This is a genomic window from Serratia ureilytica (genome assembly GCF_013375155.1).
Taxonomy (GTDB): domain Bacteria; phylum Pseudomonadota; class Gammaproteobacteria; order Enterobacterales; family Enterobacteriaceae; genus Serratia; species Serratia ureilytica.
The window spans coordinates 1-113799 of the sequence record NZ_JABXOF010000009.1; the positions used below are offsets into that span (position 1 = coordinate 1).

A 113799-nucleotide genomic window follows, 5' to 3' on the forward strand; every position below is an offset into this window, starting at 1 on the left:
GAGTCAAGCGTTTATTTCGCTTTTCTCTCGCTGACCCGGCGGCTTGTCAGTCGTTGTTCCCGGTCAGTGGAGGCGCATTATAGGGAGTTCTCGGCAGGCCGCAACCCCTAAATGCAAAAAACTTTTCAAGCGCGGATTTTTTCGGCAAAACGCTGGCCAAACCCGCATTTCTGTCACTTTTCGTACTGAATCTGGCTAAATTCCTGGGCGAAACGATCGACTTGCTGCCAATCTGTGTACTCAACTTCCTTACTGGTATCCGTTTCTCCACCGGTCATACGCATAATAAATTGAATCATGATGCGGTCGAACCAGCGATAACGTGGATAACGCAATGCCCCGGCAAACACCGCGCACTGTTTTGGCTGCCACGGCGACGCCAACAGGAACTTACGGGTATAGGCGTTGGTTTGCGGCGAACGCTTTTCCGGTTTGCGTGCGGTCAGATTGACGGCAAAGAATGCGCTGGGCATCCGATTCAACTGTTCGGCATGACGTTTAACGAATTTATCCAGCACCGGGTTAAAGTGCCCGTAGCGAATAGAAGCGCCGATCATCACCTGCTGATACTGGCTAAGGTCGATCTGTTCCGCCTGCAACAGATCGATAACCTCACAGCGCAGCGTATCCTGCAATTTGCTTGCTATATAAGAAGCGATAGCACGTGTTTGCCCGTCACGGCTCGAATAAAGTATCAATGCCTTCATGGCGTACTCCTTATAACAGGCTCACTCACGCCAGAAGGTTGGCGTGAACAGCACCAGCAATGTAAACACTTCCAGGCGCCCGAACAGCATCGTCACCACCAGGATCCACTTGGCCGCCGCCGGCATCGTGGTGAAGTTGTCCGCCACCACGCCCAGACCAGGACCAAGGTTATTCAGCGTTGCCGTCACTGCGGCAAACGCGGAGAAATCATCAACGCCGGTCGCAATGATCGCCAGCATGCTGACGATAAACACCAGCGCATAGGCGGAGAAGAACCCCCACACCGCTTCCAGAATACGTTCCGGCAGTGCGCGATTGCCCAATTTGATGGTATAGACCGCGTTGGGGTGCACCAGCCTTTTCAATTCGCGCGAGCCCTGCAGGTACAACAGCAGAATACGGATCACCTTCAGGCCGCCGCCGGTCGAACCGGCGCAACCGCCGATGAATGCCGAACACAGCAACAGCATCGGCAGGAACAGCGGCCACTTGGCGATGCTGTCGGTCGTAAAACCGGCCGTGGTCGCCATCGATACCACCTGGAAGAACGCCTGATTGAGCGTTTCCATACCGCTCTTATAGACGCCATGTCCCCAGAGCACCAACGTGCACACCACCACCAGCGTCAGTTGAACGAAGATAAACATGCGGAATTCAGGATCGCGCCCATAGACCTTCAGACTGCGGCCGCTTAGCAAAGCGAAGTGCAGACCGTAGTTACAGCCGGAAATCAGCAGGAACACGGCAATGATGGTGTTGATGGTCGGGCTGGCGTAATAACCGATACTGGCATCGTGGGTAGAAAACCCGCCAATGGCGATGGTCGAGAAACTGTGGCCGATGGCGTCGAACACCGACATCCCGGCCCCCCAGAGCGCCAGCGCACAGGCGACGGTCAGCAACACATAGATTAGCCACAGGGTTTTGGCGGTTTCGGCAATACGCGGACGCATCTTGTTATCTTTCAGCGGCCCGGGCATTTCCGCCCGATACAGCTGCATGCCCCCGACGCCGAGTATCGGCAGTATCGCCACCGCCAACACGATGATCCCCATCCCGCCCATCCATTGCAGCATTTGGCGATAGAACAGGATGGCCTTAGGCAACGAGTCCAGCCCCACCAGCGTCGTTGCGCCGGTAGTCGTCAATCCCGAGAAGGATTCAAAGAAGGCGTCGGTCAGCGACAAATTAGGACGTTCCGAAAACAGGAACGGCAATGCCCCCACGCTGCCCAGCACGGTCCAGAACAGCACGACGATCAAGAAACCTTCACGCGGCTTCAGCTCGTGTTTCTGCTTACGGTTCGGCCACCACAGCATCAGCCCGATGGTCAACGCCACGAAGAACGTTTGGCTGAACGCTCGCCCCGCCCCATCGCGATAAATCAATGCCACCAGGCCGGGAATAAACATCGTCCCGGAGAACAGGATGACCAGAAGACCAACGATACGGGTTATGGCGCGAAAATGCATTTCAGCACGATCCTTAGCAATTCAATTGGGAGGATTATTGCGAAATGGGGGTTAATTGCAAATTACCGCGACTGAGATCACGCAATTTATTCCCAAACAGCTCGACCTCAGTCGCCGGCAGCGCCAAATGCAGCACGACGGCGGCGCCGTATTCACCCTGCAGGATCCGACCTGCGATTTGCTGCAACAAGTTCTCCACCAGCGCCAACTGCGCATAGTCGCACTGCAAGATATATTCGGCTTCGGGCACCTTTTGCGCCAGCGCCAGCTGCTTCAATGCCTGTTGAACACCGTTGCCATAAGCTTTCACCAGCCCGCCGGTGCCCAGCTTGACACCGCCGTAGTACCGAACGACTACGGCGGTCACTTCACCGATACCGCTGCCCATCAGCTGCGCGAGGATAGGTTTGCCGGCGGTGCCCGACGGTTCTCCATCGTCGGAGAACCCCAGCTGCTGCGAATCATCGGGGCTACCGGCGACGAAAGCCCAACAGTGGTGCCGCGCCGCCGGGTGCTCATCCCGCACCTGCTGAATAAACGCCTTTGCCGCCTCCACCCCGCCGGTCGGCGCCAGCAGGGTGATGAAACGGCTCTTCTTTATCTCTTCGGTAAAGCAGGTTGCTTCCGCCGGTATCGGGTACGGCCGCATCAAGCCAGGTTCAGATCGCGCGTCATGTTCTCGATGCGCTTTTCATGGATCACGATGTTGTCTTCGATGCGAATACCGCCATACGGTTTCAGCGCATCGATGCGATCCCAGGCGAAGTGCTGCTTGAACTCGCCGCTGCGCCACGGCGCCAACAGAGACTCGATGAAGTACAGACCCGGTTCGATGGTCAACACCATGCCCGGCTGCAACACGCGGGTACAACGCAGGAACGGGTACTTGGACGGCGCCGCCAGATGGGTGCCTTGCTCATCCTGCATAAAACCGGCGGCGTCGTGCACCTGCAGGCCCAACGGATGGCCCAACCCGTGCGGCAGGAACGGCGTGGTGATACCCGTTTCGACCATCGCCTCTTCGCTGAGGCCATTCACCAGTTTGTGATTCTTGAGCAGCTTGGCGATGCGCTGATGCATCTGCACATGATAGTCGGTGTAACGCACGCCGGTTTTAATGGTGTCGATCAGCGCCAGCTGTTCACTATTGAGATCTTTCACCAGATGAGCGAACTCGCTGCCGCTTTGCGCCGCATAGGTACGCGTCAGATCGGCGGCGTAGCCGTTATATTCCGCCCCGGCGTCGATCAGAAAACTCAGGGACTCGGCCGGCGGCTGATGATCCAGCTTGGTGTAGTGCAGCACCGAAGCGTGCTCGTTCAACGCCACGATGTTGTCGTAAGGCACATCGGTATCGCGATGGCCGGTAGCCGTCAGGTAGGCCAGATTGATGTCGAACTCGCTCATGCCGGAGAGGAAGGCCTCATGCGCGGCACGATGGCCGGTTACCGCCGTCTTCTGCGCTTCGCGCATGCAGGCCAGCTCATAGCCGGTTTTAATCGAACGGTGGAAATCCAGGTAGTTCAGCACCGCTTTCGGGTTGATGTTTTCCGAAGGGATGCCGAGATCGCGGGCGCGCTGTTGGGCATAACCGATATAGCCGACGCGCTCACGCTGCGGCGGCAGCTGCTGCGCGATCGCATCGGCGTTGGCCAGCGGCATCAATTCGAGGGACTTGGTCCAGAAACTGTTCGGCAGCGGCTCTACGCTGTGCCAGTAGTCAACCGGGGAGTAGAACCACAGCTTCGGCTTGTTGACGCCATCTATCCACAACCAGCAGTTCGGCACCGACGTCACCGGCACCCAGGCTTTGAAATGCGCGTTCACTTTGAACGGGTAGCTATGGTCGTCCAAAAATACCTTTTGCAGTTCCCCGGAGTGAATCAGCAGCGCATCCAACTTGTTGCGCTCCAGCACTTCACGCGCGCGTTTTTGCAGTTCTGCCAGGTGGTCGTTATACAAAGAAGCCAGCGTTTCCATCACAGTACCCTTATGCCTTAGCACGAAAGAAGCCATCTTAACACAGCGCTCCGACGCACCAACCTCATCGCGTTGGGCATGCGGAGCAGCTCGCAATTCCCTGCAAATGCCGTTACATCCGCAGCTTAACCATTAACCAGCCGCCCAAACCGAGCAGCGCTATCGCCAGCGCCCACAGGCCATGGTGTTCCAACAACACCGCGCCGGCCGCGGCGACGCCCGCCAGACACTGCTGCAGAAAGCCACACAGCGCCATCGCATAAGCGCCGTACTCTTTGGCATCGCTGACCGCCATCGCCATGCTGTTGGGAAACAGCACCGCCTGGCCAAAAATGGTCAGGCAATACAGCGCGATGAACAGCGCCATGCCGGAAAGGCCGGCCAGAACGCCGCTCCACCACAGCAGCAGGATCGCCGCCGTCGCCAGCGCCACGATGCCGCTGCCGGCCTGCATCAGTTTTTTCCCGCCGAGACGCGCCACCGTACGGTTCACCGTCAGCGCCCCGCTGAAGTAGGCGACGCCGATCACCAGCCCCAGGGCGCCGAACGCCGTGACGTTGAGACCAAACTCCTGCTGCATGACGAACGGACTCACTTCCTGCAGTGTCACCGTGGTGGCAAACCCCAGCCCGCCGACGCAGGCCGGCCAAAAGAACCCAGGCCGCCGCAGGATGGCAAAGTAGGTTGCCGCCATCGCCGGGCGCACGCCCCCTGCCCGTCCCGCCTCCAGCGGCAGCGTCGCCATCAGCACCAGAATGATCAAACCGGTGGCGCCCATCAGGACGAAGCCCATCTGCCAGTGCGCATATTGGCTCAGCAGGCCACCGATAAACTGACCGCCGCCCAGCGCGGTGATAAAGGCGATGGAGAGCACCGACAGACGCCGCGCCAGTTCGTCCCCGCTCCAGTTATCCCGCACGATGATGCGCGCGATGATCGCCGCACCGCCGGCACCCACGCCCTGCAGCGCACGCAGCGTCAGCAATTGGGCGCCGTTGCTGCACAGCGCCAACAGCCCGCTGCAGCCAATGAAAAGAAATAAAGACAGCGTCAGGGGCGCGCGGCGGCCAAAGCGATCGGCGGCCGCGCCCCAGAACAGCACCGGCAAGGCGGCGCCGATGACGAAGATTGAAATGGACAACTCGGTGGCGCGCCGGCTCATCGCCAGCTCCCGCATCACCGTCGGCAGCGAAGGCAAGTACACGGTCGTCGCCATTTGCGCCATAAACACCAACAGACACGCCAGCGTCATGGTTCTGGCGGGAATGCTCCATAAGCCGCTGCGTTTAACACAAGCCGCCTTAGTCATGCGTAACCTCGTCTGAATGTTCATTCGCTGCGAGCAAGTGTATGAGGGCCGACAAGCTCCGGCAAATGCCGATAGCACATAAAATATAACTTCGTTTCAAATCAAAAAACTAACTTAGCGACATGTGATCAGACCAGCAAAAATGCAATCTCTCATTTGCATATTGTTAACATAAAAACCACACTCCTCTTCATCTGGTCATACCAGATCATACGCTGATTCAGGAGATAGACATGCTCTACCAAGGCGAAACATTACAACTGCACTGGCTCGATAACGGCATCGCCGAGCTGGTGTTCAACGCACCGGGCTCGGTCAACAAGCTGGACACCCGCACCGTCGCCAGCCTGGGCGAAGCGCTCACCGTGCTGGAAAACCAGCCAGAGCTCAAGGGGCTGCTGCTGCGCTCCACCAAAGCCGCATTTATCGTCGGCGCCGATATCACCGAATTCCTTTCTCTGTTCGCCGCGCCGGCTGAAAAGCTGCAGGAGTGGCTGGTATTCGCCAACAACGTCTTTAACCGGCTGGAAGATTTGCCGGTGCCGACCATTTCGGCCATTAACGGCTATGCGCTCGGCGGCGGTTGCGAATGCATTTTGGCGACCGATTTCCGCGTCGCCTCACCGGACGCGCGCATCGGCCTGCCTGAAACCAAATTGGGCATCATGCCGGGCTTCGGCGGCTCCGTCCGCCTGCCGCGCCTGCTGGGTAACGACAGCGCGCTGGAAATCATCGCCGCCGGCAAAGACGTCAGCGCCAAAGACGCGTTGAAAGTCGGCCTGGTCGATGCGGTAGTGGCGCCGGAAAAACTGGCCGAAGCCGCGCTCAACATGCTGCAACAGGCGATCGACGGCAAGCTGAACTGGCGCGCCGCGCGTCAACCGAAGCTGGAGCCGCTGAAGCTCAGCCCGATCGAGGCGGCAATGAGCTTCACCACCGCCAAAGGCATGGTGCTGCAGACCGCCGGCAAACATTACCCGGCGCCGATGACCGCGGTGAAAACCATTGAAGCCGCCGCCAAGCTGGGCCGCGATGAAGCGCTGAAACTGGAAACCGCCAGCTTCGTGCCGTTGGCGCGCTCCAACGAAGCGCGTGCGCTGGTCGGCATCTTCCTTAACGATCAGTTCGTGAAGGGCCAGGCGAAAAAGCTGGCCAAGAATGTGGACGCGCCGAAACAGGCGGCGGTGTTGGGCGCCGGCATCATGGGCGGCGGCATCGCTTACCAATCGGCGTTGAAAGGCGTGCCGGTGATCATGAAGGACATCAGCGACAAATCGCTGACGTTGGGCATGAACGAAGCGGCCAAGCTGCTCAATAAGCAGTTGGAACGCGGCAAGCTGGATGGCCTGAAAATGGCGCAGGTGCTGTCGACCATTCAGCCGACGCTGGACTACGCCGGCATCGAGCGCGCGCAGGTGATCGTCGAAGCGGTCGTGGAGAACCCGAAGGTCAAAGCCGCCGTGCTGTCGGAAGTGGAAAACCTGATCGGCGAAGACACCGTTCTGGCGTCGAACACCTCGACCATTCCGATTAATCATCTGGCAAAATCGTTGAAGCGTCCGCAAAACTTCTGCGGCATGCACTTCTTTAACCCGGTACACCGTATGCCGCTGGTCGAAATCATCCGCGGCGAACAAACCAGCGACGAGACCATTGCCAAAGTGGTGGCCTACGCCAGCCGCATGGGCAAAACGCCGATCGTGGTGAACGACTGCCCGGGCTTCTTCGTCAACCGCGTGCTGTTCCCATACTTCGCCGGCTTCAGCCTGCTGCTGCGCGACGGCGCCGACTTCCGTCAGATCGATAAAGTGATGGAAAAACAGTTCGGTTGGCCGATGGGCCCGGCCTACCTGCTCGACGTGGTGGGCATCGACACCGCACACCACGCGCAAGCGGTAATGGCGGCCGGCTTCCCGGAGCGCATGAGCAAAGACTATCGCGACGCCATTGACGTGATGTTCGACAACCAGCGCTTCGGTCAGAAAAACCAGCTGGGCTTCTACCGCTACAGCCAGGACAACAAAGGTAAGCCGCGCAAGGACAACGACGAGCAGACCGATGCGCTGCTGGCCGAAGTGAGCCAACCGCGCCAGACCATCAGCGACGAAGAGATCGTTGCGCGCATGATGATCCCGATGATCAACGAAGTGGTGCGTTGCCTGGAAGAGAAGATCGTCGCCAGCCCGGCCGAAGCCGATATGGCGTTGGTCTACGGCATCGGTTTCCCTCCGTTCCACGGCGGCGCGTTCCGCTACCTGGATACGCTCGGCACCGCCAACTACGTTGAGCTGGCCCAGCGTTACGCACACCTCGGCGCCCTGTATCAAGTGCCGGCCGGTCTGCGCGCCAAGGCCGAACGCAATGAAAGCTACTACCCGGTGGCGACACCGCTGTCCGACGTCGCAACCCGCCAACCGGCATGAGGTCATAAAGATGGAAAACGTAGTTATTGTTGATGCCGTACGCACGCCGATGGGCCGCTCCAAGGGCGGCGCCTTCCGCCAGGTGCGCGCCGAAGATCTCTCCGCTCATCTGATGCGTGAAGTGCTGAGCCGCAACCCGGCGCTGAACGCCGACGAGATCGATGACATTTACTGGGGCTGCGTGCAGCAGACGCTGGAACAAGGCTTCAACATCGCCCGCAACGCCGCGCTGCTGGCCGAGATCCCGCACCGTGTGCCGGCGGTGACCGTCAACCGCCTGTGCGGCTCTTCGATGCAGGCGCTGCACGACGCGGCGCGCGCCATCATGGTTGGCGACGCGCACATCAGCCTGATCGGCGGCGTGGAACACATGGGCCATGTGCCGATGAACCACGGCGTGGATTTCCATCCGGGCCTGAGCCGCAGCGTAGCCAAGGCCGCCGGGATGATGGGGCTGACCGCTGAAATGCTGGCCAAGATGCACAACATCAGCCGCCAGATGCAGGATGAGTTCGCCGCGCGCTCCCACCAACGCGCACATGCGGCGACGCTGGCGGGTTACTTCAAAAACGAGATCATTCCGACCAACGGCCACGACGCCGACGGCGTGCTGACCCGTTACGATTTTGATGAAGTCATCCGCCCGGAAACCACCGTCGAAAGCCTGTCGGCCCTGCGTCCGGCGTTCGATCCGGTCAACGGCACCGTCACCGCCGGCAGTTCTTCCGCCCTGTCGGACGGCGCTTCCGCCATGCTGCTGATGAGCGAATCACGCGCCAAAGCGCTCGGTTTGAAAGCCCGCGCCCGCATCCGCTCGATGGCGGTCGTCGGCTGCGATCCTTCCATCATGGGCTACGGCCCGGTGCCGGCCAGCAAGCTGGCGCTGAAACGCGCCGGTCTGAGCGTGCAGGACATCGATCTGTTCGAGCTGAACGAAGCGTTCGCCGCCCAGTCGCTGCCGTGCATCAAGGATCTGGGGCTGATGGACAGCATTGACGACAAGATTAACCTGAACGGCGGCGCCATCGCGCTCGGTCACCCGCTGGGCTGTTCCGGCTCCCGCATCTCGACCACCTTGTTGAACAACATGGAACGTCGCGACGCGCAGTTCGGCCTGGCGACCATGTGCATCGGCCTGGGCCAGGGTATCGCCACCGTGTTTGAACGCGTTTAGCTGTGTCTATCTTGGGATGACCGCGTCACCACTTCAAATCGCGGCATCCCGCCAAGTTTAGTTGCCGTTCTTCCCGCCTGTCAGGGGCGGGTTTTTTATGCCTGAAATTTGCCGACGCCCAAATAAAAACGGGGCGACCCTCGGCCACCCCGTTCACTGCGCATCGCCTCTGTCAGATAAACGAAAACGCGTCGCCAAACATATGCGCTTCCTGCGCGCCGCGCTCGGCGCAGAAACGCTCGCGGGCGATTTTCGCCATCTCGAAACGCCCGGCGATGTAGATGTCATGCTCCGCCAACGTGCCGAAATCCTGCAACACCGCGCTGAGCACGGTGCCGCTGCGGCCACGCCATTCCGCCTCCGGCTGCTCGACCACCGGGATCACCTTCAGGTTCGGGTGTTGCACCGACAGCGCTTCCAGCTCGCTCAGATCGTACAGGTGCTTCAGCTCACGCCCGCCCCAGTAGATGGAAATGTCGCGATCGGGCTGCTGCTCCAACGCGGTCAACAGGATTGAGCGCGCATAGGAGAAGCCGGTGCCGCCGGCGATCAGCACCAGCGGACGGCAGCCCTCTTCCCGCAGCCAGGCGTCGCCATGCGGCATATCGACGGTGATCGCCTGCTCTTTCAGGATGCGATCCATCACCGCCATGGCGTACAGATTCAGCTCCGAAGCACCGATATGCAGCTCGATGTAATCTTGCTGCGTCGGGGTTGATGCCAGCGAGAACGGACGTTTGTCGCGCTCGTCCATCACCACCATCAGATATTGCCCTGCCTTGAAAGAAAACGGCTGCTCGGGCACCAGACGTACCCGATAAACCGTATCGGTAATGGCCTCTACCGAGGTCACTTTACAGCTCAATATTGTCATGCGTTCCCTCTGTCGGGTCATCAATGCAAAGCTGAGAACAGGGCCTGACGCTATAACGTCGGTTCCCTGTCACTGAAAATTGCGAGCTCATCCCAGATTTCGTCGACGCGCGCACGTACCTTTTCATCCATCTGAATCGGACGGCCCCATTCGCGATCGGTTTCACCCGGCCATTTGTTGGTGGCGTCCAGCCCCATCTTCGAACCCAGTCCGGAAACCGGCGAGGCGAAGTCCAGATAGTCGATCGGCGTATTCTCCACCAGAACCGTATCCCTTGCCGGATCCATTCGTGTGGTGATCGCCCAAATCACGTCATTCCAGTCGCGCGCATTGACGTCATCGTCACAGACGATAACAAATTTGGTGTACATAAACTGCCGCAGGAACGACCAGACGCCCATCATCACGCGTTTCGCGTGGCCGGCGTACTGTTTTTTCATGGTCACCACCGCCAGGCGATACGAGCACCCTTCCGGCGGCAGATAAAAATCAACGATTTCCGGGAACTGTTTTTGCAGGATCGGCACGAACACTTCATTCAGCGCCACGCCCAGGATCGCCGGCTCATCCGGCGGCCGACCGGTGTAGGTCGAGTGGTAAATCGCGTTGCGACGCTGGGTGATGTGCGTGACGGTGAATACCGGGAACTGGTCGATTTCATTGTAGTAACCGGTGTGGTCACCGTAGGGGCCTTCCGGCGCCATTTCACCCGGCTCGATATAGCCCTCCAGCACGATTTCGGCACTGGCAGGCACTTCCAGATCGTTGGAAAGGCACTTGACCACTTCGGTTTTATTGCCGCGCAGCAGCCCGGCAAAGGCGTATTCAGACAGGGTATCCGGCACCGGCGTCACCGCGCCGAGGATAGTGGCGGGATCGGCGCCCAGCGCCACCGCAACCGGGAAACGCTCGCCGGGGTGCGCCTGGCACCACTCCTGGTAATCCAGCGCGCCGCCGCGGTGCGACAGCCAGCGCATGATCACTTTATTCTTGCCCAGCACCTGCTGACGATAGATACCGAGGTTTTGCCGTTCCTTATGCGGGCCGCGGGTCACCGTCAGCCCCCAGGTGATCAGCGGCGCGGCGTCTTCCGGCCAGCAGTGCATCACCGGAATGCGGCCCAGATCGACATCATCGCCCTGCCATACCTGCTCCTGACAAGGCGCGGATCCCAGCACCTTGGTCGGCATGTTCAGCACCTGCTTGAACTTCGGTATTTTGTCGAACAGATCGCGGAAACCTTTCGGCGGCTCCGGCTCTTTGAGGAAAGCCAGCAGTTTGCCGACTTCGCGCAGCGCGCTGATGTCTTCCTGCCCCATGCCCATCGCCACGCGATTGGCGGTGCCGAACAGGTTGCACAGCACCGGCATGTCGTACCCTTTCGGGTTTTCAAACAGCAGTGCCGGGCCGCCCGCCCGCAGGGTGCGATCGGCAATTTCCGTCATTTCCAGGTAAGGATCGATCGGCTGGCTGATGCGTTTTAGTTCCCCTCTCTTCTCCAGCAACGAGAGGAAATCGCGTAAGTCACGGTATTTCATGCTGATCATTATAGCGGCCAGTGGGGAGGGCATTATAAGCCCTCTTCAAGGTTGTTGCTGCAATTTTGTTAACGCCGCCCGCTGCCGGGTGGCCCTCAGCCGCAGTTGAACGGCACCAGCGCAGCCAGTGCGCGCGTATCCTGATATTCGCGCGTCTCTTCGCCGTGGCGGAACACCTTAAAGCCCTGCCCGTTGGCGCTGAAATAACGCAGCGCATTGCCTTCAACGTGCAACAGACTGCCTTCACGCAACGCCACTACCGATTCGCTCGGGTTGATCGCACAGAACTCCGCGAGACGCTCGTCACGGGTTTCGCCCATGTGGCCGCTGATGTGCGCATCGATGTAATGCGGGTTAATCTGCACCGGGAACAACCCCAGCGCCGGCAACACCACGCTGCAGCGCACCGGCATGTCATTGGTGGTGCGAATACTCGGCGTCGCCACGTTGCAACCTGCGCTCCAGCCGACGTAAGGCACTTCACGCTCGCGCACCGCGCGCTGGATAGGCACGATCAGGCTTTGTTCGTGCAGCATCTGGTTCAGCAACCAGGTGTTGCCGCCGCTGACCAAAATGCATTCGGCCTGCGCGATCGCCGCCGCCGGTGAAGCGGCGTGGTGAATGCTGGTGACTTCAATGCCCAATGTTTGCGCCAGCTCCTGCGCGCGCCGATCGTAGTCGTAACGGATCAGCGCGTAAGGGATAAAGACGGCGGATTTGATGCCGCGGCGCGCAATCATCGCCAGCAGTTGGCTTTTGGCGTACCCCAGCAGCTCGGCTTCGCCAGACAGCTTGCCGTTGCTCAACAGAAACAGCTCCATTTTTCTCCCCTCGGTCAAAAACGATGAATAGCGTCACAGCCGGCGGCGCAACGCCTTGCCATACTGTGACGGTAACAAATTTTTAGCCCTCTGTTATACCAGCGCCGTATCGATAAGTGTGTGACCCCTCGCTAATAGCCGTGGATTCAGAAAGATAGGCGATGTTACATGCTGAAACTTGCATCACTATGTATCCGGAATAGCTTTTGATATGCTTACCGGCTGGCAGAAAGGCATGTGAAATTATGGAATCCTGGTATCTACTTTATTGCAAACGCGGTCAGCTGTTGCGAGCGCAGGAACATCTGGAGCGGCAGCAGGTAAACTGCCTCAGCCCGATCATCACGCTGGAAAAAATCGTGCGTGGCAAGCGCATCGCGGTCAGCGAACCCCTGTTTCCCAATTATCTGTTTGTGGAATTCGACCCGGAGCGCATTCACACCACCACCATCAGCGCCACCCGCGGCGTCAGCCACTTCGTGCGTTTCGGCGCGCTGCCGAGCGTCATCCCGAGCAAGGTGATCGATGAGCTGCGCACGCACACCAGCGAGACCTATGTCGATCCGGAAACCCCGCAGCCGGGCGATACCGTTCTGATCGTCGACGGCGTATTCGAAGGGCTGCAGGCGATCTACACCGAGCCGGACGGCGAGGCCCGCTCGATGCTGTTGCTCAACCTGATCAACAAACAGGTCAGTCAAAGCATCGACAATCGGCAATTCCAGAAAATGTAATGCAAAAAGGCGCCCTCAGGCGCCTTTTTTACGGTATCGCGCTTAGCGGCGCAGCGCTTCTTCATGCAGCCATTGGGCGACACGTTTGGCGAAGTAGGTCAGCACGCCGTCGGCGCCGGCGCGTTTAAAGCACATCAACGACTCCATCACCGCAGGCTGCTCCTGCAGCCAGCCGTTCTGAATCGCCGCCATGTGCATGGCGTACTCGCCGGACACCTGATAAGCGAAAGTCGGCACACCGAAGGTATCCTTCACCCGGCGCACCACATCCAGGTAAGGCATGCCCGGTTTCACCATCACCATGTCCGCGCCTTCCTGCAGATCCTGCGCAATCTCTTGCAGCGCTTCATCGCTGTTGGCCGGATCCATCTGATAGGTCTTTTTGTTGCCGCCTTTCAGGTTGCCGCTGGAACCCAGCGCATCGCGGAACGGACCGTAATAGCAGGAAGCGTACTTGGCGGAGTAGGCCATGATCTGGGTGTTCACCAGGCCCTGCAGTTCCAGACGATCGCGGATCGCCCCGATACGGCCGTCCATCATGTCGCTCGGCGCCACGATTTCCGCGCCCGCTTCGGCATGAGACAGCGCCTGACGCACCAGAATGTCTTTGGTCACGTCGTTAATCACGTAGCCCTGCTCATCGATCACCCCGTCCTGACCGTGGGTGGTGTAGGGATCGAGCGCTACGTCGGTCAGAATGCCCAACTCAGGCACCGCGTCTTTCAGCGCGCGCACCGTGCGCTGCACCAGCCCTTCCGGGTTGTAGGCTTCTTCCGCATGCAGCGACTTCAAGCCCGGTTCAATCACCGGGAACAGGGAGATCACCGGCACGCCGAGTTTGGCGATGGTTTCCGCTTCCTTGACCAGCAGATCGATCGTCATGCGCGATACGCCCGGCATCGAGGCCACTTCTTCCTGGCGGTTGCTGCCTTCCATGACGAACACCGGATAAATCAGGTCATTGACCGTCAGTTGGTTTTCGGCGACCAGACGGCGGCTGAAGTCATGACGGCGCACGCGGCGCATACGGCGACCAGGAAAGGTGCCCGGAAATGCATAGCTCATAGTTTTCTCCTAGCTCAAACCAGCCGGAATAGCCGGCGGGCGTTCTCATCGGTTTTTTGCCCCAGCCATTGCGGCTCTTCTTGCCGCCAGACGGCGACCTGATGCACGATGTGGGGCAGGAAACAGGGTTCGTTGCGGCGAGATGCGGGTTTAGGCTGTAAATCCCGGGGCAACAGATAAGGGGCGTCAGTTTCCAGCAGCAGACGCTCGGCCGGGATCTGCGGCAGCAGGGCGCGCAATTCCAGACCGCGCCGCTCGTCGCATACCCAACCGGTAATCCCGATCGACAGGCCCAGCGACAGGCAGCTTGCTAATTCTTCGGCGGTGCCGGTGAAGCAGTGCACCACGGCCGCGGGCAGTTTATCCAACCACGGCGTCAGTAGCTCGGCAAAACGTGCGTGTGCGTCGCGACAGTGAAGAAACACCGGCAGCGCCAACTCCGCCGCCAGCGCCAGTTGCGCGCTGAACGCCGCTTCCTGCTGCTCCGGCGTCGAGAAGTTGCGGTTGAAATCCAGACCGCATTCACCGATCGCCACCACTTCTGGGCCGGCGGCCAGGGCATAAATCTGCTCAGCGCTACGTTCATCCCAGTTGCCGGCGTTATGCGGATGCACACCGGCGGTGGACCAGCAATAGCCCGCATGCTGCTGCGCCAGTTTGGCGGCCTCGCGGCTCTCAGGCAGATCGGTGCCGGTAATCAGCATCCCGGTAACGCCCGCCGCGCGGGCGCGCTCCACCACGGTCTCGCGGTCTTTGGCGAATTGGCTGCTGGTGAGGTTAACGCCGATATCAAACATGGTTTTTTCCAAAGCAAAAGCCGCCCTATGGGCGGCTTCGCAATCAATGTGGATCAGGGCGCTGGGGGTTCGTCACCCTCGTCGTCGTCTTCCGCCTGCGGACGGCGTTTGCCGGTATAGAAGCGAGCGAAGAATACCCCCACTTCAAACAGCAGATACATCGGTATCGCCAGCAGGGTTTGCGAGAACACGTCCGGCGGCGTCAACAACATGCCGACCACAAACGCGCCGACCAACACATACGGCCGTTTCTTCTTCAGGTCTTCCGGCGAAGTGACGCCGCTCCAGCACAGCAGAATGATGGCGACCGGCACTTCGAAGGCGACGCCAAACGCCATAAACAGCGCCATGACGAAATCGAGGTAGTTTTTAATGTCGGTCGCAATGGTCACCCCCATCGGCGCGGTCTTGGCGAAGAAGCCGAAGGCCAGCGGGAACACGATGAAGTAGGCGAAGGCCATGCCGAGGTAAAACAACAGGCTGCTGGACACCAGCAACGGCATCATCAGGCGGCGTTCATGCTTGTACAGCGCAGGCGCGATAAACGCCCATACCTGATACAGGATCATCGGCGCGGAGACGAACACCGAAACGATCATGGTCAGCTTGATCGGGGTGAAAAACGGTGACGCCACGTCGGTGGCGATCATGCTCGCGCCGGCCGGCAACTGCTTGAGCAGCGGCGCAGAAACCAGCTGGTAGATGTCGTTGGCGAAAAACACCAGCACCACGAACACCGCCAGTACGCAAATAATCGAGTTCAACAGCCGCTTGCGCAGCTCTATCAGATGACTGATAAGGGGTTGGGTATCTTCAACAGCCATGTATTAACGATCGCCACTAGGTTGGTGAGACGCTGGGGTTTTATCCGCAACAGGTTCGACAGGAGCAGGCGCTGTTTCCACCGGCGCTTTAGCCGGTTGCGCCGCCACTGGCGCAGCCACGACGGCTTCAGGTTCCACTGCCGGTTTTGGCACGGCGGCGGGCGCGCTGGCGCTGGTTGCCGCTTCCGCCGGCGTCACGCCGTCGTGCAAGGCTTCCGGATCGATGGCCTGCGGGTTATGGATGGTGTTCGCCAGCTCTTCTTTCTCGCCCCGGTAGGTGCGTTTCAAGGATTCCGCCGCGTCTTTCAGCTCATCCATCGACGCCTTCAACTCCGGCGTCAGGTTCTGCAGGCCGGCCTGTTCGGCTTTCTTCAGGCTGTCCTGCAGCTCCTGCAGCTTCAGCTCCTGAGACAGTTCGTGCTGCACCGAGGCCGCCAGCGAGCGCAGCGCGCGGATCCAGCCCGATACCGTTCTGACCGCAACCGGCAAGCGTTCCGGCCCCAGAACAACCAGGCCGATCACCAGCACCAGCAGCAGCTCACTAAACCCAATGTCAAACACGGTTTATACCTGCTCTTTGTTCTTCGACTCTTCCGGTTTCACTTCCGGCTGCTTATCGGTAATAGGCTTGGCCGAGAAATCAGCGTCATCCAGGCTGCTTTTTTCAGCCGTGTTGGGGGTCGACGGCGTATCGTCGCCGATCGCTTTTTTGAAGCCCTTGATCGAGGCGCCGAGATCGGAACCCAGCGTGCGCAGTTTTTTGGTGCCGAACAGCAGCACCACGATCACTGCGATGATCAACAATTGCGTAATACTAATACCGCCCATTTTAATTACCTCTAATTTTAAGGGGTCTTTTAAAGCCAGCCCGCATTATAGAGCCGACTTTACCAGAGTAACGAATTAAATCAGGTGGTTCGCTTCCAGCCAATCACCCAGCATACGATGCCGGCGGCCATCATCCAGGCGGGGAACACCTCGATTTGCCCCAGCAGCAACAGCGTGCCGCTTACCAACAGTGTAGCGCCAACGCCGAACAAATAACGTGACTGCCCCTGACGAACCCGCTGAGCCTGCATCTGGTTGGTCAGCTTATCAACGCTTTGTTGCAACAGTTTATGCTGCTGCAGGCTGTCGTAAAACAGCTCGGGCAGCTCGGGCAGTTTCTCCGCCCAGAACGGCGCCTTCTCTTTCAGCGCGCGCACCACGGCGGGAATGCCGACCTGATCGCGCAGCCAACTCTCGAGGAACGGCTTGGCGGTGGTCCACAGATCCAACTGCGGGTAAAGCTGACGCCCCAGCCCTTCAACATACAGCAAGGTCTTCTGCAATAACACCAGCTGCGGCTGCACTTCCATATTGAAGCGGCGCGCGGTGTTGAACAGGTTCAGTAGCACGTTGCCGAAGGAGATCTCCGCCAGCGGCTTCTCGAAAATCGGTTCGCACACGGTACGGATGGCGAATTCGAAGTCTTCCACGTTGGTGTCGCGCGGCACCCAGCCGGAGTCGACGTGCAGTTCCGCCACCTTGCGGTAATCGCGGTTGAAGAAGGCGATGAAGTTTTCCGCCAGATAGCGTTTGTCATCCTTGTTCAACGAACCGACGATGCCGCAGTCGATGCCGATGTAGCAAGGATCTTCCGGATGTTCGTAGCTGACGAAAATATTACCGGGATGCATGTCCGCATGGAAGAAGCTGTCGCGGAATACCTGGGTAAAGAACACCTGAACGCCGCGTTCCGCCAACAGTTTCATGTTGGTGCCCTGCTGCTCCAGCGTGGCGATGTCCGAGACCGGAATGCCGTAGATACGCTCCATCACCAACACGCTTTCGCGGCAGTAGTCGGAGTAAACTTCCGGCACGTACAGCATCGGGCTGCCGTCGAAATTGCGACGCAGCTGAATGGCGTTGGCCGCTTCGCGCAGCAGGTTCAATTCGTCCAGCAGGGTTTTTTCGTACTCGCGCACCACTTCGCGCGGACGCAGGCGGCGGCCGTCCGGCAACAGCTTCGGCACCCAGCCTGCCAGCCGGTACATCAAGCGCACGTCGGCTTTGATAATCGGCCCGATATCCGGCCGGATCACCTTCAGCACCACTTCCTGGCCGGTGGTTTTCAGCCGCGCGGTATGCACCTGCGCGATCGAGGCGGACGCCAGCGGCTGCTGCTCGAAGTCGTCGAACCAGGTTTCCAGCGGGCCGCCCATCGCCAGCTCGATATGCTTGCGCGCCAGCGCACCGTCGAAAGGCGCCACCCGATCCTGCAGCAGCGTCAGCTGATCGGCAATGTGCGGCGGGAACAGATCGCGGCGGGTAGACATCATCTGGCCGAACTTGATCCAGACCGGCCCCAATTCCTGCAGCGCCAGCCGCAGACGTTCGCCCAGCGGTTTGTCCTTGTGCCGATTAGGCATCCAGAACAGCAGCCGGCGGCCGAAGCGCAGCGGCAGCGTCAAACGCATTGTCGGGATCAGCTCGTCCAGCCCATAGCTGAGAAAAACGCGGACGATAAAATACAAACGGCGCAGTTCGCCTGGGGTCATCGCTTGCCCTCCAACTTATCCATGCGGGCAATCAGCGCTTCCGCGCTGCGGGCGAGCGCATCCACTTCTTCATTGAACCACACCACTTCCAGCGGCCCCGGCGCCAGACGCCACTCTTCCGTCAGCGCCTCAGCCATGTCTTGCTGCCGACGCATCAATCCGGCCTTGAGTAACGAAGCACCTTTGCCCAGCGCCTGCGTAATGCCTTGAGCGGCGATATCGCCGATATAGGGCGCCAGCCATTCCGCCGGATCCCACTCCGCCAGATCGAGCAGGCCAACCAGCTGTTGCACCACCTGAATATCCCCTTCCACCGTCAATTCGCCGCTGCGCATCAGCACCGGCAACTGCTGGCGATCGCGCAGCTTCAGTAAGGAGGGAATGCGGCTGCGCACCGTGCAATCGGCGCTGTCTTCAGACTGCCCCAGCACATCCACGCGCAGTTCGCTGAACACCAGCACCAGCGGTGAAGCCAACTCTTCCAGTTCGATGCGCAGCACCTTGCCCGCCAGGCGTTGGCGAGCGGCTTTCATGCTGCGATCGCGAAACAGCAGGTTATTCAGCGAGGTTTCCAGCGCACCGGTCAGCAGAGGGGTAAACAGCATCGGCATCTCCCTCTCAGAACTTGAAGCCGCGATGCAGGGCGACAATCCCACCGGTCAGGTTGAAATAGGTGACGTTTTCAAAACCGGCGTTGCCCATCATGCCCTTCAGGGTTTCCTGATCGGGGTGCATACGGATCGATTCCGCCAGATAGCGATAGCTGTCCGGATCTTTCACTACCAGCTCGCCGATCTTCGGCAGCACGTGGAAAGAGTATGCGTCGTAAGCTTTGCTCAGCGGCGCCAGCAGCGGTTTGGAGAACTCCAGCACCAACAGGCGGCCGCCCGGCTTCAGCACGCGGAACATCGAACGCAGCGCTTTGTCTTTGTCGGTGACGTTACGCAGGCCAAAGGAGATGGTGATGCAATCGAAGTAATTGTCCGGGAACGGCAGCGCTTCGGCGTTGGCCTGCACGTAATTGATGTTGCCGACGATGCCGCGATCGCGCAGCTTCTCGCGCCCCATCTTCAGCATCGAATCGTTGATGTCCGCCAGCACCACCTGCCCCTGCTCGCCAACCATGCGGGAGAACTTGGCGGCCAGGTCGCCGGTGCCACCGGCCAGATCCAGCACGCGCTGCCCGCGGCGCACGCCGCTGCAGTCAATGGTGAAACGCTTCCAGATACGGTGGATGCCGAACGACATCAGGTCGTTCATCACGTCATACTTTGCCGCTACCGAATGAAAAACGTCCGCCACCATGGCCTGTTTTTCGTCTCTAGCGACGGTGCGAAAACCGAAATCGGTGGTTTCCTGCGATTGATCTGCCATTGTCCTGCCTGCTATTCAGTCAATTTTGTGTGGATGAGTGTACCAGAAGCCCGAGGAATACCCCACCTCGCCACGGCCTCAGCCGTGCGAAACGAAGCCCGGTTCCCCGGTGGTATCATCATCGTCGTTCGTCTGCGGCAGCGCGGCGACCTCGTCGTCGTTCGCCTCTTCCGCTTCATCGTGTTGCGCGCCGGCTTGCTGCGCCAGCAGCGGGTTTATCGGCCGCTTGACCTCAACCCCCAGCGCACGGAAACCTTCAATTTGGCCGATAAGATTACCACGGCCTTCGCTCAGTTTGTTCATCGCCTGACGATAACTGCCCTGCGCCTTGTCCAGGCTCTGCCCCAGCGCGGACATATCGTCCACGAACAGCCGCATCTTGTCATACAGTTTCGCCGCGCGCTCGGCGATGCGCTGGGCATTCTGGCTCTGATGCTCATAGCGCCACAGGTTGGTTATGGTACGCAGCGCCACCAGCAACGTGGTCGGGCTGACCAGCATGATGTTGTGCTTGAGCGCTTCGCTGATCAGCTCCGGCTCGCGATCGATAGCCAGCAGGAAGGCCGGCTCGACCGGAATGAACATCAGCACATAGTCCAGCGAACGCAGCCCCGGCAGCTGCTGGTAGTCCTTGCGGCCCAGCATGCGAATGTGGCCGCGCAGCGAAGCGATATGTTCGCTCAGCGCCGCTTCGCGCTCCGCCTCGTCTTCACCGTTGAAATAGCGCTCGTAGGCGATCAGCGACATCTTGGCGTCGATCACGACATCCTTGCCCTGCGGCAGGCGCACGATCACATCGGGCTGCATGCGGCTCTGATGATCTACCCGCACGTTGACCTGCGTTTCATACTCGTGCCCTTCGCGCAGGCCGGAGGCCTCCAGCACCCGGCTCAGCACCACTTCGCCCCAGTTGCCCTGGGTCTTGTTGTCGCCTTTCAGCGCCTTGGTGAGGTTGATGGCCTCGCGCGCCATCTGCGCATTCAACTGCTGCAGATTGCGTATCTCGTGCGTCAGCGTATGGCGCTCACGTGCCTCCTGGCCAAAGCTGTCCTGCACCTGCCGGCGGAAACCGTCCAGTTGTTCGCGCAGCGGCAGCAGTAACCGATCCAAACTTTGCTTATTTTGCTCGTCCACCTTGCGGCCGCTGTGTTCAAAAATGCGGTTGGCGAGGTTTTCAAACTGGGTAGTGAGGCGCTGTTCGCTGTTGATCAGCAGACGCTGCTTCTCCTCCGCCGCCATGCGCGTCTCTTCCAGACGGATGGTGACTTCGCGCAGCTCGGCCTCCTGCGCGCTGTTCACCTCGCGCTGGGCGCGCAGCTCTTGGTTGAGCAGCTCGCATTCGTTGCGCCAATGGTTGAGCTGTTGCAGTTTTTCATGCCCGGCCGCCAGCTGGCTGTGCAGGTTGCGCAGCTCCAGCTCGTTCTGGCGCGACTGCTGTTCGTGGCGCAGCAGGGCCTCCTGCCGCACGGCCGTCTCCTGCTGCGCCTGCTGCAACGCTTGCTCCAGCAACCGCAGTTCGGTTTCATGTTGCGCGTTCGTCTGCTGCACTCGCAGACTGGCGATCAGCCACCCTAACAGCATGCCGATCGCGACGCCGCCAATCCCATAAATCAGACTGGTATCCACCCTGCCTCCTGTTGCACCTTGCCGTTCCGGCGTTTCGCACGCCCATTGCCCGTCACGTTAAGGGGAGGCTGTATGGATGTCCAGCCTGATTTTGCCCGCCGCGCACAATATTGCGCGGCGCTGCGCAATTTAGCGAGAAATCAGCCCAGCCACTGGCTGAGCCACTTGATGCCGAACGCCCCCGGCGCCAGAATGCCGAACGCCCAGATCATCGCCGACGTGACGTTGGCCAACTGGAAGTAGCGCTGCGGCATGCCGCAAATGCCCCCCACCAGCGGCACCACGGCGCGCAGCGGGCCGAAGAAGCGGCCAATGAAAATGCCCAGCACGCCCCAGCGCTCAAAGAAGGCGTGGCCGCGCGCCAGCAGCTGCGGATTGCGCGACAGCGGCCACATATGGGCCACCCGATCCTGATAGTGGTAGCCGATCCAGTACGAGAGCCAGTCGCCGAAAAACGCCCCGGCGGCGGCGGCGGCCCAAATCGGCCAAAAGGCGATGCCGCTTTCGCCGATCAGCGCGCCCAGCGCCAGCAGGATCACCGTGGCCGGCAGCAGCAGCGACAAAAACGCCAGCGACTCGCCGAACGCCAGGAAGAAGATGATGGGAATGGCCCAGCCTTCGTGCTGACGCACGACGTCGCTGACCCAGTTGATAACGTCATTGAGGCTCAATGCGGGGCTCCTGATACGCGATGGTTCGCCGCCTAGGATAAGCCGGGGCGAGTTAAACCCCGGCTAAACACGCGGAAATTTACTCGAGGTAGTACGCCCGCAGCGCTTCGCGCTGGGCCGCGCCCAGGCCGTATTCCGCTTCCAGCCAGCGGTCGGTGGAGCCGTATTGTTGGCGGATGCAGCCCAGCGCCGTCATCAGGAACTCCTCGCGCGCGCTGAGCACGTAGGCGAATTGCTCCAGCGCCGCCGCATTCAACTTGATAGACAGCTGATCCAGCATCTGCTCGCGGAAAGCGGCCAGCGTGGTTTCGGTCAGCAGATAGTCTTCCAGCACCGTCGCTTCGTCGGCCCCCAGCGCGAACAGCACCAGCGCCGAACCGACCCCGGTGCGATCCTTGCCGACCGCGCAGTGTTGCACGATTGCGCCGCCGCCGGGGTTGCTCAACAGCTGCGCCAACCGCTGATAGGCCGCATTGCCGAACGGCAGGCGGCGATACAGCTCCAGCATGAACGCCCGGGCGTCGAAAGCGGCCAGCGTTTCGTTGGTGAGCTTTTCCAGGTTGGCGTTGACTTCGCTGCTCAGCGGGTTGGCCGGCACGTGGTGATAGTCGGCGCCATTCCACAGAATATCCGGTTTGGCCTGCACTTCGTCGGCATCGCGGTAGTCCAGCACCGAACGCACCGGCACCCCAGCGAGGAAAGTGCAGTCGTTTTCCGTCAGCCGCTCGAGAGAACCGGAGCGGAACAGCAGGCCGCGTTTGATGCGGCGCCCGTCGGCCACGCCGTTGCCGCCGAAGTCACGGAAGTTAATGCCGCCGTCGAGCGGCGCAAGCGAAGGATGAAGCAGGATCTGGGCGGTCATAAACGTCCTCGTTGTTTTTGTTCTGACAACGCGCGGCAGCCATCGGCGCAGCGCTGAGGAGTATCACCGTAACAGATTAGCCGCGAATGGAAAAACGGACCGCGTCGGCGGCCCGCTGGGGGTAAGGCGATTACAGCAGACGGCGGGCGGCGTCCACCACGATCTGCACCGCTTTGCTTTCGGTGTTTTTCATGGTTTCGGCGTTCGGGATCTCTTGCTGGGTGCGGTTAACGATCACCCCGGCCACCATGCCGGCGCGCAGGCCCTGGCTGGCGCACATGGTCAGCAGCGTGGCGGATTCCATTTCATAGTTCATCACGCCCATCGCCTGCCATTCTTCCATCGAGCCTTTAAAACGGCTGACCACGCGGCCGGAGTAGGTGTCGTAACGTTCCTGGCCCGGGTAGAAAGTATCGGAAGAAGCGGTTACGCCAATGTGGGTGGTCGCGCCGCTGGCTTTGGCCGCTTCCACCAGCGCGGTGGTGCAGGCGAAGTCCGCGACCGCCGGGAACTCCATCGGCGCAAAGTGCAGGCTGGCGCCGTCGAGGCGTACCGCTGCCGTAGTCACCAGTACGTCGCCGACGTTGATGTTCGCCTGAATGGCGCCGGTGGTGCCGATACGCAGGAAGGTGCGGATGCCCAGCTGCGCCAGCTCTTCCACCGCGATAGAGGTAGACGGGCCGCCGATGCCGGTGGAGCAGACGATCACCGCCTTGCCGTCCAGCTCTGCGCGCCAGGTAGTGAATTCACGATGGGAGGCCAGATGCACCGGATTTTCCATCAGCTTGGCAATCTTCTCTACGCGCTGCGGATCGCCCGGCACGATGGCAAGCTGGGCCCCTTGTAAATCGTTCTTGGTGAGGCCGAGATGAAAAACATCAGACTGAGACATACGAGACTCCTCATGGATCATGTTTATTGGGAGGAACAAAAAAGCACTCTACTGAAAATCGCCGCTTAATTTCGTGACGATAGTCACTATGAAAAGAGAAACAAATTACATGCTACATATTTTTTGTGATTTTTATCACAAAAAAAAGCACTATAAGGCATCCAGAACGCACCGCTAAACCTCAGTCTAGCCGACAAACCTTGCCGCTCCCTGCCCGTTGATTGCCGGCTGAAACTATTTAGCTCATCAATTCGAAATACCCCCATCTTATCGGTTGCTTAGGGACAAAAAAGCCCTCTAACGCACCTTATGGCACTTACGCGGGCCAAAACGCGTAATAACATGATAAAAAGCGCTTAAAAATGCCGTAAAGCCAGATAATTAGCCGTTTTTTATCGACTTGTCCGAAAGTGCGCCACGCAGCGCCAATAATGGGTAATCTTTCCTATAGTTAATCTCAGCGCTTTTTTCTATTGCACGGAGACCGCAATGAAAACCGAACATGTGATGACATTAGAACAGGCTCAGGGAGGATTCGCCCCGGCCGCCGCGCCGGTAGCCGCCTCCGCGATTATCACCGATGAACAGGGCATTCACGCCGGGCAAACGACTATTCCTTCCCAGGGAGACGCGCTGCCGGCCTACGTCGCCAAACCCGCCGACCACAACGGCCCCTTCCCCATCGTGCTGGTGGTGCAGGAAATCTTCGGCGTCCATGAACATATTCAGGATCTGTGCCGTCGTCTGGCCAAACAGGGCTATCTGGCGATTGCCCCCGAGCTCTATTTCCGCCAGGGCGACGCCAACGACTACACCGATATCGGCGAGCTGTTCCAGCAGCTGGTGACCAAGGTGCCGGATCGTCAGGTGCTGTCGGATCTGGATCACGCCGCGCACTGGGCTATCCGCCACGGCGGCGACGCCGGCAAGCTGGCGATCACCGGTTTTTGCTGGGGCGGCCGCATTACCTGGCTGTACGCAGCGCACAACCCGCAGTTAAAAGCGGCCGTCGCCTGGTACGGCAAACTGGTGGGTGAAAAAACGCTGAATTCGCCGAAGCATCCGGTCGATGTCGCCACACACTTGTCAACGCCGGTGCTGGGGCTGTATGGCGGGCAGGACAGCGGTATTCCGCTGGATACGGTGGAAAACATGCGTCAGGCGATCCGCGCCGCCAACGCCGATGCCGAAATCGTGGTGTATCCTGGCGTCGGGCACGCATTCAACGCCGACTATCGCCCCAGCTACAACGCCGAAGCGGCGGAAGACGGCTGGCAGCGCATGCTGGCGTGGTTCGCCCAGCACGGCGTCAAGTAATCCTCCTCGCATAAAAAAGGGCGCCGAAGCGCCCAATCATCACACCAGTAAATCTATCTGCGGCGGTTTACCCGCCGCGCGGCATCACGCGTGCTCGCGCAGGCGCTGCGCCGCCAATACCATGTTGGCCAGCGACTGCCGGGTTTCCGGCCAACCGCGAGTTTTCAGGCCGCAATCGGGGTTGACCCACAGGCGTTCCGCCGGGATGTTCTGCGCCGCTTTACGCAGCAGCGCTTCGATCCATTCCACGCTCGGCACGTTCGGCGAGTGGATATCGTAGACGCCCGGCCCGATTTCGTTCGGGTATTCGAACTCTTTGAAGGCTTCCAGCAGATCCATATCGGAACGCGAGGTCTCGATGGTGATCACGTCGGCGTCCAGCGCGGCGATGGAGTCCATGATGTCGTTGAACTCGCAGTAACACATGTGGGTGTGGATCTGGGTGTCATCCTGCGCCACGGCGGCGTTCAATTTGAAGGCGTCCACCGCCCAGTTCAGGTAGGCGGCCCAGTCGGATTGTCGCAGCGGCAGCCCCTCGCGCAGCGCAGGTTCGTCGATCTGAATGATGCCGATGCCGGCTTTTTCCAAATCCTCTACCTCGTCGCGCAGCGCCAGCGCAATCTGCTTGGCGATCACTTCGCGGGTCACGTCTTCACGCGGGAACGACCAGCACAGGATGGTCACCGGCCCGGTCAACATGCCTTTCACCGGCTTGTCGGTCAACGACTGGGCGAATTTGGCCCATTCGACGGTAATGGCTTCCGGGCGGCTGACGTCACCGATGATCACCGGCGGCTTCACGCAGCGGGAACCGTAGCTCTGCACCCAACCATTCTGGGTAAACACGAAGCCGTCGAGGTTCTCACCGAAATATTCCACCATGTCGTTGCGCTCGGCTTCACCGTGCACCAGTACGTCCAACCCGAGGCGCTCCTGCTCGACGATCGCCTGTTTGATGTGCTCACCGATGCTGGTGCGGTAGTTGCTGCCGTCCAAACGGCCCTGTTTGAAGTCCAGACGCAGGCCGCGGATTTCGGTGGTCTGTGGGAACGAACCGATGGTCGTCGTCGGCCAGGCCGGCAGCTTGAAACGCTCGCGCTGCGCCCTGGCGCGCTCGGCGTACGCGCTGCGGCGTTCGCAGTCCTGCGCGGTGATCGCGGCCAGACGGCGCTCAACCTGTGAGTTATGCACGCGGTTCGACTGGCGACGGGCGCGGATCGGCGCGCTGTAGGCGTCCAGCTCGGCCTGTTTCGTCGCGTCAGGCGCGTTCAGCGCCGAGCTCAACAGCGCCAGCTCGGCGCATTTTTGCAGGGCGAAGGCGAACCAGCTTTTCACTTCTTCGTCCAGACGGCTTTCCACGCTCAGATCGATCGGGCTGTGCAGCAGTGAACAGGAGGTGCCGATCCACAGCGGGCGCTGTCCCACCAGCGGCTGCAGACGTTCGAACCAGCGGCTCAGATCGGCGCGCCAAACGTTGCGGCCGTTGATCACGCCCAGCGACAGCAGCCAGTCTTGCGGCAATGCGGCGCTCAGCGCGGCGATATCGTCATGGCCGGCGACCAGATCGACGTGCAGCCCCTGCACCGGCAGCGTGCGAATGGTGTCGAGGTTGTGGCCGACGCTGTCGAAATACGTGGTCAACAGCAACTTAACCTGCCCCTGCAACGCGTCATACGCCGGTTTGAAGGCGTCCAGCCAGGCTTGCGGCAGCTCCAGCACCAGCGCAGGTTCGTCGATTTGCACCCATTCGACGCCGCGCTTCGCCAGCTCCGCCAGCACCTGCTGGTAAACCGGCAGGATCTCTTTCAACAGCGACAGGCGGTCGAACGGCTCGCCCTTCACTTTACCCAACCACAGATAAGTCACCGGGCCAAGCAGCACCGGCTTGATGTGATGCCCCAGCGCCAGCGCTTCGTCCACTTCGTCCAGCAGTTGGGTCCAGCCCAGCTTGAACTGCTGGCCTTGCTGGAATTCGGGCACCATGTAGTGATAGTTGGTGTTAAACCATTTGGTCATTTCCGCCGCGGCCGCCGGCTCGCCGGTCGGTGCGCGGCCACGGCCGATGCGGAACAGCGTGTCCAGATCAATAGAGCCATCCGCATTCTGATGGCGCGCCGGCACGTTGCCCAGCAGCAGGCTGGTGGTCAACACATGATCGTACCAGGCGAAATCGCCGACCGGCACCAAATCCACCCCGGCCTGCTGTTGCTGCTGCCAATGACGAGCGCGCAGCTCGCGGCCAACCGCCAACAGCTCTTCCTGCGTTGAGTTGCCGGCCCAGTAGCTTTCCTGAGCTTTTTTCAGCTCACGTCGTAGCCCAACGCGAGGAAAACCCAGTGTGTGATTCAAGATTGCCATCGTCATATTCCCCATTTAGCCGTCCAGATGTTTACACATCCATAATCAGCAGGTACTGTATTAACCACAAGCGCAATTTATTCACTGTCAATGTGAAGGACTCTCATGATCGAACTGAAACATTTACGGACGCTGCAGGCTCTGCGCAACAGCGGTTCGTTGGCGGGGGCGGCGGCCCAACTTCATCAGACGCAGTCTGCCCTGTCGCACCAGTTCAGCGATCTTGAGCAACGTCTGGGCTTCAAGCTGTTCGTGCGCAAGAGCCAGCCCCTGCGCTTCACCGCCCAGGGCGAAATCCTGCTGCAGCTGGCGGAACAGGTGCTGCCGCAGATCCAGCAGGCGCTGCAGGCCTGCCACGAGCCGCATCAAACCACGCTGCGCATCGCCATCGAATGCCACAGCTGCATTCAGTGGCTGACGCCGGCGCTGGACAACTTCCGCCAGCGTTTCCCGCAGGTGGTGATGGACTTCACCTCCGGCGTCACTTTCGATCCGCAGCCGGCCCTGCAACAGGGCGAGCTGGATCTGGTGATGACGTCGGATATCCTGCCGCGCAGCGGCCTGCACTATTCGCCGATGTTCGATTTCGAGGTGCGTCTGGTGCTGGCGCCGGATCATCCGCTGGCCGGCAAGCCGCACATCGAGCCGGAAGACTTGAGCGATGAAACGCTGTTGATTTACCCGGTGCAGCGCCAGCGGTTGGATATCTGGCGGCATTTCCTGCAGCCGGCGGGCGTCAACCCGGCATTGAAGAACGTCGATAACACGCTACTGCTGATCCAGATGGTATCGGCGCGGATGGGGATTGCGGCGCTGCCGCACTGGGTGGTGGAGAGTTTCGAACGTCAGGGGCTGGTGGTGACCAAAACCCTGGGTGACGGCCTGTGGAGCCGCCTGTACGCCGCCGTGCGCGACGGCGAACAGCGCCAGGCGGTGACCGAAGCCTTTATCCGCTCGGCCCGCCAGCACGCCTGCGATCATCTGCCGTTTGTACGCGATGCCGCACGCCCCGGCGCGACCGGCGCCAAAGCATTGGCGGCCGGCGTATAAACATTCGGGCCCCCCGTTCCGGGGTGGCCCACTCGTTTAGCCAAGCTGTTTCGGCGCTACCCAGCGGCGATGCACCCACAGCGAAGCGACGATCACCGCCCCACCGATGATAAAGCTCGGCCAGTGCGGCTGCTGTTGCCAGATGGCCAGATTGACCAACAAACCGGCCGGCACATGCATATTGTTCATGATGCCGAGCGTGCCCGCATCGACCTGAGTCGCGCCATAGTTCCACATGAAGTAACCCAGTCCCGACGCCACCACGCCCAGCCAGATCAGCACGCCCCACTGCAGGTTGGTGGTTGGCAGCTGCTGCGGGTTACCCCACAGGAACCAGGCCACCACCGCCACCGCCGCCGCCCCCAGGTAGAACCAGGAAAAGGCGGTGTGCTGCGGCAAGGGGTGCACTTCCATCAGGCGCTTATAGCCGACCATGCCGATGGCGAAGCTGATATTCGCCGCTTGCACCAACAGCAGCCCCCACCAGAAGTGTTCGCTCAGTTGATGATAGCGAATGATCGCCGCGCCCAGCACCGCCAGCAGCGCACTGAAGACGTAGCCCCAGCGCAGACGGCGGCCGCTCAGCAAATCGTAGATCAACGTGATGTACAGCGGCGTCAACACGGTGAACAGCAGGAATTCGGGTACCGTCAGGTAGAGATAGGCGCGGAAGCTGAACAGATACATGATGCCCAGTTGGAAGGCGCCCACCAGCATATACAGCAGGATCACCCTGGGCTTGATATTGCGCCAACGCAGAAACGGCAGGAATACCAGCGCCGCCAGCCCGATGCGCACCAGCGCCGAGAACCCGCTGTCGACATGGCCCGCCAGGTACTCGCCGATCAGGCTGAAAGAAAATGCCCACAGGATGGTGGTTATAACCAAAAGCAGCACGATGGGTTCACCCTAAAAAGACCGAAAGGGCGATTGTAACGGAAGATGGACGCATAAGGGGATGAAAGGCGGTTTACATCTGAATAAAAGATAAACTACCGGCAAAATTTCACCGCTGGGTTAGGCTTAATAAAAAGGCGAGGTAACCATCATGAAAACTTCTCACATTCTGTTCGCTCTGCTGTTGCTGCCTGGGTTGGCGGCGGCGGCCAACGGCGTAACCGACCTGCGCTCACAGCAGCAGTTACTCAACCAAAACAGCCAGCAGGCGCAGCAACAGCGCTTGTTGAACAACCGGCAGATGGATCAACGCCGCCTGCAGCAGCAGCGACAGTTCGACAATCAGCGGCAACAGCTGATGCAAACCACGCCGAACGGCGGGCAACTGCTGCCTAACGGCAACCAGCCGCGCGATCCGTTCAATCGCACCGCGCCGGCGGTGCCGCAGGCGCCGATGCCGGCTACGCCCGCACGCCCATAACGGTGAGGAACAGCGGCGTGGTGATCGCCGCCAGCACGGTGGACATCACCAGGCTGGTGGCGGCCGGGCCGGTGAGCGTATTGAACTGGCGCGACATCAGGTAGACGTTCACCCCCACCGCCATTGAGCCCAACAGCACCACAACGCGGGTCTCCATCGGCGGCAAATCCATCATCCAGGCCAGCAGCCAAATCACTAGCGGCTGCACCAGCAGCTTCAGCACGCAGATGGCGCTGCTCAGCTGCCAGCCTTCGCTGATGCGGTACTCCGCGAGCCCCATGCCAAGCACCACCAGCGACAGCGGCGCCGCCACCTGGCCGAGCATGCTGACCGGCCGATCGACGAAGGTCGGCAGCGGCAGGCTGGTCAGGCTGAACAAGGTGCCGGACAGAATGCCGACGATCAGTGGGTTGGTCAGCACGCTGCGCGCGGTTTTAGCGAAGCCGCTCAGCGTCGGCGAGCCGTTGCGCGCCCATTCGATCGATACCGTCACCAGCGTCCACAGGATCAGGCCGTTGAACACCAGCACCAGCGCCACCGACGGGATCGCCGCCTGCCCCAGCATTACGCTGGCGATCGGTAAACCGAGCATCACGTTATTGGAGAAAATACCGCCCAGCGCAAACACCGATCCGGCGACGCCATCTAGCCGGAAGAGGTGCCGGGCGACCAGGCGGCCAAGCACAAACACGATCAGGCAGCTGCCAAAGAACGCGATCAACAGCCGGGCGTCGACCGCCGGGCGCTGCGAGAAGTCGCACATCATGCGAAACAACATGGCGGGCAAGGCGAGGGAAAACACGAAGCGCGTCAGGCCATCGGTGATGCTGGAAGGCCATTTCCCCCAGCGAATCAGCCCATAACCCAACGCGATCAGGACGAACAGCGGTAAAGACAGCACGATCTGGTGCCACAGTGACAGGATAAAGCCAGGCATCGCATTCCTTCCGGTGGTGCGGCGGCAAGGCTTGTCGTCGCGGGATTCATCGGCGCCGGATTAAAAATCCGGGCCAATCAAATCTATCCGGTCGGTGCAAATGCAGTCAACGCCCCAATCGAGCAACAGGCGCGCGCGATCCGCTTGGTTGACGGTATACACCAGAATGCGCAGCCCGGCGTCTTTCAACGCTTTCACCCGCTCGGCGGTCAGCGCTTTGTGATCGATATGCAGCGAGACGCAATCCAGGCGTTCAGTCAGCTCGCGCCAGTTGTCGTCCCAGGCCTCCAACAGCAGGCCGCGCGGCAAGTCCGGCACGGTGCGCTGCGCCGCCGCCAGCGCTTCGACCGAGAAAGAAGAGAGCAGCGGGTCGGTCTGCCCTTGCCACAGCAGCCGCGCCGCCAGCGCCACCACCCGGCCGGTTTCATCGTCGCTGCCGGTGGTCGGTTTGATCTCGATATTGGCCATCAGGCCATGTTCCTGGCAGCGTTCAGCCACCTCCGACAACAGCGGCAGCCGCTCGCCCTTGAAGGCCGAGCTGTACCAGTTGCCGGCATCCAGCTGCACCAGTTTGTCCCACGGCAGCTCGCCCGCCACGCCCCAACCGTTGCTGGTGCGATCCAGCGTGTCGTCGTGCAGCAGGAAAATTTGCCCGTCCTGCGCCAGCTTGGCGTCGAACTCGATCATCTTGTGGCCGTGGCGCGCGCCGACGTCGATCGCCGCCAGGGTGTTTTCCGGCGCCAGAGAACCGCCGCCGCGGTGGGCGACAATATGAGGGTAAGGCCAGGGTCTCGTCATCAATCCATCCGTAATCCGCTGTGGGTGTCAAAGAAGTGCAGCGCCTGAGCAGGCAGCTGCAAATATAGCGTACTGCCCGCCGTCGGCAAGGTTTCATGCGACAACCGCGCGATCACCCCGTGACCGCCCCACTGGCCGTGCGCCAGATTGTCGGCCCCCAGCAGTTCCAGCGTCTGCAGCTGCAGCGGCACGCCCTGGCCTTGCGCCACCAGCTGAATATGCTCCGGCCGAATGCCCAGCGTCAACTGCCGCCCCGCCCACTGCGGCTTGGCCGCCGGCAACGGCAGCGTCATGCCGTCCGCCAGCAGCAGCTGGCCGCCGTCGGCACTGAGGGTGCCGGGCAGCAGGTTCATCGCCGGCGATCCGATAAAGCCGGCGACAAACAGCGAAGCCGGCCGTTGGTACACTTCACTCGGGGTGCCGATCTGCTCCGCCACGCCCTTGTTCATTACGATCACCCGCTGCGCCAGCGTCATCGCCTCCACCTGGTCGTGAGTCACGTACAGGCTGGTGGTTTTCAGGCGTCGGTGCAGCTGTTGCAGCTCCAGGCGCATCTGCACCCGCAGCTTGGCGTCCAGGTTGGACAGCGGTTCATCGAACAGGAACACCGCCGGTTCGCGCACGATGGCGCGCCCCATCGCCACGCGCTGGCGCTGGCCGCCGGAAAGTTCGCGCGGTTTGCGCTTGAGCAGCGGCTCCAGCTCCAGGATGCGCGCCGCTTCCTCCACTCGCTGGCGGATATGCTCCTTGCCGAAACCGCGGATCTTGAGGCCGTAAGCCATGTTGTCGTACACGCTCATGTGCGGATAGAGCGCGTAGTTCTGGAACACCATCGCGATGCCGCGATCCTTGGGCTCCAGATCGGTCACGCGCCGGGTATCGATATAGATATCGCCGCTGGTGGTGCGCTCCAGCCCGGCCACCATCCGCAGCAGCGTGGATTTGCCGCAGCCGGACGGGCCGACCATCACGATGAATTCACCGTCCGCCACGTCGAGGTCGATCTGTTTGATCACCGGCGTTTTACCGTCGTAAGACTTGGTGACCGCCTGTAGTTTTAATCCTGCCATCGTCGTTATTTCTCGCTATCAACCAGACCGCGCACAAACCAGCGCTGCATCAGAAGCACCACCGCCAGCGGTGGCAATAAAGTCAGAATCATCGCCGCCATCACCTGGTTCCACTGGGTCGGCGCGCCGGAAGTGGAGATCATGCTCTTGATGCCCGCCACCGCGGTGCCCATCGAAGCGTCGCTGGTGATCAGGATCGGCCACAGGTATTGGTTCCAGCCGTAGATAAAGGTGATGACGAACAGCGCCGCCAGATTGGTTTTCGACAGCGGCAACACGATGTCCCAAAAGAAACGCATCGGCCCGGCGCCGTCGATGCGCGCCGCCTCCAGCAGCTCATCCGGCAACGTCATGAAGAACTGGCGCAGCAGGAAGGTGGCGGTGGCCGAGGCCATCAGCGGCAGCGTCAGGCCGGTATAGCTGTCCAGCAGGTTGAGGTTGGAGATCACCTCCACCGTCGGGAAAATGCGCACTTCCACCGGCAGCATCAGGGTGAGGAAAATCAGCCAAAAAAACAGGCTGCGCAGCGGGAAACGGAAATACACGATGGCGTAAGCCGACAGCACTGACACCGCGATCTTGCCGCAGGTGATCGCCAGCGCCATGATCACGCTGTTGAGCAGCAGCAGCGAGAACGGCACCTTGAGGTTGCCCACGCCGCCCTGCCAGATATTGCGGATGTTCTCCCACAGGTGACCGCCGGGCACCAGCGTCATCGGCACCTGAAACACCTGTTTGTCGTCCAGCGTGGCGGCGACAAAGGCCACGTACAGCGGGAACAGCACCACCAGCACGCCGATAATCAGCATCACATGGCTGAAGATGTCCAGCCCGCGTCGATTCTCAATCATTGGTAGCGCACCTTACGTTCAACGAAGCGGAACTGGATCACCGTCAGGCCGATCACCAGCAACATCAGGATCACCGACTGCGCGGCGGAACTGGAGAGATCCAACCCTGCGAAGCCTTCGCGGTAGATCTTGTAGATCAACGTGGTGGTGGACTGCACCGGCCCGCCGCCGGTGGCGGCGTCGATCACCGGGAAAGTATCAAAGAAGGCGTACACCAGATTGACCACCAGCAGGAAGAAGCTCACCGGCGCGATCAGCGGCAGCACCAGATGGAAGAAACGCCGCACCGGGCCGGCGCCGTCGATGGCCGCCGCTTCCACCAGCGAACGCGGGATCGACTGCAGCGCCGCGAGGAAAAACAGGAAGTTATAGCTTATCTGCTGCCATACCGAGGCCAGCACCACCAGGAACATCGCCTGGCCGCTGTTTTGCGCATGGTTCCAGTTATAGCCCAGACCGTTGAGGAAATGGGTGATCAACCCCAGACCGGGGTTGAACAGAAAGATCCACAGCACCGCCGCCACCGCCGGCGCCACCGCGTAGGGCAGGATCATCAGCGTGCGATAGAGGCGGCTGCCGCGCAGCACGTAGTCCACCAGCGCAGCGAAGAACAGCGAAACCGCCAGCCCGATGCCGGCCACTAGGAAGCTGAAGATCAGCGTGGTGTAGAACGAGTCGAGGTAGTAAGGATCCTGGAACAGCTGTTTAAAGTTATCCAGCCCGACAAACTGGCTGGACAGGCCGAACGGATCGAGGCTCTGCACCGAATACCACAGCGCTTCGCCGGCGGGCCATAAAAAGAAGACGGCGGTAATCAGCAGCTGCGGCAGCACCAGCGCATAGGGCAACCAGCTGCAGCCGAAACCGGGACGGGAAGATGACATAGCAGTTAAACCATTAATCGGGTACGGAAGGATCGGCGTGAAGACGCGAGCCCGGTCTACCGGGCCCGCGACGCGGGGTTACTTGGTCGAAGCTTCGAAGCGGCGCAGCAGCACGTCACCGCGCTGCACGGCGGCGTCCAACGCCTGCTGAGGCGTTTTCTTGCCGGTCCACACGCCTTCCAGCTCCTCATCCACCACGCTGCGGATCTGCGGCATGTTGCCCAGGCGCAGGCCCTTGGTGAACGGCAACGGCGGCTTGTTCAGCATCTGACGAGTGGCGACGTCGGCACCCGGGTTCTTGTCGTAGAAGCCCTGCTGCTTGGTCAGATCGTAAGCCGCGGTGGTGATCGGCAGATAGCCGGTCTTCTGGTGCCATTCGGCGGCGATTTCCGGCTGCGCCAGGTACTGCAGGAATTCGGCCACGCCCTTGTAGGTGGCGGCGTCTTTGCCGTTCATCACCCACAGGCTGGCCCCGCCGATGATGGCGTTTTGCGGCGCATTTTTCGCGTCGGCGTCGTACGGCATCATGCCGACGCCGTAGTTGAATTTGGCGTAGTGCTTGATGTCCGCCAACGAACCGGATGAGGCGGTGGTGATGGCGCAGTCGCCGTTATAGAACTTCTCGGTGGATTCGTCTTTGCGGCCGAAATAGGTGAAGTCGCCCTTCTTGTTCATCGCTTCGAGCAGCGCAATATGTTTGACCTGCAGCGGTTGGTTGAACTCCAGCTTGGCGCTGGTGCCGCCAAAGCCGTTGTTTTCACTGGCGAACGGCACGCCGTGCCAGGCGCTGAAGTTCTCCAGTTGGATCCAGCCCTGCCAGCCGCTGGCGTAACCGCACTTCATGCCGGCTTCGCGCAGTTTGGCGGTATCCGCCGCCAGTTCCTGCCAGGTTTTCGGCGGTTGATCCGGGTTCAGGCCGGCCTTTTTGAAGGCGTCTTTGTTGTAGTACAGCACCGGCGTGGAGCTGTTGAACGGCTGCGACAGCAGATGGCCGCTCTTGTTGTCGGTGTAATAGCCGGCCACCGTCGGCACGAACACCGACTCGTCGAAGTTGATGCCGGCCTCTTTAAACACTTCATAGACCGGTTTGATGGCTTTGCTGGCCATCATGGTGGCGGTGCCCACCTCGTAAACCTGCAGGATCGCCGGCGCCTTGCCGGAGCGGTAAGCGGCGATGCCCGCCGCCAGGCTCTGTTCGTAGTTGCCTTTATAAACCGGCACAATCTTGACGTCGCTGTGCGACTGGTTGAAGCGATCCGCCAGAGAGTCCACTTCTTTACCCAGTTCGCCTTCCATCGAATGCCAGAACGGGATTTCTGTCGCCGCCAGCGCCTGTGCGCTGACCGCCAGGGTCAATGCGACGCACAACGTGGTTTTGCGAATAGCGTAGGTGAGCATGCCTAACTCCTGAAAAAGCTGGTGTAAAAGCGCGTGAGCGAAAAGAATCAGTTTTTTGTTCGGAAGCTAACATGCCATGCGCGGATGACAGAAAAATAACCGTTAGATGACAGCCACATGACGGCAAGGTGAAGTGAAGATGGCGGTTTGATGTCGGCGGCGGGCATGGGCTCCGCCGCCGCGAGGATTACAGCGAACGGCGCAGGCGCGCGACCGCTTCTTGCATCTGCTGCTCGGTGGCGGTGGCGAACGACAGGCGGAAGGTCGAACGATCCGGGTTGTCGGAGAAGAAGTATTCCCCCGGCACGAACACCACGCCCTGCTGCAGCGTGGTGTTCAGCCATTCGGTGGCGTTGAACGGCTGGCGGAAACGCGCCCACAGGAACATGCCGCCCTTCGGTTTATCGAAGGTGATGTAGTCGCCCAGCTCCTGCTCCACCAAACCGGCCAGGATCTCGCCCTTGTGTTTATAGGCGGCGCGGATCTTGTCGATCTGCGCCGGCAGGCGATCCAGGCCAAGGTAGCATTCGACGATGCTCTGCGACAGGGCGCTGGCGTGCAGATCCGCCGCCTGTTTGATGATCGCCACTTTATGCAGCAGGAACGGCGGCAGGATCGCCCAGCCCAAACGCAGGCCCGGCGCCAGGATCTTGGAAAAGGTCGAGGTATAGATGATGTGGTCGGTGTTGCCCAGCACCTGCTGCGACACCTGATGCAGCGTCGGGTGGCGCTCTTCGGTGAAACGCAGCTCGCCGTACGGATCGTCTTCGATGATCAGGAAGTTATGTTCGGCGGCCAGCTTCACCAGCAGTTCGCGGCGCGCGGCGCTGAGGGTGATACCGCTGGGGTTGCCGAAGTTCGGCACCACGTACACGCCCTTGATGCGCTGGGTTTTCAGCAGCTCGGCCAGCTCTTCCACCACCATGCCGTCGCTGTCGGACGAGACCGACATGATGTTGGCCTCCGCCAGTTCCAGCGTTTGCAGCGCCGCCAGGTAGGTCGGGCGCTCCACCACGAACACGTCGCCCGGGTTGACGATGGCGCGCATCACCAAATCCAGGGCCTGCTGAGAGCCGGCGGTGACCATCACCTCTTCTGCGCGCGCGGTGACGCCGCGCTCGGCGCACAGCGCGCAAATGCGCTCACGCAGCAGCGGGCTGCCCTCGGTCAGGCCATACTGGAATGCGCTTTTCGGCTGTTCGGTGATCGCCTGCTGGGTGGCGATGCTCAATCCTTCGAAATCGAACAGCGCATCAGAGGGGATGCCGCCCGCCAGCGAAATGACGTGTTCCATCTTGCTGTGCTTAAGCAATTCACGGATGGCCGAACTTTTTACGTTAACGATGCGCTGCGCGAGTAACCCTTCTGTCTTCATTTCTTCTTCTCGTACCTGATTATTTTAATTCGTAGGGGGGCGGATTAACCGCCCAGATACGCCGACCTCACTGCTTCGTTGGCTAACAATGCAGCCCCCGTATCTTCCAACACCACGCGGCCGTTTTCCAGCACATAACCGCGGTCCGCCAATTTCAGCGCCTGATTGGCGTTTTGCTCCACCAGGAAGATGGTCATGCCCTCTTCCCGCAGCTGCTGAATGATGTCGAAAATCTGCTGGATGATGATGGGCGCCAGCCCAAGCGAAGGTTCGTCGAGCAGCAGCAGCTTCGGCTGGCTCATCAGCGCGCGGCCGATGGCCAACATCTGCTGTTCGCCGCCGGACATGGTGCCGGCACGCTGGCTTCGGCGCTCCAGCAGGCGCGGGAACAGCGTGAACACCCGTTCGATGCGCTGCTGATATTGGTGACGATCGGCGAAGAAGCCGCCCATCGCCAGGTTTTCTTCCACCGTCATGCGCGAGAAGACTCGCCGCCCTTCCGGCACGATCGCCACCGCTTCGCGCATGATGCGCGAGGTTTGCCACTGGGTGATGTCCTGCCCCTGGAAGACGATGCTGCCTTCGCTGGCGCGCGGTTCGCCGCACAGGGTGCCGAGCAGCGTGGTTTTACCGGCGCCGTTGGCGCCGATTAACGTCACGATTTCGCCCTGACTAATCGTGAGACTGACCTGATGCAGCGCCTGAATTTTGCCGTAATGGGCGGATACCTGATTGAATGACAACATATTATTATTCGCCCAAATAAGCCCGGATCACGTCCGGGTTGTTGCGGATCTCCGCCGGTGTGCCCTGCGCCAGCGGCGTGCCCTGATTCACCACGTAAATGCGATCGGAGATGCCCATCACCAGCTTCATGTCGTGCTCGATCAGCAACACCGAGACCTTATGCCGATCGCGCAGCTCGACGATCAGATGATCCAGCTCGTCGGTCTCTTTCGGGTTCAGACCGGCGGCCGGTTCGTCCAGCATCAGCAGCTCCGGCCGGGTCACCATGCAGCGGGCGATCTCCAGCCGACGCTGCTGCCCGTAGGCCAGATTGCCCGCCGAACGGTTGGCCATCGATAGCAGGCCGACGCGCTCCAGCCACTCCGCTGCGTGCGCCAGCGCCTCGGCTTCGGCGCGGCGGAAGGCCGGGGTTTTCAGCAGCCCGGCGAACACGCCGCTTTTCAGGTGCTGATGCTGCGCCACCAACAGGTTCTCAATCACCGTCATTTCACGGAACAGCCGCACATGCTGGAAGGTGCGCACTACGCCCATACGGGCGATGGCCTGCCCCGCCAGCCCTTCCAGATGGCGATCGCGCAATTTGATGGTGCCGCCGCTCGGGCGGTAGAAACCGGTCAGGCAGTTGAACACCGTGGTTTTACCGGCGCCGTTGGGGCCGATCAGCGACACGATTTCGCCTTCATTGAGCGTCAACGCGACATTGTTGACCGCCAGCAGCCCGCCAAAACGCATCGACAGGCCTTCCACCTGCAGTAAAGGTTGAACGCTCATGCCTGTTCCCCCTTGCCCGCGTGAATGTCCGCCGCCTGCAGCTTCAGCTGCGGCCGTTTCATCGGCAACAGCCCCTGCGGCCGCCAAATCATCATCAGCACCATCAGCGCCCCCAGCAGCAGCATGCTGTATTCATTCAGATCGCGCATCAGCTCGCGCGACACCACCAGCAGGATCGCCGCCAGAATGACCGCGAACTGCGAGCCCATGCCCCCCAGTACGACGATCGCCAACACGAAGGCCGACTCGACGAAGGTGAAGGATTCCGGGCTGACGAACCCCTGGCGCGCGGCGAACAGCGTGCCGGCAAACCCGGCGAACGCGGCGCTGATGGTAAAGGCGGTCAGCTTGATGCGCGTCGGGCTGAGGCCCAGCGAGCGGCAGGCGATCTCGTCTTCGCGCAGCGCTTCCCAGGCGCGTCCGAGCGGCATGCGCAGCAGGCGGTTGATGACGAACAGCGTCAGCACCACCAGCAGCAGCGCCACCAGGTACAGAAATACGATGCGATCGCTCGGATCGTATTTCAGGCCGAAGACGTTATGGAAGGTATCCCAGCCGCCGTCGCGCACGCTGCGGTTAAACTCCAGGCCGAAGAAGGTCGGTTTCGGGATCTGGCTGATGCCGTTCGGCCCGCCGGTGATCTCGGTATTGTTCAGCAGCAGGATGCGCACGATCTCACCGAAGCCGAGCGTCACGATCGCCAGATAGTCGCCGCGCAGCCGCAGCACCGGGAAACCGAGCAGGAAGCCGAAGGCGGCGGTGACGATGCCCGCCAGCGGCAGGCTCTCCCAAAAGCCGAGGCCGTAATAATGATTCAGCAGCGCATAGGTGTAGGCGCCGATGGCGTAGAAACCGCCGTAGCCGAGCACCAGCAGACCGGACAGGCCCACCACCACGTTGAGGCCGAGGCCCAGCATCACGTAGATCAGCGTCAGGGTGGCGATATCCACCGTGCCGCGCGACACCAGGAACGGCCAGGCGACCGCCGCGACGAGCAGCAGAGCCGCCAGCAGCTTTTGCCGCGGCGTGGTGCCGTCGAAGCTAGGCAGCACGAACGCCGGGCCGGAGACCTTTTTCAGGCCCTGCTGCAGCAGCGGGCGCAACAGCTGGAAGAAAAAGACGATGACGCAGCCGATGCCGATCCACATCCAGCGCACTTCCGCCGCGCCGTGCACCACCAGTTTGGTGCCGTCCAGGCTGAGCTGCATGCCCATCAGGAACGACGCCATCACGAACAGCACCGCCGTGGCGATCAGCGCATTGAGCAGATTGAGTTTCATACTTTCTCAACCTCCGGACGCCCGAGGATGCCGGTCGGCATGATCAGCAGCACCACGATCAGCAGCGCGAACGACACCACGTCTTTGTATTCGGTGCTCAGGTAGGCGGAGGTCAGCGCTTCCGCCACGCCCAGCACCAGGCCGCCGATCATCGCGCCCGGAATGCTGCCGATGCCGCCCAGAACCGCGGCGGTGAAGGCTTTCATACCGGCCATGAAGCCGATGTAAGGGTTGATGACGCCGTAGAACTGGCCGAGCAACACCCCGGCCACCGCCGCCATCACCGCACCGATGACGAAGGTCAGCGAGATCACCCGGTCCGTGTTGATGCCCAGCAGGCTGGCCATCTTCAGATCTTCCGCACAGGCGCGGCAGGCACGGCCCATGCGCGAATAGCGGATAAACAGCGTCAGCGCCAGCATCGCCAGGAAGGTCACGAGCCAGATGGTCAGCTGCATGGTGCTGATGGTGGCGGCGAAGCCGTTGCTTTCCCCCAGCACCCACTGGCCGGTGACCAGGCTGGGCAGCGCCAGATCGCGTGAGCCCTGCGTCAGGCTGACGTAGTTTTGCAGGAATATCGACATGCCGATGGCCGAGATCAGCGCAATCAGGCGCTTGGAGTTGCGCACCGGCTTGTAGGCCACCCGCTCGATGCTCCAGCCGTAGGCGCTGGCGATGACGATCGAGACCAGGAACGCGGCGCCGATCAGCAGCCAGCCGACGTCGATGCCGAGCATCATCAGGGCGGCAATAACGATAAAGGAGACATAGCTGCCGATCATGTACACCTCGCCATGGGCGAAGTTGATCATGCCGATGATGCCGTAAACCATGGTGTAACCGATGGCGATCAATGCATAGGTGCTGCCCAACGTTAAGCCGTTGAACATCTGCTGCAGAAAATAGAGGAGCTGCTCTGACATACTCTGAACCCTTGGCTGCGAAACCCGCCGGCGGAGAACCGGCGGGTAAAGGGAGACGGGGCCGACAAGCCGACCCGCCGGGCGCAGCGGGCTGCGCCCCACCCTAATCATTATGGCTTATTTGATCGGTGTGGACGTGCCGTTGGCATGCCATTCGAACACGCCGAACTCGAAGCCTTTCAGGTCGCCCTTGTCATCCCAGGTCAGCGGCCCCATCACGGTCTCCACCGGCTTACCGGTTTTCAGATCCTTGACGATGTCCGCCGGTTCCTGACTGCCGCTGCGCTCCATGCCGGTGGTCAGCGACTGCAGCGCGGCATAGGTGGTCCAGACGAACGGGCCGGTCGGATCCAGCTTCTTGGCTTTCAACGCATCGACGATCGGCTGGTTGGCAGGCACCTGATCGTAGCGTTTCGGCAGCGTCACCAGCATGCCTTCCGAAGCGGCGCCGGCGATGTTGGACAGTGAGGAGTTGCCCACGCCTTCCGGCCCCATGAAGCGGGTAGTCAACCCGGCCTGTTTGGCCTGACGCAGGATCTGGCCCATTTCCGGGTAGTAACCGCCGAAGTACACGAAGTCGATATTCTCTTTCTTCAGGCGCGCCACCAGGGTGGAGAAGTCTTTGTCGCCGGCGGTGATGCCTTCGAACATCGCCACTTCGGTGCCCTGTTTTTTCAGGCTGTCGCGCACCGAGCGCGCCAGGCCTTCGCCGTATTGTTGCTTGTCGTGCACCACGGCGATGCGCTTCGGCTTGATGTCGCTGAGAATGTATTTGGCGGCGGTCGGGCCCTGATCCGAATCCAGACCGGTGGTGCGCAGGATCATCTTGTAGCCGCGGGTGGTCAGATCGGCGTTGGTGGCCGCCGGGGTAATCATGATCACGCCTTCATCTTCATAGATATCGGACGCCGGCTGGGTGGATGAGGAGCACAGGTGGCCGATCACGTAGCGAATGCCGTCGTTGATCACCTTGTTGGCGACCGCAACCGCCTGTTTCGGGTCGCAGGCGTCGTCGTATTCCACGCCGACCAGCTTGTCGCCCTTGATGCCGCCCTTGGCGTTAATGTCGGCAATCGCCTGGCGCGCGCCGGTAAACTCCATGTCGCCATACTGCGCGACCGGGCCGGACATTGCCCCGACGATCGCCACCTTGATGTCTTTCGCCATGGCCGCCTGGCTCATGGCCATCGCAATACAACCCGCCAGCAGTGCCTTACCTGTTGTTAATTTCATCCGCAAATCCCCATCTGTCGTTGTGAACGTACCTGTTGTGTTTGCCTGCGCCCGATCGTTATTGACCGCTTTTGTTATAAGTAATAATGATTTAGGCGTTTTGTTGGCATTATTTTCTAATAAGACTTTATTTTTCATACCATTAAACAGGAATTTTCTGCTGCAAATCAACTTCATCCGACAGAAACAAGCGGTGTAAACAGGATAAAATTCGAATTAAATCTGCGCTGTTTACCTTGAAGCGTAGCGCGTTGTGCTGGTTAACAATCCGTTTACTAACTATTTACTCGGAAAATGCCCCGTGCAAAAAACATATTGCACAGTAATCGTACAGAAAAACTTACACAACGCTCTGCACAAGATCTATTACACTGTCGGCATCATTTAGCTGCGCGGAAATTCTGCATGAAACTGACCATCGAGCGCCTGACCGCGCTGTCCCCGCAAGACCTTATCGACCTCGGTAAAATTTGGCCGCACCAGCAGCCGGAACAGTGGCAGAGCTGGCTGAGCGGCGGCAAGGCGCTGTTCGCCGCCCGCTTCAACGAGCGTCTGCTGGGCGCGGTGAAAATTGCGCTGCAGGACGACCGCGCCGAACTGCTGGATCTGCTGGTACGCGAAGTGACGCGCCGCCGCGGCGTCGGTCTTTACCTGGTGCAAGATGCACAGCGTCAGCTGCCGCAGGTCGCCCATTGGCAGCTGTCGACCGCCGGTCTGGCGCCGCGCGAACGTGGGGAAGTCGATAACTTCATGCGCGCCTGCGGCTTCGCGCCGCAGGGCGATCTCTGGCAAAAATGAAACGCCGGCTGGCGGCGCTGGTCTTGATTGCGCTGGGGTTGGCGGCCTGGTTCGCCGGGCGTCAGCAGGCGCTGCGCCAGGCCTCAGGCGGGGATCAGCAGGTTTACGTTTGGCAGCGGGTTTGGACGCCGCAACACGCCGATGCGCTGGCGCGCAGCCGCGATCTGTTCGGCACGCTGCGGGTGCTGGCGCTGCAGGTGCATCCACGCGAGGGCTGGCGGGAAATCCCGGCCGATCTCAGCCTGCTGAAGCAGGACGGCCGCCCGCTCTGGCTGGTAGCGCGCCTCGACGGCCAGCTGGCGCAGCTGGACCAAGAAGCCATTATCCAGCGTCTGCTTGCGATCACCCAGCGCTGGCAGGCGGCCGGGCTGCCCGTCACCGGCGTCGAGATCGATCATGACGCCGCCACGGCTCGCCTGCCGGATTACCAACGTTTTCTGCAGCGGCTGCGCCAACGGCTGCCCGCCGCTTTGCAACTCGGCATCACCGCCCTGCCGGCCTGGATCGGCTCGCCCAACTTGCCCGGCGTACTGCAACAGGCCGACAGTTCCGTTCTGCAAGTGCATGCGGTGCTCTCACCGCAGCAGGGGCTGTTTGACGGCCCGCTGGCGCTGCGCTGGGTGCGGCAGTACGCCGCCGTCACACCGAAACCGTTTCGCGTCGCGCTGCCGGCCTATGGCATGGCGCTGCTGGGGTTTGATGCGCAGGGCGCGCAGGTGGAGAGCGAATCCTCGCTGCGCGTGGCCGGCAACGGCCGCGAACTGACGGTCGCGCCGCAGCAGATCGCCGATTTTCTGCAAACGCTGGCGCAGCAAACGCCGCCCCGGCTGCGCGGCGTGATTTGGTTCCGACTGCCGCTGGCGGACGATCGGCGCGCCTGGTCGCTCGCCACGCTGCGAGCGGTGATCGAACGGCGGCCGCTGAATGTAGACTGGCAGGTAAAATTTAGGCCTCAGCCGCAGCAAAACGGGCTGTATGATCTGATAATTCACAACAACGGGCCGGTGGACGCCCCGCTGCCGCAAGAGGTGGTCATCCGCGCCGACGACTGCCTGGCGGCGGACGCGGTCGGCAACTACCGGCTGGAATCCGCACCGCAACGGCAACGCTTTATTCGCATCAGCAGCGACCAGCTGCGAGCCGGGCAATCCCGGCCACTGGGCTGGCTGCGCTGCCAACAACTGACGCCAGGAGGCACCCTTGTCACACCTTGATTCGCGCGCGGCACGGAACACCCGCCGCCTTCTTCCGCTGGCCATGCTGATCGGCGCCGCACTGCCGCTGGGCGGCTATGCCTGCGGCCCGGATTTTCCTAACCGGCTGCTGATCGATCGCAACGGCACCCTGCTGTATATGCCGGAGGGCAATTTCGCCTTCGAAGCCGGCCGGCTGGTGCCGGCGGACAGTCAGTTGCCGCACTGGCAAGCCCCGCCGCCGCCGATGCCGCCGAAACCGATGCCGCAATCGCCGGAAACGATAGCGATAGGCAAAATGCGCGCCGCCAAAACGGTGGAAGAGGCTGACGCCGTCAATACGCAGGGGTTGTCCAACGCCGCGCGTCTCTATCAACTGGGCGCCGTGGCTTTCGCCAGCCACGATCCGCGCGCCGCAGACTATTTCCAGCAGGTGCTGAAGCTACCGGCCGCCGAACAGGGCGACTGGGGACTGCGGGCGCAGTATTCGCTTGGCCGCGTACTGATGGCTGACCACGGGACGCCGGTAAACGAATCCGGTGAAGCGGCCCCCGCCGCCGAGCACCCGCCAAAAGCCGCGCTTGAACAGGCGCTGACGGCATTCCAGCAGGTGATCGACCGGGTGAAAAGCGGCGCCGCCGATCCCGATCAGTTGGCGCTGAGCAGCCTTGGGCAGCAGGCGCGCATCCACCTGTGGCTGGGTGACGTCGCCTCCGCCGCCCATCTGTACGCGCAACAGGCGGCGCAGGGCGATCCGAGCGGCGGGCAGTCGCTGCAGTACGTCTCCAGCTTCCTGGTCAATCCCGACCATTTGGACACGCTGAAACAGATTATCGGCGATCCGTTGATCCAGCAGCTGGTGACCATTGAGCTGTTCGCCCGCAGCGGCAACCTGCAAATGGCGGATACCGACGGCAACGGCCGCTCCGCGCAAATCATCAACCAGATCCTGACGCTGCTGGACGGCTCAGTGAAAAGCGGCTTCGCCGGCAGCGATCGGCTGGCGGCGCTGGCTTACCGTTCGGGGCAGTACCCGATGGCGGCGAGCCTGCTGAAAAACGCCGGCGACAGCGGCCTGGCGTGGTGGCTGCGCGCCAAAATGGCGCTGCGCGACGGTGACGTGAAAGCCGCCACCGCCGCCTACGCCAAGGCGGCAAGCGCGTTCCCCGCCGACGAAAGCTGGGGTGAACAGCGCAACGCCGACTTCGTCGCGGAAACCATCGTGCCCGAGTGCCGGGTGGCCGGCGAACAGGCCATCCTGGCGCTGAACCGAGGCGACTATCTGCAGGCGATGGACCTGCTGTATCGCGGCAAAGCGCTCTACTGGGCCGACGTGGCCGACGTGGCGGAACGGGTGCTGACCGTCGATGAGTTGAAAGGCTTTGTCGATAAGCACGCCCCGGCGCCGACGACGCCGCTCAAGCCGGTTAATCCGGACGATTACGGCGGCCAGCAGATCACGCCGGAGGTGCAGCTGCGCGAACTGCTGGCGCGGCGGCTGATGCGCGCCGGGCGATCGCCGGAGGCGCTGGCCTACTTCGATATTCCCAACTACCGGCAAGCGGCGCAGCAGTTCGCCGACGAGCTGAAGGCCGCCAAGGACAAATCCGCTGCGCCGCTGGCGCGCGCGCAGGCTTACTATCGCGCCGCCAACCTGCTGCGCGCCCAGGGGCTGGAGTTTACCGGCTATGAGATGACGCCGGATTACGCCATCTATGGCGCCGGCTATTCCTATCTGGGAGATGCGTTCGATACCCGCGAGCTGAAGCATAAAAGCTGGATCGACAGCGCCGAAGCGGCGCGCGCCAAGGCGGCGCTACCGGCGGAAGACAACCGTTTCCTGCACTATCGCTGGCAGGCGGTGGGGCTGGCGCAACAGGCGGCCGATCTGCTGCCGCCTAAGAGCCAGGCCTATGCCGCCGTGCTGTGTAACGCCGCCAGCTGGGTTATCAAACGCGATGCCAAAACCGGCCGGGCGCTTTATCAGCGCTATATCAACACCGGCACCCGTTATCCGTGGGCGGCGAAATTCGGCTACGACTGCCCGGCGCCGGACTTCGCCGCCGTGGCGCCATAACGCCGAATTTCAGGCACTAAAAAGCCCGGCTTGCCGGGCTTTTTTTATCGAATCTCGCATCGACTCAGGCTTCGATCGCCATTTTCAGTTTCTTCATGGCGTTCTTTTCCAGCTGGCGCACGCGTTCGGCGGAAACGCCGTACTGATCGGCCAGCTCCTGCAGCGTCGATTTGTTGTCGTCATCCAGCCAACGGGCGCGGATGATATGCTGGCTGCGCTCGTCCAGACCTTCCAGCGCATAGGCCAGTTTGTCTGCGGCGTTGCTTTCCCAGTTATCTTCCTCGATGCCTTCGGCGAAGTCCGAGCTCTTATCCTGCAGGTACAGCACCGGCGCCATCGACTGGCCATCGCGGGCCTCGTCGTCCGGAGTCGGATCGAACGTCATGTCCTGCGCCGCCATGCGCGATTCCATCTCGCGCACGTCTTTGCTGGTGACGCCCAGCTCACGGGCCACCAGTTCCACTTCGTCCTGGTTGAACCAGCCCAAACGCTGTTTGGTTTTGCGCAGGTTAAAGAACAGCTTGCGCTGCGCTTTGGTGGTCGCCACTTTCACGATGCGCCAGTTGCGCAATACGTACTCGTGGATTTCCGCCTTAATCCAATGCACCGCAAAGGAAACCAGACGCACGCCGACTTCCGGGTTGAAGCGGCGAACGGCTTTCATCAGGCCGATGTTGCCTTCCTGAATCAGATCCGCCTGCGGCAGACCATAGCCTGAATAGTTGCGGGCAATATGAGCGACAAAGCGCAGGTGAGACAGGATGAGCTGCTTAGCGGCATCCAGATCGCCCTGATAATGCAGCCGTTCAGCCAGCTCCCGCTCTTCCTCTGCCGTCAGCATCGGATAGGCGTTGGCTGCCCGGATATAGGCTTCCAAGCTACCTTGGGGTACTAAGGCTAAAGTTTGCATTTCTTTGGTCATTCAAACCCTCTCTATGAGAATACAAAATCATGCAGGTGATTATTACAGCGGGGAAATGATTGATTCTACGGCAGTTGCTGAAGCAAAAGCGGTTCCACACGCCGGGCACCTTAACATTTGCTGCAATTTTTGACCGTACTCCGCCCTAAAAGTTCACCCTTTTTTGCAAGCATTGTTGCTGACAATACGTGACGAGGGTGCAGGCCGATAGGGAATTTGTGCGCTAAGAAGAGAGGGATGGTGCTGACTTCGCTTGAGGTCACTCTTCTCCCGCAACGCGATCAAAAGCAGCAGGAGAAGAGTATACCAAAAAAATCTTACTGTGGTGTAAATCGGCGTAAATGTTGCACCGTCGCCAGCCAGGCGGCGATCCAGCCGATCATCGCGGAGATGATCAGCAGCAGCAGCGCCTCATCCCAGCCCAGCCCGTGCAAGGTGAAGGTGGTGCCGAATACCTTGGCCACCCCGGCGACCACCGACTCCAGCTGCCACACCAGCGCGCCGGACAACACTAGCGACAGCAGCGCGCCGGCAAAACCCAGCATCGCCCCGCCGTTGAGGAACGGCCGCAGAATAAAGCCGTCGGTGGCACCGATCAGCTTCATCACGTTAATGGTGTCGCGGCGGCTGAAGATGCTCAGACGCACGCTGTTGCCGATCACCAGGAACACCGCCACGATCATCAGCACGCCGATGATCGCCGCGATCTGACCCGCCAGCCCGGTCAGCGCCGCCAGGCGGGCAAACCAGCTGTCATCCATACGCACTTCTTCCACGCCCTGCACCGCCGCTACGCGATCGCGCAGGGTGTTGAGGGTATCCGAACTCTGGAAGCTCATCTTCGGCGTGACGATCGCCACCGCCGGCAGCGGGTTCTCTTCCAGCATGTCCAGCGCGCCGCCAAAGCCCGACCAGTTGCGGAACTCGCCGCGCGCTTCTTCACGCGACAGGTAATTGACCTTCTCCACGCCGGCTTCCGCCTTGATGGCGTCGAGCACTTTCAGCGCGGCGTCGTCATCGAGCGATTTATCCAGATAAACGGTCAGCTGCGGCGTTGGATACCACTGGCTGGCCGCGGTGCTGACGTTTTTCCACACGATGTAGCACACGCTCGGCAGCGTCAGGGAAATGGCGATCACCATCACCGTCAGCAGCGTCGCCAACGGCTGACGCAGCATGTCTTTGATGGCGTTCATCCAGGCGTAACGCCACTGTTCGCGCCAGCCGCCGCGCAGCGCCTTGCTCTTGGCGGTTTTTGCGTTATTGGCCATGGTGAGCGCCCCCTTGCATGCGGCCCTGGCTCAGCGTCAGGATGCGGTAATTGCGGCGGGCGATAAGCCCGGTGTCGTGCGTCGCCATCAGTACGGTCACGCCGACGCGGTTGAATTCTTCAAACAGGCGCAGAATGCCTTCCGACAGCGCATCATCCAGGTTACCGGTCGGTTCATCCGCCAGCAGCACCGCCGGCTTGTTCACCACCGCACGGGCGATGCCCACGCGCTGCTGCTCACCGCCGGACAGCTGAATCGGGAAGTTTTTCGCTTTATCCAGCAAACCGACCTTGTCCAGCGCGGCGGAAACGCGGCGGCGGATATCTTCGGTGCTGGCGCCGGCGATGATCAGCGGCATCGCCACGTTGTCATACACCGTGCGATCCAGCAGCAGGTGGTGATCCTGGAAGATCATGCCGATCTGTCGACGCAGGAACGGCACCTCGCGGTTTTTCAAGCGACTGATGTCGTGACCGCCAAACCAGATGTGGCCGGCGCTGGGCCGTTCGATACCGCAAATCAGTTTCAGCAGGGTACTTTTCCCCGCGCCGGAATGGCCGGTCAGAAACGCCATCTCCGCCGGGCGCAGATGGAAATCAACCCCCTGCAGCGCTTGCCGTCCGCCCAGATAAGCTTTACTGACCTGTTCAAAGCGAATCATCCGTATTAATCCTCTCGGGCAAAAAGTGCCTCAATAAAATCGTCAGCCTTAAAGGGCCGCAAATCTTCGATGCCTTCCCCGACGCCGATATAGCGGATCGGGATACCGAACTGATCGGCGATGGCGAAGATCACCCCGCCCTTGGCGGTACCGTCCAGTTTAGTCAGCGTGATGCCGGTTAAGCCCACGGCCTCATTAAATAATTTCGCCTGACTGACCGCATTCTGGCCGGTGCTGGCATCGAGCGTCAGCATAACCTCATGGGGGGCCTGGTCGTCCAGTTTTTTCATGACGCGGACGATCTTCTTCAGCTCTTCCATCAGGTGCGATTTGTTCTGCAGACGGCCGGCGGTATCGGCGATCAACACATCGATGCCGCGCGCCTTGGCGGCCTGCACCGCATCGAAGATCACCGAAGCGGAATCCGCGCCGGTATGCTGCGCCACCACCGGAATGCGGTTGCGTTCACCCCACACCTGCAGCTGCTCCACCGCGGCGGCGCGGAAGGTATCCCCCGCCGCCAGCATCACCGACTTGCCTTCCGCCTGGAATTGACGCGCCAGCTTACCGATGGTGGTGGTTTTACCCACGCCGTTCACGCCGACCATCAGGATGACATACGGGGTTTTCCCGCTGACATCCAGCGGCTGATCGACCTTGGCCAGAATTTCGGACATTTCCTCCTTCAGCTTGCCGTACAGCGCTTCGGCGTCTTTCAGCTGCTTGCGGCTGGCGTGCTGGGTCAGGGAGGTGATGATTTTGCGCGTGGTATCCACGCCAACATCAGCGATCAGCAGCTGTTCTTCCAGCTCGTCGAACAGATCGTCGTCGATCTTTTTACCGCGGAACAGCCCCATAAAGCCGGAGCCGAGGTTTTGTTTGGTCTTCAGCAGGCTGCGCTTCAGGCGGGCGAAGAAGCCTTCTTTGGTCGGCCTTTCCTGTTCTTGCGCCGCGGCCGGCACCACCGGCTCAAGCGGTTCTTCTTCCACTTCCGGCACGGATTCAGGTTCAACGACCGGCACCGGCTCAGGTTGGACGACCGGCTCAGGTTCGACGACCGGCTCGGGTTCAACCACCGGCTCGGGTTCAACCACCGGCTCGGGTTCAACCACCGGCTCAGGTTCAACGACCGGCTCAGGCTCGACGACCGGCTCGGGTTCAACCACCGGCTCAGGCTCAACGACCGGCTCAGGCTCAACGACCGGCTCAGGCTCGACGACCGGCTCAGGTTCAACGACCGGTTGCTGTTGCGCCGCCACCTGTTCGGTGACGCTGACGATCTCTTCGGCCAGCGCTTGCGCCGCCGGCTGTTCAGCCGCCGCCGGCAAATTTTCCGCGATTTGCTCGCCGGCCTGACCGTTATCCCACTCTCCCGGGGTGTCGACGGAGGCGGCAGGTTCAGATTCCTGGGCGGGGAGCTTGTCGTCCAGCTTGGCGGCGGCCGGTGCAGCCGGCGTCTCCGCGGCCTGAGCTTCCGCCTGCTCTACCGGCTGCTCAGGTTGCTGTTGCTCTTCTTCCTTTTCCTTCTGGCCAAAGCCCAGCCAGGAGAAAAACCCACGTTTCTTATCTTTTGCCATGTTATGACTCTACTCCGTACCGAAGGCTCGCTTACCCTACATACCTGAAGGATATATGCTGACAATAATCCGCCGAGTCTATCACTTTCCCTCGCGCAGCAACACGCATCCGGCATGCTTTCCGGTGTGAAATCAGACAACAAAGTTTTACCGTTCCCCCCGACGCCCGTCACCGGTAGAATAGGGACAACTTTTCGTTAACCTCTGCGGCCCCGCGCCGCAAAAGAAATCAAACAACGCTTATGACAAGACTCTCGCCACGGGCGGCGGCCAAAAAACCGCCCCAGGCCGCAGCCGGACAGATCCGCATCATCGGCGGCCAATGGCGCGGCCGTAAGCTTCCGGTGCCGAACAGCCCGGGGCTGCGCCCCACCACCGATCGGGTACGCGAAACCCTGTTCAACTGGCTGGCGCCGGTGATTCAGGGCGCGCGCTGCCTGGACTGCTTCGCCGGCAGCGGCGCATTAGGGCTGGAAGCGCTGTCGCGCTATGCCGGCAGCGCCACGCTGTTGGAATTCGAGCGGCCGGTGGCGCAGCAGCTGGAAAAAAATCTGGCGCTGCTGCAGGGCAAAGGGGTGGTTATCAACACCAACGCGCTGAGCTGGCTGGCGGGCGACGGTCAACCGTTCGACGTGGTGTTCCTCGATCCGCCGTTTCGCAAAGGCCTGCTGGCGGAGACCGCCCTGCTGCTGGAGCAGCGGGGCTGGCTGGCCGACGAGGCCTGGATCTATGTAGAAGCCGAGGCGGAAAGCGCCGCGGCGGACGTGCCTGCCAGCTGGCAGTTGCACCGGGAGAAGGTCGCCGGCCAGGTGGCTTATCGCCTTTATCTTCGTTCGCAAGAGAAAACCGACCATGCTGATTAATCTGGGCCGCCTGCTGATGCTGTGCGTATGGGGCTTCCTGCTCTCTAACCTGTTCCATCCGTTTCCCAAGCCGCTGAAGTATTTCATCGACGTGGCGCTGTTCTTTATGGTGGTGATGCACGGCCTGCAGTTGGTGCTGTTGAAATCCACCCAGCCGAAGGATCAGCCGATCAGCTACTGGCAAGAGGCCAAGATCTTTATCTTTGGCGTGTTCGAGCTGCTGGCCTGGCAAAAGAAACAGCCGCCCATCAAGAAAAAGTGACCGCTACGGCTGAACGGTGAACGAGACGAAGCGCGTGCCCTGCATGTTTAACGTGCCCTGCGCGCCTTTTTCTATCGGGTTGTACTGCCATTGCTTCAGCCGCAGCGTAATGTTTTCACCACCCTGGTTAGGGCTGAACACCACCTCGTAATACATCGGCTCGTTGACCAACGGCTCGCGCTGCGGCGCACGGGTCTTGGCGACCGGGAAGCTCCGCTTGTCACTCACCGTCACCTGCAGACTGCGCATCGGCGCGCGATCGTTTTCCGCCTCCTGCTGGCGCTGTTTGAAGTAACGTTGCGTGGCCAGCACGGCGATCAACGCAATGACGGCGACAAAAAATAACGGTGGCTTACTCATCGGTTTCCCATTTCCTTCACGGTCAAATCGGCGTAAACATAGCATTCTCAAGAAAGCATTGTCGATCGTCGGCAGGCTACCTACACTGAAATGAAGAAGTGACATGGGTGACAGTTTGGAGCCGGTGGTTGCGGCTCCCTCCTACATAAGGAAGACATAAATGAGTTGGCCGTTCCTTGCCGTATTCTTTTCCGGTTGGCTGTTCGTCGACGCCTCTTACCGTGGGCCGCGCTGGCAGCGTTGGGTGTTCAAACCCGTCACGCTGCTGCTGCTGTTGCTGTTGGCCTGGCAGGCGCCGGTGCTCAGCGCCGCGGGCTATCTGATCGTACTCGGCCTGCTGGCAACGCTGATCGGCGATGCGCTGCTTCTGTTGCCGCGCGAGCGGGTGCTGTACGCCATCGGCGCCTTTTTCCTGTCCCACTTGCTGTACACCCTGAGTTTCGCTAGCCAGATGACGTTCAGTCTGTTCTGGCCGCTGCCGCTGGCGCTGCTGGCGATCGGCGCATTGCTGCTGGCCGCCCTTTGGACCCGGTTGGAAGAGATGCGTTGGCCGATCGTCACCTATGTGGCGATGACGCTGCTGATGGTCTGGCTGGCGGGCGAGCAATATTTCCTGCGCAGCACCGATTTCGGCTTCTCGCTGCTGACCGGCACCTCGCTGCTGCTGCTGGCCAACGTGGTTTGGCTGCTCAACCGCTACCGCTTCACCTTCCGCGCGGCGGACGCCATCGTGGCTTTCTGTTACTTCTCCGGCCACTTCCTGATCGTGCGTTCGCTCTACCTGTAGAGACCTGCCGCGGGTTCGGCGCGCCGAACCCGTTTCTTCATCAAGCCAGCGCTTTCAACGTCAGGGCATCACCCGCACCCAGCTGATTGCGGTACAGATCGCCGTCGCGCGAGAAGAACGCCAGCGTGCTGCCATCCGCCTGCAGCAGGGCGATGCCGTCCGGCGCCGGGCGCCAGCCCACCACCTCGGCCGCAAATACGCTTTGCAGACAACGCTGCCGATCCACCAGTTGGTAGCCGTTGGTCTCGCTTTGCTCATTGGCCAGAAACTCGATTTGGCATTGCCGTTCGCTGTCGGCTACCTGCCATTGCCCCGCCAGCGACTGCGCGGTCGGCAGCGCCAGACTGCCGGCCATCACCGCACTCGTCACCATCATGCCCCCCGCCGCCAGGGCAGCGCGCGTTAAAGTACCTTTCATACCGGCTCCCACATCACGCCCGGCCGAGACTGCGCCGGGCGCTCCGTTGCTGCGTTACACGATAAAGTCAGTGGCGACGTCTACCTGACCGACGATTTTCACCAGGAAGTCCGGCGCCTGATGACCACCGATGTTCACCGACAAATCGGTCACGTTGTTGGAAGCGTTGTAGCTCAGCAGCGCTTCACCGGCCGCGCCGCTGAAGTGATCGACGAAGTGAATGAAATCGCTGCTCTGCGCTTCTTTGTTGAAGAACGAAAGATCAATCTTGTCGATCCCTTTCTGGAAGTCGCGGATCCAGTCTGAAGCGCCCGGCGCGGAATCGCTGGCGGCAGAGAACACGAAGATGTCTTTACCGGCACCGCCCCACAGCTCATCCGCCCCGCCGCCGCCGAACAGCACGTCGTTACCCGCGCCGCCTTTCAGCACGTTATTGGCCGCGTTGCCGACGATCACGTCGTTGCCGGAACCGCCAATGGCGTTCTCGATGGTCACACCGGCGGCGATCGAGACGTTGCCTTTCAGGCCGCCCACGTCGGAGAACGACTTCTCGTTCAGGTTGATGCGCTGGTTAGCGGTATAACCGGAGAAGTCGAAGGTATCGTTGCCACCCGCATCCCAGGCCGCAAAGATCACTTTCTGCGAATTGCTGGTGGTGCTGAGGAAGTCACGACCGGTGTTGGAGTTAAAACCGTACACGGTGTCGCCGGTGCGGGTCGACAGGTTGGCGCCATACAGATGTTGAATGGCGGCAATGTCATCCAGCAGCGGAGCTGCGGCGTAATGACCGCCGTTATCACCACCGGTGTTGGTTTCGCTCCAGTAGCTCATCAGGCTGAACTGACGGGTGTCTTCCGCATAAGTGACGTCGCGATAGGTCGGGTTGCCTTCACCGGCGTTGTAATCGCCCGGATGGCTCAGACCCAGCGCATGGCCAATCTCATGGGTAAACGTCTGGCGGCCGTAGTCTTCGGTCGCCGGATGCTTCACGTTGGACTGGTTGACGTTGTACCAGGTCTGGCCCCCCAGATCCTGCCCCTGCCAAATGGTGTTCGGCAGGAAGGCGTAGGCCTGGGTGCCGTAATCATAGTGGCCGGGACGATCCTGGCTGTAGTTACCGAAGGTGATGTTGGCCTTTTGTCCGGCCGCCACTTCGGTAAAGGTGATATTGGCGACGTCGGCCCAGGACTGCAGCGACAGCTTAGCCTGCTGCTGCTGTTCCGCGCTGAACTTGCTCAGCCCGGTGTCGCCGGCGACGTTGGTGGAAGAGAACTTATAGTCCGGGAAGGAGAAGGTTAATTTGACCGGCTGGCCAAATACCTTGTAACCGTTCCAGGTTTGGTTCTCACGGGTAATAAACAGCCCAGCTTGCTCGTTAGAAAATGAATCCTTGCCATTAATCTGAAGCCCGTTGCCCCGCTCATGATAATGCAACAGGTCGTCTACAGCATCGTAGCCGGTTGTGGCGGCCGCGAAGTTGGATTCAGTAATTTCAATTGCCTTTTTAGTAGATTGCATTGGTTCGATTCCACTCATTACCTGATTGATATCAATCAGACAGATAGACATAACCTCCCCGTAAGCCACGGTTAATGAACCTTAAGCTTGCTGGAAGGGGCTTATGCGCCGTTACCGGCAGTGTGTTTGGTAGAATTAATGCATATATATCAGCAAATAAGATCACCATTAAAAATGGTAATCGATTCCAATTATAGGCAGGACCGCAAAACTGCACATAAAATAATCAACCATTTATTATCGCAACGAAAGTTTGTTATGCTACTTTTTGCGCTTATTTACAAAACAAATGAAACTTAGAGAGGAGAAGTTGGCACCAAACTTCAATAGCAATGCGGCTTGCAGACACAAGCGAATCATGCTGGCTAATCAGGCGCAAAAAGATAAATTTTGCTAACGCGTTATAGATAAATAACTCTTTATTATTAGACCGGGCGACTTTTTAGTTTCTATAGGAATATTATTTTCTTATTTAAACTAACGGCGGCGAGACTTTTTCTCGAAATAGGTAATAAGAAAAAGCAATAGATTAAAATTCGCATTATTCATTATTGAATGAACCCCCCCATAACGCCCGTACGCCGTTAGCAATAATTCTCATCCGGCGCTTGACTCTGGAGTGGACTCCAGGGTGTAGAGTCAGCTGAGCAAACCCGGTTAACTGCCCGAAGGGGGACGTTATGCACAATCAGCAAAATCATAATCATCAGGAACATCACCACGCCGAAGGCGGATGCGGCTGCAACCACAGCCACAGCAAAACCCAGCATGGCTGCAGCAGCGAGCCGAAAAACGCCGCTGCGCAGACCGAACACGCCCATCACCATCACGATCATGGCGAGAGCGGCTGCTGCGCCGCCGCACACGACGATCCGGACGAGGAAAGCGACAGGCTGGCCGCCGCTCCCCCTTCCGGCAGCCAACGTTTCAGCTGGAAAGTCACCGGTATGGACTGCCCCAGCTGCGCCAAGAAAATCGAAAATGCCGTCACCGCGCTCCCCGGCGTTGACAGCGCACGCGTATTGTTCGCCACCGAAAAACTGGTGGTCGACGCACAGTCCGATATCAGCCTGCGGATCCAGGACGCGGTCGCCCAGGCCGGTTTTACCCTGCTCGGCGCTCAGACAGCCAAAGATGCCGTGCCAAAAGCCTCGCGCTTCGGCGAATTTGCGCCGCTGCTGTTGTTAACCACCCTGATGGTGGTCAGCTGGGTGCTGGATCGGATTAACCCGGAGCTGGGTCGCATCGCCTTTATCGCCACCACGCTGGTCGGGTTGGCGCCGGTCGCCGCCAAGGCGCTGCGTCTGATTCGCTCCGGCACGCCGTTCGCCATCGAAACGCTGATGAGCGTGGCGGCCATCGGCGCGCTGTTCATTGGCGCCACCGCCGAGGCGGCGATGGTGCTGCTGCTGTTTATGGTTGGCGAGCTGCTGGAATCCTACGCCGCCAACCGTGCGCGGCGCGGGGTGAAGGCGCTGATGGAGCTGGTGCCGGAAGATGCGCTGCTGCTGCAAGGCACGGAACGCAAACGCGTGCCGGTCGCCAGCCTGCGCCCCGGCGACGTGATTGAAATCGCGCCCGGCGGGCGTCTGCCGGCCGACGCCGAGCTGCTCAATCCGTTCGCCAGCTTCGACGAAAGCGCCCTGACCGGCGAATCGGTGCCGGTCGAGCGTCAACAGGGGGAAAAAGTGGCCGCCGGCAGCCTGTCCGTCGATCAGGCGGCACAGATGAAGGTGATCTCAGAGCCCGGCAAAAACGCCATCGACCGCATTCTGCAATTGATTGAAGAGGCCGAAGAGCGCCGCGCGCCGATCGAACGCTTCCTCGATCGCTTCAGCCGCTACTACACCCCGGCCATCATGCTGCTGGCCGTCGCGGTGATCCTGGTGCCGCCGCTGCTGTTCTCGCAGCCGTGGGAGACCTGGATCTATCGCGGCCTGACGCTGCTGCTGATCGGCTGTCCATGCGCGCTGGTGATCTCGACACCGGCGGCCATCACATCCGGGCTGGCCGCCGCCACGCGGCGCGGCGCGCTGATTAAAGGCGGTGCGGCGCTGGAGCAACTGGGCCAGATTCAAACCATCGCCTTCGATAAAACCGGCACCCTGACCGAAGGCAAGCCGACGGTCACCGACGTGCTGCCCATCGGCGCGCTCACCGAACAACGGCTGTTGCAGCTTGCCGCCGCGGTAGAGGCCGGTTCACATCACCCGCTGGCGCAAGCGATCATTAACCGCGCCGCCGCCAGCGGTGCCGAGCTGCCGCTGGCGCAGGCGCGCCGCGCCCTGGCCGGGGTCGGTGTGGAAGGGATCGTGGACGGCAAGACCGTGCTGATCAGCGCGCCGGGCAAGCTGGCGCCGGGCCTGCTCGACACCCAATGGCAGAGCCAGGTAGACAAGCTGGAAAACGCCGGTAAAACGGCGGTGGTGGTGCTGGCAGACGGCGCGCCCATCGGCTTGCTGGCGCTGCGCGATACGCTGCGCAGCGACGCCAAACAGGCGATAGCCGAACTGAACGCGCTGGGTATTCGCGGCGTGATGCTGACCGGGGACAACCCGCGCGCCGCCGCGGCGATCGCCGGCGAGCTGGGCCTCGACTATCGCGCCGGTCTGTTGCCGGAAGATAAGGTCGCCGCGGTTACCGAGCTGAACGAACTGCGCCCGACGGCGATGATCGGCGACGGCATCAACGACGCCCCGGCGATGAAAGCCTCCAACATCGGCATCGCCATGGGCAGCGGCACCGATGTGGCGCTGGAGACCGCCGACGCCGCCCTGACCCACAACCGGCTGGTGGGCGTCGCGGAAATGATCCGCATCTCGCGCGCCACCCACGCCAATATCCGGCAAAACATCACCATCGCGCTGGGATTGAAAGGGGTCTTTCTGATCACCAGCCTGCTGGGGTTAACCGGGCTGTGGCTGGCAGTGCTGGCGGACTCCGGCGCCACCGCGCTGGTCACCGCCAACGCGCTGCGGCTGTTGAGAAAGCGCCAATAACGTGACGCCAGGCCGGGTTCCTCAATGGGAACCCGCCATTATCGATTGCAGCGAAGATACTAAGGATATTGTCGGCGCGTATGTAATACCCGCAACACCCGGATGTGAGTTTCCAGCACCTGGTAAATCAGGAGATAATGGGGATGCAAGGGGATTTCATGCGTGCCGTCCACTCTGCCACGCCGGAAAATTCGAGGATGCCTGGCGGCGGGAGTGACGGCCTCCATGATGAGAACCTTCATTTTTCTGGCTGCCAGAGGGTTATCGTTGGCGATGAATCCCACAATCTCCGCCAGATCCTGACGTGCGGCTCGAGTCCATTCGATGTTGAGCATTATGCCTGCTTCGCGTTGATCCTGGCTTCTGCAGCAGCGATAACAGCATCCATTTCAGCCATCACGTCATCATGAGGAATACCGGGCCACGGCTCATCCATGGCTTCCTGAACTCTTTCAAGAAACCAGCGCTCATAGCCCTGTGTGTGTTCCTCATTTTCCATCTTGGCAACCGTAGGCAGTAGTAAAATACTCATCATCGTTTGTCCCTTTCGAACGCTCCCCAATCGCAGGGAGCTTATCTTACGAGACGATTAAAAACTATACACCTTTCCGTAACAGATAACGGTATGGCGCCTGCTCGGTCTCCTGCGCCACCAGCGTGTGCTCCATAAAGCGGCAGAACCCCGGGATATCGCGGGTAGTGGCCGGATCGTCGGCAATAATCAGCAGCGTTTCGCCGTTGTCCATATGGCGCACGGTTTTACGCACCATCATCACCGGTTCCGGGCAACGCAGCCCCAGCGCGTCGAGCGTCTGGTCTGCCTGGGCAAATAAGTCAGTCATGCAATTTTTCTCGTTCAAAAACGATCGGCGAACGCTCGCCGCATCTCATTAGCGCCTAGTTTACGCCGGTAGTTTTTCTGCGCAAGATGCGTTAACGTTTGCGTTAAATTTAACCATTGCATTGGTTGCGCAAACGCGTATCATGCCGCCGCGCAGCGTTTTTTGCTGTTTTGACAAGACACACTGGGTTCCCTCACCCCACTGCTAAAAAGGCTACAACATGTATTCGTTTACCGCACAGCAGCGCTTCACGGCGTTGGTCTGGCTTTCGCTGTTTCATATCGCCATCATTACCTCTAGCAACTACCTGGTGCAGCTGCCGATCACCGTTTTCGGCTTCCATACCACCTGGGGCGCCTTTACCTTCCCGTTTATCTTCCTGGCGACCGATCTGACCGTACGCATTTTCGGCGCGCCGCTGGCGCGACGTATTATCCTGGCGGTGATGGTGCCGGCGCTGTTCATCTCTTATGTGATCTCCACCGTCACCTATCAGGGAGAATGGCAGGGCTTCGCGGCGCTGAGCAGTTTTAACCTGTTCGTGGCGCGCATCGCCGTGGCCAGCTTTATGGCCTATGTGCTCGGCCAGATCCTCGACGTACACGTCTTCAACCGCCTGCGCCAACGCAGCGCCTGGTGGGTGGCGCCGGCGGCGGCGATGTTCCTCGGCAACATCAGCGATACGCTGGCGTTCTTCTTCATCGCCTTCTACAAGAGCAGCGATCCCTTCATGGCCAACAACTGGGTGGAGATCGCGCTGGTGGATTACAGCTTCAAGGTGATGATCTGCCTGCTGTTCTTCCTGCCGATGTACGGCGTGTTGCTGAACATGCTGCTCAAACGCATCGCGGCGCGCAGCGGCAGCCTGCAGCCGGGCTGAGTCGTGTTATTCTGGGCGGCCCTATCCTTTGGAGGCCGCTCATGACCCCAATCGTCCGCACCGCCACGCTCGAAGAAATCCACCGCCTTTACCAACGCATCCCCGAATTCGGCGGCCTGCACAGCCTGGCCGATCTGCAGCAACGTATCGGCGCCGCCCCCGCCAGCCTGTTGATCGCCGAGATAGGCGGGCAGCCGGCCGGTTTCAAACTCGGTTATCAACGGCAGGAAACGGTGTTTTACAGCTGGCTGGGCGGCGTGCTGCCGGCATTCCGTCGCCACGGCGTGGCGCAGGCCTTGTTGGCCGAACAAGAGCGCTGGGCGCGGGCGCAGGGCTATCGCCAACTGACGGTCAAAACCCGTAACCGGTTCCGCGCCATGCTGACGATGCTGCTCGCCCATCACTATCAGATTGTTCATCTGGAAAAGAAAGGCGAAGTGGCTGATTATCGGCTATTACTGGAAAAAAACTTGTGACAACATCTGCCTTGCATTTCAACCTGGAATAGGTTGCGATACGACAGTGAATCCCTACCGGAAAGGAAGAAGGAAGCCCGATGCGTAAAGTAGCGAAATTGATGGGTATCAGCCTGCTGGCGCTTGGCCTCGCGGCCTGCGACGGCAACACCAAAGACACCAAGGCAGCGCCAGACGGCGCGGCGGCCAGCGCGCCGGCCGGGCAGCAGGTGAGCCTGCTGGACGGTAAACTGGCGTTCACCCTGCCGGTCGGCATGGCGGATCAGAGCGGCAAGCTGGGCAACCAGGCCAACAACATGCATGTTTACGCAGACAGCACCGGTCAGCGCGCAGTGATCGTCATCTTGGGCGACAAGACCGCCGACAGCCTGGAGACTCTGGCCAAGCGCCTGGAGAACACCCAGCGCGCGCGTGACGCCAACCTGCAGGTGATCACCAACAAAGCGCTCGACGTCAACGGTGTGCCGCTGCGTCAGCTGGACAGCATCATCACCAGCGGCGGCGAGAAAGCCTATTCTTCCGTCCTGATCGGTTCGCTGAACAACAACATGCTGACCATTCAGGTGACGCTGCCGGCGGACAACCAGCAGCAGGCGCAGACTGAGGCCGAAGGCATCATCTCCACCCTGAAGCTGAAGCAGTAATCCCGCAGGGGCCGGTTCGCCGGCCCCTGAGTCTTTATGCCAACGCCTGCGCCAGCAGGGTGATCGGATGTTCGCAGCGTTTGCTGGTGGACATTTCTATCTGCCACTTGCAGGTCTCGCAGTCGGTCACCACCAGATCCACTCCGCTCTCTTCTATCTGCCGGAACAGCGGCGCGCCGATGCCTTGCGACGTGGCATAGTTCTCCGATTTGAACCCGTAAGTGCCGGCGATGCCGCAGCACTGCGAATCCAACACCACCAGCTCCAGTCCCGGTATCTGCCGCAGCAGCTCCAGGGTATAGGCGGTCCAGCCCATCTTCTCCATATGGCAAGGCGTGTGATAAGCCACCCGCAGCGGCGTGCGCTTGAGCGGCAGGCTGCGCCCCTGATTGATCAGGCGATAGAGATAGCGCGTCGCCAGCTCCACCCGATCGCGCACCGCAGTGGTGTCTACGTCCAGCAGATGAGGGTATTCGTCACGCAGGGTGAAGGTGCAGCTCGATGAGGTCGCCACCACCGGAATGCCGCGCTCCAGCACCGTTTCCTGCAGCGATTCGGCATTGACCCTGGCCTGCTTTTTAGCCTGCTCGATAAATCCGTTGGCGATCAGCGGCACGCCGCAGCATTTCTCGCGTTTCAGCAGTTGCACGCCGATATCCAGCGCGTTGAACACCCGGACCAAATCCTTGCCCAGCTGCGGGTGGTTATAGTTGACGAAGCAACCGTGGAAAAATGCCACCTGCTCGGCGTAACGCTGCTGAGCCTGCGCCTGTTGCCGGTACCAGCGGCGGAAGGTGCCGAAGGAATATTTCGGCAGTTCGCGCCGGTGATCGATCTTCAGCGCCTTGTCCAGCAGCTTGCGCACCGGTTTCAACCCGGTGGCGGCGTTGACGATCGGCGCAAACGGCGTCGACAGCGATCCCATGATATCGGTATGGCTGAGGATGGCATCGCGCAGCGTCGGCTTGCTCTGGGCGAAGTCGGCGCGGGCGCGCTGAATGATGTCGCCGATTTTGACGTCGGACGGGCAGGCCACTTCACAACGCTTGCAGTTGGTGCAGTATTTCAGCGCTTCGTCGTACAGCGCCGGGTCTTTCAGCCGCAGCCGCTCGCCGTCCGGCCCCGCCTGTTTCGGCCCCGGGTAGAGCGGGTTCACTTTGGCGACCGGGCAGTAAGTGGTGCAGACGGTGCATTTGATGCAGCTTTCAAAGCTGTGGTCCCGATGCAGGCTCATACGTTCTCCTCCGCGGCGATCTGCTGCGCGACGTGCAGCGCGCCGATCAATGACACGCCGGCGCCGCAGCCCTGCTGCAGCGGATCGTAGCCGCCGGCGACCGCGCCGATGGCGTACAGGTTGTCGAACGGCACTCCCTGCTTCATCGCCCGCAACCTGCCGTCGGTGCGCACGCCGAACTGCAGGTAAGGCTGCGGCGCGAACAGCTCGCGTCGGCTCCAGTCGGCGCGATCCGCCCGACTGTGTACGTCCAGCCCGAAGATCGGTTCGCGCACCCCGTCGAAATCGGCCACCAGCCCATTGCTGAAGAAGCTGCCGCTGGCCAGCACCACCTGCTGCGCCCGCAGCGGAATATCGCCGTGGTTGCGGGTGTACAAACCGGTGACGCGGCCGGCCTCGCTCTCGGCGCGCAGCACGCTGTCGCCCGGCATGAAAACGCCGCCCAACTGCTGGAAACGTCGCCGCAGCGCCTGATGCAAGCGCATGCCGGGCACCGAAGGCGGCAACGTCGGCAGCAGTCGGATCGGCTTGCCGACCGCATCCTGCAGCACCGCCAGCGACGCGTCGTCCTCCAGGCCCAGACAGGCCGGCAGGAAGAGCGCCTCGGCCTCGCCCGCCAGCCGCCGCAGCTCTTCGGCCATCGGCGGCAGGCTTTCCATCAAATCCAGTACCCGGGCGATGTTCACCGCGCGGAACTCGCTGGGATTATTGCGCAATCTGTCCAGCGCCGGCATGTGCAGATAGGCCACGTCCGTCTGCACGCCGAGCTCGCGGCTCAGGGCGTCGGCGGCCATCTGCGGTTGGAAGTCGAGGAACCCTTCGATGCCGATCACCGCAATACGCCGCCACGGCAGTTGGCCGGTCAGCGGCAGCGTCGGGATCGCCTGCGGGCTGAGCCAGGTGGCGCGGCGCGTGCCGAGCGGCGTGATGCGCAGATGGTTGTTCACCCCCTCGCCCTGCAGATTCAGCCCGCAGCGTTCCAGCAGCCGCTGCGCGGCGGCGGACAGCGCCGCCACCCGGCCGGGCCCGATCAGGGCGTACGGATGCTGCGGCGCCTGTTGCGCCAGCTGCGGCAACGCCGCCAGCGGCATCTCGACCGGCGTGCCGTCCGGCAATCTCGCCAGCAGATCGAGCGAGCCGGAGGAGAAGTAGAGCGCGCTCTGGCCAGAACTGACCACCGCGCAGCGCTTGCCCTGTTCGGCCACGGCAATGGCGCAGCTCAGGCCCGCCAGACCACCGCCAATCACCACGACGTCAAATCGCATCATCCGCCTCCTGCTCCTGGTCGGCCTGGGCTTCAAGCCCGCATAATCCCTGGTAAACCCAGCTGGTGAATTCGCTCTCGCGCAGCGCATCGCCCCAGGCGATCGGCCGTACGCCTTTCCAGCGTTCGTTGAGGAACTGCGACAGCTGCGCGATGGATTGCTGCGGCGTGCTGACGTTAAAGCGCGTCAACAGCCCGGCGGCGCGGCAGGCGCAGAGTTCGCCCTGGCAGGTGCCCATGCCGACGCGGGTGCGGCGGCGCAGATCCACCAGGTTATTGACGGTCAGCGAGTTGACCGCATAGCGCACTTCCCCGGCGGTCACCGCCTCGCATTCGCACACCAGGCTGGTGTCGAGCCGATCGGCCGCCGGCACCTGGCTGGCGCGATCGCCGTGCCGATAGATCGCCGAGCCGCGAATGCTGGCGGGCAGAGAAACCACGCTGCGCACCGTTTCCTCCGCCGACTGACGGGATCCGGGCAGCGCGTCCTGCGCGGTGGTGCACGGACTATTTACGCCGAGCTTTTCGCATACCTTGTCGGTGGCCCACTCCGCCATCAGGCGGTAGGTCATCAGCTTGCCGCCGGTAATGGTGATAAACCCTTCCAGCCCGTCGCGGGCGGCGTGATCGAGCAGCACGATGCCGCGGCTGACGTTGCGCCCGCTGGGATCGTCGTCGCTGGCCACCAGCGGCCGCACCCCGGCATAGGCGCGCAAAATGCGGGTCTGCGCCAGGGTGGGCGCCAACAGCGCCCCTTCGCGGATCAGAATATCCACCTCCTGCGGGGTCACCAGCATGTTGTCAATTTGGTCGTAGTCGATATGGGTCGAGGTCGTGCCGATCAGCGAGATGGTGTCGCCTGGCACCAGGATGTCGGCGTCCGCCGGTTTGCGGCAGCGGTTGATCACCATGTTGTTGATGCGATGGCCGAGGATCAGCAGCGCTCCCTTGGCCGGGAACATACGGATGCGCAAATCGGCGTATTCGGCGATCTGCTGGCCCCAGATGCCGGCGGCGTTGACCACCACCGGCGCATGCAGCTCATAGCGCCGCTGATTCTGATGGTCGTAAACGCGCACGCCCGTCACCCGATCGCCGCTGCGCAGCAACCCCACCACCTGATGGTAGGTCAGGATCTGCGCGCCGTGCTCGCGCGCGTCCAGCATATTGGCGGCGGTCAGCCGGAAGGGATCGACGGTGCCGTCCGGCACCCGCACCGCGCCGATCAGCGCCGGGTTAGCCGCCGGCTCCAGCCGCAGCGCCAGCTGCGGGTCGATCGCTTCGGCGTCGATGTCGGCCTGGCGACAGGCGGCGATAAACTGCTGCTGATAGTCCAGCGAGTCTTGCGGCAAGGTGATGAACAGCCCGTTGGTGCGCTCGATACAGTGATGCGCGATGCGTTTCAGGATGCGGTTCTCTTCTATGCATTCGCGCGCCGACTCGCCGTCGGTCACCGCATAGCGCGCGCCGCTGTGCAGCAAACCGTGGTTGCGGCCGGTGGCGCCGGTGGCGATGTCGTGGCGCTCCAGCAAAATGCATCGCAAGCCGCGCCGCGCACAGTCGCGGGCAATGCCTGCGCCGGTGGCGCCGCCGCCGATGATGATCACATCCGTTTCGCCGCCGTCAAAATAGCTGCTCATGTCGCTCCCTCAGGATCGGTAGTTATGAGCCTATTGAGCCACGGTTATTAGGGTCTTTGTTTGATAAGGAACAATAACGAACATGAAACGAAATAAAAATGTCCACAAAAAACCATCAATGTGATCATAATCACGATTTTTGGACGTTTTTCTATTTCATAACGTTAACGAATCGCTCAAAATCCGCCGTGGTTTCATGAAAGTGTAACAATTGCGCCATTCGTCACAGCGACACCAGGCGTATTTGATGACAATGGCGCTCGTTATGGAACACAAAAACACCACATTCGATATCCGCTCAATCATCAAATGAACGTAAAAGGTCATATTGATGTGATAACAGATAAAGCCATCGGAGGCGCTCATGTTGAGTATTTTTAAGCCGGCCGCACACATCGCCCGTGTGCCGAGCGATAAGGTAGACCCGCTCTACCGTAAGCTGCGCTGGCAAATTTTCCTGGGGATCTTCTTCGGTTACGCCGCCTACTATCTGGTGCGTAAGAACTTCACCCTGGCCATGCCTTACCTGATCGAACAAGGCTTCAGCCGCGGTGACCTCGGCTTCGCGCTGTCGGGCATCTCCATCGCCTACGGCTTCTCCAAATTCATCATGGGTTCGGTCTCCGACCGTTCCAACCCGCGAGTGTTCCTGCCTGCCGGCCTGATCCTGGCGGCGGCGGTGATGTTGTTCATGGGCTTCGTGCCGTGGGCAACCTCCAGCATCGCCATCATGTTCGTCCTGCTGTTCCTGTGCGGCTGGTTCCAGGGCATGGGCTGGCCGCCGTGCGGCCGCACCATGGTGCACTGGTGGTCGCAGAAAGAACGCGGCGGCATCGTCTCCATCTGGAACTGCGCCCACAACGTGGGCGGCGGCCTGCCGCCGCTGCTGTTCCTGCTGGGCATGGCCTGGTTCAACGACTGGCACGCGGCGCTGTACATGCCGGCCTTCGGCGCCATCCTGGTGGCCCTGATCGCCTTCGGCCTGATGCGCGACACCCCGCAATCCTGCGGCCTGCCGCCGATTGAAGAGTACAAAAACGACTACCCGGACGACTACAGCGAAAAAGACGAAGAAGAGCTGACCGCCAAGCAGATCTTCATGCAGTACATCCTGCCGAACAAGCTGCTGTGGTACATCGCGGTCGCCAACGTGTTCGTCTACCTGCTGCGTTACGGCATTCTGGACTGGTCGCCGACCTACCTGAAAGAAGTGAAGCACTTCGCGCTGGACAAGTCTTCCTGGGCCTACTTCCTGTATGAATACGCCGGTATCCCGGGCACCCTGCTGTGCGGCTGGATGTCGGACAAAGTGTTCAAAGGCAACCGCGGCGCCACCGGCGTGTTCTTCATGACGCTGGTGACCATCGCCACCGTGGTGTTCTGGATGAACCCGGCCGGTAACCCGACCGTGGACATGATCTGTATGCTGGTCATCGGCTTCCTGATCTACGGTCCGGTGATGCTGATCGGCCTGCACGCGCTGGAGCTGGCGCCGAAGAAAGCCGCCGGCACCGCCGCGGGCTTCACCGGCCTGTTCGGCTACCTGGGCGGCTCGGTTGCGGCCAGCGCCATCGTCGGTTACACCGTAGACTTCTTCGGTTGGGACGGCGGCTTCATGGTGATGATCGGCGGCGGCGTGCTGGCGGTTATCCTGCTGCTGCTGACCATGCTGAACGAGAAGAAACACCACGCGGAAATCGCTGCCGGCAAGCGCGGCTAACCGTCACACGACTTTTGCATGATTTAAAGGCCGCCCTGCGGCCTTTTTACTACCCTGCCCCCAACAACACGGAGAAAACGGAATGCGGACTCAAGTCAAAGCCCTGCTGACAGGGATCATTCTCGCTACCTCAATGGTCAGCGCCGCGCAGGCGGCGGACAAAGTGGTGATCGCCCACCGCGGTGCCAGCGGCTACCTGCCGGAACACACCCTGCCGGCGAAGGCGATGGCCTACGCGCAAGGCGCCGATTACCTCGAGCAAGATCTGGTGATGACCAAGGACAACGAGCTGGTGGTGCTGCACGACCATTACCTCGATCGCGTCACCGACGTCGCCGAACGTTTCCCGAACCGCGCACGCAAAGACGGCCGTTATTACGCCATCGACTTTACGCTGGCGGAGATCAAATCGCTGAAGTTCACCGAAGGCTTTGACATCGAAAACGGCAAGAAGGTACAGGGCTACCCTGGCCGCTTCCCGATGGGCAAATCCGACTTCCGCGTCCACACCTTCCAGGAGGAGATCGAGTTCGTACAGGGTCTGAACCATTCGACCGGCAAAAACATCGGCATCTATCCTGAAATCAAAGCGCCTTGGTTCCACAAGCAGGAAGGCAAAGACATCTCCAGCAAAGTGCTGGCGGTGCTCAAGCAGTACGGTTACACCGGCAAGAACGACAACGTCTACCTGCAGTGCTTCGACGCCAACGAGCTCAAACGCATCAAGAACGAGCTGGAGCCGAAGCTGGGCATGGATCTGAAGCTGGTGCAGCTGATCGCCTACAACGACTGGCAGGAAACCTACGAGCAGAAAGCCGACGGCAAGTGGGTGGAATACGACTATGACTGGATGTTCAAACCGGGCGCGATGAAGAAAATCGCTCAGTATGCCGACGGCATCGGGCCGGACTACCACATGCTGGTGGTGGCGGATCAATCCAAACCGGGCCACATCGTGCTGACCGACATGGTGAAAGAAGCGCACGCCAGCAAGCTGGCGGTGCACCCGTTCACCATCCGCGCCGATGCGCTGCCGAAGTACGTGACCGACGTAAACCAGCTGTATGACGTGATTTACAACCAGGCCGGCGTCGACGGCGTGTTCACCGACTTCCCGGACAAGGGCGTGCAGTTCCTGCAGAAGCAGGGCCAGCACAAGTAATAACAAGGGCGCCGCAAGGCGCCCTGATTATTTAAAGGTTATTTCAGAGGAACATCTTGCGCAGGTAGTGCGGCACCGCGTTATCGGCATTGGAACCGATCACCTCCAGCTCCGGCAGCATATCCTTCAGGCGCTGATGCGCATCGCGCATGATGCAGCCCTTGCCGGCCATCGACAGCATCTCCAGATCGTTCATGCCGTCGCCGAAGGCGATGCACTCTTGCAGCGTATAACCGATGATCTTGGCCACTTCTTCCAGCGCATGCCCTTTCGACACGCCGCCCGCCATCACTTCCAGGCAGGTCGGGAACGAGAAGCTGACGTTGACCCGATCACCCCAGCGGGCGTTGATGGCGTCTTCCACCTGCAGTAATCGCTCGTGGTCTTCACAGGTGAAGTAAACCTTGCAGACGCCGTCGGTTTCCAGCAGGCCCGGCTCGAACAGCTGATATTTGAACACCGACTCCTGGAAGTACTCTTCCTGCTCCGGGCTTTCGCGGTTGGTAAACCAATCGTCGTTGCGGTAGACGTTGGTGGTAATCTGCGGATCGTCGTGCAGCATGCCGTACAGATCGCGGGCGATATCCCCGTCCAGGTTATGGCTGAAGATCAGCTCGCCGGCCGTGTTGTGCACCCGCGCACCGTTGGAGGTGATCATAAAGGCGCTGATTTCCAGGCTGTCGCGGATCTGCGCCACGTCGATGTGGTGGCGGCCGGTGGCGAACACGAAATGCACGCCTCGCTGGGTCAGCAACTTCAGCGTTTCTTTAGCGTACGGCGACAGGGTATGGTCGGGAGACAGCAGCGTGCCATCTAAATCGGAAGCGACGACGTGATACATAGCGTTATGTTCTAACCTCTGATGGAGTTGTCGGCGGCAGCGCGCCGCCTAAGTGTTGAGCAAAGAAGCGCAGGATTGCGTTCAGTGCTTCGGCGCGCATCGCGTCCCGCTCGAACAGGATCTCATGGCGTGCGCCGTTGATAACCCACGGAACCCCCCCTTCGCAAGGGCGCCCCGCGTCTGACAGAGCCTGACAAAAAGCCTGGTGCGAACGGTTGTCGACCACCCGTTCTTCACCGGCCTGCAAAAGCAACAGCGGCGTTGTGATTTTCCCGGCCTGCGCGATGATCTGCCGGCCGGCGCGGATGCTCTCACGCACCCAATGGTAAGTCGGCCCGCCCACCTGCAGCTCGGGATAGTCGGCGTAATAACGCAGGCTGCGCCGGTAGCGCTCGCGGCTGTGGGTCAACACGTTGACCACATAGGGCAGCGGACGCCACTGGCCGGTGCCCACCGCGTAATAATCACGGATCGCCGGGCGTGTCTCCACCCAGTCGAGAATGCGGTCGGCCAGCCAGCCCGGCATCGGCAGCTGGATGCCGAACATCGGCGCGCAAAACGCCGCCGCGTCGAACGCCTGCGGCCGGCGCTGCAGGAACTGCGCCAGGATCGCGCCGCCCATCGAATGCGCCAGCGCGAAACGCTGCCGGTAACCGCGCGACTCGACCTCGCGCAGCCACAGCTGCTCGAAATCGTCCACGTAGTCGGCAAAGTTTACCACATGACCGCGGTGCGTATCCGCCAGTAAACGCCCGGAGCGCCCCTGACCGCGATGATCGACGATCACCACGTCGTAACCGCAGTGGAACAGGTCGTAGGCCACCTCAGGGTATTTCACGTAGCTTTCGATGCGGCCGGGGCTGACCACCACCACCCGCTGATGCCGCGCGGAACGGAAACGCACAAAGCGGATCGGCACGCCGTCCACGCCGCTGAACTCGCCTTCTTCGCGCTGCCGCCAGAAATCCAGCAGCGGCCCGGTGGCGAAGGCAGCGAACTGCGTTTCACGCGTTAACCAGTCATCGGAGCTGAGAGTGAACGAGGTCATCGAGAGCGTTTTCCCTGTGGAGCCGGCGGAAAATGTGACCGCTGGCACAAGAAATCATACTAGCGTATTGTGATTCAATTCTGACAAAAAACGGCGCCGCCTCGGCGCATTGTGGCACAAAACGACACTTTCAGGGAGCCGAGAACCATGACCTTGGACTGGTGGTTAACCTACCTGCTGACCACGCTTATCCTTAGCCTCTCCCCCGGATCCGGCGCCATCAACACCATGAGCACCGGCATCAGCCACGGCTATCGCGGCGCCGCCGCGTCGATCGCCGGGCTGCAGGCCGGGCTGAGCGCGCACATCGTGCTGGTGGGCATCGGCCTCGGCGCGCTGATATCGCAATCGCTGCTGGCGTTCGAGCTGCTGAAATGGCTGGGCGCCGCCTACCTGGTGTGGCTCGGCATCCAGCAATGGCGCGCCGCCGGCGCGCTGGATCTGCATGCGCTGGCGGGCAGCATGCCGCGCCGCCGCCTGTTCCGCCGCGCGGTGCTGGTCAACCTGACCAACCCGAAAAGCATCGTGTTCCTCGCCGCGCTGTTCCCGCAGTTCATCTTGCCCCATCAGCCGCAGGCCGAACAGTATCTGGTGCTCGGCGTCACCACCGTGGTGGTGGATATTCTGGTGATGATCGGTTACGCCACCCTGGCGACGCGCATCGCCGGCTGGCTGAAGACCCCGCGTCAAATGCAGCTGCTCAATCGGGTGTTCGGTTCGCTGTTTATTTTGGTGGCGGGGCTGCTGGCGACCGCCCGCAAAGCCTGACAAAAAAGGCCGGGCATCGCTGCTCGGCCTTGGGCATTTCACTGCCGGTTAGCGGGTAAAGATCAGGTGTAACCCGAAGCCGGTAAACAGCACGCCAGCCACCCCGTCTATCCACTTGGCCAACCGCTGATAACCGCGGCGCATCGCCGGCAGCGCGAACACCACCGCCACCAGGCTGAACCAGACGAAGGTCTCGGCGACGATCAGCAAGAACAGCCCCCAGCGCGCCCCGGCGCCGACGCTGTCGCCGACGAACAGCGAGAACACGCTGCCGAAATAGATCACCGCTTTCGGGTTGGACAGGTTGGTCAAGAAGCCGCGAATAAAGCTGCGCCCGGCCTTCGGCAACGCCACCTGGGCCTCTGCCGCGGGCGGAGCTTGCTGCGCCCGCGCGGAACGCAGCAGTTGCCACCCCATCCAGCACAGGTAAATGCCGCCGCCGACCATGATTATCTGATGCAGCCAGGCCATCTTCTGCAGGATCAGATGCAGCCCCATCAACGCCACGCCGGCCCATACCACGATGCCGAGCGAAATGCCGACCACGCCCATCATCGCCTCGCGGCGCGAGCGGCTGGCGGCGGTCTGCGACACGAAAAAGAAGTCCGGCCCCGGGCTCATCAGCGCAATCAGATGCACCAGCGCCACGGTGAGAAACAGCATCAGCATGATTTATCGCCCTCAGTCTTCGTCATTGTCGAGATGGTCGCGGATCATCGCCATAAAGGGCGCGCCGAAACGCTCCAGTTTGCGCTGCCCCACGCCGTTGACGCTCAGCAGATCGCCGGCCTTGATCGGCATCTGTTCGGCCATTTCCAGCAGCGTGGCGTCGTTGAACACCACGTAGGGTGGAATGTTTTCTTCGTCGGCGATCGACTTGCGCAGTTTGCGCAGCTTGGCGAACAGCTTGCGATCGTAATTGCCGCCGTAGGATTTCTGGTTGGCGCTACTGCGCGACTTCAGGCTCTGAATGCGCGGCACCGCCAGCTGCAGCGCCACCTCGCCGCGCAACACCGGACGCGCCGCCTCGGTCAATTGCAGCGCCGAGTGCATGGCGATGTTCTGGGTGATAAAGCCCAGGTGGATCAGCTGACGCAGCACGCTGGTCCAGTGCTCCGTGGTTTGATCGCGGCCGATGCCGTACACCGGCAGCTTGTCGTGACCGTATTCGCGAATGCGCTGATTGTTGGAGCCGCGCAGCACTTCCACGATGTACCCGAGGCCGAAGCGCTGGCCGACGCGGTACACGCAAGACAGCGCCTTGCGCGCGTCCTCCAGCCCGTCGTAGCGCTTGGGCGGATCGAGGCAGATATCGCAGTTGCCGCAGTTTTCGTGCTTGCCTTCGCCGAAGTAGTTGAGCAGCACCAGGCGACGGCAGGTTTGCGCCTCGGCGAAAGCGCCCATGGCGTTCAGCTTGTGACGCTCGATGTCCAGCTGTTGCCCGGCGGGTTTCTCCTCCAGACAGCGGCGCAGCCAGGCCATGTCGGCCGGATCGTACAGCAGGATGGCTTCGGCCGGCAGGCCGTCGCGCCCGGCGCGGCCGGTCTCCTGATAATAGGATTCGATATTGCGCGGGATGTCGAAATGCACCACGAAACGCACGTTGGGTTTGTTGATGCCCATGCCGAAGGCGACGGTGGCCACCACCACCTGCAGATCGTCACGCTGGAACGCTTCCTGCACCTGGGCGCGGCGATCGTTGTCCAGCCCCGCGTGGTAAGCGCCGACGCTCAGGCCACGGCTTTGCAGGCGCGCGGCGGTGTCTTCCACCTTGGCGCGGCTGTTGCAATAGATAATGCCGCTCTTGCCGCGCTGATCCTGCACGAAGCGCCACAGCTGATCGAGCGGTTTGAATTTTTCCACCAGCGTGTAGCGGATGTTCGGCCGGTCGAAGCTGCTGACCTGCACCAGCGGATCCTGCAGCGACAGCAGACGCACGATATCGCCGCGCGTGGCTTCGTCGGCAGTGGCGGTCAACGCGATCACCGGCATCGACGGGAAGCGCTGTTTCAACTGCCCCAGCGCGCGGTATTCCGGCCGGAAGTCGTGGCCCCATTGGGAGATGCAGTGCGCCTCATCCACCGCCAGCATCGCCGGCGGGCAGTGATCGAGCAGGTTGAGGAAGCTTTCCATCATCAGCCGCTCCGGCGCGATGTACAGCATCTTGATGGTGCCGTTGCGGCAGCCGGCCATGACGTCCAGCTGCTCCTCGCGGGTTTGCGTCGAGTTGTAGCAGGCGGCGGAAACGCCGTAGGCCAACAGTTGGTCGACCTGATCCTTCATCAGCGAGATCAGCGGAGAAACGACCAGCGTCAGGCCGTCCATCACCAGCGCAGGGATTTGGTAACACAACGACTTGCCGCCGCCGGTCGGCATCACCACCAGGCAATCCTGCCCGCCGATCGCGGCATTGATAATCGTTTGCTGCCCCGGACGGAATTGCTGGTAGCCGAAGGTATCGCGCAATACCTGCTCGGCCAGCAACTCTCTGTTAATCACTGCTGCGGTTGACACACACTTCCCCATTTTTTCATCGGTACACACCCACCGGGTATGATTACACAATATCGTTCAGCATGACACCAACGCGCGCGTGACTCTTTTGCCTAAACGGGCTGGCAAGCAACAAAGGTTAAGCATAAAATCAACATTCCATTAACCTGGACTGACCAGTTAGCTCCCTTAAAACGCAAAAGAAAAACGGAAACCCGCTATGTCGACAACACCACTGACCCTGGAAGCCGCCCGCCGCAAGATCGGCGAAATTTTTGTCTACCACATGCCGTTCAACCGCGAGCTTGGCCTGGAGCTGCGCCGCTTCGACGATGACTACGTCGAGCTGAGCTTCACCAACCAGCGCAAGCTGGTCGGCAACGCCGCGCAGGAAATTCTGCATGGCGGCGTGATCGCCGCCGTGCTTGACGTCGCCGCCGGGCTGGCCTGCGCCGGCGGCGTGCTGACACGCCTGGAGCCGCTGGTCGAAGAGGAGATCGCCGCCAAGCTGTCGCGCATGGGCACCATCGACCTGCGCGTCGACTACCTGCGCCCCGGCCGCGGCGAGCACTTCGTCGCCTCCGCCAGCGTGCTGCGCAGCGGCAACAAAGTCGCCGTCGCGCGCGTAGAACTGCATAACCACGACGGCCTGCATATCGCGACCGCCACCGCCACCTACCTGGTCGGCTGATGATTGTGTGCGGTGAGCGTCTTCAGTACACTCACCGCATCTTAAGTTCCCCACCAGAGTGACGTCATGGACGCAAAGCAAACGCGTCAGGGCATTTTCTTTGCCCTGGCCGCCTATTTTATGTGGGGCATCGCCCCGGCTTATTTCAAACTGATCCAGCAAGTGTCCGCGGATGAGATCCTCACCCACCGGATCATCTGGTCGTTTTTCTTCATGCTGGCGCTGATCACGCTGGGCCGCAACTGGCCTAAAGTGCGCGCCGCCTGCCAAAATCGCAAACGGCTGCTGTTGCTGTCGGTCACCGCGCTGTTGATCGGCGGCAACTGGCTGCTGTTCATCTGGGCGGTGAACAATCACCATATGCTGGAAGCCAGCCTGGGCTACTTCATCAACCCGCTGGTTAACGTGCTGTTGGGGATGCTGTTTCTCGGCGAACGTTTCCGCCGCATGCAGTGGGTAGCGGTGGCGCTGGCGTTCACCGGGGTGCTGGTGCAGCTCTGGCAGTTCGGGTCGTTGCCGATCATCGGTCTGGGGCTGGCGTTCAGCTTTGCCTTCTATGGCCTGCTGCGCAAGAAAATCGCCATCGACGCGCAGACCGGCATGCTGATTGAAACGCTGTGGCTGCTGCCGGTGGCGGCGGCCTATCTGTTCCTGTTCGCCGACAGCCCCACCAGCCACCTGAGCGCCAACCCGTGGTCGCTGAACCTGCTGCTGGTCGCCGCCGGCATCGTCACCACCGTGCCGCTGCTGTGCTTCACCGCGGCGGCTACCCGGCTGCGCCTATCGACGCTCGGTTTCTTCCAGTATCTCGGCCCGACGCTGATGTTCCTGCTGGCGGTCACCTTCTACGGCGAGACCGTCGGCCAGGACAAGCTGGTGACCTTCGGCTTTATCTGGGCGGCGCTGATCCTGTTCACCCTCGACGCGCTCTATACCCAGCGCAAGCTGCGCTGAGCCCGGCGTCGCCGGGTTACAGCCAGTTCTTGCGCTTGAAGTACAGGTAAGGGGCCAGGCCCGCCAGGATCATCAGCGTGATCGCGCCCGGGTAGCCGAACGACCATTTCAGTTCCGGCATGAATTCAAAGTTCATGCCGTAGCTGGAAGCCACCAGCGTAGGCGGCAGGAACACCACCGACACCACCGAGAAGATCTTGATAATACGGTTCTGTTCGATGTTGATGAAGCCCATCGCCGCCTGCATCAGGAAGTTCACCTTCTGGAACAGCGATTCGTTGTGCGGCAGCAGGGATTCGATGTCGCGCAGCACTTCACGCGCCTGCTCCAGCTGGCCGGTCGGCAGACGCGCCTTGCGCACCAGGAAGTTGAGCGCGCGCTGGGTATCCATCAGGCACAAACGCACCTTCCAGCCGATATCTTCCAGCTCCGCCAGCGTCGAGAGCGCGGCGTCGTATTCGTCGCCCTGATGCCCTTCCATGATCACCCGGCTGAGCTGTTCCAGATCGCTGTAGATATTCTCTATCTCGTCCGCCAGCTGTTCAATCTTGGTCTCGAACAGATCCAGCAGCAGTTCGTAAGCGTTGCCTTCGAGCATCGTCTGGTTGCGGGCGCGCATGCGGTACAGGCGGAACGCCGGCAGTTCACGCTCACGCAGGGTATACAGGCGGCCGTCGCGGATGGTGAACGCCACCGTGGAGTTGCCGGCGTGATCTTCCGCATCTTCAAAGTAGAAAAAGGAGTGGATATGCAGACCGTCTTCGTCTTCGAAGAAACGGGCGGAGGCTTCGATGTCGTCCAGTTCAGGACGGGACAAGCGGCGGTTATCTAATTTAAAAGCGCTCAGCATGTGCCAAAACTCCGTGAAGGTAACGGGTGCGGACAACGCGTTGAAGCACAGAAACAGAGGGAGATGCGTATCACCGATTTGTTTCAGACCATGAAGAGATCTGACTCATAGCGACACTTTGCGGGGTCGCCGACAACCACGAAGGCTATCAGCAAAAACGGAGAGCCTTAGAAGTTATACCTGCGGCGCAGGTCAGTGAGCCAGTATCTACTGGGTGTGTCCAAGGCGTCTGTCCTCAATGATAATAGTGCGCGCATGTTACGCCGAGAAGAAAAAGCCTGTCAACACGTTAGGCGGGATAATTGCGCAACAAATCATCACGATGATCAATAGCAGAAATGGGGCTTAAACCGTACTGAAAAAGTCGCGGCGATCGCTTACCGCCACCAAGAATGTTGCTAAGATGACATCACCCTAATGGTACGACAAGCATGCGGATTTAAATGATGAAACAGATTACCGCCCATGAACTGACCGCGATGAGCGAACAGGCCGCCAGCGTGGCCCGCCTGCGCGCGCACCGCACCTTACACGAAGAGCTGAGCGACCCGGTGCAACGCCTGGCTATCGCCATGGAACCCGGCACCTATATCCGCCCGCACCGCCACCCGCAAACCTGGGAGCTGCTGACGCCGCTGCGCGGCCGCTTTGTGGTGCTGCAGTTCAACGATGACGGCGTCGTAACACAGCGCACCCTGCTTGGCGAAGAAACCAAAGTGCTGGAGATGCCGGCCTTTACCTGGCATGCGGTGCTGTCGGTCGATGCTGGCGGCGTAGTGTTCGAAGTGAAGCAGGGCCCGTATCAGGCGCTGACCGAAGAAGACTGCATGCAGTGGGCGCCGCAGGAAGGCGGTGAAGGCACCGAAGCGGTGATGCGCTGGTATGCCACCGCACAGGTCGGCGACCGGTACCCTCACTGATCGTGAAAGGTTGCAGGGGCTGGCCCCTGCAACGCCTCTCTCTTTATACCGTTTCCAAACGCGCGTAGGCCGCCACCAGCCATTTGATGCCCTCACCCGGGAAGGCGATCTGCAGCCGGCTGTGCTCGCCACTGCCCTCCAGATTGACGATGGTGCCTTCGCCAAACTTGGGATGACGCACGCGCTGGCCCAGCTTGTAACCGGTGTCGTTCTCGCTGATCGGCGTGCCCATGCGGCGGTGATTGACCGGGCGCGATACGCTGGCGCGCAGGCGCACTTCTTCCACGCACTCCTCCGGCAATTCGCCGATAAAGCGCGACGGCCGGTGATAAACCTCTTTGCCGTACAGACGGCGCGTTTCGGCATAGGTCAGCGTCAGTTTCTGCATGGCGCGCGTCACGCCCACATAGGCCAGACGGCGCTCCTCCTCCAGACGGCCGCCTTCGTCCAGCGACATCTGGCTCGGGAACATGCCTTCTTCCATGCCGACGATAAACACCAGCGGGAACTCCAACCCCTTGGCCGAGTGCAGGGTCATCAGCTGCACCGCGTCCTGATAGGCGTCGGCCTGGCCTTCGCCCGCTTCCAGCGCCGCATGCGACAGGAATGCCTGCAGCGGCATCAGATCCTGATCTTCTTCCTGATAGCTGAACTGGCGCGTCGCCGTCACCAGTTCCTCGAGGTTTTCGATGCGCGCCTGTCCCTTCTCGCCCTTTTCCTGCTCATACATGATGAACAGCCCGGAATCGCGGATCACCCGATCGGTCTGCACGTGCAGCGGCATATCGGCGGTTTCATGCGCCAGCGACTCCACCAGCTCGATGAAGCGCTGCAGCGCCGACGCGGCGCGGCCGGCCAGAACCTTGTCCTGCATCAGTTCACGCGTCGCCTGCCACAGCGTCAGCTGGCGATCGCGCGCCGCCTGGCGCACTACGTCGAGGGTGCGATCGCCGATGCCGCGCGTCGGGGTGTTGACCACGCGCTCGAAGGCAGCGTCGTCGTTGCGGTTGGAGATCAGGCGCAGGTAAGCCAGCGCATCCTTGATTTCCTGACGTTCGAAGAACCGCTGGCCGCCGTAGATGCGGTACGGCATCGCCGTCTGCAGCAGCGCCTCTTCCAGCACACGCGACTGGGCGTTGCTGCGGTACAAAATGGCGCAATCGTTCAGCGCGCCGCCGTTGTCTTGCCAGGTCTTGATGCGGTTGACCACAAAGCGCGCTTCGTCGAGTTCGTTGAAGGCGCAGTAGAGGGAAATCGGCTCGCCTTCGCCGCCTTCGGTCCACAGGTTTTTCCCCATGCGCCCGTCGTTGTTGGCGATCAGGGTGTTGGCCGCTTTCAGGATGTTGCTGGTGGAACGGTAGTTCTGCTCCAGGCGGATGGTTTCCGCGCCGGGGAAATCCTTCAGGAAGCGCTGGATGTTTTCCACCTGCGCGCCGCGCCAGCCGTAGATAGACTGGTCATCGTCGCCGACGATCATCACGTTGCTGTTACCGCCCGCCAGCAGGCGGATCCAGGCGTACTGGATGCTGTTGGTATCCTGGAATTCGTCCACCAGCACGTTGGTGAAACGTTCGCGATAGTGGTTGAGGATATGCGGCTTGTTCAGCCACAGCTCGTGCGCGCGCAGCAGCAGCTCGGCGAAATCCACCAGCCCCGCGCGATCGCAGGCTTCCTGATAGGCCTGGTAGATACGCAGCCAGGTGGCCTCTACCGGGTTGTTGTAGGTCTCGACGTGCTGCGGGCGCAGGCCTTCGTCTTTCTTGCCGTTGATGTACCACATCGCCTGACGCGGCGGCCACTGTTTCTCGTCGACGTTCAGCGCCTTGATGATGCGCTTGAGCAACCGCAACTGGTCGTCGCTGTCGAGGATCTGGAAATCCTGCGGCAGGTTGGCTTCCAGATGATGAGCGCGCAGCAGGCGGTGCGCCAGACCGTGGAAAGTGCCGATCCACATGCCGCCCTGGCTGGTGCCGATCAGATGTTCGATACGGTGGCGCATTTCCGCCGCCGCCTTGTTGGTGAAGGTCACCGCCATGATCGAATACGGTGAGCAGTTCTCCACCGACAGCAGCCAGGCGATGCGATGCACCAGCACCCGCGTCTTGCCGCTGCCCGCTCCGGCCAGAACCAACAGGTTGCTGCGCGGCGCCGCCACGGCTTCACGTTGTTTTTCATTCAGGCTGTCGAGCAGATCGGAGACGTCCATAGGCACCACTAATGGTTAAGGAAAAACCCGCCGGCGACGGGTTTTTCACTGGAAATTTATACAGAGTTCTGGCAGGGATTATAACAATGCTGTCAGCGATGCCAACTGCGAAATCTCAATATGCGGCAGCAGGCGGCTGTCGGCGGCCTGCATCAGGCTGCGTTGCCGATCGTTGATCCAACAGGCCTGCAGCCCCGCGCGCAGCGCGCCGGCCACGTCGGTGGTCAGATCGTCGCCCACGTGCAGGATCTGCTCGGGCGCCACACCCAGCCGCTCGACGGCCAGGTGATACATGTCCTGATACGGCTTGGCGCGCCCGTCCGGCCCGGAACGCAGCACAAACTGAAAGTAGCCGTCCAGGCCGCACTGCGCCGGATCGGCGTTGCCGTTGGTGATCGCCACCAGCGGGTAGCGCGCCGCCAGCGCCTTCAGCGTGGCATGGGTCGCTTCAGGCACCTCAATACGGCTGCGCCACAGCGCGAAATTCTGCATCGCCGCATCGGCCCCGATCGCCGCTTCGGCGTCACGCAGCCCCTGCCGGCTCAACGCCAGATGAATGGCGCGCCAGCGCCACTGGGTGACGTCGTGGTAGATCTCCGGATCCTGCTCGCGCAGTTCCTGGCGCAGGCGGTGGAAATCCGCCGACTGGAAGCCGTTCAGGCCGGGATGGTAGCTCTGCAGGAAGGCCACCGACTGCTGCTCGGTTTGCCGGATCACCGGACGGTTGTCATACAGCGTGTCGTCCAGATCGAAAGTCAGCGCCGCCAGCGGGCGCAGCGGGCGATAAAAATGCATCAGGATTTCCCCCGTTTGGCGCGCGGATGCGCGGCATCGTACACGTTCGCCAGATGTTGAAAGTCGAGGTGGGTATAAATTTGCGTGGTGGTCAGGTTGGCGTGGCCGAGCAGCTCCTGCACCGCGCGCAGATCGCCGCTGGACTCCAGCATATGGGTGGCGAAGGAGTGGCGCAGCTTGTGCGGGTGGATATGGCTGTTGACGCCCTGCTTCACGCCCCATTCGGCGAAGCGTTTTTGCACGTTGCGCGTCGAGATGCGTCGCCCCTGATTGGACAGGAACATGGCGTCGTCCTGCGGTCCAAACAGATCGCGCATCGCCAGCCAGTGTTCCAGCCAGGTGACGGCGGTGCGCCCGATCGGCAGTTTGCGTTCTTTGCTGCCTTTCCCCATCACCCACACCTCGCCCGCCGCCATATCGACATGGCGGCAATCCAGCCCCACCAGCTCGGAGAGGCGCAGGCCGGCGCCGTACATCACCTCCAGCATGGCGCGATCGCGCACCGCCAGCGGATCGTTGAGATCGATCTCCAGCAGCTGGTTCATTTCATCGACGTCGATGTTTTTCGGCAGATGGCGGCCGCTGCGCGGCGTGCGGATGCCCTTGGCGGGGTTGGCGTGCAGCACGCCCTGGCTGACCAGCCAATCGAGGAAACTGCGCAACGAAGAGAGCCGCAGCGCCAGGCTGGCGGACTGCAGACCGGCGCGTTTGCTGCGCGCCGCCAGCATGCGCACCCGGGCGGCGTCCAGCGTCGTCCAGTCGGTGACGCCGATCTCCTGCGCCAGGCGCATCAGCGCCGTCAGCTGGCGTGAATAGCTGAGCTGCGTCAGCGGGCTGAGTTGCCGTTCTACCTTGAGATAACGCAGAAAAGCGTCCACCGGCTGCTGCAGGCTGGGCGCAATCGGCGTCATGCGCGTTCGATCCAGCGTTCCAGCAACGCCGGCAGCATGCGCGCCAGCTGATTGAGCATCACCGTGCCCATGCCCTGCTGATAATGTTGCGTATCGCGGCTGCTGAAGATCACCATGCCCAGCTCGCCGTCGTCGCCCAACATCGACAGCGCCACCGAGCCAATTTGGCCAATCTGTTTGGCCTGCGGCAACAGCAGCAGCAGCTCGGGGCCGTTCAGGCTGCCGAGATAGTGTTGTTCGCTGCCCAGCCGCTGAATGCGGAACGGCTCGAACGCCGAACGCGTCAGCGCCAGATGGGTGAAATCGGAAGGCGCGCCGATATTCCAGCGCTCGGCGAACAGCCGAACCGTGGCGCCGGCCAAACCGAAGCCGCGCGCCCAGCGCTGCAGTCGGTTTAGCATGTCCTGCAGGCTGTCGGCGGTGGCCAGATCGGCCTGCAGGTGCAGCAGCCTGGCGAACAGCCCTTCGTTGGCGCTGGCCTGCTCCATCAACAGCGTGATCTCTTCTTCCAGCCGTTCGATGTGATTGCGCTGGCGAGCCAGATGCCATTCCACCAGCGAAACGGTGCCGCGCACCGGGTGAGGCACGCGCATCGGCTCAACCTGGCGCGCGTTGCGAATAAAGAAATCCGGGTTCTGCAGCAGGTACTGCATCACGGCGTCGTCATCCAGCGCCAGGCCGGCGACGCTCTGTTCTTCTACGCTTTTCATAGATGAATAAATCCGTCATAGACATGGGTTGCCGGACCGGTCATAAACAGCGGATTGCCCGGCCCTTTCCAGCGAATATGCAGGCTGCCGCCCGGCAGTTCTACATGCACCTCTTCTGACAGCAATTCCTGTTGGATCCCTACCGCCACCGCCGCACAGGCGCCGCTGCCGCAGGCCTGCGTTTCACCGGCGCCGCGCTCGTAAACGCGCAGCTTGATGTGATCGCGGCTGACCACTTGCATAAAGCCGATGTTGGCCCGTTCCGGGAAGCGCTCATGCCCTTCCAGCACCGGTCCAAGCAGCTCCACCTTGGCGGTTTTTACATCATCCACCTGCAAAACACAATGCGGGTTGCCCATCGACACCACGCCGCACAGCACGGTATGTTCCGCCGCGCGCATGATGTAGGTCTTTTCCGCCTTGGCGGCGCGGAACGGCACCGCCTGCGGATCGAAATTCGGCTCACCCATGTTGACGCACACCAGATCGTCGTCGGTGACGCTGAGCACCATGCGCCCGGTTTGGGTGCTAACGCGGATATCGCGCTTGTTGGTCAACCCTTTCAGCCGCACAAAGCGCGCGAAACAGCGCGCGCCGTTGCCGCACTGCGCCACTTCGCTGCCGTCGGCGTTAAAAATTCGGTAGTGAAAATCCAGCTCGGGATCGTAAGGCGGTTCTACCACCAGCATCTGGTCAAAGCCGACGCCCAGGTGCCGATCGGCCAGCCGGCGGATCAGCTCAGGTGAAAAATAGACATTCTGTGTAACGGCATCGACCACCATAAAGTCGTTGCCCAGACCGTGCATTTTGGAGAACTGCATATCATACTCCGCTATCTGGACGCGCTATCCGTCTTGATTTTGCGGCGGCGCTCGCCACCGCAAACCGGGTGTTACTGGGCAACCATCGACGGTTTTTGCTGAGAGCCAGACTGCTCCTGCTGGTTCTTTTGCACCTGATCGCCCGTTTGCACCGGCGGTTTGGCCGGTTTTTGGCCGGCGGAGTCGGCAGGTGGGAAGTAAAGCGGGCCTTTCAGACCACAGCCGGCGAGGCCGGTAACCAGAACGGCCATCAGCGCATAGCGTAGTTGTTTTTTCATTTGCATTAATGCCTGTAATTCATGCGTCCAAGGTCTCTATAATCGCAGGTGGATCATGAAAAGCAATAGGAATTGAATATGAACGACAGTGAGTTTCACCAGTTGGCCGACCAGCTGATGCTGAATATTGAAGAGACACTGGACGATTTTGACGGCGATGCGGATATCGATTACGAAACCAATGGCGGCGTGATGACGATGAGCTTCGAAAACGGCACCAAAATCGTCATCAACCGCCAGGAGCCGCTGCACCAGGTGTGGCTCGCCACTAAGGCCGGCGGTTACCACTTCAACTACCGCGACGGCGTCTGGGTATGTGATCGCAGCGGGCAGCCGTTTTACCAACTGCTCAGCGAAGCGGCCAGCGCGCAGGCCGGCGAGGAACTGAGTTTTTCCTGAGGCTAAGCAGGGCTCGGCAACCGAGCCCTTGCGGCGTCAATGCAGCTGGAACTGCTGCTTCAGCGGCTGAGCGGCGCCGTCGGCCACCGTCACGCACAGGCTGGACAGCACGTTGCTGCGGAACGGGATCACCTGCGTGCGCCCGTCGAGCTGCACGATTTGATAGAACTGCGGCAGGTTGAAGTTGATGAAGCTGGAGCCGTAGGTAAAGCGGTCGTGCGACGAGGAATAGAAGCGGCTGACGTCGCGCACCAGCTCCTCTTTGCTGCCCTCGCAGTGGTGATACACCTCCACCCGATTCGACTCATCCAGAATATAGATGTTGAAGCCCTTGTCGTCTGAGGTGTCTTCGAAGAAGAACTGGATGATCCCCTCGCTGGCGAAACCGTCCACCACCGGCGGCAGATGCACCTGATCGGTTTCCACCTTGATAGACAGGCCATGCAGCTTGTTGTTGGAGATGGCGCCGTAAAACTCCACCGCGTTCTCCAGCTTCTGCACCGACACGCTCAGGCGCTCGAAGAACAGCCCCCAGGTTTGCCCGGCGACGCGCACCGCCTTGAAGCGGCCGGGTTCCAAACGGGTACTGGACAGGCGCAGCTCGATGCACTCAGACACCAGCTGCTGAATGCGGGTGCGAATAAGGCCGCGCAGGTGCTGACTGTAGCAGAACACTTCCACCGACTCCGGCGGTGCGGCGTCCTGGTGCATTTTGCCGAGAATGGTTTTCAATGCTTCCAGCACCGACTGCTCGCCGCTGAAATGCAGGGTGCGCACTTCGTTCCAGGAGTTGCGATACAGCAGATCGATGCTGCCCACCAAACACTGCTGCTGCTGGCCGAAGCTGAACACGTCCAGCTTGCGGAAATCGAAGTGCACCACCTGATTGCGGAAGGCGGCGGTCGGATCGTTTTCCAGATTGACGATGATCGCCAGATGGCGAATCTCGCACGGGCTGTACAACGCTTTCGGCGTCGGTGCCGGCAGGCGCAGCGGGAAGTGATGGGAAACGTCGGCCACCAGCTCCTGCAGCTTGGCGGTGTCACACAGATTGCCGCTCTTGATGTGCAGGCGGGTCTGCGGCGTCAGCAGGCCGTTGAAATAGGCCCAGGCCACCAGCTTGTTCAGGTAGCGGTTATATTCCAGCGGCTGATGGCTGACGATCGAATCCATAGCCGGTGCCTGATTATACAGGTACCAGCCGGTGCGGTTGGCGCGGCCAACCGGCACATGAATAAAGGTTAAATCGTTTTCCGACAGGTCCGGCGAGATCTGCGGGTTCACCAGCGTCACCTTGCCGGGCAGCGCTTCGAACGCCGCATACAGTTTGCGGGTCAGCACGCCGATATCCTGCGGGCTGGCGCTGACGCTGAGGTTGTTGCGGCGGGCGAAACGGATCAGGTTGCGGTAGCTCTGCATCATCGCGTCGAGCAGTTCGTTGTGCGCTTCGCGCACTCGCTCGATCTTCCAGTTGGCGCGGTTGTCCAGCATCGCCAGACGCTCTTCGCTCCAGCCCCACTCGCTGACCAATTGGCTGAGGATCTCGCGCCGCCAGCCGACGCAGGCCTTGGCCAGCGACAGCTTTTCACACACTTTCAGGTAGAAACAGCGACGGGCCAAATCGAGGCGGGTGGTGTCGTTGATGTCGGTCAGGTAGCGGGTGACGCGCTCGAGCATCATGCAGTAGGCGTCGAGCCCGAAGCTGACGATCTCGCCCTGGTGCAGGCGATGTTTGATGTCCGTCGCCAGCAGTTGGGTATTGGGGTATTCCCAGGAATAGGCTTCCAGCAGCAGTGTTTTCAGCACCGCCTTGTAAGGCGAATCGATGCTCTTGTACAGCTGCCACAGGCTGGCGCCGAAGTACTCTTCCGCCGACAGCGAACTCAGGCCGCCGAGATCCAGCCACTCGTTCGGCGTCAGCGCGCCCTGCGCGTACAGCGACAGCACGTATTCATCGTAGTGCGCTTCTTCTTCGCCCGGCACCATGTTCCACAGGATGCGTTTGCCGGCCAGGCGCACCGCGGTGCGGTAGAACTCGTCCAGCAACAGGATGTGCTGCGTCGAGCCGCAGTCTTCGCCGCCCAGGCTGCCGCTTTCATTATGGCGGAAGCGGTTTTCGTCGATCAGGAAGAAGCTGACTTCCACCCCCATCGAGGCGGCCCACTTCTCAAGCAGGCTGCATTTTTGCTGCAGGCGGGTGCGTTCTTCGTTGTCCAGCCAGGACTGGTGGCAGACCCAGATGTCGAGATCCGAGCTGCAGCTTTGGCCGATAGACGAGGTGCTGCCCATCGAGTAGACGCCGGTGATCGGCAGCTCGCCGCTGGCCGGTTTGTCAAACGGGCTGCCCCATTTGTCTTCTAAATCGTTCAGGTAATCTTGTTGAGTTTCATCAGGCGTGTAGAGGCAAATGCCGTGGGGAACGTTACCGTTCAGGTAACCCGGCATCAGCGGGTGGTGGTGGTGCAGTAAGGTGGGCAGCAGACTGTATACCCGTTGAAACGCGGGCTTCATAGCCGCCAGGGCGCGATCGACGCGTAGCTGATTGATCGCATCCAGTCTCTGCTTCAATGTCTCGATGTAGAGGTACAAGACGTCTCGCCTGATTATCCCGGTGTTTAGAAAAAAACCCGTATTCCATAAGCGCCGTTAGTGTAAGAAGAATATTTGGCGACTTATTGCTGGAAACGTGATCAATTTAACACCTTGCTGATTGACCGTAAAGGAGGTAACGCTTCACAATTATTGTAGCGCTTCCCTAAACGATTTACCCGCAGTGTTAACTGCCCCAAAGCACATCACACGTCCCTTTGATTCCGTTGTCCTTTTTCCGCCTCCGGCTTCTTGCACTGACAGTATTGACTCTCAGTGGTAGGATGGATGGCGAAATATAAAAACGGTAACAAGCATGTTAGACAAAATTATTCGAATTGCCACCCGACAAAGCCCGCTTGCACTTTGGCAAGCACATTATGTGCAGCAACGTCTGATGGCCTGCCATCCCGGCCTGCAGGTCGAGTTGGTGCCGATGGTCACCCGCGGCGACGTTATTCTGGATACGCCGTTGGCGAAAGTCGGCGGTAAAGGCCTGTTTGTTAAAGAACTCGAGCTCGCGCTGCTGGAAGGCCGCGCCGACATCGCCGTGCATTCGATGAAAGACGTGCCGGTCGATTTCCCTGCCGGGCTCGGTTTGACCACCATTTGCGAACGCGAAGATCCGCGCGACGCTTTTGTTTCCAATCGTTTCGCCTCGCTCGATCAGCTGCCGCTGGGCAGCGTGGTCGGCACCTCCAGCCTGCGCCGTCAGTGCCAGCTGCGTGAACGCCGCCCGGATCTTGTCGTGCGCGACCTGCGCGGTAACGTCGGCACTCGCCTGGCCAAGCTGGACAACGGCGACTACGACGCGATTATCCTGGCGGTGGCCGGCCTGAAGCGTTTAGGCCTGGAGCAACGCATCCGCAGCCCGCTGAGCGCCGAAGAGTGCCTGCCGGCGGTCGGCCAGGGTGCAGTCGGCATTGAATGCCGTCTCGACGACAGCGTCACCCGCACGCTGCTGGCGCCGCTGAACCATGCGGCCACCGAAACCCGCGTGCGCGCCGAGCGGGCGATGAATACCCGCCTGGAAGGCGGCTGCCAGGTGCCGATCGGCAGCTATGCCGAACTGGATGGCGACAGCCTGTGGCTGCGCGCCCTGGTCGGCGCGCCGGACGGCAGCCAGATGGTGCGCGGCGAACGCCGCGGCCCGGCCGCCGAGGCCGAACGGATGGGCATTGAGCTGGCGGAAGAGTTGCTGGCGCGCGGCGCGCGCGAGATCCTGCGCGAGGTTTATCAGGGAAATCCGCCGGCATGACGATCCTGGTAACCCGCCCATCGCCTTCGGGGGAGCTGTTAGTAAGCCGGCTGCGCGCACTCGGCCGGGTTGCCTATCATGCACCGCTGATCGACTTCGCGCCGGGCGGCGACCTGCCGAAGCTGCCGCAGGCGTTGCAGCAGCTTAGCGCCGGCGATCTGGTGTTCGTGCTGTCGCAACATTCGGTGAGTTATGCCGATTCGGTTATCGGCCGCGCCGGGCTGAGCTGGCCCGCTCACCTGGCTTATTACGCCATCGGCCGCACCACCGGGCTGGCGCTGCACCGCATCAGCAGTTTGCCGGTGGAATACCCGCGCGAACGCGAGATCAGCGAAACGCTGCTGTTGCTGCCGGCGCTGCAAAAATTGGCGGGCAAACGCGCGCTGATTTTACGCGGCAACGGCGGCCGCGAACTGTTAGGGTCGACGCTGAGCGAGCGCGGCGCCGACGTCAGCTATTATGAATGTTATCAACGCAGCCCGGTGCACTACGACGGCAGCGAGCAAAGCGCCCACTGGCAGCGCGCCGGTGTGGATACGCTGGTGGTGACCAGCGGTGAAATGTTACAACAGCTCTATACTTTAGTTCCTGATTACTATCGTTCTTCATGGCTGCTGCGTTGCCGCCTGGTAGTAGTGAGCGAACGCCTGGCTACCCTCGCCCGGGAATTGGGCTGGCGTACGATTCGGGTAGCTGACAACGCCGATAATGACGCGCTGATCCGCGCGCTACAATAATCTGACTATGGGATGTGCCACTATGACGGAACAAAATACCCCAGCCGCCCCGGTTGAAGAACCCACCACCGCGGTTGAGAGCTCCCAGCAGCCAGCCGCTGCCAGCCGCAAAGGCAAGAACACCGGCCCGGTGCTCGGCGCGATCGCTATCGTGCTGGTCATCGCCCTCGGCGCGGGCGGTTATTACCATACGCACAAGCAGGCACAACAGCTGATCGCCGCCAATCAGACGCTGCAGCAGCAGCTTGACGGCGTGAAGCAGAGCCAGCAGCAGGAAAGAAATGCGCTGGAAGGCCTGTTGCAACAGCAGGGTAAAACCCTGGACGCCGCCGATCGCGAGCAGGCAAACCTGGCGCGCCAACTGAGCGAGCTGCAGGAAAAAGTGGCGACCATCTCCGGCAGCGACGCCAAAACCTGGCTGCTGGCGCAGGCCGATTTCCTGGTGAAAATGGCCGGCCGCAAGCTATGGAGCGATCAGGACGTGACCAGCGCCGCCGCGCTGCTGAAAAGCGCCGACGCCAGCCTGGCGGACATGAACGATCCGAGCCTGCTGGACGTGCGCCGCGCCATTACCGAAGACATCAGCACGCTTTCTACGCTGACCCAGGTCGATTACGACGGTATCATCCTCAAGGTCAATCAGCTGTCCAATCAGGTAGATAACCTGCGCCTGGCTGATAACGACACCGACGAAGCGCCGATGGATCAAAACAGCAGCGAGCTCTCCGGCTCGATCGGCGAATGGCGGCAGAACCTGGCCAAGAGCTGGCGCAATTTCATGGCCGACTTCATCACCATCCGCCGTCGCGATACCAGCGCCGAACCGCTGCTGGCACCGAATCAGGACATCTACCTGCGCGAAAACATCCGTTCGCGCCTGCTGGTGGCCGCACAGGCCATTCCGCGTCACCAGAACGAGACCTACAAGCAGTCGCTGGAAACCGTCTCCACCTGGGTGCGCGCCTATTTCGACACCACCGATCCGGCGACCAAGGCCTTCCTTGAAGAGCTGGACAGCCTGAGCCAACAGTCGATCTCGATGGACGTGCCGGATCAGCTGAAAAGCCAGCCGCTGCTCGAGAAAGTGATGCAGACCCGGGTGCGCAACCTGATGACCCAGTCCCCTGCCGCTCATCAGGAGGGTTAAGCCATGTTACGCGTGCTATTTCTGTTCCTGGTGGTGATCGCCAGCGTGGTGCTCGGGCCGATGTTGGCCGGGCATCAGGGCTATGTGCTGATCCAGACCGATAACTACAATATTGAAACCAGCGTCACCGGGCTGGTGATCATGTTGGTGCTGCTGTTCGTGGTGCTGCTGGCGATCGAGTGGATCCTGCGCCGCATCTTCCGTACCGGCGCCCGCACGCGCGGTTGGTTTATCGGCCGCAAGCGCACCCGCGCGCGTCAGCAAACCAAAGCCGCGCTGATCAAACTGGCGGAGGGCGACTACAAGCAGGTTGAAAAACTGATGACGCGCAACGCCGATCACGCCGAACAGCCGGTGGTGAACTATCTGCTGGCCGCCGAGGCCGCGCAGCAACGCGGCGATGACTTCCGCACCAATCAGTATCTGGAGCGGGCCGCCGAAGCCGCCGATACCGATCAGCTGCCGGTGGATATCACCCGGGTTCGCATCCAGCTGGCGCAGGGCGAGAACCACGCCGCGCGCCACGGCGTCGATCGCCTGTTGAACCAGGCGCCGCGCCATCCAGAAGTGTTGCGCCTGGCGGAACAAGCCTATCTGCGCACCGGCGCCTATGCATCGCTACTGGAAGTGCTGCCGTCGATGCGTAAAATCGAACTGCACAGCGAAGAGCAGCTGCAGGCGTTGCAGCAACAGGCTTACATCGGGCTGATGAATCAGGCGATGGCGGACGAAGGCAGCGAAGGCCTGAAACGCTGGTGGAAAGATCAGAGCCGCAAGACGCGTCACGAAGTGCCGCTGCAAATCGCGATGGTGGAGCACCTGATCGAATGCAACGACCACGAACTGGCGCAGGAGATTGTGCTCGACGGCCTGAAACGCCAATATGACGAGCGCCTGGTGCTGTTGCTGCCACGGCTGAAGTCCGGCAACCCCGAGCAGCTTGAGAAAGCGCTGCGTCAGCAGATGAAGCAGCACGGCGCGACGCCGCTGTTGAACAGCACGCTGGGGCAGTTGCTGATGAAGCACGGCGAGTGGCAGCAGGCGGCCGACGCCTTCCGCGAAGCGCTGAAACAGCGTCCGGACGCCTACGATTACGCCTGGCTGGCCGATACGCTGGAGAAACTGCATCGTTCGGATGAAGCGGCGCAGATGCGGCGTGAAGGACTGATGTTGACGCTGAAACAGAACGGCGGCGAATAACGGCCCGCCCGGCAGAGAAAGCGTGGCCTCGGTGCCACGCTTTTTTTTGCCCGTTAGCTTGCTGAAGCGCAAAAAAAAACACTTGCCGCATGGCAAGTGTATAAAGAAGCAATCAGGTCTAGGACAACAGGGGCGGTGCCTCACTCAACGTTTTGCCCTGAGCGTGATGACGGGTTAGTCATCGTTCTCGTGGGCGATAGGCACCCTAAATCGGCTCTGCGTCATTCCCAGGGTTTATGAAGCCTAAGGCGAACATAAGAAATGGAATGAGCATCTACGCTGTAGGTAATGCACTTGGCGTGCCAACTTTCAGATCCAGGAAAGTCTCTATAAAAAATAGCATTCAATTAATTGAAAATATTGAATTTTTATTTACGCCTAACTTTCTCTCAGCATGCCGTCCCCTGTCGTTCTTTACCCACGGCCGATCTGGCGCTGTCGCCGCAAAACGACGACTTAAGCCAAAGCCAATTTTAATGTTTAAAATCAATTAATTATGTGTCTCAAGCTGGCGACAACGTCGAACCACATTGTCGCTGAAAACCTACACACGTGCCGGTTGAGACAAAATGCCAATGTTCAGATACGCAAAAACCCGTGCAATGCTGCACGGGTTGGTCGCTATGCGTTTCGTCGCGGCGGGAAGGACTTACCCTCATAAACGGCGGACGTAAAAAAACCGACTTACGTCGGTTTCTTTGAAACTGGTCGGCGAGAGAAAGATGACGCGCGCCCCAGGATGTAACGCCCAGCGGGCCGTTGCTAAAGCAACGTTGTTTCGCTTCACGAGGCTCGAACCTCCTGCGGAGGTGCTCATCCTCATAAACTGCAGGCGTAAAAAAACCGACTTACGTCGGTTTCTTTGAATGTGGTCGGCGAGAGAGGATTACGCGCATCTTTGATGCGCGCCCTGCGGGCCGTTGCTAAAGCAACGTTGCCTCGCTTCGCGAGGCTCGAACCTCCTGCGGAGGTGCTCATCCTCATAAACTGCAGGCGTAAAAAAACCGACTTGCGTCGGTTTCTTTGAAAGTGGTCGGCGAGAGAGGATTCGAACCTCCGACCCACTGGTCCCAAACCAGTTGCGCTACCAAGCTGCGCTACTCGCCGATTTGTGTTGCTCATACTACCCGATTTATCAGACCGTTGTCCATATAAATCTTATATTTATCAGATATTTTGCGTGGTGCGAAGAGAGGGACTTGAACCCTCACGTCCGTAAGAACACTAACACCTGAAGCTAGCGCGTCTACCAATTCCGCCACCTTCGCACTGTCACAAAATACTGCTAAATCTTCACTTCGCTTAGGAAGTGGGGTGGCTAATGGGACTCGAACCCACGACAACTGGAATCACAATCCAGGGCTCTACCAACTGAGCTATAGCCACCATTACTACTTCTTCTTACTCACGCGGTAATATTACCACCGCAGCTCCTGCGCACAAACTTAATGGCGCGCCCGACAGGATTCGAACCTGAGACCTCTGCCTCCGGAGGGCAGCGCTCTATCCAGCTGAGCTACGGGCGCGTAGCGCCGTTGCGGGAGGGGATACTACGGATTTACGCCAATCCTGTCTAGTGCTTTTTCGCAGAAATGTTGCGTTTGATTACGCTTTGCTCACTCCTGCGCAGGAAAGCGCACTCCGTAGCCCCTTTTCACCGTTTATTGCCGCGTTTCTACCCGATTTTCAGCCGGATGATGTTTCTTATGCATGCCGAAAGCGAAGTAGCACAGGCTGACGCCTGCTAAGAAAATCGCCCCGACCAGCAGGGAAATTCGCGTATCCGGGTTGATTCCCATGCCGACCAGCACGCAAACCAGAAAAGCGATGGTCAGATAGTTCACATACGGGAACATGATCGACTTAAAGCTGTGGTTTTTGATCGCTTCCTTGTGCGCGCGGCGGAAATAGAGCTGGCTTATCAGCACCACGAACCACGGCACCATGCCCGGCAACACGCTGGCGCTGTAGACATAGACGAACACCTGCTCCGGATTAGGGATGATGTAGTTCAGCGCGGAGCCCACCAACAGGCAGCCGATGGTGACGGCGATGCAGTTGACCGGCACGCCGCTGGCGGAAAGCTTGGTCAGCGCCGCCGGCAGTTGGCGATTCTTGGCCAGGGCGTACAGCATGCGGCCGCCGCTGTACATGCCGCTATTGCAACCGGAAAGCGCGGCGGTCAGTACCACAAAGTTAATGATGCCGGCAGCGGCGACGATGCCGATCTTGGCGAAGGTCAGCACGAACGGGCTGCCGGTAGTGCCGATGCCGTTCCAAGGGAAGATGGTCACGATGACGAAGATCGCGCCGACATAGAAGATCAGGATGCGCCACAGGATATTGTTGATCGCACGTTTCAGCGTCACCTGCGGGTTTTTGGCTTCCCCGGCGGTAATGCCCACCAGCTCAACCCCCTGATAGGACGCCACCACGATGCACAGCGCAAACAGGAAGCCCTTCCAGCCGCCGGCAAAGAAGCCGCCGTGCGCCGTCAGATTGGCGAAACCGATAGGTTCACCGCCGTTGCCGAAACCGAAGAAGATCACCCCCAGCCCCACCAGAATCATCACGATGATGGTGGTGACCTTGATCATGGCGAACCAGAACTCCAGCTCACCGTACAGGCGCACCGCCGCCAAGTTGGCCAGCGCCACCATCGCCACGGCGATCAGCGCGGGGACCCACTGCGGTATTTCCGGGAACCAGAACTGCACATACACCCCGATGGCGGTGATCTCGGAAATGCCGACGGCGATCCACATAAACCAGTACCCCCAGGCAGTCAGGTAGCCGAAATAGGGATTCATGTATTTATGCGCGTAAACGGCGAACGACCCGGCGACCGGCTCGAGGAACAGCATCTCCCCCATCGAACGCATAATGAAGAACACGAACAGCCCGGCGATGATGTAAGCCAGCAGTACCGACGGCCCGGCCCATTTCAGCGTACTGGCCGATCCCATAAACAGGCCGACACCAATGGTGCCCCCGAGAGCGATAAGCTCGATGTGCCGGGCCTCAAGGCCTCGGTGTAGCCCTTGCGGTTTCTCTTTGTGTGCCATAAATCCTCAATAATTTTTCTCGGGTTGTGTTTGCCTGCCGGCCGCTGCCGGTCGTTATTGTCATTATTAAAAGAATAAATCATCCCCTGCCGTTCGAGTTGGCATCAACGGGTAGTCGGAGCGAAGTTACCGTGAGAAGAACATCGTTCAGCGCTGTCGCATCAGGCTTCAGCGGCCAGGGATAATTTCCGGGCGGTATCGTTTCGCATTTCGTCGCTATAAGCAAACCGCAATTTAAAACTTTATGGAATAAATGCGGCGACGTTTAGGGCTGGGGGTTATAGATATGCGGGAGAAATAGGCAAAAGCAGATTATTGGTACAGCAGACCGGGGCGAACCGACACATTCCCCCCCGGATAAGCGATTACATTTTACCGCTGTAGTAGTAGCCGACAAACTTCAACAGCTTCAGCTGCCGGCCGATGCGGCTGGGCTGGCTGAGCAGGCGGTAAAGCCACTCCAGACCGAGTTTCTGCCATACCTTGGGCGCACGCTTCACATGGCCGGTAAAGACGTCGTAGGTGCCGCCCACGCCCATGTACAGCGCCTGCGGATGCACCTTGCGGCAGTCGCGCATCAGGATCTCCTGCTTCGGCGATCCCATCGCCACCGTCACGATGGCGGCGCCGCTGGCGCGAATACGCTCGAACAGCGCCTCTCGCTGATCCGGTTTGAAATAGCCGTCCTGGCTGCCCACCAGGTTAACGTTCCACTGGCTGCGCAGCTTCCGTTCGGTTTCCGCCAGCACCTCCGGCTTGCCGCCGATCAGGAAGACCGGCGTGCCTTCACGGCCGGCGCGCTGCATCAAGGCTTCCCAAAGATCGGCGCCCGCGACGCGCGAAACGTCCGCCGCCGGGTATTTGCGGCGAATCGAGCGCACCATGCTGATGCCGTCGGCGTACTTGTACTCCGCTTCATCCAGCAACGCATGCAGCGCCGGGTCCTCTTCCGCCTTCAGGATCTTTTCCGCATTCATGGCCACCAACGTGCCCTGTTTGACTCGGCCGCCGTCGAACAGAAAGTCCATGCAGTGCGCCATATCGCGAAAGCCCCACAGGCTGAAACCGCGCAGCTCATACTGCGGCACCGAAATCTTTGTTTCCATCGTCGTCATTACCCTTACAAAAGACCGTCCGCCCTTGGGGGAGAGGCCAGCGCGCGGGCGCGCGTCACTCTGGCCTTGATGAGCCCGGCGGTATCGAACAGCCAATACAGCAACTTCGCCAGCACCAGACAGGCGCCGAAAATAATGCAGAAGAACACCACGCGCGAAACGAATGAGTCCACCCCTTCGCGCGCCAATACAATCATGTTGAACACCGCGCCGAAGCAGAATCCTTGCAGGATAGCCGCCTTATAGCGGTTCGGTTCGGTTTTGCCCAACTCATACAGCCAGTCGAACCACTTGATGATCATGCCCACCAGAATCGCGCCGAGCGGGATGAACAGCGCGCCGCCCATCACCACCAGCGAACCGATCAGCGTCGGGGATATCGCCAGCCCGGAGTGGTTGTTCAGCACTTCCCAGGTAAAATAGTTGGCCGAGTTCAGCACCACGTCCGGCCGGCCCGGCCATAGCCACGTTGGGATAAAGACGTAGAAATCACGCAGGATCGGCGCCAGGCCCTGGAAATCGATCTTGTCGTAATTTTGCAGCAGCAGCGCCAGATTTTCCCACGGCGAGAAAGTGTCTCGGGTCAGATAGAGGAAGGTATAAAACGCTTCCGCGCCGCTGACGTCCAGGCTGTAGCGCTTCAACGCCAGCCAGAACATGCCGACCACGCCGAATATGCCGGCCGCCGCCAACATCCACAGCGTGATCCAGCCGCGCACGATGCCGATAAACAGGAACAGCGCGAAGGCGATGATGATATTCGCGCGGGTGCCGCCGACGATGACGTAGGTCAAAATGCCGAACGCCACCGTCGCCACCAGGAACAAGAACCAGGCGCGCAGATCCTGCCGCAGGAAATAGACCACCAGCATCGCCGGAATGAAGAAGTAGAAGAACCGTTTGAGCGCCACGCCGGACACGTCGCTGGAGAAGATCTGGCTGTAGGAATTGAGCTTGAACAGCAGGAAGCCGTTCTGCATGAAGAAGATACCCACGGTCCCGATCGCCACCAGCGCCAGCAGCACCCAGGTCATATGGGTTTCCACCCGGTTCATGGTGAACAGCGCCGCGCGCGGCTGAGAGCGGCGCTTGCGCAGCCGGGTCTTGTAGGTGACGTAATAGATGGCGTAAAACGCCGTCGCCGACAGCAAGGCGTACAGCAGAAACTCCACCGGCACCACCTCGACGTCAAACTGAAACACCAGCAGACAGGTCAGCGGGAAGCCGAAATAAAACGTCAGCAAATACAGCAGCGAGAAGAAGACGTTGAAGTTAAAGCGCACGCGCCGAAACTCCTGGTAGGTCAGCGTCAGAATAAACGTCAGGCTGACCAGGTAGACGACGAACAGACCGCCGAATTGCGCCAACGTCATGAGTGCTCTCCCGCCGCCAGCGCCAGGGCTTGCAGCCAGCCATCGACATAGTTCGGATTAAAGAAGGCGATCGTCTGCTTATCCACCGCCGCCAGCTGACGCTGCGCTTCGCGCACCACCGCCTCGTCGAGCGAGTCGCCGTAGAACAGCACCGGCAGGTGCTGTTCCGCCAAATCCTGCCAGAACGGGTTCTGCCGGCTGAGCACGAAAGGCACGCCAAACTGAATCAGCAGACAAAGGGTGCCTATCCCCTGCTGGCGATTGAAAATGAAATAACCCAGATCGCAGGCGCGCAGGATGTTGAGGTAGTCCTCAAACGCCACCTGCTGCGTGAGCAGCTGCAGGTTTTTCTCGCCGAACAGCGGCAACCCGGCGGCGCGCACCTGCTCGATGTAGGCGTCGTTATTGGCCGGATAGCCCATCGGCAGGATCACGCGCACGTCGGCGCCGAACTGCTGATGTATCGCCTGCAGCGCTTCGATATGCCGGTTGCTGCGATCGCCGGAGTTGCCCACCAGAATCGTCATCGGCCCGGCCAGATTTTTCTCGACGTGAACGTCGGTCAGCGCCGGATCCATCCGCGTCGGGAAGTACAACAACGAGGCCGGCACCCGCGCATGGCGCTGCTGATAGTGGATCACGTCGCCGCGGGTGGCGAACACGTTCCCCACTCGCCCCTGAGCAATGCGGCGCAGCAGGTAAAACAGCCGAAATTTCCAGCTGGTGGCGTCTTCGTACAGATCGGCACCCCAAATATGCCAACTGACCTGATGCGCCTTGATCTTGCCGCTCAGCAGCGCCAGCCACAGCCCCGGGTTAAACTGACCGTGCAGGAAGAAGCGCGCATCGCGATCGGCCTGGGCGCGGGCGATCACCGCCGCCGCCAGGCTCTTCTTGTCGGCGTAAGGCTCAATGTTCAGGGCGGGGAAATCCCCCAGTGCCGCCACATCCTTGGCCGCCACCATAAAATGCCGCGTCTGCTCAGCCGGCAAACGCGGCGCCAGCACGTCGTTGAAGAAGCGCAGCACCGTCTGGTTATGATGCGGGATATCGGATCCCAGAACGTGAATCAGTGTGGTCATACTCGTCTACGATAAATAAGAAACACGCAGCTACAGAGCGCGAAATACACGATGTAGGTTGCCATATAGGCCTGAGCCGCCCCCAGCGCGCCGCGCAGCGGGATCAGCCAGTGCGAGAACAGCGTCAGCAGCAGAAACTGGCTGACTTCCGTCAGGATATAAAAGCGCAGTGACGCTTTGGCGATCACCAGATAGCCGAACACATAGGCCCCGACTTTCAGCACGTCGCCCACCAGCTGCCAGGCAAACAGATCGCGCATGGCGACGAACTTGTCCGAGAACAGCAGCCAGATGGCGAAATCACGCAGCAACCACACCGTAAAGCTCGCCGCCGCTACCGCCGGCAGCACGAATTTCAGCGAGCGCACGATCTCCCGCGAGATGGCGCCCTTGTCCGTCAACCGCGACAGCGTCGGCAGCAGATAGACGGTAAACGAGGCGGTGATAAACTGCAGATAGGCATCGGAAATGCTGCTGACGCCTTGCCAGATCCCCACCTCATCCCAACCGTAATGCGCGGCCAACAGGTTACGCATCATCACGTAGGCCACCGGCAGCGTCACCGAGGTGATCAACGCCATGAGGGTGAATTTGCCGAGGTTGCCGGCCACCCCTTTGTCCCAGCGCGGAGCCAGGTAGCGCAGCGGCAACGTTTTGCGCCGCCACAGCATCAGCCCGGCCGGCAGCACCACCAACGCCGGCACCAACGCCAGCCCTGCCAGCGCGCCTTCATAGCCGCCCAGCTTGAAGCACAGATAATAAGCCACCACGCCGATCAGGCTGCCGCCGATCACCGCCAGCGCGTTGCCCATCGCGTCGCGATAGCCTTTCAGCACCGCCATGAACAGGTTGGCGTAGGCGATGCCCATCTGAATGAAGGCGACGGCGCGCACCACGCCGACGTAATCGGCATGCCCGAACAGCCCGATGCTGATCGGCTCGGCGGCGAACAAAAACACCAGCGCCAGCAAGGTCGAAAAGCCCAGCACAATGCTCGACGCGGTGCCGACCGCCAGACGCAGACGCTGCGAGTCCTGGTGGTACTCCGCCACGTATTTGGTGATGCCGTTAAAAATGCCCGCGCCGGACAGCACGCCCAGCACGGTGATCAACTGGCGAAAGTTACCCGCCTGCCCCACGCCGCTGGGGCCAAACGCCACCGCCAGCAATTTCACCACCAACAGCCCCACGCCAATTTTGATCAGCGTAGAGCCGGCGGTCCATATCGATGCTTTTGCCAACGACATATCAGGCGAAGAAGCTCAGAATGGTATTGATTACCGTACGCTGATTGACATCGGACATATTGTAGAACAGCGGCAAGCGCACCAGACGCGCACTTTCCTGCGTGGTGTAACGGTCTTCGCCGGCAAAGCGGCCAAACTGTTCGCCGGCCGGGCAGTCATGCAGCGGGATATAGTGGAACACGGCCATGATTTCGGCTTCCTTCAGGTAGTCGATAAAGGCCGTGCGCTCTTCGATATCGCGCAGCTTGATATAGAACATGTGCGCGTTATGCACGCAGTCCGCCGGAATGCTCGGCAACTCGATACGGCCTGACCGAACCAACGGCAGGAAACTGTCGTAGTACTTCTGCCACAGCGACAGGCGGCGCTGGTTGATGCGCTCCGCCACTTCCAGCTGACCCCACAGGTAGGCGGCCTGCAGGTCAGACATCAAGTAGCTGGAGCCGATGTCGCGCCAGGTATATTTGTCGACCTGGCCACGGAAGAACTGGCTGCGGTTGGTGCCTTTCTCGCGGATGACTTCCGCCCGATCGATCAGGGCCGGATCGTTCACCAGCGTCGCACCGCCTTCGCCGCCGGCGGTATAGTTTTTGGTTTCATGGAAGCTGAAGCAGCCGATATGGCCGATGGTGCCCAATGCCTTGCCTTTATAGGTCGACATCACGCCCTGCGCGGCGTCTTCCACCACGAACAGGTTATATTTCTTCGCCAGCGCCATGATGGTATCCATCTCGCAGGCGACGCCGGCGTAGTGTACCGGCACGATCGCGCGGGTTTTATCGGTAATCGCCGCTTCGATTTTGGTTTCGTCGATGTTCATGGTGTCCGGACGCAGATCGACGAACACCACTTTGGCGCCGCGCAGCACAAAGGCGTTGGCGGTTGAAACGAAGGTAAAGCTCGGCATGATCACTTCGTCGCCCGGCTGAATATCCAGCAGGATGGCGGCCATTTCCAACGACGCGGTGCAGGAAGGCGTCAACAGCACTTTCGCGCTGCCGAAATGCTGTTCCATCCACTGCTGGCAGCGACGGGTAAAACCGCCGTCGCCGCACAACTTGCCGCTGCCCATGGCAGCCTGCATATATTCCAGTTCAGTGCCAACAACCGGTGGTGCGTTAAATGGAATCATGTCTACCTCTGTATAACCAGTACGCGGTGCTTTCAATCACGGCACCCTGTCGTTGATAGAGTCGTAATGCGGCGATATTGCCTATCTGGGTCGCGACCCGCAGGTGCTGCATCCCCTGACGCCGGGATTCGGCGATCGCCGCCGCCATCAGCCTGGAACCAATCCCCCGGCCGGATGCGCCGGGGAAAGCTGCCAACAGGCCGATGCGTGTTTCCCGTTCGCCCAAATTGCGCAGGCTGACGAATCCTTCTGGGTGCCCCTGTTCGTCCAGCGCCAACAGGCACTGATGATCGAAGGTGCCCAAAACGGCCTTTTCGATCCACAAAGCATAAAACCGGCCGCTGTCATCAGGTTGATACCAGGGCGCACGAAAGCGGCTGGCGGCGAACGCCTGAGCCGCCGCGCTACGCAATGCGGGGATATCGGCCTCGGTCGCAAAGCGTATCGCCTGTACGCGGTCACCAAATTCAAGTATCGACCTGTTATCAAGCGCCAAAACCAGATCGACCTCGCCCTCAACCAGGCGGAAGCCGAAATCGGCCAAGTCATCCGCCAAGGCCAGTTGCTGCGCGGAGATTTTGGCCTGCACCAGGGCATAAGCCGCCAAGTCGGCCTCAGCCAGAACCGGGGCTGAGGAGGAGAAGATGAGTTTCGCGCTGTCCAGCGCGAAAAACTCACTTTCCCATGACAAAGGCTCAATAATGGCGTGGACGCACATGCAGCAAATCCAGCAAATACTTGCCATAGCCGGTTTTGGACAAGGAGTGGGCGGCACGTTTGACGCCCTCATCATCCAGCCAACCGTTGCGCCAGGCGATCTCTTCCAGACAGGCGATTTTAAATCCCTGACGTTTCTCGACCGTCTGCACGAAGCTACTGGCTTCCAGCAGGCTGTCGTGAGTCCCGGTGTCCAACCAGGCAAAACCGCGCCCCAGCAGCTCGACAGTCAGATCACCGCGCTCCAGATACATCTGGTTGATGCTGGTAATTTCCAGCTCGCCGCGCTCGGAAGGCTTCACCTGCTTGGCAAACTCCACCACCTGGCTATCGTAGAAATACAAGCCGGTTACCGCCCAATCGGATTTCGGTTTTTTCGGTTTTTCTTCGATCGACAGCGCGCGGAAATTGTCGTCAAACTCCACAACGCCAAAGCGCTCAGAATCCATGACCTGATAGCCGAACACGGTGGCGCCCTCGGTACGAGCCGCGACGGTTTTTAATTTCGGACTGAAAGACTGGCCGAAGAAGATGTTATCTCCCAACACCAGGCAGCAAGAATCGCCGTTGATGAACTCCTCGCCGATCAGGAACGCCTGGGCCAGGCCTTCCGGCTTAGGTTGCGCGGCGTAGCTGAGATTGACGCCAAACTGTTCGCCATTACCCAGCAAACGTTCGAAGGACGGCAAATCCGCTGGGGTCGAGATGATTAAAATGTCGCGAATCCCCGCCAACATCAGCACCGACATCGGATAATAAATCATCGGTTTGTCATAGATCGGCAACAGCTGTTTGGACACGCCGCGCGTGATCGGATGCAAACGCGTGCCGGAACCGCCGGCCAGAATAATACCTTTCATACTAGCTCCCAAATCCGCAGCGCCTTATAAGGACAGCACTGCGCTACATTCAATCGGACAGCCCCAAACGCTCGCCGGCATAAGAACCGTCTTGCACCCGGCGCCACCAGACTTCGTTATTCAGGTACCAAACCACGGTTTTGCGAATGCCGCTTTCGAACGTTTCCTGCGGCCGCCACCCCAACTCACGGTCGATCTTGCCAGCGTCGATGGCGTAACGCATATCGTGGCCCGGACGATCCTTGACGTAAGTGATCAGATCGCGGTAGTGCGCCACGCCCTGCGGTTTGTTCGGCGCCAGTTCTTCCAGCAGGTCACAGATGGTCTGCACCACTTCGATATTCTTGCGCTCGTTATGGCCGCCGATATTGTAAGTTTCGCCCACCACGCCTTCGGTCACCACCTGATAGAGCGCGCGCGCGTGATCCTCGACATACAGCCAGTCGCGCACCTGCGCGCCGTTGCCATATACCGGCAGCGGTTTACCAGCGACGGCATTCAGGATAACCAGCGGGATCAGCTTCTCCGGGAAGTGATAAGGGCCGTAGTTGTTCGAACAGTTGGTGACGAGGGTCGGCAAACCATAGGTGCGCAGCCAGGCGCGCACCAGATGATCGCTCGACGCCTTGGAAGCGGAATACGGGCTGCTCGGCGCATAGGGCGTGGTTTCGGTGAACAGATCGTCAGTGCCATGCAGATCGCCGTACACTTCGTCGGTGGAGATATGATGGAAGCGGAAAGCCTGCTTCTTCTCCGCCGCCAACGGCTGCCAATAGTGGCGCGCCGCTTCCAGCAGGGTGTAAGTGCCGACCACGTTGGTCTCGATAAACGCCGCCGGGCCGTCGATAGAGCGATCGACGTGACTTTCCGCCGCCAGGTGCATCACCACATCCGGCTGATAGCGGGCAAACACCCGATCCAACCCGACGCGATCGCAGATGTCGATCTGCTCGAAGGCATAACGATCGCTGTCGGCCACTACCGCCAGCGACTCCAGGTTACCGGCATAGGTCAGCTTATCCACCACCACTACGCTGTCGCCGGTGGCCTCGATGATATGTCGCACGACCGCAGAACCAATAAATCCGGCGCCACCGGTGACTAAGATACGCTTCAACGCCAAACTCCTTTGGTATCCACCACCCAGCTTTGCTTGATCTCTTCCGGCCGGATGGCCTTGAACTGCTGATGATCGACCAACATCACGATCACATCGGCCTGCTGCAACGCCTCAGCGATCGTTTTCAACGCCACATGACCCACCAACGATGCCGGCAGGTGTTCGACGTTAGGTTCCACGACCAGCGTTTCCCCCGAATGCCAATCAGCAATCAAATGGGCAACTTCCACCGCCGGGCTTTCACGCAGATCGTCGATATTGGGTTTGAACGCCAGGCCGAAGCAGGCGATTTTCACCTCGGACGCGCGCTTGTTAGTCGCGGCCAGGCAATCGGCCACCGCCGCTTTCACCCGGTCGACTACCCACAGCGGTTTACCGTCGTTTACCAGGCGCGCGGTGTGGATCAGACGCGCCTGCTGCGGATTCTGCGCCACGATAAACCACGGGTCGACGGCGATGCAGTGGCCGCCGACGCCCGGGCCAGGCTGCAGAATATTCACTCGCGGATGACGGTTCGCCAAACGAATCAGTTCCCAGACGTTGATCCCCTGCTCGGCGCAAATCAACGACAGCTCGTTGGCGAAGGCAATGTTCACATCACGGAAGCTGTTTTCCGTCAGCTTGCACATCTCGGCGGTTCGCGCATTAGTCAGTACGCATTCACCCTCGAGAAAAATCTTGTATAGCGCACTGGCGCGCGCCGAGCACTTCGGCGTCATACCGCCGATCACACGGTCGTTTTTAATCAGCTCCACCATCACCTGCCCCGGCAACACGCGCTCCGGGCAGTAGGCAATATTCACGTCCGCCGCTTCGCCCGCTTGCTGCGGGAAGCTGAGATCGCTGCGCGTTTCAGCCAACCATTCCGCCACCTGCTCAGTGGCGCCCACCGGCGAAGTGGACTCAAGGATCACCAGATCGCCTTTTTTCAGCACCGGCGCCAGCGACTTCGCCGCTGTCTCGACATAGCTCAGGTCGGGTTCATGATCGCCCTTGAACGGCGTGGGCACCGCGATCAGAAACGCATCGGCCGGCTGCGGTTTGGTCACCGCCCGCAGATAACCGCCCTCAACGGCGTCCTTGACCACTTTATCCAGATCCGGTTCGACGATGTGGATCGCGCCACGGTTAATGGTATCTACCGCATGTTGGTTTACATCAACGCCCACCACTTTTTTCTTGCGTGAGGCAAACGCCGCCGCCGTTGGCAAGCCGATATAACCCAGACCAATGACAGAAATAGTGTCAAAGCTCATAGTGTCACCTGATGATTCTTTAAGGCTTCGAGGATACGCTGGCAGGCATGTCCGTCACCGTATGGGTTATGCGCCCGGCTCATCGCTTGATATTCGCTTTCGTCCGTCAACAACCGAGTTACCGTATCAACGATTTTGGTCACATCGGTTCCAACCAGACGCACCGTTCCCGCATCCACCGCCTCCGGGCGCTCGGTGGTATCGCGCATCACCAGCACCGGCTTGCCTAACGAGGGCGCCTCTTCCTGAATGCCGCCGGAATCGGTCAGGATCAGGTGCGCTTTGGTCATCAGATAAATAAACGGCAGATAATCCTGCGGTTCGATCAACATGATGTTATCGATACCTTTCAGAATACGGTTGACCGGCTCGCTGACATTCGGGTTCAGGTGCACCGGATATACTACCTGCGCCTCCGGGTGGTTGCGGGCTATTTGAGCCAACGCGCTGCAGATCCGCTCAAAACCGCCGCCGAAACTTTCCCGGCGATGGCCGGTGACCAGAATCAGTTTTTTGTCGGCGTCGAGGAACGGGTAACGCTGCGCCAGGCTAGCCTGCAGAGCGGCATCGCTCATCACCCGATCGCGCACCCAAAACAGCGCGTCGATTACCGTATTGCCGGTCACGAAAATCTGATTATCCGGCAGTGTTTCGCGCAGCAGGTTTTGACGTGAATTTTCGGTCGGCGCAAAATGGAATTTCGCCAAATGCCCCGTCAGAGTTCGGTTGGCTTCTTCAGGCCAAGGGGAGTACAGATCGCCAGTACGCAATCCGGCTTCCACATGCCCGACAGGAATTCGCTGATAGAACGCCGCCAGGCTGGTCGCCAGCGTGGTGGTGGTATCGCCGTGCACCAGCACCACATCAGGTTTGAACTCTTCCAACACCCCTTTCAGCCCTTCCAGGATGCGACAGGTGATTTCCGTTAGCCCCTGGCCAGGTTTCATGATGTTCAGGTCGTAATCCGGCGTAATCTCAAACAACCGCAATACTTGATCCAACATCTCACGATGCTGCGCCGTTACACAGACCTTTGCGTCAAAGGCCTCATCCTGAGCCAAAGCATGTACCAGCGGCGCCATTTTAATGGCTTCAGGTCTGGTGCCGAAAACAGTCAACACTTTCACAGAGAATCTCTTTTTGGTCAGTTAAGCGCAGGCGTACCTGCGAACCGAGCGCACTAAGCGCCCATCGGTAAGTTAAATCTATGGTTACTTCGGCTGCCGACGCGCCAAGGCCACACCGGCGCCAACCAACGCGCCCATCGCGCCCCACAAAATCAGCCAGAAGACCCGGCGTGGGCTGTCGCGTTTTACCGGCTCTTCCGGCGTGCGCAAATAGCGATAGGTCTGGAACTTCTCATCCAACGTCGGGCCAACGTTCAGCGTCGCCAGCATTGCGCGGTTCTGATCGTAATCCAGATCGTAGGTCGGGCCGGAGGCCTGCAGGCCTTCCAGACGCGCCTGCAGCATTGGCCGGCCCAGCAAGAACAGATCCGAATCCGGCAACTGTTCGGCCGGAGTGTCGGTTTGCGTACGGCTGATCCCCTGGCTCTCGGCAATTTTCAACGCCTGTTGCGTGGTGTTCAGCTCGCGCTTGTAAACCGACTCCGCGACCGCTTCCTGACGCTTGACCTGTGCCTTCATCGAGGTGGTGCGAGCGGCCCACGCGCCCTGGATCTCTTCGTTCAGGTGCAGGGCTGCGCGGTGGCTGGCGAAGGCCACGTATTGGCGCAGCAGGCGGTTGGCGTCCGCGGCGGTTTCCGCCGTCAGCTTCACGCCGTCGTTCGGGACTTTTTTGTCGTCGCGCGGCGTAAACAGGATGTTATTGATCAGCTCGTCGAGCAATGCCGCATCGGCACGGGCATCCCCTTCCTGACGCTGTTTGTAGTAATCGCTCTGCAGCCAGAAATCGCGACGCGTGTCGTAAGCCGCCAGCTGCATGATGAATTCATTGTACGCTTCATCCGCGATGCTCGGCTGATCGCCGGCCGCCGCCGCCGGCAGCGTGCGCACATCCAGATTGCGCAGGAACTGCTGCTGGGAGTAATAACCGCCCAGCGCATTCACCGTCGGCCTGTCGGTGATCGCGGTGGCGCTCCACTCTTGCTTAACCAGGTAAGAAACGATCAGCGCGACCGCCGCGAACAGCACCGCAATGCCGATAATCCACGGTTTGCCGCGCCACAGGGTGCAGCACAGGCCGCGGATATCGAGTTCGTTATCCACCGCCGGGGTATGCTTGTCAGACGTTGTTTCTGGATTCATCACAGCCAAAAAGCCTCTGGTCTCTGGTTAAGGTACTTGCTTGTTATCGCCCGAACGCCGCAGCCGGCGCTTGATACGCTTAATGTACCGCGCAACCCGCCAGGCGCGCTTGATGCAGTAACCGTACAGGAAGAAGGCAAGCAAGAATAATGCCAACATAACCCACTCAGGGATAAAAGTCAGGCGTTCGCCGATCACGCCCACCGCCGCCAGCAACGCGGCCGCCAGGGTGATCAGCACGAAAGCCTGCCGCGGCGTAAAGCCGGCACGCATGATCAGGTGGTGAATATGTTGACGATCGGGAGAGAAAGGGCTCATCCCCTTGCGTAAACGACGATACATGATTGCTATCATGTCCATCAGCGGAATAGCGATGATCCACAGCGCGGTCACCGGGTTGATCGAGTGCGCCTTTCCCTGTGAACTTTGCAGCAGCAGCCAAATGGCGGTAAAGCCGATCAGGGTGCTGCCGGCATCCCCCATAAACACCTTATAACGGCGGCCGAGGATGCCGAGATTGAGCAAAATATAGGGAACGATAGTGGCGATCATCGCAAAGCACCAGAACGCCAGCTCATGATGGCCGCTCAGGTACAGCAGCAGGCCCAGCGCCCCGAAGGAGACGCACGACAAACCGCCCAGCAGACCATCGATGCCGTCGACCATATTGAAAGCGTTGATCGCCGCCCATACCGCGAACAGCGTCACCAGATAGCCGAACGGTCCCAGCAGCATCTCCCAGTCACCCAGCACATGGCCGAAGCTGCGCAGATACAGACCGGCGAACACCATCATGGCGATGCCGACCAGCGCCTGCACCAGGGCGCGAATTTTAACGCTGATATCGAAACGATCGTCGAGCGCCCCCACAAACACCAGAATACCGGCGCAGGTGAGATAAAGCTTGGCGTGTGCGATGGGTTGTTCAGAGATCCAAAACGCGAAGCACAACCCGGCATAAACGGAAATACCGCCGACCAGAGGAATCAGCCCCTGATGGCGTTTGCGATAATTGGGTTTATCTACCAGACCAATACGTTTTGCCGCCTTGCGGGCAACAAAGAGAAAAGCCAAAGAAAACAGGAAAACAAATAGAATTTCAGTACTCATAGTGAGTAAGTTCACAGTTAACAGATCTCTGTAGAAGATAAGGCAGCTTACCACGGGCTAAGGCTTGTGCCATCGGCCCCCGCTACCTTTCGGTCATTTCCTATGACAACGGTGATTCATGCCTATTTTCTTCGCATCGACTGACAAAATGACAGCAGCAAAGCCGACCGGCGCGAAACCGACCGACAAACAAGATGAATTCTCAATAAGTCGAGGAAACAACTTACTTTTCCATTACTGCTACTTATCGTATCCGCCAAAAGCGAAAAACGCCACGACTAGGCGTGGCGTTCAGCGAATTTTTTAACGAATTATGAGCGTTTCATCATATCGAAGAATTCATCGTTGGTTTTAGTCATCGCCAACTTATTAATGAGGAACTCCATCGCGTCGATTTCACCCATCGGATGAATGATTTTGCGCAGGATCCACATTTTTTGCAGCTCTTCAGAGGTGGTGAGCAGCTCTTCTTTACGGGTACCGGAGCGGTTGTAATCGATAGCCGGGAATACGCGTTTCTCGGCGATTTTACGCGCCAGATGCAATTCCATGTTGCCGGTACCTTTAAATTCTTCGTAGATCACTTCGTCCATCTTCGAACCGGTATCAACCAGCGCGGTCGCGATGATGGTCAGGCTGCCGCCCTCTTCCACGTTACGCGCCGCACCGAAGAAGCGCTTCGGACGATGCAGGGCGTTGGCGTCCACACCACCGGTCAGCACCTTGCCCGAGGCCGGCACCACGGTGTTGTAGGCGCGCGCCAGACGGGTGATGGAGTCGAGCAGAATGATCACGTCTTTCTTGTGCTCAACCAGGCGCTTGGCCTTCTCGATCACCATTTCGGCCACTTGCACGTGACGCGAAGCCGGCTCGTCGAAGGTCGATGCGATCACTTCGCCTTTCACCAGGCGCTGCATCTCGGTCACTTCTTCCGGACGTTCGTCGATCAGCAGCACCATCAGCACGCAGTCTGGGTGATTGTAGGCGATGCTCTGCGCGATGTTCTGCAGCAGCATGGTTTTACCGGCTTTCGGCGGTGCCACGATCAGGCCACGCTGGCCGCGGCCAATTGGCGCCGCCAGATCCAGTACGCGCGCCGTCAAGTCTTCGGTCGAGCCGTTGCCGCGTTCCATCCGCAGACGGGAATTGGCGTGCAGCGGCGTCAAGTTCTCGAACAGGATCTTGCTGCGGGCGTTTTCCGGCTTGTCGTAGTTGACTTCGTTGACTTTCAGCAGGGCAAAATAGCGCTCGCCTTCTTTTGGCGGACGAATCTTACCGGAAATGGTGTCACCTGTGCGGAGGTTGAAGCGGCGGATTTGGCTAGGGGATACGTAGATGTCGTCGGGACCGGCGAGGTAGGAACTGTCTCCAGAGCGGAGGAAACCGAATCCATCCTGCAATATCTCGAGCACGCCGTCGCCGAAGATATCTTCTCCGCTTTTCGCATGTTGCTTCAGAATGGAGAAGATGATGTCCTGCTTGCGCATGCGGGCAAGGTTTTCCAGCCCCATATTTTCGCCGAGAGTAATCAGCTCAGAAACCGGCGTATTCTTTAATTCGGTAAGATTCATAGTGGTGGGTTCTTAAACTCGGGGTATGTCTCGAACTTGTATCGTGAATGGTATGGCAGCGAGATGCGTGCCTGTTTACTGGACGTTCGATCACCGGGCGCAGAGCCGTCGCGGTAAGAAATGGCTTACATCGGGCGCACGCATTGACGGTTGAAGATCGAAGGTACCTTAAAAATGATTTTTGCAAAACCGTTTGATTGCCAAAACACGGGTTGAGTTCAGTTTACTTTCAACGCCGGTGGTTCGACACAGAGTATAGCTTTAGATTCAAACTCTTTAGATTTAAAACTTCGGGCAAGTTCTATATGCAGTGTGGTTAAACTTAACACGCTTCTTGGCAGGCGTCTAGCGGTGAATTGAACATCACCGCCAGGCGCCTGATACTGGGCTTCCCGCCCGATTACAGATTCGCGTTCAGGAAATCTTTGAGCTGACCTTTGGACAACGCGCCAACCTTGGTCGCGGCCACTTCACCGTTCTTGAACAGCAACAGCGTAGGGATGCCACGGATACCGTACTTAGGCGCGGTAGCCGGGTTCTGATCGATATTCAGCTTGGTGATGGTCAGTTTGCCTTCGAACTCTTCGGCAATCTCATCCAGAATCGGAGCAATCATCTTGCACGGCCCACACCATTCAGCCCAGAAATCGACCAGGATCGGCCCTTCCGCTTTCAGCACGTCAGCTTCGAAGCTGCTGTCAGTCAGGTGAATAATTTTATCGCTCATGTTCTACTCCACAGGATTATGTCTACCTTGTTGGTGTAGCATTAACCAACTCAAGGTGATTTTATTGCACCGCGTTTATTTCAACGGATGTGCTTTCGTAAAGCAATAGTTAGCTGATATTCTACCACACTATGAGCAAAACACACTTGACCGAACAGAAGTTTTCCGACTTCGCCCTGCACCCGTTAGTCCTTGAAGCCCTTGAGAAAAAAGGGTTTCACAATTGCACGCCCATCCAGGCGTTAGCATTGCCGCTCACGCTCTCCGGGCGTGACGTTGCAGGTCAGGCGCAAACCGGTACCGGAAAGACGCTGGCGTTTTTGGCGTCTACTTTTCACTATTTGCTGACCCACCCGGCGAAACAGGATCGCCAGACCAATCAGCCGCGCGCCTTGATCATGGCGCCTACGCGTGAACTGGCGGTGCAAATCCACTCCGATGCGGAAGCCCTCTCCCAGAGCACCGGCCTGAAGCTGGGCTTGGCCTACGGCGGCGACGGCTACGACAAACAGCTGAAAGTGCTGGAAAGCGGCGTGGACATTCTGATTGGCACCACCGGCCGTTTAATCGATTACACCAAGCAGAACTATGTCGATCTCGGCGCGATGCAGGTTGTCGTGCTGGATGAGGCCGATCGCATGTACGATCTCGGCTTTATCAAAGACATCCGCTGGCTGTTCCGCCGCATGCCTGCGGCCGATCAACGCCTGAACATGCTGTTCTCCGCCACGCTGTCCTATCGCGTACGCGAACTGGCCTTCGAGCAGATGAACAACGCCGAATATGTTGAAGTGGAACCGGAACAGAAAACCGGCCACCGCATTAAAGAAGAGCTGTTCTACCCGTCCAACGAAGAAAAAATGCGTCTGCTGCAGACGCTGATCGAAGAAGAGTGGCCGGATCGCGCCATCATCTTCGCCAACACCAAGCACCGCTGCGAAGACATCTGGGGCCACCTGGCCGCCGACGGTCACCGCGTCGGCCTGCTGACCGGCGACGTGGCGCAGAAAAAACGCCTGCGCATCCTCGACGACTTCACCAAGGGCAATCTGGATATCCTGGTCGCCACCGACGTCGCCGCGCGCGGTCTGCACATTCCCGCCGTCACGCACGTCTTCAACTACGATCTGCCTGACGACTGCGAAGACTACGTGCACCGCATCGGTCGTACCGGCCGAGCAGGCGCCAGCGGCCACTCCATCAGCCTGGCGTGTGAAGAGTACGCGCTCAACCTGCCGGCGATCGAGACCTATATCGATCACAGCATTCCGGTGAGCAAGTACAACAGCGATGCGCTGCTGACCGATCTGCCGGCACCGAAGCGCCTGTCGCGTCCGCGCGGCGGCAACGGCCCACGTCGCAACTCCGCGCCACGTCGCGGCGGCGCGCCGCGCAGCAACCGTAAACGCTCGAGCTGATCGCCATGCTCAGCTCCAGCACGCTTTATGCTGCCATCGATCTCGGCTCCAACAGCTTCCATATGTTGGTGGTGCGCGAGGTGGCCGGCAGCATTCAGACTCTGGCGCGGATAAAGCGCAAGGTGCGCCTGGCGGCCGGGCTGGATCAGCACAATCACCTGTCGCATGAGGCCATGCAACGCGGCTGGCAGTGCCTGCGGCTGTTCTCCGAACGCCTGCAGGACATCCCGCGCGAGCAGATCCGCGTCGTCGCCACCGCCACGTTGCGCCTGGCGTCCAACGCCGATGAGTTCCTGCAAGCCGCCGAGCAAATCCTCGGCTGCCCGGTGCAGGTCATCAGCGGCGAAGAAGAAGCGCGGCTGATTTATCATGGCGTCGCGCACACCACCGGCGGGCCGGATCGGCGGCTGGTCGTCGATATCGGCGGCGGCAGCACCGAACTGGTCACCGGCACCGGCGCACAGGCATCGCAGCTGTACAGCCTGTCGATGGGCTGCGTCACCTGGCTGGAGCGCTACTTCAGCGATCGCAACCTCGGGCAAGAAAACTTCGAGCGCGCCGAACAGGCCGCGCGCGAAATGGTGCGGCCGATCGCGCCGCAGCTGCGCCAGCAAGGTTGGCAAATCTGCGTCGGCGCTTCCGGCACCGTGCAAGCGCTGCAGGAAATCATGGTGGCGCAAGGCATGGATGAACGCATCACCCTGCCCAAGCTGCGCCAATTGAAACAGCGGGCCATTCAGTGCGGCAAGCTGGAAGAGCTGGAGATCGAAGGGTTGACGCTGGAACGCGCGCTGGTCTTCCCGAGCGGCCTGTCCATTCTGCTGGCCATCTTCCAGGAGCTGGGCATCGAAAGCATGATGCTGGCCGGCGGGGCGCTGCGTGAAGGCCTGGTTTACGGCATGCTGCATCTGCCGGTGGAGCAGGATATTCGCATCCGCACCATCCGCAACCTGCAGCGTCGCTACCTGATCGACACCGAGCAGGCCGAGCGCGTCAGCCAGCTCGCCGCCAACTTCTCGCAGCAGGTCGCCAACGAGTGGCAGTTGGATGCGCGATGTCGCGAGCTGTTGCACAGCGCCAGCCTGATCCACGAACTCGGCCTCAGCGTCGATTTCAAGCAGGCGCCGCAACACGCCGCCTACCTGATCCGCCACCTGGACTTACCCGGCTTTACCCCCGCGCAGAAAAAACTGCTGGCCACCCTGCTGCAAAACCAGAGTAACACCCTCGACCTGTCGCTGTTGAACCAGCAAAATGCCCTGCCGCCGCGCACCGCGCAGCGTCTGTGCCGCATTTTGCGCCTGGCGATCATCTTCGCCAGCCGCCGCCGCGACGACACGCTGCCGGCGGTGCGTTTACGCGCCAATCAGGACGATGAACTGACGGTGATCTTGCCGCCGGGTTGGCTGGAGCAGCATCCGCTGCGCGCCGAGGCGCTGGAGCAGGAAAGCCACTGGCAGAGCTACGTCCACTGGACGCTGCGATTGGAAGAACAACGTTGAAATAGCATGGGCGCGATGAGCGCCCTTTCTTTTTAATTCCCGCCTTTGGCCTTGGCCAGCTGGGCGCGGATATTGGCCAGATGGCTCTGCCCCTTCTGCATCCGCTCCTGCGGGCTCACCACTTTGCGCTCGGTTTCCCACGCCAAATCGTCCTGCGGCAGCTCCAGCAGGAATCGGCTCGGCTCCGGCCGCACCAACTCACCGTACTGACGGCGTTCGCGGCACAGGGTGAAGATCAGCTCTTTTTGCGCGCGGGTGATCCCCACATAGGCCAGACGCCGCTCTTCATCGACATTGTCTTCGTCGATGCTGCTCTGGTGCGGCAGCAGCCCCTCTTCCATGCCCACCAGGAACACGTAGGGGAACTCCAACCCTTTGGAAGCGTGCAGCGTCATCAGCTGCACCTGATCCAGCTCCTCTTCGCTTTCACCGCGCTCCATCATGTCGCGCAGGGTGAAGCGCGTCACGACCTGGGTCAGCGTCATCGGCTCGTCCAAATCGTTGCCTTCCAGCATCTCCGTCATCCAACCGAACAGCGTATTGACGTTCTTCATCCGCATTTCGGCGGCCTTCGGGCTGGTCGAGGTTTCAAACAGCCAGCTTTCATAATCCACGCCGCGGATCAGATCGCGCACCGCCGCCACCGGCTCACGCTCCGCCTGTTGGGCGATGCCGCCCAGCCAGTGGGTGAAGCGCTGGAGCGATTCCAGTCCGCGCCCGGTCAAGTGCTGGCTCAGCCCCAGATCGAAACTGGCGTGGAATAAACTCTTGTTGCGCTGGTTGGCCCATTCGCCGAGCTTCTGCAGCGTCGCCGGACCGATCTCGCGCTTGGGGGTATTGACGATGCGCAGGAAGGCGCTGTCGTCGTCCGGGTTGGTCAGCACGCGCAGGTAGGCCAGCAGATCCTTGATCTCGGGGCGAGAGAAGAACGACGTGCCGCCGGAAATCTTGTACGGGATGCGGTTCTGCATCAGCATCTTTTCAAACACCCGCGACTGGTGGTTGCCACGGTAGAGAATCGCATAGTCGCCGTAGTTGGTTTTTTTCACGAAGTGGTGGGCGATCAGTTCCCCCACCACGCGCTCGGCTTCGTGATCCTCGTTGTTGGCGGTCACCACCTTCAGCTCTTCGCCATACCCCAGCTCGGAAAACAGCCTTTTTTCAAACACGTGCGGGTTATTGGCGATCAGGATATTGGCCGCCTTTAAAATGCGCTCGCTGGAACGGTAGTTTTGCTCCAGCTTGATCACCTGCAGCGCCGGGAAATCTTCCTTCAGCAGCACCAGGTTCTGCGGCCGCGCGCCGCGCCAGGAGTAAATCGACTGGTCGTCGTCGCCCACCACGGTAAAGCGCGCGCGATGGCCCACCAGCAGCTTCACCAGCTCGTATTGGCTGGTGTTGGTATCCTGATACTCATCCACCAGCAGATAGCGGATGCGCTGCTGCCAGCGTTCACGCACCTCTTCGTTGCGTTGCAGCAGCAGCGTCGGCAACAGGATCAAATCGTCGAAGTCCAGTACGTTACACGCCCGCATATGGGCGTGGTAAAGACCGTAGCAATGGGCGAACAGCTTGTCGCGCTCCGAGCGCGCCAGCTCCGCCGCCCGCTGGGGATCGATCAGGTCGTTTTTCCAGTTGGAGATGGTCGAAATCAGCTGCGCCACCAGCGTCTTATCGCTTTCCAGCCACTTTTCGGTCAGCTCTTTCAACAGCGCCAGCTGATCCTGGTCGTCGAACAGCGAGAAGTTGGACTTCATGCCCAGCGCCACATATTCCCGCTTGATGATTTCCAGCCCCAGAGTGTGGAAGGTGGAAATCATCAGCCCGCGCGCCTCTTTGCGTCCCAGGGTTTGCGACACGCGCTCTTTCATCTCGCGCGCGGCTTTGTTGGTAAAAGTCACGGCGGCGATGTGCCGCGCCTGATAGCCGCAGTGGTGGATCAGGTGGGCTATCTTGTTGGTGATAACGCGCGTCTTGCCGGAACCGGCACCGGCCAACACCAGGCAGGGCCCGGTAACGAATTCGACGGCTTGTTGTTGGCTGGGGTTTAATCGCATGGCGCTGACTTGCTCGACTGTAAAACGTGGAAGGGAATTGTAGCAGAAAGCGCCGATGAGATTTAGCGGGTATAATCAGCGCAATTTTCGCATCGACAAAGGCAATACCATGGCAAAAACGGCGTGCGCCCTGCACATTCTGGTAGACAATGAAAAGCTGGCCAACGAGCTGCTGGCCAAGCTGAAGCGCGGCGTCAGCTTCGACACGCTGGCGCGCAAATACTCGAGCTGCCCGTCAAAACGCAACGGCGGCTCGCTGGGCGAATTCAACAAAGGCGCAATGGTGCCTGCGTTCGATAAAGCGGTGTTCAGCATCCCGCTGCTCAAACCTTACGGCCCGGTCAAAACCCAGTTCGGTTACCATATCATCAAGGTGCTGTACCGCAACTGAGGGGGCCTGAGCCCCCTGCCACGAATTACTGCGCGCCAGCGGCGTCCGTCGCCGGCGAAGCGACTGCGGTGTCCGCCGGTTTGGCTTCTTCCGTCACCACCGCCGGCGGCGGCATCATGATGCCGTTATAGGTATCCTGCAGCTGCTTCATGCTCATTTCCGGCTCGCCCTTCGGCTGCATCAGCACCAACGTCGCGTCCTGAGACAACTGCAGCTTCAGCGCCTGATTCAGCGTCTCCAGCGTCAGGCTGGACAGGAACTCCTGGCGCAACTTCTGGTACAGCTCCGGCGCGATATCCACCACCCCGCTCTGCTGCGACCGCAGACGCTGGCTCATCAGCACGTCGGTGTCGGTACGGGCGTAGGTCGCGAACAGCTTGCTCAGCTGATCGTTTTTCTGCGCCAGCAGCGCATCGAATTCCTCTTTCGACAGGCCGTTGTCCCGCACGTTGGCCAGTTCGCGGGCAATGAAGCCCAGGCTGCCGTTCAGGTTGTTGTTCGGCGTATCCAGGTGGATGGCGCACTGCCCGCGCTGGTACTGCACGCGGCAG

106 protein-coding genes, 4 tRNA genes and 1 other RNA gene (1 of these 111 only partly in view) are annotated in these 113799 nt (G+C 60.3%); 30 read left to right on the forward strand and 81 right to left on the reverse strand.

The window, feature by feature from the left end; translation table 11 throughout:
- Window positions 1-173 precede the first annotated feature (173 nt).
- The 5 genes from hemG to HWW83_RS16820 form a co-directional block, all read right to left on the reverse strand.
- Entirely contained in the window at window positions 174-707 is a 534-nt protein-coding gene (hemG, locus tag HWW83_RS16800) for a menaquinone-dependent protoporphyrinogen IX dehydrogenase (protein WP_033652659.1), read from the reverse strand.
- Window positions 708-728: 21 nt separating this feature from the next.
- Window positions 729-2180 carry a Trk system potassium transporter TrkH gene (gene trkH, locus HWW83_RS16805; protein ID WP_004934492.1) on the reverse strand — a complete coding sequence of 484 codons (1452 nt, stop codon included), beginning with the start codon at window positions 2178-2180 and terminating at the stop codon, window positions 729-731.
- A gap of 34 nt (window positions 2181-2214) precedes the next feature.
- Window positions 2215-2829, reverse strand: a complete 615-nt coding sequence (locus HWW83_RS16810) for an IMPACT family protein (protein WP_033644956.1) — start codon at window positions 2827-2829, stop codon at window positions 2215-2217.
- The gene (gene pepQ, locus HWW83_RS16815; RefSeq protein WP_033644957.1) at window positions 2829-4160 is read right to left on the reverse strand and encodes a Xaa-Pro dipeptidase; all 1332 of its coding nucleotides are present in this window, start codon (window positions 4158-4160) and stop codon (window positions 2829-2831) included. The genes HWW83_RS16810 and pepQ overlap by 1 nt, the downstream gene beginning before the upstream one ends.
- Window positions 4161-4272: 112 nt before the next feature.
- On the reverse strand, window positions 4273-5469 hold the full coding sequence (locus tag HWW83_RS16820) for an MFS transporter (protein WP_033652656.1): 1197 nt from the start codon (window positions 5467-5469) through the stop codon (window positions 4273-4275).
- Window positions 5470-5702: 233 nt separating this feature from the next.
- Here HWW83_RS16820 and fadB point away from each other — a divergent pair, with 233 nt between their 5' ends.
- Together fadB and fadA are read left to right on the forward strand one after the other, a co-directional pair.
- Window positions 5703-7892, forward strand: coding sequence for a fatty acid oxidation complex subunit alpha FadB (fadB, locus tag HWW83_RS16825; protein ID WP_033644960.1), 2190 nt, complete (start codon window positions 5703-5705; stop codon window positions 7890-7892).
- Between the two features lie 10 nt (window positions 7893-7902).
- Entirely contained in the window at window positions 7903-9066 is a 1164-nt protein-coding gene (fadA, locus tag HWW83_RS16830) for an acetyl-CoA C-acyltransferase FadA (RefSeq protein WP_033644961.1), read from the forward strand.
- A 172-nt stretch (window positions 9067-9238) separates the two neighbouring features.
- On the opposite strand, the gene fre is transcribed toward fadA, so the two are convergent.
- The 3 genes from fre to pepE all read right to left on the reverse strand — a co-directional run bounded on the left by fre (window position 9239) and on the right by pepE (window position 12299).
- A complete protein-coding gene (fre, locus tag HWW83_RS16835; protein ID WP_069100519.1) occupies window positions 9239-9940 on the reverse strand; it encodes an NAD(P)H-flavin reductase in 702 nt (233 codons plus the stop codon).
- A 50-nt stretch (window positions 9941-9990) separates the two neighbouring features.
- On the reverse strand, window positions 9991-11511 hold the full coding sequence (gene ubiD, locus HWW83_RS16840; RefSeq protein WP_033644963.1) for a 4-hydroxy-3-polyprenylbenzoate decarboxylase: 1521 nt from the start codon (window positions 11509-11511) through the stop codon (window positions 9991-9993).
- A 62-nt stretch (window positions 11512-11573) separates the two neighbouring features.
- Window positions 11574-12299: a dipeptidase PepE gene (gene pepE, locus HWW83_RS16845; protein WP_033644964.1), complete on the reverse strand. Its 726-nt coding sequence runs from the start codon at window positions 12297-12299 to the stop codon at window positions 11574-11576.
- Window positions 12300-12544: 245 nt separating this feature from the next.
- Here pepE and rfaH point away from each other — a divergent pair, with 245 nt between their 5' ends.
- Window positions 12545-13033: a transcription/translation regulatory transformer protein RfaH gene (rfaH, locus tag HWW83_RS16850; protein ID WP_033644965.1), complete on the forward strand. Its 489-nt coding sequence runs from the start codon at window positions 12545-12547 to the stop codon at window positions 13031-13033.
- 42 nt (window positions 13034-13075) lie between these two features.
- Here the strand turns inward: rfaH and hemB are convergent, their stop codons facing one another.
- From hemB to udp, 12 genes are all read right to left on the reverse strand, one after another.
- The gene (gene hemB / locus HWW83_RS16855; protein ID WP_042783470.1) at window positions 13076-14098 is read right to left on the reverse strand and encodes a porphobilinogen synthase; all 1023 of its coding nucleotides are present in this window, start codon (window positions 14096-14098) and stop codon (window positions 13076-13078) included.
- A 14-nt stretch (window positions 14099-14112) separates the two neighbouring features.
- Window positions 14113-14895, reverse strand: coding sequence for a 3'-5' ssDNA/RNA exonuclease TatD (gene tatD, locus HWW83_RS16860; protein ID WP_033645224.1), 783 nt, complete (start codon window positions 14893-14895; stop codon window positions 14113-14115).
- Window positions 14896-14948: 53 nt separating this feature from the next.
- Window positions 14949-15719 (reverse strand): Sec-independent protein translocase subunit TatC, encoded by a 771-nt coding sequence (gene tatC, locus HWW83_RS16865; protein WP_033644968.1) that lies wholly within the window; start codon window positions 15717-15719, stop codon window positions 14949-14951.
- A 3-nt stretch (window positions 15720-15722) separates the two neighbouring features.
- Window positions 15723-16280 (reverse strand): Sec-independent protein translocase protein TatB, encoded by a 558-nt coding sequence (gene tatB / locus HWW83_RS16870; RefSeq protein ID WP_033644970.1) that lies wholly within the window; start codon window positions 16278-16280, stop codon window positions 15723-15725.
- Between the two features lie 3 nt (window positions 16281-16283).
- A complete protein-coding gene (gene tatA / locus HWW83_RS16875; protein WP_004934452.1) occupies window positions 16284-16547 on the reverse strand; it encodes a Sec-independent protein translocase subunit TatA in 264 nt (87 codons plus the stop codon).
- 80 nt (window positions 16548-16627) lie between these two features.
- A complete protein-coding gene (gene ubiB / locus HWW83_RS16880; RefSeq protein ID WP_033644971.1) occupies window positions 16628-18259 on the reverse strand; it encodes a ubiquinone biosynthesis regulatory protein kinase UbiB in 1632 nt (543 codons plus the stop codon).
- Window positions 18256-18864 carry a ubiquinone biosynthesis protein UbiJ gene (gene ubiJ / locus HWW83_RS16885; RefSeq protein ID WP_033644973.1) on the reverse strand — a complete coding sequence of 203 codons (609 nt, stop codon included), beginning with the start codon at window positions 18862-18864 and terminating at the stop codon, window positions 18256-18258. Before ubiJ ends, ubiB begins: the two co-directional genes overlap by 4 nt.
- 13 nt (window positions 18865-18877) lie before the next feature.
- Window positions 18878-19633 carry a bifunctional demethylmenaquinone methyltransferase/2-methoxy-6-polyprenyl-1,4-benzoquinol methylase UbiE gene (gene ubiE / locus HWW83_RS16890; RefSeq protein WP_004934443.1) on the reverse strand — a complete coding sequence of 252 codons (756 nt, stop codon included), beginning with the start codon at window positions 19631-19633 and terminating at the stop codon, window positions 18878-18880.
- A gap of 78 nt (window positions 19634-19711) precedes the next feature.
- Window positions 19712-21259, reverse strand: coding sequence for a DNA recombination protein RmuC (gene rmuC, locus HWW83_RS16895; protein WP_033644974.1), 1548 nt, complete (start codon window positions 21257-21259; stop codon window positions 19712-19714).
- 140 nt (window positions 21260-21399) lie between these two features.
- Entirely contained in the window at window positions 21400-21930 is a 531-nt protein-coding gene (locus HWW83_RS16900) for a DedA family protein (RefSeq protein ID WP_004934438.1), read from the reverse strand.
- Between the two features lie 79 nt (window positions 21931-22009).
- Window positions 22010-22792 carry a tyrosine-protein phosphatase gene (locus tag HWW83_RS16905; RefSeq protein WP_033652653.1) on the reverse strand — a complete coding sequence of 261 codons (783 nt, stop codon included), beginning with the start codon at window positions 22790-22792 and terminating at the stop codon, window positions 22010-22012.
- A 130-nt stretch (window positions 22793-22922) separates the two neighbouring features.
- Window positions 22923-23684, reverse strand: coding sequence for a uridine phosphorylase (gene udp, locus HWW83_RS16910; protein ID WP_004934432.1), 762 nt, complete (start codon window positions 23682-23684; stop codon window positions 22923-22925).
- Window positions 23685-24173: 489 nt separating this feature from the next.
- Here udp and HWW83_RS16915 point away from each other — a divergent pair, with 489 nt between their 5' ends.
- Entirely contained in the window at window positions 24174-25001 is an 828-nt protein-coding gene (locus HWW83_RS16915) for a dienelactone hydrolase family protein (RefSeq protein WP_033652652.1), read from the forward strand.
- An 84-nt stretch (window positions 25002-25085) separates the two neighbouring features.
- Here the strand turns inward: HWW83_RS16915 and metE are convergent, their stop codons facing one another.
- Window positions 25086-27374 carry a 5-methyltetrahydropteroyltriglutamate--homocysteine S-methyltransferase gene (gene metE / locus HWW83_RS16920; RefSeq protein ID WP_176589441.1) on the reverse strand — a complete coding sequence of 763 codons (2289 nt, stop codon included), beginning with the start codon at window positions 27372-27374 and terminating at the stop codon, window positions 25086-25088.
- 90 nt (window positions 27375-27464) lie between these two features.
- On the opposite strand from metE, the gene metR reads away from it, so the two are divergent.
- Window positions 27465-28409: an HTH-type transcriptional regulator MetR gene (metR, locus tag HWW83_RS16925; RefSeq protein ID WP_016929455.1), complete on the forward strand. Its 945-nt coding sequence runs from the start codon at window positions 27465-27467 to the stop codon at window positions 28407-28409.
- 36 nt (window positions 28410-28445) lie between these two features.
- Here metR and HWW83_RS16930 read toward each other — a convergent pair whose 3' ends face one another.
- Complete coding sequence (locus HWW83_RS16930; RefSeq protein ID WP_016929456.1) at window positions 28446-29306, reverse strand: carboxylate/amino acid/amine transporter; 861 nt, start codon at window positions 29304-29306, stop codon at window positions 28446-28448.
- 151 nt (window positions 29307-29457) lie between these two features.
- On the opposite strand from HWW83_RS16930, the gene HWW83_RS16935 reads away from it, so the two are divergent.
- On the forward strand, window positions 29458-29787 hold the full coding sequence (locus tag HWW83_RS16935) for a hypothetical protein (protein WP_033644978.1): 330 nt from the start codon (window positions 29458-29460) through the stop codon (window positions 29785-29787).
- Here HWW83_RS16935 and HWW83_RS16940 read toward each other — a convergent pair.
- From HWW83_RS16940 to HWW83_RS16995, 12 genes are all read right to left on the reverse strand, one after another.
- Entirely contained in the window at window positions 29768-30724 is a 957-nt protein-coding gene (locus HWW83_RS16940; RefSeq protein WP_069100521.1) for an AEC family transporter, read from the reverse strand. The two genes, HWW83_RS16935 and HWW83_RS16940, sit on opposite strands and share 20 nt — an antisense overlap.
- A 60-nt stretch (window positions 30725-30784) precedes the next feature.
- On the reverse strand, window positions 30785-31522 hold the full coding sequence (ugpQ, locus tag HWW83_RS16945; RefSeq protein ID WP_069100522.1) for a glycerophosphodiester phosphodiesterase: 738 nt from the start codon (window positions 31520-31522) through the stop codon (window positions 30785-30787).
- Window positions 31522-32592 carry a sn-glycerol-3-phosphate import ATP-binding protein UgpC gene (locus HWW83_RS16950; RefSeq protein WP_060434765.1) on the reverse strand — a complete coding sequence of 357 codons (1071 nt, stop codon included), beginning with the start codon at window positions 32590-32592 and terminating at the stop codon, window positions 31522-31524. Before HWW83_RS16950 ends, ugpQ begins: the two co-directional genes overlap by 1 nt.
- Window positions 32593-32597: 5 nt before the next feature.
- Complete coding sequence (gene ugpE, locus HWW83_RS16955) at window positions 32598-33443, reverse strand: sn-glycerol-3-phosphate ABC transporter permease UgpE (RefSeq protein WP_004934403.1); 846 nt, start codon at window positions 33441-33443, stop codon at window positions 32598-32600.
- Window positions 33440-34327, reverse strand: coding sequence for a sn-glycerol-3-phosphate ABC transporter permease UgpA (gene ugpA, locus HWW83_RS16960; protein ID WP_015376293.1), 888 nt, complete (start codon window positions 34325-34327; stop codon window positions 33440-33442). Before ugpA ends, ugpE begins: the two co-directional genes overlap by 4 nt.
- A 78-nt stretch (window positions 34328-34405) precedes the next feature.
- Complete coding sequence (ugpB, locus tag HWW83_RS16965) at window positions 34406-35725, reverse strand: sn-glycerol-3-phosphate ABC transporter substrate-binding protein UgpB (RefSeq protein WP_004934396.1); 1320 nt, start codon at window positions 35723-35725, stop codon at window positions 34406-34408.
- A 187-nt stretch (window positions 35726-35912) separates the two neighbouring features.
- On the reverse strand, window positions 35913-37100 hold the full coding sequence (locus tag HWW83_RS16970; RefSeq protein WP_033652643.1) for an aminotransferase-like domain-containing protein: 1188 nt from the start codon (window positions 37098-37100) through the stop codon (window positions 35913-35915).
- 44 nt (window positions 37101-37144) lie between these two features.
- Window positions 37145-37846 (reverse strand): high-affinity branched-chain amino acid ABC transporter ATP-binding protein LivF, encoded by a 702-nt coding sequence (livF, locus tag HWW83_RS16975; protein ID WP_015376292.1) that lies wholly within the window; start codon window positions 37844-37846, stop codon window positions 37145-37147.
- 4 nt (window positions 37847-37850) lie between these two features.
- On the reverse strand, window positions 37851-38618 hold the full coding sequence (livG, locus tag HWW83_RS16980) for a high-affinity branched-chain amino acid ABC transporter ATP-binding protein LivG (RefSeq protein ID WP_069100525.1): 768 nt from the start codon (window positions 38616-38618) through the stop codon (window positions 37851-37853).
- A complete protein-coding gene (locus HWW83_RS16985) occupies window positions 38615-39898 on the reverse strand; it encodes a high-affinity branched-chain amino acid ABC transporter permease LivM (RefSeq protein WP_042783462.1) in 1284 nt (427 codons plus the stop codon). The genes livG and HWW83_RS16985 overlap by 4 nt, the downstream gene beginning before the upstream one ends.
- Entirely contained in the window at window positions 39895-40821 is a 927-nt protein-coding gene (gene livH, locus HWW83_RS16990) for a high-affinity branched-chain amino acid ABC transporter permease LivH (RefSeq protein ID WP_015376290.1), read from the reverse strand. The genes HWW83_RS16985 and livH overlap by 4 nt, the downstream gene beginning before the upstream one ends.
- 117 nt (window positions 40822-40938) lie before the next feature.
- Entirely contained in the window at window positions 40939-42054 is a 1116-nt protein-coding gene (locus HWW83_RS16995) for a branched-chain amino acid ABC transporter substrate-binding protein (protein WP_025304902.1), read from the reverse strand.
- A 405-nt stretch (window positions 42055-42459) separates the two neighbouring features.
- Between HWW83_RS16995 and panM the strand changes: the two genes are divergently transcribed.
- From panM to HWW83_RS17010, 3 genes are read left to right on the forward strand one after another with little or no spacing between them, the layout of a single operon-like run.
- Complete coding sequence (panM, locus tag HWW83_RS17000) at window positions 42460-42852, forward strand: aspartate 1-decarboxylase autocleavage activator PanM (RefSeq protein WP_033644987.1); 393 nt, start codon at window positions 42460-42462, stop codon at window positions 42850-42852.
- Window positions 42849-44066: a DUF3142 domain-containing protein gene (locus HWW83_RS17005; protein ID WP_103101684.1), complete on the forward strand. Its 1218-nt coding sequence runs from the start codon at window positions 42849-42851 to the stop codon at window positions 44064-44066. The genes panM and HWW83_RS17005 overlap by 4 nt, the downstream gene beginning before the upstream one ends.
- Window positions 44067-44109: 43 nt before the next feature.
- On the forward strand, window positions 44110-46122 hold the full coding sequence (locus HWW83_RS17010) for a hypothetical protein (RefSeq protein ID WP_373275452.1): 2013 nt from the start codon (window positions 44110-44112) through the stop codon (window positions 46120-46122).
- Between the two features lie 64 nt (window positions 46123-46186).
- Here the strand turns inward: HWW83_RS17010 and rpoH are convergent, their stop codons facing one another.
- The 4 genes from rpoH to ftsY form a co-directional block, all read right to left on the reverse strand.
- Window positions 46187-47044 carry an RNA polymerase sigma factor RpoH gene (gene rpoH / locus HWW83_RS17015; RefSeq protein ID WP_004934345.1) on the reverse strand — a complete coding sequence of 286 codons (858 nt, stop codon included), beginning with the start codon at window positions 47042-47044 and terminating at the stop codon, window positions 46187-46189.
- Between the two features lie 317 nt (window positions 47045-47361).
- On the reverse strand, window positions 47362-48315 hold the full coding sequence (ftsX, locus tag HWW83_RS17020) for a permease-like cell division protein FtsX (RefSeq protein WP_033636680.1): 954 nt from the start codon (window positions 48313-48315) through the stop codon (window positions 47362-47364).
- Window positions 48305-48976 carry a cell division ATP-binding protein FtsE gene (gene ftsE / locus HWW83_RS17025; protein WP_004934337.1) on the reverse strand — a complete coding sequence of 224 codons (672 nt, stop codon included), beginning with the start codon at window positions 48974-48976 and terminating at the stop codon, window positions 48305-48307. The genes ftsX and ftsE overlap by 11 nt, the downstream gene beginning before the upstream one ends.
- A 5-nt stretch (window positions 48977-48981) precedes the next feature.
- Window positions 48982-50553: a signal recognition particle-docking protein FtsY gene (gene ftsY / locus HWW83_RS17030; protein WP_060660069.1), complete on the reverse strand. Its 1572-nt coding sequence runs from the start codon at window positions 50551-50553 to the stop codon at window positions 48982-48984.
- 242 nt (window positions 50554-50795) lie between these two features.
- Between ftsY and rsmD the strand changes: the two genes are divergently transcribed.
- Window positions 50796-51416 (forward strand): 16S rRNA (guanine(966)-N(2))-methyltransferase, encoded by a 621-nt coding sequence (gene rsmD / locus HWW83_RS17035; RefSeq protein WP_033644994.1) that lies wholly within the window; start codon window positions 50796-50798, stop codon window positions 51414-51416.
- Window positions 51406-51678 (forward strand): DUF1145 family protein, encoded by a 273-nt coding sequence (locus HWW83_RS17040; RefSeq protein ID WP_004934327.1) that lies wholly within the window; start codon window positions 51406-51408, stop codon window positions 51676-51678. Before rsmD ends, HWW83_RS17040 begins: the two co-directional genes overlap by 11 nt.
- 3 nt (window positions 51679-51681) lie before the next feature.
- Here HWW83_RS17040 and HWW83_RS17045 read toward each other — a convergent pair whose 3' ends face one another.
- Window positions 51682-52038, reverse strand: a complete 357-nt coding sequence (locus HWW83_RS17045) for a DUF2500 domain-containing protein (protein ID WP_033644996.1) — start codon at window positions 52036-52038, stop codon at window positions 51682-51684.
- A gap of 160 nt (window positions 52039-52198) precedes the next feature.
- On the opposite strand from HWW83_RS17045, the gene HWW83_RS17050 reads away from it, so the two are divergent.
- Window positions 52199-52825: a lysoplasmalogenase gene (locus HWW83_RS17050; protein WP_033644998.1), complete on the forward strand. Its 627-nt coding sequence runs from the start codon at window positions 52199-52201 to the stop codon at window positions 52823-52825.
- A gap of 40 nt (window positions 52826-52865) precedes the next feature.
- Here the strand turns inward: HWW83_RS17050 and HWW83_RS17055 are convergent, their stop codons facing one another.
- Window positions 52866-53243, reverse strand: coding sequence for an AprI/Inh family metalloprotease inhibitor (locus HWW83_RS17055; protein WP_025304893.1), 378 nt, complete (start codon window positions 53241-53243; stop codon window positions 52866-52868).
- 54 nt (window positions 53244-53297) lie between these two features.
- A complete protein-coding gene (locus HWW83_RS17060; protein ID WP_176589442.1) occupies window positions 53298-54761 on the reverse strand; it encodes a serralysin family metalloprotease in 1464 nt (487 codons plus the stop codon).
- Window positions 54762-55441: 680 nt separating this feature from the next.
- Here HWW83_RS17060 and HWW83_RS17065 point away from each other — a divergent pair.
- Complete coding sequence (locus tag HWW83_RS17065; RefSeq protein WP_176589443.1) at window positions 55442-57760, forward strand: zinc/cadmium/mercury/lead-transporting ATPase; 2319 nt, start codon at window positions 55442-55444, stop codon at window positions 57758-57760.
- Between the two features lie 59 nt (window positions 57761-57819).
- Here the strand turns inward: HWW83_RS17065 and HWW83_RS17070 are convergent, their stop codons facing one another.
- The 3 genes from HWW83_RS17070 to tusA all read right to left on the reverse strand — a co-directional run bounded on the left by HWW83_RS17070 (window position 57820) and on the right by tusA (window position 58602).
- Complete coding sequence (locus HWW83_RS17070; RefSeq protein WP_033645001.1) at window positions 57820-58095, reverse strand: type II toxin-antitoxin system RelE/ParE family toxin; 276 nt, start codon at window positions 58093-58095, stop codon at window positions 57820-57822.
- Window positions 58095-58295: a type II toxin-antitoxin system RelB family antitoxin gene (gene relB, locus HWW83_RS17075; RefSeq protein WP_223524348.1), complete on the reverse strand. Its 201-nt coding sequence runs from the start codon at window positions 58293-58295 to the stop codon at window positions 58095-58097. Before relB ends, HWW83_RS17070 begins: the two co-directional genes overlap by 1 nt.
- Window positions 58296-58356: 61 nt before the next feature.
- Entirely contained in the window at window positions 58357-58602 is a 246-nt protein-coding gene (gene tusA, locus HWW83_RS17080) for a sulfurtransferase TusA (RefSeq protein ID WP_025304890.1), read from the reverse strand.
- Between the two features lie 220 nt (window positions 58603-58822).
- Between tusA and HWW83_RS17085 the strand changes: the two genes are divergently transcribed.
- The 3 genes from HWW83_RS17085 (at window position 58823) to HWW83_RS17095 (ending at window position 60602) form a co-directional block, all read left to right on the forward strand.
- Complete coding sequence (locus tag HWW83_RS17085) at window positions 58823-59482, forward strand: 7-cyano-7-deazaguanine/7-aminomethyl-7-deazaguanine transporter (protein WP_176589444.1); 660 nt, start codon at window positions 58823-58825, stop codon at window positions 59480-59482.
- Window positions 59483-59523: 41 nt separating this feature from the next.
- Entirely contained in the window at window positions 59524-59958 is a 435-nt protein-coding gene (locus HWW83_RS17090) for a GNAT family N-acetyltransferase (protein ID WP_033652424.1), read from the forward strand.
- Between the two features lie 80 nt (window positions 59959-60038).
- The gene (locus HWW83_RS17095; RefSeq protein ID WP_025304887.1) at window positions 60039-60602 is read left to right on the forward strand and encodes a DcrB family lipoprotein; all 564 of its coding nucleotides are present in this window, start codon (window positions 60039-60041) and stop codon (window positions 60600-60602) included.
- 34 nt (window positions 60603-60636) lie between these two features.
- Here the strand turns inward: HWW83_RS17095 and glpC are convergent, their stop codons facing one another.
- From glpC to glpA, 3 genes are read right to left on the reverse strand one after another with little or no spacing between them, the layout of a single operon-like run.
- On the reverse strand, window positions 60637-61836 hold the full coding sequence (gene glpC, locus HWW83_RS17100) for an anaerobic glycerol-3-phosphate dehydrogenase subunit GlpC (RefSeq protein WP_033645005.1): 1200 nt from the start codon (window positions 61834-61836) through the stop codon (window positions 60637-60639).
- Complete coding sequence (gene glpB / locus HWW83_RS17105; protein WP_038874127.1) at window positions 61833-63101, reverse strand: glycerol-3-phosphate dehydrogenase subunit GlpB; 1269 nt, start codon at window positions 63099-63101, stop codon at window positions 61833-61835. Before glpB ends, glpC begins: the two co-directional genes overlap by 4 nt.
- Window positions 63091-64740 (reverse strand): anaerobic glycerol-3-phosphate dehydrogenase subunit A, encoded by a 1650-nt coding sequence (gene glpA, locus HWW83_RS17110; protein ID WP_038874123.1) that lies wholly within the window; start codon window positions 64738-64740, stop codon window positions 63091-63093. The genes glpB and glpA overlap by 11 nt, the downstream gene beginning before the upstream one ends.
- 364 nt (window positions 64741-65104) lie before the next feature.
- Between glpA and glpT the strand changes: the two genes are divergently transcribed.
- Both glpT and glpQ read left to right on the forward strand, forming a co-directional pair.
- On the forward strand, window positions 65105-66460 hold the full coding sequence (gene glpT, locus HWW83_RS17115; RefSeq protein ID WP_033645009.1) for a glycerol-3-phosphate transporter: 1356 nt from the start codon (window positions 65105-65107) through the stop codon (window positions 66458-66460).
- Window positions 66461-66542: 82 nt separating this feature from the next.
- Window positions 66543-67622, forward strand: a complete 1080-nt coding sequence (gene glpQ / locus HWW83_RS17120) for a glycerophosphodiester phosphodiesterase (RefSeq protein ID WP_025304882.1) — start codon at window positions 66543-66545, stop codon at window positions 67620-67622.
- A 43-nt stretch (window positions 67623-67665) separates the two neighbouring features.
- Here glpQ and yigL read toward each other — a convergent pair whose 3' ends face one another.
- Together yigL and pldB are read right to left on the reverse strand one after the other, a co-directional pair.
- Window positions 67666-68463, reverse strand: a complete 798-nt coding sequence (yigL, locus tag HWW83_RS17125; protein WP_033645010.1) for a sugar/pyridoxal phosphate phosphatase YigL — start codon at window positions 68461-68463, stop codon at window positions 67666-67668.
- Between the two features lie 4 nt (window positions 68464-68467).
- Window positions 68468-69511: a lysophospholipase L2 gene (pldB, locus tag HWW83_RS17130; RefSeq protein ID WP_089195353.1), complete on the reverse strand. Its 1044-nt coding sequence runs from the start codon at window positions 69509-69511 to the stop codon at window positions 68468-68470.
- A gap of 147 nt (window positions 69512-69658) precedes the next feature.
- On the opposite strand from pldB, the gene rhtB reads away from it, so the two are divergent.
- Window positions 69659-70279: a homoserine/homoserine lactone efflux protein gene (gene rhtB / locus HWW83_RS17135; RefSeq protein ID WP_042783450.1), complete on the forward strand. Its 621-nt coding sequence runs from the start codon at window positions 69659-69661 to the stop codon at window positions 70277-70279.
- Window positions 70280-70327: 48 nt separating this feature from the next.
- Here the strand turns inward: rhtB and rhtC are convergent, their stop codons facing one another.
- Both rhtC and recQ read right to left on the reverse strand, forming a co-directional pair.
- Window positions 70328-70948 (reverse strand): threonine export protein RhtC, encoded by a 621-nt coding sequence (gene rhtC / locus HWW83_RS17140; protein ID WP_033645015.1) that lies wholly within the window; start codon window positions 70946-70948, stop codon window positions 70328-70330.
- Between the two features lie 12 nt (window positions 70949-70960).
- On the reverse strand, window positions 70961-72793 hold the full coding sequence (recQ, locus tag HWW83_RS17145) for an ATP-dependent DNA helicase RecQ (protein WP_046688049.1): 1833 nt from the start codon (window positions 72791-72793) through the stop codon (window positions 70961-70963).
- Between the two features lie 199 nt (window positions 72794-72992).
- On the opposite strand from recQ, the gene HWW83_RS17150 reads away from it, so the two are divergent.
- Together HWW83_RS17150 and rarD are read left to right on the forward strand one after the other, a co-directional pair.
- Entirely contained in the window at window positions 72993-73463 is a 471-nt protein-coding gene (locus tag HWW83_RS17150) for a thioesterase family protein (RefSeq protein WP_033645017.1), read from the forward strand.
- A 66-nt stretch (window positions 73464-73529) separates the two neighbouring features.
- Window positions 73530-74417 (forward strand): EamA family transporter RarD, encoded by an 888-nt coding sequence (gene rarD / locus HWW83_RS17155; RefSeq protein ID WP_103101690.1) that lies wholly within the window; start codon window positions 73530-73532, stop codon window positions 74415-74417.
- Window positions 74418-74433: 16 nt separating this feature from the next.
- On the opposite strand, the gene corA is transcribed toward rarD, so the two are convergent.
- A complete protein-coding gene (gene corA, locus HWW83_RS17160; protein WP_176589445.1) occupies window positions 74434-75267 on the reverse strand; it encodes a magnesium/cobalt transporter CorA in 834 nt (277 codons plus the stop codon).
- 446 nt (window positions 75268-75713) lie between these two features.
- Between corA and HWW83_RS17165 the strand changes: the two genes are divergently transcribed.
- On the forward strand, window positions 75714-76187 hold the full coding sequence (locus HWW83_RS17165; protein ID WP_025160392.1) for a WbuC family cupin fold metalloprotein: 474 nt from the start codon (window positions 75714-75716) through the stop codon (window positions 76185-76187).
- A gap of 43 nt (window positions 76188-76230) precedes the next feature.
- Here the strand turns inward: HWW83_RS17165 and uvrD are convergent, their stop codons facing one another.
- From uvrD to lptM, 6 genes are all read right to left on the reverse strand, one after another.
- Window positions 76231-78393: a DNA helicase II gene (uvrD, locus tag HWW83_RS17170; RefSeq protein WP_025304874.1), complete on the reverse strand. Its 2163-nt coding sequence runs from the start codon at window positions 78391-78393 to the stop codon at window positions 76231-76233.
- Window positions 78394-78471: 78 nt separating this feature from the next.
- Window positions 78472-79188, reverse strand: a complete 717-nt coding sequence (yigB, locus tag HWW83_RS17175) for a 5-amino-6-(5-phospho-D-ribitylamino)uracil phosphatase YigB (protein ID WP_033636653.1) — start codon at window positions 79186-79188, stop codon at window positions 78472-78474.
- Window positions 79188-80099 (reverse strand): tyrosine recombinase XerC, encoded by a 912-nt coding sequence (gene xerC, locus HWW83_RS17180; protein ID WP_033645020.1) that lies wholly within the window; start codon window positions 80097-80099, stop codon window positions 79188-79190. The genes yigB and xerC overlap by 1 nt, the downstream gene beginning before the upstream one ends.
- On the reverse strand, window positions 80096-80809 hold the full coding sequence (locus tag HWW83_RS17185; RefSeq protein ID WP_176589446.1) for a DUF484 domain-containing protein: 714 nt from the start codon (window positions 80807-80809) through the stop codon (window positions 80096-80098). Before HWW83_RS17185 ends, xerC begins: the two co-directional genes overlap by 4 nt.
- Window positions 80806-81630 carry a diaminopimelate epimerase gene (gene dapF / locus HWW83_RS17190; RefSeq protein WP_004934244.1) on the reverse strand — a complete coding sequence of 275 codons (825 nt, stop codon included), beginning with the start codon at window positions 81628-81630 and terminating at the stop codon, window positions 80806-80808. Before dapF ends, HWW83_RS17185 begins: the two co-directional genes overlap by 4 nt.
- 71 nt (window positions 81631-81701) lie before the next feature.
- A complete protein-coding gene (gene lptM / locus HWW83_RS17195; RefSeq protein ID WP_080273427.1) occupies window positions 81702-81908 on the reverse strand; it encodes an LPS translocon maturation chaperone LptM in 207 nt (68 codons plus the stop codon).
- A gap of 78 nt (window positions 81909-81986) precedes the next feature.
- On the opposite strand from lptM, the gene cyaY reads away from it, so the two are divergent.
- The gene (gene cyaY / locus HWW83_RS17200) at window positions 81987-82307 is read left to right on the forward strand and encodes an iron donor protein CyaY (RefSeq protein ID WP_176589447.1); all 321 of its coding nucleotides are present in this window, start codon (window positions 81987-81989) and stop codon (window positions 82305-82307) included.
- A 36-nt stretch (window positions 82308-82343) separates the two neighbouring features.
- Here the strand turns inward: cyaY and HWW83_RS17205 are convergent, their stop codons facing one another.
- Window positions 82344-84896: a class I adenylate cyclase gene (locus HWW83_RS17205; protein WP_019452546.1), complete on the reverse strand. Its 2553-nt coding sequence runs from the start codon at window positions 84894-84896 to the stop codon at window positions 82344-82346.
- A gap of 316 nt (window positions 84897-85212) precedes the next feature.
- On the opposite strand from HWW83_RS17205, the gene hemC reads away from it, so the two are divergent.
- From hemC to hemY, 4 genes are read left to right on the forward strand one after another with little or no spacing between them, the layout of a single operon-like run.
- The gene (hemC, locus tag HWW83_RS17210) at window positions 85213-86154 is read left to right on the forward strand and encodes a hydroxymethylbilane synthase (RefSeq protein WP_176589448.1); all 942 of its coding nucleotides are present in this window, start codon (window positions 85213-85215) and stop codon (window positions 86152-86154) included.
- Window positions 86151-86891: a uroporphyrinogen-III synthase gene (gene hemD / locus HWW83_RS17215; RefSeq protein ID WP_033645028.1), complete on the forward strand. Its 741-nt coding sequence runs from the start codon at window positions 86151-86153 to the stop codon at window positions 86889-86891. The genes hemC and hemD overlap by 4 nt, the downstream gene beginning before the upstream one ends.
- Before the next feature lie 22 nt (window positions 86892-86913).
- On the forward strand, window positions 86914-88038 hold the full coding sequence (gene hemX / locus HWW83_RS17220; RefSeq protein ID WP_176589449.1) for a uroporphyrinogen-III C-methyltransferase: 1125 nt from the start codon (window positions 86914-86916) through the stop codon (window positions 88036-88038).
- A 3-nt stretch (window positions 88039-88041) separates the two neighbouring features.
- Window positions 88042-89238, forward strand: coding sequence for a protoheme IX biogenesis protein HemY (gene hemY / locus HWW83_RS17225; protein ID WP_033645031.1), 1197 nt, complete (start codon window positions 88042-88044; stop codon window positions 89236-89238).
- An 869-nt stretch (window positions 89239-90107) separates the two neighbouring features.
- On the opposite strand, the gene HWW83_RS17230 is transcribed toward hemY, so the two are convergent.
- From HWW83_RS17230 to trxA, 20 genes are all read right to left on the reverse strand, one after another.
- Window positions 90108-90236: non-coding RNA, RtT sRNA (locus HWW83_RS17230), on the reverse strand.
- A 32-nt stretch (window positions 90237-90268) separates the two neighbouring features.
- Window positions 90269-90345 (reverse strand) — tRNA-Pro (locus tag HWW83_RS17235).
- Window positions 90346-90419: 74 nt separating this feature from the next.
- A tRNA-Leu gene (locus tag HWW83_RS17240) sits at window positions 90420-90506 on the reverse strand.
- 42 nt (window positions 90507-90548) lie between these two features.
- A tRNA-His gene (locus tag HWW83_RS17245) sits at window positions 90549-90624 on the reverse strand.
- Window positions 90625-90687: 63 nt separating this feature from the next.
- Window positions 90688-90764, reverse strand: a tRNA-Arg gene (locus HWW83_RS17250).
- A gap of 135 nt (window positions 90765-90899) precedes the next feature.
- Complete coding sequence (thrP, locus tag HWW83_RS17255; protein ID WP_004934226.1) at window positions 90900-92303, reverse strand: bifunctional threonine/serine APC transporter ThrP; 1404 nt, start codon at window positions 92301-92303, stop codon at window positions 90900-90902.
- A 365-nt stretch (window positions 92304-92668) separates the two neighbouring features.
- Entirely contained in the window at window positions 92669-93409 is a 741-nt protein-coding gene (gene wecG, locus HWW83_RS17260) for a lipopolysaccharide N-acetylmannosaminouronosyltransferase (RefSeq protein WP_069100563.1), read from the reverse strand.
- A 14-nt stretch (window positions 93410-93423) separates the two neighbouring features.
- Window positions 93424-94791 carry an ECA oligosaccharide polymerase gene (gene wzyE, locus HWW83_RS17265; RefSeq protein ID WP_033631481.1) on the reverse strand — a complete coding sequence of 456 codons (1368 nt, stop codon included), beginning with the start codon at window positions 94789-94791 and terminating at the stop codon, window positions 93424-93426.
- Window positions 94788-95873 (reverse strand): TDP-N-acetylfucosamine:lipid II N-acetylfucosaminyltransferase, encoded by a 1086-nt coding sequence (locus HWW83_RS17270; RefSeq protein ID WP_069100562.1) that lies wholly within the window; start codon window positions 95871-95873, stop codon window positions 94788-94790. The genes wzyE and HWW83_RS17270 overlap by 4 nt, the downstream gene beginning before the upstream one ends.
- A complete protein-coding gene (gene wzxE, locus HWW83_RS17275; RefSeq protein WP_033645036.1) occupies window positions 95870-97120 on the reverse strand; it encodes a lipid III flippase WzxE in 1251 nt (416 codons plus the stop codon). The genes HWW83_RS17270 and wzxE overlap by 4 nt, the downstream gene beginning before the upstream one ends.
- A gap of 1 nt (window position 97121) precedes the next feature.
- Window positions 97122-98252 carry a dTDP-4-amino-4,6-dideoxygalactose transaminase gene (gene rffA / locus HWW83_RS17280; RefSeq protein WP_033631478.1) on the reverse strand — a complete coding sequence of 377 codons (1131 nt, stop codon included), beginning with the start codon at window positions 98250-98252 and terminating at the stop codon, window positions 97122-97124.
- Window positions 98239-98970 (reverse strand): dTDP-4-amino-4,6-dideoxy-D-galactose acyltransferase, encoded by a 732-nt coding sequence (gene rffC / locus HWW83_RS17285; protein ID WP_069100561.1) that lies wholly within the window; start codon window positions 98968-98970, stop codon window positions 98239-98241. Before rffC ends, rffA begins: the two co-directional genes overlap by 14 nt.
- Window positions 98948-99829, reverse strand: a complete 882-nt coding sequence (gene rfbA / locus HWW83_RS17290) for a glucose-1-phosphate thymidylyltransferase RfbA (protein WP_033645039.1) — start codon at window positions 99827-99829, stop codon at window positions 98948-98950. The genes rffC and rfbA overlap by 23 nt, the downstream gene beginning before the upstream one ends.
- Window positions 99830-99878: 49 nt before the next feature.
- Window positions 99879-100946, reverse strand: a complete 1068-nt coding sequence (gene rffG / locus HWW83_RS17295) for a dTDP-glucose 4,6-dehydratase (RefSeq protein WP_033645040.1) — start codon at window positions 100944-100946, stop codon at window positions 99879-99881.
- Window positions 100943-102205 carry a UDP-N-acetyl-D-mannosamine dehydrogenase gene (gene wecC, locus HWW83_RS17300; protein ID WP_033645041.1) on the reverse strand — a complete coding sequence of 421 codons (1263 nt, stop codon included), beginning with the start codon at window positions 102203-102205 and terminating at the stop codon, window positions 100943-100945. Before wecC ends, rffG begins: the two co-directional genes overlap by 4 nt.
- A complete protein-coding gene (wecB, locus tag HWW83_RS17305) occupies window positions 102202-103332 on the reverse strand; it encodes a non-hydrolyzing UDP-N-acetylglucosamine 2-epimerase (protein WP_033645042.1) in 1131 nt (376 codons plus the stop codon). Before wecB ends, wecC begins: the two co-directional genes overlap by 4 nt.
- A gap of 84 nt (window positions 103333-103416) precedes the next feature.
- Window positions 103417-104472 (reverse strand): ECA polysaccharide chain length modulation protein, encoded by a 1056-nt coding sequence (gene wzzE, locus HWW83_RS17310; protein WP_033645043.1) that lies wholly within the window; start codon window positions 104470-104472, stop codon window positions 103417-103419.
- Between the two features lie 27 nt (window positions 104473-104499).
- Entirely contained in the window at window positions 104500-105597 is a 1098-nt protein-coding gene (gene wecA, locus HWW83_RS17315) for a UDP-N-acetylglucosamine--undecaprenyl-phosphate N-acetylglucosaminephosphotransferase (protein WP_025160399.1), read from the reverse strand.
- A gap of 296 nt (window positions 105598-105893) precedes the next feature.
- The gene (rho, locus tag HWW83_RS17320; protein ID WP_004934188.1) at window positions 105894-107153 is read right to left on the reverse strand and encodes a transcription termination factor Rho; all 1260 of its coding nucleotides are present in this window, start codon (window positions 107151-107153) and stop codon (window positions 105894-105896) included.
- Between the two features lie 400 nt (window positions 107154-107553).
- A complete protein-coding gene (gene trxA / locus HWW83_RS17325; RefSeq protein ID WP_004934187.1) occupies window positions 107554-107880 on the reverse strand; it encodes a thioredoxin TrxA in 327 nt (108 codons plus the stop codon).
- Between the two features lie 131 nt (window positions 107881-108011).
- On the opposite strand from trxA, the gene rhlB reads away from it, so the two are divergent.
- Both rhlB and ppx read left to right on the forward strand, forming a co-directional pair.
- On the forward strand, window positions 108012-109298 hold the full coding sequence (gene rhlB, locus HWW83_RS17330) for an ATP-dependent RNA helicase RhlB (RefSeq protein WP_033645045.1): 1287 nt from the start codon (window positions 108012-108014) through the stop codon (window positions 109296-109298).
- A gap of 5 nt (window positions 109299-109303) precedes the next feature.
- The gene (gene ppx / locus HWW83_RS17335) at window positions 109304-110800 is read left to right on the forward strand and encodes an exopolyphosphatase (RefSeq protein WP_033645046.1); all 1497 of its coding nucleotides are present in this window, start codon (window positions 109304-109306) and stop codon (window positions 110798-110800) included.
- 32 nt (window positions 110801-110832) lie between these two features.
- On the opposite strand, the gene rep is transcribed toward ppx, so the two are convergent.
- Complete coding sequence (gene rep, locus HWW83_RS17340) at window positions 110833-112857, reverse strand: DNA helicase Rep (protein ID WP_033645047.1); 2025 nt, start codon at window positions 112855-112857, stop codon at window positions 110833-110835.
- Window positions 112858-112966: 109 nt separating this feature from the next.
- Here rep and ppiC point away from each other — a divergent pair, with 109 nt between their 5' ends.
- Window positions 112967-113248, forward strand: coding sequence for a peptidylprolyl isomerase PpiC (gene ppiC / locus HWW83_RS17345; protein WP_004934175.1), 282 nt, complete (start codon window positions 112967-112969; stop codon window positions 113246-113248).
- A gap of 25 nt (window positions 113249-113273) precedes the next feature.
- Here the strand turns inward: ppiC and HWW83_RS17350 are convergent, their stop codons facing one another.
- Window positions 113274-113799 carry the end of a M16 family metallopeptidase gene (locus tag HWW83_RS17350; protein WP_033645048.1) on the reverse strand. Its footprint extends 980 nt past the window's final position, so the window shows 526 of its 1506 coding nt (coding positions 981-1506); the start codon falls outside the window, past its right edge — the gene reads right to left on this strand; it ends in the stop codon at window positions 113274-113276.

Coding starts and splice junctions, on each gene's coding strand:
- hemG (WP_033652659.1), bottom strand. CDS start 707: ATGAAGGCATTGATACTTTATTCGAGCCGTGACGGGCAAACACGTGCT.
- trkH (WP_004934492.1), bottom strand. CDS start 2,180: ATGCATTTTCGCGCCATAACCCGTATCGTTGGTCTTCTGGTCATCCTG.
- HWW83_RS16810 (WP_033644956.1), bottom strand. CDS start 2,829: ATGCGGCCGTACCCGATACCGGCGGAAGCAACCTGCTTTACCGAAGAG.
- pepQ (WP_033644957.1), bottom strand. CDS start 4,160: ATGGAAACGCTGGCTTCTTTGTATAACGACCACCTGGCAGAACTGCAA.
- HWW83_RS16820 (WP_033652656.1), bottom strand. CDS start 5,469: ATGACTAAGGCGGCTTGTGTTAAACGCAGCGGCTTATGGAGCATTCCC.
- fadB (WP_033644960.1), top strand. CDS start 5,703: ATGCTCTACCAAGGCGAAACATTACAACTGCACTGGCTCGATAACGGC.
- fadA (WP_033644961.1), top strand. CDS start 7,903: ATGGAAAACGTAGTTATTGTTGATGCCGTACGCACGCCGATGGGCCGC.
- fre (WP_069100519.1), bottom strand. CDS start 9,940: ATGACAATATTGAGCTGTAAAGTGACCTCGGTAGAGGCCATTACCGAT.
- ubiD (WP_033644963.1), bottom strand. CDS start 11,511: ATGCCCTCCCCACTGGCCGCTATAATGATCAGCATGAAATACCGTGAC.
- pepE (WP_033644964.1), bottom strand. CDS start 12,299: ATGGAGCTGTTTCTGTTGAGCAACGGCAAGCTGTCTGGCGAAGCCGAG.
- rfaH (WP_033644965.1), top strand. CDS start 12,545: ATGGAATCCTGGTATCTACTTTATTGCAAACGCGGTCAGCTGTTGCGA.
- hemB (WP_042783470.1), bottom strand. CDS start 14,098: ATGAGCTATGCATTTCCGGGCACCTTTCCTGGTCGCCGTATGCGCCGC.
- tatD (WP_033645224.1), bottom strand. CDS start 14,895: ATGTTTGATATCGGCGTTAACCTCACCAGCAGCCAATTCGCCAAAGAC.
- tatC (WP_033644968.1), bottom strand. CDS start 15,719: ATGGCTGTTGAAGATACCCAACCCCTTATCAGTCATCTGATAGAGCTG.
- tatA (WP_004934452.1), bottom strand. CDS start 16,547: ATGGGCGGTATTAGTATTACGCAATTGTTGATCATCGCAGTGATCGTG.
- ubiB (WP_033644971.1), bottom strand. CDS start 18,259: ATGACCCCAGGCGAACTGCGCCGTTTGTATTTTATCGTCCGCGTTTTT.
- ubiJ (WP_033644973.1), bottom strand. CDS start 18,864: ATGCTGTTTACCCCTCTGCTGACCGGTGCGCTGGAAACCTCGCTGAAT.
- ubiE (WP_004934443.1), bottom strand. CDS start 19,633: ATGGCAGATCAATCGCAGGAAACCACCGATTTCGGTTTTCGCACCGTC.
- HWW83_RS16905 (WP_033652653.1), bottom strand. CDS start 22,792: ATGACCGCCCAGATCCTGCTTCATCCTTCGCTTGCGCCGCTCGACGGC.
- udp (WP_004934432.1), bottom strand. CDS start 23,684: ATGTCTCAGTCTGATGTTTTTCATCTCGGCCTCACCAAGAACGATTTA.
- HWW83_RS16915 (WP_033652652.1), top strand. CDS start 24,174: ATGAAAACCGAACATGTGATGACATTAGAACAGGCTCAGGGAGGATTC.
- metE (WP_176589441.1), bottom strand. CDS start 27,374: ATGGGGAATATGACGATGGCAATCTTGAATCACACACTGGGTTTTCCT.
- metR (WP_016929455.1), top strand. CDS start 27,465: ATGATCGAACTGAAACATTTACGGACGCTGCAGGCTCTGCGCAACAGC.
- HWW83_RS16935 (WP_033644978.1), top strand. CDS start 29,458: ATGAAAACTTCTCACATTCTGTTCGCTCTGCTGTTGCTGCCTGGGTTG.
- HWW83_RS16940 (WP_069100521.1), bottom strand. CDS start 30,724: ATGCCTGGCTTTATCCTGTCACTGTGGCACCAGATCGTGCTGTCTTTA.
- ugpQ (WP_069100522.1), bottom strand. CDS start 31,522: ATGACGAGACCCTGGCCTTACCCTCATATTGTCGCCCACCGCGGCGGC.
- HWW83_RS16950 (WP_060434765.1), bottom strand. CDS start 32,592: ATGGCAGGATTAAAACTACAGGCGGTCACCAAGTCTTACGACGGTAAA.
- ugpE (WP_004934403.1), bottom strand. CDS start 33,443: ATGATTGAGAATCGACGCGGGCTGGACATCTTCAGCCATGTGATGCTG.
- ugpA (WP_015376293.1), bottom strand. CDS start 34,327: ATGTCATCTTCCCGTCCCGGTTTCGGCTGCAGCTGGTTGCCCTATGCG.
- ugpB (WP_004934396.1), bottom strand. CDS start 35,725: ATGCTCACCTACGCTATTCGCAAAACCACGTTGTGCGTCGCATTGACC.
- HWW83_RS16970 (WP_033652643.1), bottom strand. CDS start 37,100: ATGAAGACAGAAGGGTTACTCGCGCAGCGCATCGTTAACGTAAAAAGT.
- livF (WP_015376292.1), bottom strand. CDS start 37,846: ATGTTGTCATTCAATCAGGTATCCGCCCATTACGGCAAAATTCAGGCG.
- livG (WP_069100525.1), bottom strand. CDS start 38,618: ATGAGCGTTCAACCTTTACTGCAGGTGGAAGGCCTGTCGATGCGTTTT.
- HWW83_RS16985 (WP_042783462.1), bottom strand. CDS start 39,898: ATGAAACTCAATCTGCTCAATGCGCTGATCGCCACGGCGGTGCTGTTC.
- livH (WP_015376290.1), bottom strand. CDS start 40,821: ATGTCAGAGCAGCTCCTCTATTTTCTGCAGCAGATGTTCAACGGCTTA.
- HWW83_RS16995 (WP_025304902.1), bottom strand. CDS start 42,054: ATGAAATTAACAACAGGTAAGGCACTGCTGGCGGGTTGTATTGCGATG.
- panM (WP_033644987.1), top strand. CDS start 42,460: ATGAAACTGACCATCGAGCGCCTGACCGCGCTGTCCCCGCAAGACCTT.
- HWW83_RS17005 (WP_103101684.1), top strand. CDS start 42,849: ATGAAACGCCGGCTGGCGGCGCTGGTCTTGATTGCGCTGGGGTTGGCG.
- HWW83_RS17010 (WP_373275452.1), top strand. CDS start 44,110: ATGCTGATCGGCGCCGCACTGCCGCTGGGCGGCTATGCCTGCGGCCCG.
- rpoH (WP_004934345.1), bottom strand. CDS start 47,044: ATGACCAAAGAAATGCAAACTTTAGCCTTAGTACCCCAAGGTAGCTTG.
- ftsX (WP_033636680.1), bottom strand. CDS start 48,315: ATGGCCAATAACGCAAAAACCGCCAAGAGCAAGGCGCTGCGCGGCGGC.
- ftsE (WP_004934337.1), bottom strand. CDS start 48,976: ATGATTCGCTTTGAACAGGTCAGTAAAGCTTATCTGGGCGGACGGCAA.
- ftsY (WP_060660069.1), bottom strand. CDS start 50,553: ATGGCAAAAGATAAGAAACGTGGGTTTTTCTCCTGGCTGGGCTTTGGC.
- rsmD (WP_033644994.1), top strand. CDS start 50,796: ATGACAAGACTCTCGCCACGGGCGGCGGCCAAAAAACCGCCCCAGGCC.
- HWW83_RS17040 (WP_004934327.1), top strand. CDS start 51,406: ATGCTGATTAATCTGGGCCGCCTGCTGATGCTGTGCGTATGGGGCTTC.
- HWW83_RS17045 (WP_033644996.1), bottom strand. CDS start 52,038: ATGAGTAAGCCACCGTTATTTTTTGTCGCCGTCATTGCGTTGATCGCC.
- HWW83_RS17050 (WP_033644998.1), top strand. CDS start 52,199: ATGAGTTGGCCGTTCCTTGCCGTATTCTTTTCCGGTTGGCTGTTCGTC.
- HWW83_RS17055 (WP_025304893.1), bottom strand. CDS start 53,243: ATGAAAGGTACTTTAACGCGCGCTGCCCTGGCGGCGGGGGGCATGATG.
- HWW83_RS17060 (WP_176589442.1), bottom strand. CDS start 54,761: ATGCAATCTACTAAAAAGGCAATTGAAATTACTGAATCCAACTTCGCG.
- HWW83_RS17065 (WP_176589443.1), top strand. CDS start 55,442: ATGCACAATCAGCAAAATCATAATCATCAGGAACATCACCACGCCGAA.
- HWW83_RS17070 (WP_033645001.1), bottom strand. CDS start 58,095: ATGCTCAACATCGAATGGACTCGAGCCGCACGTCAGGATCTGGCGGAG.
- relB (WP_223524348.1), bottom strand. CDS start 58,295: ATGATGAGTATTTTACTACTGCCTACGGTTGCCAAGATGGAAAATGAG.
- tusA (WP_025304890.1), bottom strand. CDS start 58,602: ATGACTGACTTATTTGCCCAGGCAGACCAGACGCTCGACGCGCTGGGG.
- HWW83_RS17085 (WP_176589444.1), top strand. CDS start 58,823: ATGTATTCGTTTACCGCACAGCAGCGCTTCACGGCGTTGGTCTGGCTT.
- HWW83_RS17090 (WP_033652424.1), top strand. CDS start 59,524: ATGACCCCAATCGTCCGCACCGCCACGCTCGAAGAAATCCACCGCCTT.
- HWW83_RS17095 (WP_025304887.1), top strand. CDS start 60,039: ATGCGTAAAGTAGCGAAATTGATGGGTATCAGCCTGCTGGCGCTTGGC.
- glpC (WP_033645005.1), bottom strand. CDS start 61,836: ATGAGCCTGCATCGGGACCACAGCTTTGAAAGCTGCATCAAATGCACC.
- glpB (WP_038874127.1), bottom strand. CDS start 63,101: ATGCGATTTGACGTCGTGGTGATTGGCGGTGGTCTGGCGGGCCTGAGC.
- glpA (WP_038874123.1), bottom strand. CDS start 64,740: ATGAGCAGCTATTTTGACGGCGGCGAAACGGATGTGATCATCATCGGC.
- glpT (WP_033645009.1), top strand. CDS start 65,105: ATGTTGAGTATTTTTAAGCCGGCCGCACACATCGCCCGTGTGCCGAGC.
- glpQ (WP_025304882.1), top strand. CDS start 66,543: ATGCGGACTCAAGTCAAAGCCCTGCTGACAGGGATCATTCTCGCTACC.
- yigL (WP_033645010.1), bottom strand. CDS start 68,463: ATGTATCACGTCGTCGCTTCCGATTTAGATGGCACGCTGCTGTCTCCC.
- pldB (WP_089195353.1), bottom strand. CDS start 69,511: ATGACCTCGTTCACTCTCAGCTCCGATGACTGGTTAACGCGTGAAACG.
- rhtB (WP_042783450.1), top strand. CDS start 69,659: ATGACCTTGGACTGGTGGTTAACCTACCTGCTGACCACGCTTATCCTT.
- rhtC (WP_033645015.1), bottom strand. CDS start 70,948: ATGCTGATGCTGTTTCTCACCGTGGCGCTGGTGCATCTGATTGCGCTG.
- HWW83_RS17150 (WP_033645017.1), top strand. CDS start 72,993: ATGTCGACAACACCACTGACCCTGGAAGCCGCCCGCCGCAAGATCGGC.
- rarD (WP_103101690.1), top strand. CDS start 73,530: ATGGACGCAAAGCAAACGCGTCAGGGCATTTTCTTTGCCCTGGCCGCC.
- corA (WP_176589445.1), bottom strand. CDS start 75,267: ATGCTGAGCGCTTTTAAATTAGATAACCGCCGCTTGTCCCGTCCTGAA.
- HWW83_RS17165 (WP_025160392.1), top strand. CDS start 75,714: ATGAAACAGATTACCGCCCATGAACTGACCGCGATGAGCGAACAGGCC.
- uvrD (WP_025304874.1), bottom strand. CDS start 78,393: ATGGACGTCTCCGATCTGCTCGACAGCCTGAATGAAAAACAACGTGAA.
- yigB (WP_033636653.1), bottom strand. CDS start 79,188: ATGCATTTTTATCGCCCGCTGCGCCCGCTGGCGGCGCTGACTTTCGAT.
- xerC (WP_033645020.1), bottom strand. CDS start 80,099: ATGACGCCGATTGCGCCCAGCCTGCAGCAGCCGGTGGACGCTTTTCTG.
- HWW83_RS17185 (WP_176589446.1), bottom strand. CDS start 80,809: ATGAAAAGCGTAGAAGAACAGAGCGTCGCCGGCCTGGCGCTGGATGAC.
- dapF (WP_004934244.1), bottom strand. CDS start 81,630: ATGCAGTTCTCCAAAATGCACGGTCTGGGCAACGACTTTATGGTGGTC.
- lptM (WP_080273427.1), bottom strand. CDS start 81,908: ATGAAAAAACAACTACGCTATGCGCTGATGGCCGTTCTGGTTACCGGC.
- cyaY (WP_176589447.1), top strand. CDS start 81,987: ATGAACGACAGTGAGTTTCACCAGTTGGCCGACCAGCTGATGCTGAAT.
- hemC (WP_176589448.1), top strand. CDS start 85,213: ATGTTAGACAAAATTATTCGAATTGCCACCCGACAAAGCCCGCTTGCA.
- hemD (WP_033645028.1), top strand. CDS start 86,151: ATGACGATCCTGGTAACCCGCCCATCGCCTTCGGGGGAGCTGTTAGTA.
- hemX (WP_176589449.1), top strand. CDS start 86,914: ATGACGGAACAAAATACCCCAGCCGCCCCGGTTGAAGAACCCACCACC.
- hemY (WP_033645031.1), top strand. CDS start 88,042: ATGTTACGCGTGCTATTTCTGTTCCTGGTGGTGATCGCCAGCGTGGTG.
- thrP (WP_004934226.1), bottom strand. CDS start 92,303: ATGGCACACAAAGAGAAACCGCAAGGGCTACACCGAGGCCTTGAGGCC.
- wecG (WP_069100563.1), bottom strand. CDS start 93,409: ATGGAAACAAAGATTTCGGTGCCGCAGTATGAGCTGCGCGGTTTCAGC.
- wzyE (WP_033631481.1), bottom strand. CDS start 94,791: ATGACGTTGGCGCAATTCGGCGGTCTGTTCGTCGTCTACCTGGTCAGC.
- HWW83_RS17270 (WP_069100562.1), bottom strand. CDS start 95,873: ATGACCACACTGATTCACGTTCTGGGATCCGATATCCCGCATCATAAC.
- wzxE (WP_033645036.1), bottom strand. CDS start 97,120: ATGTCGTTGGCAAAAGCATCGATATGGACCGCCGGCTCTACGCTGATC.
- rffA (WP_033631478.1), bottom strand. CDS start 98,252: ATGATTCCATTTAACGCACCACCGGTTGTTGGCACTGAACTGGAATAT.
- rffC (WP_069100561.1), bottom strand. CDS start 98,970: ATGTGCGTCCACGCCATTATTGAGCCTTTGTCATGGGAAAGTGAGTTT.
- rfbA (WP_033645039.1), bottom strand. CDS start 99,829: ATGAAAGGTATTATTCTGGCCGGCGGTTCCGGCACGCGTTTGCATCCG.
- wecC (WP_033645041.1), bottom strand. CDS start 102,205: ATGAGCTTTGACACTATTTCTGTCATTGGTCTGGGTTATATCGGCTTG.
- wzzE (WP_033645043.1), bottom strand. CDS start 104,472: ATGAATCCAGAAACAACGTCTGACAAGCATACCCCGGCGGTGGATAAC.
- rho (WP_004934188.1), bottom strand. CDS start 107,153: ATGAATCTTACCGAATTAAAGAATACGCCGGTTTCTGAGCTGATTACT.
- trxA (WP_004934187.1), bottom strand. CDS start 107,880: ATGAGCGATAAAATTATTCACCTGACTGACAGCAGCTTCGAAGCTGAC.
- rhlB (WP_033645045.1), top strand. CDS start 108,012: ATGAGCAAAACACACTTGACCGAACAGAAGTTTTCCGACTTCGCCCTG.
- ppx (WP_033645046.1), top strand. CDS start 109,304: ATGCTCAGCTCCAGCACGCTTTATGCTGCCATCGATCTCGGCTCCAAC.
- rep (WP_033645047.1), bottom strand. CDS start 112,857: ATGCGATTAAACCCCAGCCAACAACAAGCCGTCGAATTCGTTACCGGG.
- ppiC (WP_004934175.1), top strand. CDS start 112,967: ATGGCAAAAACGGCGTGCGCCCTGCACATTCTGGTAGACAATGAAAAG.